Consider the following 115,343-nt stretch of genomic DNA (forward strand, 5'->3'; position numbering starts at 1 on the left):
CCTCCATTATCAGGCAGACATCACGCGCCGAAATGCGGCAAATCCCCAGCAAATCAGGCAAAACAATTTTATGAGCTCGCGGTTTTTCTCAATTAATTCGCAATGCGAATCGACAATGAAATTTTTATCCCAGACGGAAAATTCAGCCACTGGGCACTGAACTGACCGCGAACCGATCGAAAAATTTTCCCATTCAGGAAATGCCCCAATTAGAGGCGCTAAAATTGTTTTTCCGTCTGGCGGTGCATCCAATGTTGGTTGGACGACAGGCGGTTCTGGCTGCGGATTGGGTTCAGGATTCGGCTCCGGTTGCGGCTGGATTTCTGGTTGCAGGTCAGACCACGGGGTAGTCCATTCCGCCTGAGATGGATTGGGCCGACCAACGGCGGCAGCGGCATCGCGAATATCCTGCGCAGTGACCAGCGGCTGACTACTGGAAATCGAGATTCCCTGATAGTCGGGCTGGCTGGCCGTATCGAGCAGCAACGAATTTAAAACGTCAGCCATTTGCTGCGCGTTCAACGGTGTTTTTCTTGCGGTTTCCTGCTGGGCGGTCGTGATATCCGGCGATGTTGGGGTTATATTTTGGTCATAACTAGCATTTTTATGAACGGAAAAAATTTCTCCGAGCGAAACCATTTTGCCGCTGTAGGAAATATCATACCCAGCCTCATACTGGGTGAATCGACCATCGCCAGAGGGAGTGACTCGATTCATCCGGAGGGCCGCCCCGTAGGTGCATTGCGCACCGCTAGGACAATACAGGCCCCCACTGTCCGCACGAAATTTATAGGCCGACAAGACTAAATTTTCTGGATGATCTCCCGATAAAAACGGAGTTGTGCCGCCCTTGCCCGCACCGATATAAAATTTCCTGCCATTATCAACATTTTTTATGTCCGCACTGGACGAAATTCCCGCATTCGGGTCAGAACCAAAAATTTCATCCCCCACATTCAGCAGAATCTCCCCCAGCCCCGCCCACGACAGCGCGCCATTAGCCAACTGCCAGCGGGTTGGATTCGAGTATCCTGTGGCGAGTCTAGCAACTGATTGATTTACAGCAGCTTTTGTCGCATTGCTAAGAACCTGCCGTTCTGCCGCAGATACGGCCATCTGGGCTGCTCCCCGACTAATGGCCGACCTCAGTGCGAACCCGCCGATGGCTTCTGCCCCGACGACCAGCGCCGGAATCACGGCATGAGCTGTGGCACACAGAAACGCCGCCCCTGCTACTGCAAAAACAATTTTTTTCATCTAGATGCCCCTCAGTCCGGTGATAACTGCCCATCCGCAGACCAACCCCCAGAGGAAAAAAATCATTTGCCAATCCATTTTTCAACCCCATGAAAAATAATAAAAAAATGGGAGGATTCCCCCTCCCAGCGATAGATTTATCGACCGCGAACGAGGTTCATGATCGTAGTCACCCCTTTGATGGCCAAATAGAGCCCCATCAATCCGGCGGCGATGGCCATAACAGCGGTGACAACCGCTGTAACGCTGAATCCCTCGGTCACGCCGGAAAAATCCAACGCCGCCGACGAGCCATCAGCAGCAAAAACCGCAGCCGGTGCCAGAATTGACGCTGTAGCTACAACAACAGATGCAAAAATTTTTTTCAATTTCATGATTTATTTCTCCAGATTAATTAATTGATAAAACACATTTTTTTGGCTTTTTTAGCCAAACCTCGCCAGTCGCAGCAGCAACCCACAGCAGTGGGATACCAACCACAGACCCAATACGCTATTGAACGCAAAAAAATAAAAATCAGAATTTTGCGTCCATAACTCACTCACGCATCCCTCCTGTAATCGGTGAGAACCGCGATAAAAAAACTCCTAAAAAAACGACAGGTTTTGTAGATGGCCACACCGAAAATCACGAAACAAAAAATCGCGTCTATCATCTGCCCCCCTAAAACAGTTTTTTATTTCTGGTCTGGCAGCACGTCGATGGCGTCGGATTCCAACGTGACCTGAACCGCAGCCCCCGATTTACCTGTATAGGCATCCACCCAAACCGGAACTAAAACGTTTTTTCCAATAAGCCGCTGAAATTTATCGAGAATTCCGGCGTCTACAAATTTTTTGGGGATTCGGACGGCGGTCTGAACCGACTGCTGACCGCCCCAGCCGTCTGGGCGCAGGTTCTCAACGCCTAGTTCATAAAACGAATAAGAACCAGAGGAATTGGTAAACTCGCGATTACGAGCGCCTAGAAATTTACCCTGCAATAACAAAGACATATCTTCACTCCTGTAAAATTTGAACATTTATTGAACGCAGCCACGCGCACTTTTCCCCTGACGCTGGCCATAGAAAAATCGGAAATCTCGCCATCTGGCCCTGCTGTAATTCCAGCGGGAAACTCTGGAACATGGATTCAGAACAAAAAATAGACAGTTCTAGGCCATTTTCAGAGCCAACCCCCACCTCTACCAGCCCATCTGCGGCTGGCCGACAACCCAAATAAGCCCCGTCAACCCAAAAATCGAAATCAAAAAAAACACAATCAGAATCAGCCATTTAACCCTCAAATCTGCAACGCGTCTCGATAAACAGAAATTTCCCCCGGTGTTAAATGCAGTTTTCCTCCCTCCCCAGCGGTCAGTAGCGCCAGCGCCGTTGGAGCATCAAAAAAATCGATTAAATCTCGGAGCGTTTTTCCGACAGCCCGTCTAGCCCAGGAAATTTTCGACTCTAGCGAGACGGAGGCTTTTTCCACCGGTGTACGGACAACAACTGGCTCGGTTGCAACCAGTGCGGCCGCAAATTTGTTGCAGCCAGCGAACGCCGCATCGACATCCAGCAAAAGATCGCTTGAAACCCGTTTCAGCTCCGCCTCGTGTCTAATCCACGGCGTCGCTGGGTCAGAAATTTTTTGTTCTGCATTTTTATCGTAGGTGCGCCAGTAGACCTGCGACGTACGGGACCCAACATAGACCGTCTCGCCGAGGGATTTCCTCTCACGTCGGGTCGTAATGATTTGGATTTGAGGAGCAACGCCCCGACCGGCATAGAACGCCCCAGCATCATAGGCATCAATAACGGACTGAGCGTCTGTTGAACCGGAATAATCGTCACAGGCAATGTCGAGCCTATTTAACCGATAGACCTGTAAAACCTCAGTGAGAAATTTATGCAAATCCCCAGCGGTCCGGTTCTCAAAAAATAATTTGCACCCGTGACCATTCAGATAGAGATAAAACGTATTTTCGTTGCCCCCGTGAGCCAAAACGCCACAATTCTGCTCGCCAGAGGAATCGAGAATCACGTGATGCTCTAGATAGCCCTGATAGCCACGGCCAGTGGCAGGCGAAAGATGCAAACCCAGAAATTTATTAACTAGCCCTACCAGCCGCTGTTCCAGCGCTGCGGTTTTTTGCAGTTGATGCAGATGCAGATCGCCAGATTCCGGCATTTTGGGGAATTCTGACCACGGACAGATTTCACCGAAAAAATAATTGTCCATATATTTCAGGCTGGAAATTGGCGCAGAAAATGACAATGTGTCAACAATAGTTTCAGCCACAAAATTCACCTCTAAAAAAGTTAAAACAAAAATTTTCCAGCTCATCGAAATTTTTACAACAATAATAAAAATTACCCGCCTTCAGATGAAATCCCTCACCATCGAACGACTCTATAATCAGGGGGAAATCGCCAGTGCAATATTCAGCAGGGGTGTTGTCTGGAATTACCCCCGTATTACTGGTACGGGGGTTTTCGGTGTCATATAAATACATAGGAGCCCCACAAAAATTCTCTGAGGCAATTTGATCAAAAAATGACGGACATGGCAAACAAGCCATTTTAGAGATGAAATTGAATGGGTTCTGACAGAAAAATACCGTTATTTTTCATTTAAAAACATAATGATATCGCGATATTTTATGCTGTAAGCGAACATGTTTTGCCTATAAGGGATTTAACAGAAAAATTACAATTAGAATGGTAAAAAAACGATAAAACTCTGAATTCAGTCAGCGGCGGAAGGGGTTATTTTTTTCGTAATTCCGCATCTATCAGACAACCAAATCAGTGGGCACTCAACATCAAAGTCGAAATTTATCATAACTGGAACAGAAATCTCCTCTCCAACTATCAATCCAAAACTCTGAATATAATCCCAATCGGCGGCAGGAATCAAAATAGAGTATTTTCCCTCGCAATCAAAATTCATTTTTTTAATTACTAGCGAACCGATTTCACAATGCGGATAAAACTCAACTTTCCGCAACTCCACAAAACGCCCTGTAATGTAAACATCACACACCACCAAAAGATTTTTTAAATTTGAATTACCCACATCAACCTCGCACGAAAAATAAGCAAAACATATTTTCGACCGCAGAACGTCCCCGAAAAAAATTGACCATAATTTTTGATCTTTTGGATAATGGGGTAAGACGAGTTTCGCATAATGCACGTTATGCAAAAGAATGCCCTGCGGGGGATTTATGTTCGCAGGGCATTCTTTTACATAACGTCGACAACATTATGCGAACCTATAGAGATTCAAGCGGGAACTGACCGTTCAACTGAGCAAATCCCCGCATCCGCAAAACACTTTTTCTGGCATCAGTAATCATCCCTGTGGCTGCGAATTTGATAATGGTAAATTCAGATGTCCGCATTATGATGTGAAAGACTTCCGCAGTGACCCTTTCATATTTTTTGCATGCGAACATCTGAACCTTACTCAGATGCTACTCACAACCAAGAGCAGAGTCTTTATCACAGGCTAATTTTGACGACAAATCACTAAGGCGGTCAATACCAACGGACTTACAATCGTGAACAGATTCTTTTTTGGTCTTCAGATTCGTAACACTAACTCCACGACTTTCATTCTCATCTTCATAATTACTGAATATCGTGTATTTATATCCTGCATTTACAAACGACACGTTGAAGTAATCAGTTTGAAATCGTGAATAATGACTGTATTTAAACCCTGAAAAATCATTACCTTTTGACTCATAGTTAAATTCACTTTTGCGATCTTTCGTTAAGGTGTACTGGAGTACACCTTTGTCTTCATCTAATTTAATGGTTCCCTTTGCTGTATCGCATGAGAAATACTCATCATTTGCAAACGATGAACCGCATAGAAACATTGCAACTAACACCACAAATTTATAATTATGCATTATAATTTTTCTCCATTTTTAAATCATATCCTTTTTGACGCTTCCCGTTGTATCTTTTGGCGAATGAGAGCCAATCCTTAGAACATAGCGATTTCAGTAAAACACTGTCCGCCTCGATGAAGCTAACAAACACTTTTAATCCAGCCAACTACAGGAACGGCTCTGCCAGCAAAAGTACCGATCCTGCTATAAATTTATTAGGATTCCCCCTTAATAACTCACTCGGATTGTTCTTAATTATTTACTGCGCTATGCCATTTATTCTTAATATCTCAAACAAATAAAAATATTAACGATGGAGCGAACAATGACCTTCCCTAAACGTTATCCTTCAGAAGCGCTGCAAAATGCATTACAGCGTGAACTGACGACTGCTCTTGTTAATACTTCGGCATTTGCTGGCAGTGCGTTGACTGGCACAATCCGCAACCCAAATAATATTAAGACCTCTGGGCAGTACATTATTGGCCTGATTCAGTCATTTTCCTTTACAGGAAGTAATTGGTAAAATGATGAAATATATAGTCAGAAGCCTTACGTTAAGTGCAGTTGTTGCTGATAAAATAAAAACAAACGATCCTGAACAGCTTGAAAAATTGAAAAATAGTTTAAAGTACAGGCTTGGGCTACCGGCTGGATGGCATATGATAGGGTTGCCGTTGATTGCCAGTATGATCTTGGCTGTCGTGAGCTTTGCCCTTCCCCAACCTTTCATCTGGTTAGCGATATTTAGCTGGCTGGATTTACCACAATACGCAGTTATGGCTGCTATTGTTCCTGCAGCATTTCTTTACAGTGCCATCACTATTATCGCGGTGGTGTTAATTTCGCGAGGTTTTTTAGCTGCGATAAAAATCTATCTGTTTATGCTTTTTCTGACAGCTTTAGTCGCCATCATTTACTTCCTGTCGGCATTTGTGCCTGCGCTGTTTGGCGCTGAACGCAAACTGTGGTTTGTCATCAGTTCGCTTGTTGGATTGGTTTTTATTAGCTGTAGTATTAAATGCATTAATAGCGCCATGTTTTTAAGAACTAATGCATTATATTTACACAACAGAGTCTGGCGGAAGCAACTGAATATCCAGTGGCAGAAACATCTATTTTAAAGCGATAAAATAGCCCTATTCTACATTGGTGAATAATTTTCACCGAATGGTGCAGGTTATTGGGCATAGTGAAGAACTGAAAGGTTATTTATCATTTCGGCGTCTCTCTTAAAATGTAAAGGACGTCAAAATGAAAAAAATAGAAGATATTATTATGCCTGTCACCAATAAGGCGTTATATGAGCGAAATCGTTACTCGGCAGCGATAAAGTCCAGTGGATTTCTTTTTGTTTCAGGCCAGGTCGGCTGTCGTGAAGATGGATCCCCTGCCCCTGGGCTTGAGCAGGAGGTTCGCCTGGCTTTTGAAAACCTCAACAGTGTACTCTCCGCTGGAGGATGCTCTTTTGCCGATGTTGTTGATGTCACTTTTTATCTGGTTTCACCTGAAGCTATCATTGAGACCATTTGGAAAGTGCTACCGGAATTTTGGGGGCCGGCACCCTGGCCGGCAGTAACCGCCGTCGGTGTCACCTGGCTTTCCGGCTTTCAGTTTGAAATAAAAGTGACTGCTCGCTTGCCGGATAACGCGCTTTAATCATATCGACCAGTGCCCGTAAACTTGCGGGCATATGCCGGTTTGCCGGGAAATAGAGGCTCAGCCCTGTAATTGACAGTGACCAAGGCTCAAGTACCACCAATAGTTCGCCGTGCCTCAACGCGGCATCAGCATGTACCTCTGCGACGTAGGCTATCCCCATTCCTCGCTTTGCCGCATCAATCATCATAGCCGGTGTGTTGAGCGTCAGCGTACCAGGGACATCCAGACAAATATCCTGGCCATGCTGGGAGAACTCCCAGCGAAAGCGTTTGCCACTAGGCAGCCGTTGACGAATACAATGATGGTGAGCCAGTTCTTCAGGCGTTTGTGGGGCTGGATGTGTTGCCAGATAGTCAGGTGACGCAACTGCTAAAAATCGAATGTCCTCACTCAGCCTGACGGCAATCATATCCATTGGAACATCATCAGCTAAGCGAATTCCCGCATCAAATCCTTCAGCCACAATATCACTGAAAGTGCCATCAACCACTAAATCTAGCTCTACCAGTGGATAGCGTGCCTGATATTCGCTGATAAATGTGCCGATCAATTGCGAGATACCTTCCTCTCCTCCGTTAATACGCAGTGTGCCGAGTACCTGACCCTGCGTATCCGCAACTTCGTGCAGCGCCTGTTCCAACCCGGTGATATGCGGGGAAATACGTTGTAATAACTGATGACCGGCTTCTGTTAACGCAATGCTGCGTGTGGTGCGGTGTAGTAGGCGAATTTGTAGTTGTGCTTCCAGATTTCGGATAGCGTGACTTAATGCAGAACGCGTGATGCCAGTAAAATCGGCCGCACGGCGAAAACTTTTTTGCTCGGCAATAGCTATAAATGCTTTTAAATCAGAGAATGTTGGGTTTTTTCTGTGAGATTTCATATTGTTATTGTGACCGATGAGTCATTAGTCTCAGGCGATAGTGCCTGAATGTGAAGACATTTTCTAGATACTCACTACGGATGGATTGAATAGAAAAACTCCCACGTCCTAATGAAGCCCCCCGTAATTTATCTGGGCCTCTGTGCGTTTTCCTCTACAATGTGTTTTCCAGCACGCTTATCAGGTCCATCCCCATGCCCAGACTGACTCAGAAAGACATGACAGAAAGTGAACAACGTCAGCTTAAGACGTTACTCGATCAGGCGAGAAAAAAACAGGACCGCCCGCTGACCAACTCTGAAAGTAATCATATTAAAGACGATTACATCGATAAGCTGATGAAGGAACGTGAAGCCGTGGCAAAACAAGCACGGGCAGAGAAGAAGAAAAATAAGTTTAAACCTGATTCATCAACAACGTATGAATGGTCCGCGAATACAAATTTACGAGGCCGTCGCTAACCACCCTGCACCGTTAGACGTGCTATCCGGCACCCATATGGTGGCCGGATAGCTGTATTTCTTTTTTACTTTAATAACGCATGGGGTAAAGCGTGCTGCTGTTCCAGGCGGAAATGTTCTATCGTTTGCGCCAATAGCATGGACTGATCTTCCAGTGAACTGGCTGCGGCAGACATCTGCTGTACCAGCGCGGAGTTTTGCTGCGTGACGCCATCCATTTCATTAACGGCAATCGTTACCTGACTGATGCCTTTCGCCTGCTCATCCGACGCGGTGACAATCTCACCGATGATACTTTGTACTGAACTGACTGCATGCGTCATATCCTGCATGGTTTTACCCGCATCGTTTACCAGTTTAACGCCGCTTTCAACGCGCTGACTGGATTCCTCGATCAATGTGGCAATCTCTTTTACCGCACTGGCGCTGCGCTGTGCCAGATTGCGAACTTCCGATGCCACGACGGCGAATCCTCGCCCCTGCTCACCTGCTCGCGCCGCCTCAACCGCCGCGTTCAACGCCAGAATATTGGTCTGAAAAGCGATGCTGTTAATCATAGAGGTAATGTCGCCAATCTTCTTCGCACTATCATCAATCTGCGACATCGTCTGCACCACTTGGCTGACCAGCGATTCACCGCGCAGTGCGATCTTCGTGGCATTCTCTGTTAGCGTCGTGGCCTGATGGGCGTTGTTGGCATTGTGTTTCACCGTAGCAGTGATCTCTTCCATGCTCGCCGCCGTTTGCTCAAGCGCAGCAGCCTGCTGCTCAGTGCGCGAGGCAAGATTGAGGTTGCCACTGGCAATTTCCGCTGCACCTTGTCGCACGGAATCACTGGCATCTTTGATCTGCCCAACCACCTGGCGCAGTTGCGATTGCATCGTATGCAGCGCGAAGAACAGGCTGCTGCGATCGTTGGCTTTCACGTCAATCACATTACTCAACCGTCCTTCCGCAACAGACAGCGCGATGGTTGCGGCTTCAAGTGGCTCACCACCAATCGGTTTAAGCACTTTACGGCTGAATACCCAGCCCAGCAGCGCGCTCACCAACAGAATGCTGATCGCCATCATGATCACCGCGTTTATTAACTGGCGCTCAGACGCGGCCATTACCTGACTCACTGGCGCAACAATCCCGAGATACCACTTCTCCGTGCTGTTGCCGATGGTGACCGGCTGCCAGGTAACCAGCGCTTGTTCACCCAGAATCGCATCATCGTGCTGTACCACTGAAGAGGTGAAATTGTCCGTCGGCCCTTGCCAGGCTTTGCTCGTCAGAGATTTATCAGGATAAGAGATAACTTTACCCGCGCTGGATAACAGCATCGCGTATCCACCTCCTTCCCAAGGTTTAATCTGGTTAATTTTTTGCTGCAATGACGCAAGAGAAATGTCGGAAGTGACGACGCCCCACAGTTTCCCCTGACTGACAATCGGTGCGGCGACTGACGTCAGCAGCGTTGGAACGCCGTTGTAAGCATAGGTGTAGGGTTCGATTAGCGTATCTTTCTGGCTCTTTTGCGGCAGCAGGTAGTAATCGCCCTGGCCGGGAGTCAGGTAAGAAAGCAGAGGATGCATCGTGTAATTGCCAGCCTGATCGTGGTCAACAAACCAGGCATAGCGGCCTTTCGGTGCCTGACCCGGTTGATCGGCAAATTCAGCATCACGTCCGTCAAAAACGTTCTCTTCAAAAATAACTGAAACTGAGAGGTACTCTGGGTTATCCCTCAGAGCATATTCCATCATTTTATCGACCACAGCGCGGTCTTTAATGCCTGCGGATGGCAAAGCAATCAGCCCTTGCCCGAGGTTATGGGCCACATCACGAGCGTAGTTGAGTTCCTGTTGAATTCTCAGGGCTTCGCTTTGGGCGATTTGCTGTAAATAACGCTCGGCCAAAGATTTTTGTTCACTACTGGACTGCCAACTGAGTACGCCAATGGTGACAGCGAAACCGAGTGCGATGGTGAATGCGCCAGTTAACAATACCTGGGCGCGGGTGCTCATTGTCTTTTTTTGTATTAATTGCGTGGCCATTATGGCTCTCCTGGTGTTGATCTTGATCGTAATCAACATTCCCTTGCAATGAGTTCCCTGCTATTTGTCTATCGGCGTTTTTTTTTTGAACTTTAGCGGCGCAGGAATGAACAAGGATAAGGGGCGGAGGCCAGCGATCGTCGGAGATCGTTTTTTTACGTCATAGACTTAACCGCAGTCTGATGATGAGTCAGATTCCAGACTTTTGTGCATATTAAAACCGGTAATTTGGAATCCCTGTTTTTCATATAAAGCCTTGGCGACCGGGTTATTCGTCGCGACTCTCAGCCCGACTTCGCGAATACCTAACGCAGCGACGGCCACGTCCATCGCTGCCAATGAGGCTTTACCAAAACCGCGCCCCCTCCATGCTGGCAGTAGGCTAAAATCAGATACCCAGGCAGAATTTCCGTTCAGAACCACCCACAAATAGCCGATGATGACACCTTCGTTATTTAAAGACTGAATGGACCATAATTTATTGGCTGGCGTGTGGCTGCCCTGCGGTAGCGCAATATCGATAGATTGCGTGGCGATCGCCCTCGCCTTTTCGGCGTCATATCCTCGGGATTCTTGTAAATCCTGAGCATATTCAAGAATAAAGAACTGACGATAGTCGGGATAATCCGACTCATTCATATCCGTTAAATTTACCATTGCGTTAGCGTTCCCAGAGCAGAGTGACGGCCCGACTTACTGCTGTTATTCAGCATTGACAGCCATCACGTAATTTATTTTCAGCGTAATCAACATACTGGCACATATTGCGCGGTTCCGATAATACGGAGCCGCGCAAAAACGTCAGGATGGAGTTTCAGATGCCGGACTGACCGCACGATCGCGGGCAGAAGAAGAACAAATAAAGGCCAGAATAACCATGACAAGCACGGGTAACATTGCGATGCGCAACCCTGCAACCTCACCAAGAAAGCCTAATGCAGGCGGACCGACGAGAAAAGCAAAGTAACCCAATGTTGCGGCAATCGTGACGCGAACGGCGCTGTTTTCGCCACTTCCAGCGGCGGAAATTGTGAGCGGAAAGCCCAGCGATGCACCAATACCCCAGAAGATAACGGCGGCGGCAGCCAGCAGTGGAGCATCAGAGAAGATCACCAGCGTCAGCCCCAGCGCAGCGGAAGCGGCACTGAATCGGAGGACATTAACCCTACCGAAGCGATCGACAAAATATCCTCCAGCAAAACGACCCAACGTCATACCCGCCGTAAACCCGACATAAACCAACGTTCCTGTCGTGTGGCCGAAATTGTGGCCATCGATCATCAGTAACGGTAGCCAGTCGTTAGCAGAGCCTTCAGCAAGCGCCATCGCAAGAATAACCACGCCAAGAATCAGCAGGCGACTGTCTTTAAGTTCGTTGAAAACCTGAGTTTTGTAATTTCCTTTATCTGCTTGATCAGAACTTGCCAGATCGCTCAGCCACGGCATTTGGCGCATCAGCACAATTGCAGTGAGTGCTGACAGTGCAACGACCGCGACAAAATGCAGCGTCGTATTAACGCCGAATGCCGTCATCGCCATTCCTGCCAGTGCACCAACCAGCGTACCCAAGCTAAAGAAGCCATGCAGTGTTGTCATCAGGCTTTTCTTCAGATGTTGCTCAAACGCCGCGCCTTCAATGTTGATGGCGATATCAACCAGACCGACACCCGCACCGAAAATCAACAGTCCCATAAAGGCACTGGGCGTGCTCCGAATCGAAAGCGAAACGGTAAGTATAAGTAGCCCAAGCAGAAGCAGCAGAAATCCACCGGCCATGGTTTTACGAATGCCGAGGACGTTAATAACTTTACCTGCCCCCAATACACCGAGCATAGAACCGCATGAAAAACCGAACAGGATCATGCCCATGGTTTCCGTTGAAGCATTCAGAACATCACGCATCACAGGAGTCCGAGTCACCCAGGTTGCCCACGTAAAACCGGGAATGAACATTAGCCCGAACAGTGCAAATTTATTGATAGCAGGTTTTGTGGTCATAGCTTTTGGCGTCTTTATTTAAAGTTATTCGTACATATGTACGAATAACTATCGCACAGATATGCACCGCTTTGCACCTGTTTCATTACGTTCTTTTTTTCACGGGAAGAGGTTTGGCAAGATCGCGCCAGACGGTATCAGGATGTTAGTTTTATCACCGTATTGAGAATGTCTTCGCGGCTAACAGCTTCATTGTTGAGATAATTATGGATCGTGTACCCTTCAATCATTGCATCTAATGAGCACGCGGTCGCAATATTGAAATGGAGGTGGAGTGATTTTCTGCTGCGCGTCATCCACTCCTGCAATATCAGCCGATACTCTTCTTTCCGCGATGCCAACGCATACAGTTCAAAGCTTAATGTTAGATGACGCGGTGTCGCCCAGATATCTCCACAAATCAGATCAACCACCGCTTCGCGCGCGCTCTCGATGTCTTTTGCCTGCGTGAGGCGGACGCGGAATGCGTGTGATATACCATCAACCATATAAACGAACGCGCTGTTCAGCAGTAATTCAATATTGCTATAGCGATAGGTCAGCGTCCCTGGCGACAACCCAGCCTGCTGCGCTATTTTTCGGTAGGTTGCCCCTCGAACGCCATGATCCAGAATGACCTCCAGTGCAGCCTCAAGAATTCTGTGCGGTGTATCTTTGCCATCATGCGTTACATCCTGTGATGGTGACGTCATTCTGTTCCCCCTTAACTAGCAATCCTGACGATCATAACCTTTATAACGAAAAAAGCCGCCAGTGAGTTCAAACCTCACTGGCGGCTTATGGTAAACGAAAAGCGGCTTAGCCTCTCAATTTACTGTGATATTCACCTTTCAAGGTGTTGATTTCTGCTAATGCCGCTTTGGCTTCGCTCAGCTTACCGGCATCCGCCAGAGCCTGAGCGCTATCGACTTTTTGCAAAATCTTATCCAGACCTTCCACATAGGCTTTTCTGTCTGGGCCATCAGCCGGCTGCTTGGCGAAATCAGGCGGCACTTGCGTTTTGGCGTTCACAACATGCTCACGGAATGTGCTCAGTGCGGTTTTCAACGCTGCGGCATCATCCGCTTTAGTGGCGGCAGTATAACTTTTTTGCATACCGCGCATGTCTTCCGACACGGTCGCATTTGCTAAAACAGGTGTCAGCAAACTACCGGCCAACAGCACAGAAAAACAGATCTTGGTCATTCTATTCATCTTGAACTCTCGCTTGTGTTCTACAGCACGACATACTCAGAGAATCTGACCACCACAAGCTGGCCAGCCCAATATTTCTCTTGTTATTTATATTGCGTCCTACGCCACGACCAGATAAGCAGTAATGGCAATTCTGATTTTATGGTTATTATCGTAAAAATGTTAAATTATTTTTAATCATTTCGCCTTTTTTGATTGGATAAATGTAAAAAAGCTCACCAGTATCATCTGGTAAGCCCTTTTATCGACCTCATATGTCGTCACGCCCACTCGTTAGTTCAACTGATCGTCCAGCGTAATCTCGGCCTTAAGCACTGTTAACATGGGGCAACCTGCTTTCGCTTTTTGGATAGTCTTATCGAACGAGGCTCATCAATCTTCGCTAGTTTCACCATGCTGTGAAGCGCGATGTTGGAGCGTAAGCATGTAATCGTCATGCCCTTTAAACCGTAGAATATATTTGGCATAAACCCAAATCAATTATTCTATTCACATAATTATTTCAGCATACATAAATAAACCCGAGATATATTCACTGCTCTATTTTTTTAAGATAAAACCGATTTACCTATTTATACAAAACACCGATTATTGGTGCGCCAGAATAATGGGTTTTCAAAAAATGGATTTCCGTTTTGGCGTTGTTATTTTTACAACTCACCTATGTTATTAATCTTGAATCATATTGGATGTGAAACATGAATAAAATAACCTCGTTAACGCTGTCTGCATTATGCTTTATCCCCCTAATGAATACCGCTCACGCCCAGTGGGAATTGGACGATATCTGTTATGGCTACGCAACCGCAACTGGCTCTGGATATCAAGGGGGGGCCCTCCTGCTAGACCCTATTCCACAGAACATGGAGATCACCGCATTAAACCGGAGCCAGTTGGATTATCGCGGTGTTAAAGCATCACTAGCAGGGGCTTACCTGAAAGTGAATGGTCCAAAAGGCAGTACGGTCGTTTATGTCACCGATCTTTACCCAGAAGGTGGCGATTGTGCATTAGATTTATCGTTTAACGCTTTCGAAAAAATAGGTGACCTGCGGGATGGGAAAATTAATATCGACTGGACGCTGATCGAAGCACCGGTAAATGGCAACGTTATTTATCGTATAAAGGAAGGTTCAAACCCTTATTGGGCTGCGGTGCAATTCAGAAACGTAAAATATCCAGTGATTGAAATGAAATATATGCGCGATAACCAATGGATTGCCGCACAAAAAACCGATTACAACCACTTCATTGTGGAACACGTCGGAATGAATGATATTCCTATCGAATTTACCGATGTAAAAGGCAACGTCCTCAGTGATACGCTGCCGCCGATGTCACAAAGCACCTCATCTGCGTACCTGATCACGGGCAACGTCCAACTATAGACGCCGACAACTTGAGGGCGCTGACACCGTGCAGCCCCTCGTTTCTGTCCGATAACGTTTAACAAAAAAAACCGTCATTTTTACCTAATGCAGATCGTTTAAGCATCGAGATACACGGGGGTGAGGCGTCCCTGCGGGAACCTCCCTCTGTGTTTCCCCTAATGACGGACTTAAACGAATGGCACTACACCATTTTTCCCAGCTTTTTCATCGTATTATCCGGGTGTTGTCCGTTGTTCGTGGGGACACGTCTTGCTTCCCACTTTTTCTATTGCTCAAATATTTGTTAGTTTTATCACTTCTTTAAGCGTTTGATTCGCCATCATTCGCACTACAGTATACCCTGTCGCAGGTTACATTCTATTTTCTGCTTTAGGCATCATTACAAAAGGTCTCTTTTGCGTGGCAAAATTATTTTTACGTAGTGGAAGTTTGGATGATTTTCTGGCGCTGGGTGAAAACGGGCAGCCAGTTTATGCATCGGCACTTCAATTGCGGGAAACGTTACGTCTCAGAAAACAACAGCAGATTGCCGATTGTCTGGCGATCCCCCAACCCAACGAGCATGGCGACCGCATTGACTGGTATGCGTCAATTGACGGTAAAGTCACCTCCTGGATTGCTGCCAGTGAAGAAGAACGAGAAAAGGCGCTGTCGTTACTGGAAACCTATCAAACTGCGGTTGCTGACATCAGTCAGCGTGCGCAACATGCAGAAAAAGCCGGGCAGAAGCTTTTCGGTGTTCTGCTGGCAAAAGCGCTACAGTTCCCCGGAGCAAACCACGTCTATCTGGTTGATGGCAAACCCGTCTTAACGTTCTGGGGCTTCGTCAATCTCGATAAGAAATCCCGTCTTGATGCGCTGGACTGTCTGCGACCGGTCATCAAGGAAATCGAACCGCTTGTGGTCGCACCAACTCCCGTTGCAAGCGTCCCAACGCTTCCAGTGGTCGAACCGGTACCCGAGCCAGAACGACAGCCTATTGCTCAGCCCGACTCCGTCGAGCCAACGCCAGAACCTACCGCCGCGACAGCATTGCCTGCTCGTCCGCCATTCTTCCGCCTGTGGTGGTTGTTACCTGCTGCTGCACTGTTAGCTATTCTGGCATTGCAAATACGTGGCTGCGTGTCAGGACAAGACGATAAACCGACATCCGAACAGGCTGCAACGGTCAAGCAGGAAAAACGTGTCTTACCTTCTTCCACCCCGGCTGAACCCACACCGCCACCTGCTCCACCGGTAGCAGAAAAAGAGATCGTAAAAGCCGTTGAGCCTCCTGTTTCAGCACCGCCTATCGTAGAAGAAGTCAAGCCAGAAGCCCCTGCGGTTGTCGAACCCAAAGAACCTGTTGCGCCACCGGTTGAACCTGTTATTGAGCAAGTACCAGCACTTCCTGCGGGCCGGGATGACTTAGTAATGCCGGCAGATGCGGTGAAAATCGGTTCTATCAAATTCCTGAACGGTAACTGGCGCGTCATTGTTGATGGAAAAGCCCCAATTACCGGAAGGCCACCTAGCCTGCGCTACCAAATTCAAAATGGCAAAGGGACTGCGCGAATTACTCATGGTGACGGTGTCACGTGTCGCGCCAATATCGAGGCAGGATTAATGGGCTCTGGCAACCTGATCATCAACAGTCGTTCTGGTGCCCGCTGTTCCGATAATTCTCGTTTCCAAATGCCGGAACTGGTCTGTAAACAAGGTGCGTCTGGCACCGCAGCGGAATGTATTGGTCGTTATGACGCAGACACCGTTTTCCCGATGACGATAAAGCGCGAGAGTAAATAATCATGCTGGCGACGATTACCGATTATAAACAACGCATTACGTTGATCCAGGACAGCGGAATTCAGTTTTTGGATTTTGCATTAAAGCCGCAGTTTTTGGCTGAACGCGCTAATAGCTATGTGCGTAAGAGTGCCAATGGCCCTTTACTGCACCTGCTTTACGATGAACACACGGACAAATACCTGTTGCCTTCCGTAACGGGGATGCAGCCGGAAGTGGTGAAGCCTGAGTTGAGCATTTCGCTTGAGCAATCGCTGAAGCTGCTGGAGAAAATCTGGCTGCCATTGCCCTTCTTCCGCTTCAATCCGCCGCGCACTTTTATGGGTGGCCCGGACAACTGGGCTCGCATGCAGATCCTGGCGTTGGATACGCCCGATCAGGACGGCAATACGCACCGCATTTGTCTGGCATTCGATACCAAAACCTATCCGGAAGGTCATGAATACGAGTCGCTGGCACCGAATGCCAATGACATCAAAACGGGTGGAAATTTCGCGCTGGCTTATCACAGCGACGAGCTGGGTGAATTCCTCGATGAAACCTGGGTCGACGGCTGGCTGCGTGAAGTCTTTACTCAACAGGCGAAAGCGCAGGAAAACCGTGATAGCCATGATGTGAAAGTGGCGTTAAGGGGATTCGAATATCAGGCGCATTATTTAAATGTGTTAGATATGCTGGGTAACCAGCTAGAAATACCAGAAATTCGCATCAATACCAGCACATTGCAGGAGCCGGTGGTCAACGTCGACCTAATTTTGGATGTCGGAAATTCACACACCTGCGGCATTTTGGTTGAAGATCATGCAGACGAAAGCAACGGCCTGAAGCAAACCTATGAACTGCAACTGCGCGATCTGAGTGAGCCACATTATCTGTATAACGAACTGTTTGAGAGTCGTGTTGAATTTTCTCAAGCAAAGTTCGGCAAAGAAAATTTCTCCGTAGAAAGTGGCCGCGATGACGCTTTCATCTGGCCGTCGATCACCCGCGTCGGGCGTGAGGCTAGCCATATGGCACTGCTGCGTCAGGGAACGGAAGGATCGAGCGGTATTTCCAGCCCGCGTCGTTACCTGTGGGATGAAGAAAGCTATGCACCAGGCTGGCGCTTCAGCCAGACGGACGCCCATTCGCAAACCGAACCGTTAGCCACCGCTATGCCGTTGACCATCATGCTGAATGATGAAGGTCAACCCCTCTACAACCAGCCGCTGGATGAGCGTTTACCGGTATTTTCACCGCACTATAGCCGCAGTTCGATCATGACCTTCATGCTCTCCGAACTGCTGGCACAGGCACTCATGCAGATGAACAGTGCCGCTCAGCGGTTGAAGATGATCCACAGCAGCGCGCCACGCCAACTGCGCAATATCATTTTGACGCTGCCTTCCGCGATGCCAAAGCCTGAACGTGAAATTTTCCGCCGCCGGATGCATGAAGCCATTGCGCTGGTCTGGAAAGCGATGGACTGGCACCCAATGGATGACGATTTCACCACACTGGCCGACAAGCAACAGAGCCGGGTTCCGGTGCCTGAGGTGCAAATCGAATGGGATGAAGCGACGTGCGGGCAGATGGTTTATCTGTATAACGAAGCGCAGGTGAATTTTGGCGGTCGAGCAGAAGATTTCTTCGCCAGCATGGCGCGACCAGATAAAGAACTCGACGAAGGTGAACCCGTAGGAAAAACGCTGCGCATTGCCTCAATCGATATCGGCGGCGGCACCACCGACCTCGCCATTACGCAATATCTGCTCGATGACGGTGTGGGCAACAACGTCAAAATCATTCCACGCCTGCTGTTCCGCGAAGGCTTTAAGGTTGCGGGTGACGATATCCTGCTGGATGTGATTCAGCTTTATATCCTGCCTGCACTACAGGCTGCGCTGAAAACCGCAGGGCTGGCCAGCCCGGATGCGCTGATGGCGAAACTGTTCGGCAATGAAGGCCGTATGGACGCGCAGCTTACGCTACGCCAACAGGTGACGTTGCAGGTCTTTATCCCGATCGGTCGTGCAATTTTGGAAGCCTATGAGCGCTTTGATCCACTGGACACCAGCGCCGAGATCGAATCGACCTTCGGCGAATTGTTGGAACAGGCACCGACGGACAAAGTGCTGGAATACATCAATACGGAAGTGCAGCGCGAACTGCCGGTTAGCGATAGCGTATTCGATATTTTGCAGGTGCCGCTTATCCTCAAATTGAGCAAGCTGCACGGCGAATTTCTGTCTAACAAAATGAACATCACACAGAATCTGCGTCTGATGTCTGAAGTAGTATCGCTGTATTCGTGCGATGTGCTGCTGCTCACTGGCCGCCCTTCGCGCTTCCCGGGGATTCAGGCGCTGTTCCGCCACCTGCAACCGCTGCCGATTAACCGAATGCTGTCGCTGGATGGGTATCACACCAATGACTGGTATCCGTTTAACAAACGCGGACGTATCGATAACCCGAAATCCACCGCTGCCGTCGGCGCAATGCTGTGCCTGCTGGCACTCGATCTGCGTCTACCGGGTTTTTACTTTAAGGTCGGTGATTTTCAACCCTACTCTACGGTGCGCTACCTCGGCATGATGGACAGCAATAACGCACTGACGCTGGATAACGTGTATTACAGCGATATCGATCTGGATGCCCCAGATTTCGTGCTTGACCCAAAACATAGCTTCCAGGTGCGCGGTTCACTCTGCCTCGGTTTCCGTCAGTTAGACAACGAACGCTGGCCCGCCTCCTCGCTCTATATGCTATCAATTGTCGATCAGGATTTAGCCCGCAAAGTCGTCGGTGACAGTAAGCTGCACGTCCGGTTGGCCGTGACAAAAAGCGACGATCAGGACAGCCCTGAGCGCTTTGAGATTGCCGATGCGGTACTGGAAGATGGCACTCGCGTGCCGCCCCATCATTTACGACTCAAATTGAACACATTATCCGCTAACGGTTCAGGAGCGACCCATTATTGGATCGATAGTGGGAGTGTATTTAAAAAATGAAACGATTAACGCCTAAACAGCTTTCCACTCGGCTTCACGGCCAGCTACAGGCCGTCACGCAAGGTGTTGAACAGGCCATTGACTGGGTTGAAACTACGCGTCAGAACGCCCCTCGTCTGGATATTGAGGCAGACCGCCTGATCGTCAAATTGCGCCGTAATCATAATAAAGCGCAGCACCTGTCCGATGTGGCGCAGAAAGAGATTGCCATCGGCTTTTTTGGCCTGTCTCAGGCGGGGAAAAACTATCTTATCGCGGCGCTGGCCGGGGGAGAAAACGGCAAACTAGAAACCTCATTTGAAGGGCAACCGCTGGATTATATCGATCATATTAATCCGTCTGACCGGGCTGCGGCGCTTGTCACGCGCTTTAGCCGACAGTCTGGCGTGAAGAACAAATCGTTTCCCGTGCAGTTGCAACTTCTCAACGAGCTGGATATCGGCAAGATCATGGCCAACGCGTTTTTGAACGATCTCAACCAAGAGACAACGTTTGAAGAACTGGATGAACGCCATATCGCTGAGCACATTAAAACGCTGTTGATGCACCGTCAGCCAGAACTCGTTGAAGGGATGAGCCGCGATGATGTGGTCGAACTCTGGGACTATCTCGCGCGTCATGATGTCAAACGACAGAAACAGCTAGAGGCACACTTCTGGCCTGTTGCAATTGAATTAGCCCCCTATCTCGCCGTCGATGACCGCGCCCAACTTTTCTCGGTATTGTGGGGCGAATTGAATGCGCTGACCGCAGCGTATCGCCATTTCAGCCACACGCTGCAACACCTGTCCGGTACGAGTAAGCTGTTAGTACCGTTACGCACGTTGGTGGATGATGATTTTAACCCAGAGGACAGCTTGATCGACGGCTCGGCGCTGGAACGGTTGCACAGCGCCGACGATCCCGGCGTGCTGGTGCGCCCGCTCCAGAATGGTCGTGCCGGGAAAACAACGGAGCTCTCGCTGGCTGAGTTAACGATGCTGACGGCGGAGTTGCTGATCCCGCTGCATTTGCCTCCCAAAGAAGCATTGTTCGAGCAGGTCGATGTGTTGGATTTCCCCGGCTTTGGTGAGATCGTGCCACCAGCAAAACGCCAAAATATACCGTATCCACTGGCGCACACGCTATTGCGTGCAAAACGCGCCTATCTGCTAGAGCGCTATACCGATAATCAGGAAATGAACGTACTGATGGTATGTAGCGCCGCTGGCGATCGTGGTGATGTTAAAGTAGTCGGTAAGGCCTTAGATCACTGGGTTAAACAAACTCAGGGCGAAAACGCGCAGGTTCGTAGCCACCGTAAACCGGGGTTGATTTGGGCAGTTACCCGCCACGATCGACGTATTACGCACGGGCAAAACTATGATGCTGCGGTACAGCGTTATGTGGGCAACCCAGGCGATGCCTGGGGAACAATGCTGGCGATGGATAAGCGTGGCGTGGCGCGTATGGCAACGTGGTTGGGGGCTGAAGTCCACCGAGAGGTTAAACTCGGGCGCATCGGTGAACAGCTTAACGAACTCCAACGTGAGCTCAGCGATAACCTGCTGGGTAACTGGTATTTGCCCGTCGATGTTGACGATCCTGCGGAAAAACAGCGCGTCGCAGAAACGTTGCTTAAATCGCTCCAGACCCGAACCGGCGTGCACGGCGAGTTGCTGGAACGTCTTCTACCTTCGCGTGATGAACTGCGCCGTCTGTATCTGCAACAGCGAGGCACAGGCTATGGCAATTTCCTCACCGATGCTGAAGATCCCTCCGCCCCTCTAGCCAATAGCGATCCGTTTGGTGTCGGGATCGAAATCGATCTCTTTGCCGATGAGCCGATCGCTTTCGATCAGCCTGCACCGCCCGTTCTTGCCGTCGATCATGGCTATGAAGCGGACTATGCGCACGGCGTTTATCGCTACTGGATTAACTACCTGCGCGGTCTGCCGGAAAATGCCCCGCTCCTCGATCTGCTGAACGTGCCGAAATCAACGATCGAAATGCTGGTTGAAGAATTGATTACCGGCAGTATCCGTTTGCGAATTGAAGAGGCATTGGTCGATATGCTGGTCGACGGTGAGTCGTTGGGCATCAACCGCGAGAATAAAGCTGACCGTCAGGTTTCGCGCGTGCTAACTATTCTCGGGGATTTTGTTGCTTGGCTCGGCTTCCAGCAGCTTGATGAATCCTTGCGCCCTGCCAGCCGCATTAATCGCGGCCATAAAATTTTCGCCAAGCCGGAAAAACAAGCGGTCAGTTTTGGTGCTTCGCAGCGCCTAACCAAGCTGTCGCTCACGCCCACCAACAATACGGCGTTTTATATTTATGACTGGTTGGTTGGCCTGAACGAGATGATTATTCAGAATGCTGGCTATTCCGCTGCACGCGAAGTCAGTGCTGAACAGCGCGAGCAATTGGGCACTATTCTGGCGTTGATTAGACCCGCAGAGAAATAATTTCCAACCCACCGCTATTGATATAGGAAATATGGCGTGACGTTGTCACTATCATTCATGTCATGTTTCCTTTTTCCTGCCACATTCTCCCTCCTAATGTGTTTATCGCTCCCCTATCATTCCTAAAATCGTATTTGACGAACGGTGGATTCAATCTATACCTAAGTTGATGACTTTCAATTAATAAGCGTTGACGTTCCTCTATCTGTTAGCCATTTCCATTGCATGGACGTGGGTAACATTAACAGGAGTGGTTATGACGATAGAAAAAGCACGCGAGGAAGACGGTATCTCGCTAGAAAATAACGAGTATGAGCCCATTCTGCTGAAAATAAAGGCATTCTATCGCGAACTGGCAACCGAGGGATTAACGGAACTCGGTGATATCTATCATCAGGATATTCATTTTATCGATCCCGTTTCTAGCCATCATGGGCTGAGTGCTTTACATCGTTACTTTTTTCATTCACTCGAACATCTGAGCTATTGTCGGTGCGATATCACCGATATTCATACGTTTCGCGGCGGTGCGACGATGTTCTGGACGATGCATTATGCACATCCGTCCTTAAAACGTAATACGCCGCTGACGCTCGCAGGCTGTAGCCATCTGCTCTTTGCCGACAACAAAGTTATCTACCACCGTGATTATTACGACATGGGGGCGATGCTTTATCAACATGTTCCCTTGCTCGGCTTGTTAATCAACTATCTGAAGTCGAGACTTCAGAAATGAACCCGTACCATCAGTACAGCTCAGGGCAGAAAGGCCATAAGCTAACAGCATAGCGATTGATTCTTTTCACTCAAACCCCAAGAGGTAAAAGACAATGAAACTGAAGGCACTTATCCTGACAGGCGTGTTCTTTTCCTGTTCCACCTTCGCGGCAAGCACCACGGTGACGCTGAATGAAGCGCTGCCTACCGGTACTGGCGGCAGTATCGGTGAAGTCTCCCTTACGGAAACACCATACGGCCTGCTTTTCACGCCGAATCTGAAGGGACTGGACGCGGGTATTCACGGATTCCACGTGCATGAAAATGCCAGTTGTGAACCCGCCGAGCAAGACGGTAAATCGGTTCCCGCACTGGCGGCGGGCGGCCACCTCGATCCGAAAAAAACGGGTAAACACCTTGGGCCTTATAACGACCAAGGGCATTTAGGCGATTTACCCGGACTGGTGGCTACTGCCGACGGCACGTCAACCTATCCAATTCTGGCTCCCCGAATAAAATCACTGTCTGAGGTGAAGAATCACGCATTGATGGTTCATGTCGGCGGGGATAACTATGCGGATATGCCAGCAAAACTGGGTGGCGGCGGTGCCCGCATGGCATGTGGCGTGATTAAGTAAAACGAGAAGGGAAAAGAACGATGCCATATCACGAAAGATATGGCATCGAACGTTAGCAATCGTTAGTTATCGGATAGCGCGTTTTAATATGCGATTAGCGCTACTCAGAAAATCATCGGCAACTTTATTCACTTCACCATTGCCGTAGTCCAGTTTTTGCAGACTCGTGGTCCACAGTTGTACCAGCTCCTGATTTTCCATAAACGGTGAAACAGGCACCTTAGATGCGGGTTGCTCAGCGGCTGCCCGATAAGCATTGGCTAACAGGTTACCTGCGTTAATCACACCAATATCTTCCAGCAGTTTTTGGGCTTTCGGGTTAGCAGGCATGCCGTTTTGCAGCCCCACCGCCTTCACGCCTTCTGGGTTACTCAGCATAAAACTCATCAACATCGCCGCCTCTTTCGGATGTTTACTGTTTTTACTGATCGCAAACAGCGAAGACGGTTTGCTTGTCAACCCGGAATCTTTAGCATCTGGCATCGTGATAAATGGCCCGGTTTCTAAGACGGTCTCTTTCGGCATATTGCTGGAATAGGTATAGATGGCCGAATCCCACAGATACATACCGGCTAATTCGCCGTTAATCCACGGGCGGATTTCATAAACGTTAGTACGCCCGAACGAGGAGAAATAACGCTGATCGGGTATCACATGGGAATCAACCAGTTTCTTATAAAAGCCGAAGAGTTCCCTTACCTGATCGCGGCTATAGGCGATGCTTTGCTTCTTCTCATCGATGAGATCAATGCCGTATTTCTGTGCCATGTAGCTGCGGCCGAGCGTGAGAATATCCAGTACATCGCTTGCGCCTTGGGCAACGCCGAGTGGGTAAAAATTGTCACCCAGTTTTTGTTTAAATACCGGGCCTGCGGCAAACAGTTCATCCCAGGTTTTCGGGTAAGCGACACCTGCGTTATCCCAGGTGGTTTTGTTGTAAATCATGCTGCGAGACGTCATCGAAATCGGGAGACCTTGCAGCTTCCCTTTTACGTCTGATGTTTTCAGATAGTTAGGCGGAAAATCCCCCAGCCCTAAAATATCTTTTTGCTTATTCAAATCATAAAAGCCGTCGCCATTACGGGAAAACTGTGGCAACCAGTTCCAGTCAATACGCATAACATCAGGTTCTTGTCCCCCAGCCATCTGTGTTGACAGCCGGGAAAGATAACCATCCCAGCCAGCATATTCCGCTTTGACGGTAATCGTCGGGTTGGCTTTTTGAAACGCGTTAATGGCAGCCAGTGTGGCTTCGTGCCGTTGATTTCCTCCCCACCAGGAGATGCGGATCTCCGCGGCGTCAGCAGAGTGAGAGAAGGCAGCCCCAACAGGAAGAGCAGCACAGAGTAAAAGCAGGTGAGGTAATATGTTCCGTGTTTTCGCCATAATAAAACCCTTATAATAGTATTTGGAGGTTTCCACCCTTCCCCTTTTTACAGGTAGATGGGTACTACGGATGCGGAAGCGTTTGCTGCCGAAATTGCAGGTACTGTTATTAATGACTTCTTTTCAGATTAACGGCCAGCTCGCTTATTTTCACTGGCAGTTCGGTGCGTAGCGATCGATTGGCGGCAATACCCGTTAAAATAGACATCGCCCCATCACGATAATCTGCTGCACGATGTAATGGATCGGGTTCCGGTATACCAAACAGATCGTTTAGCATGACCTGATCGCCGCCGCCGTGCCCGCCTGATTTAAATTCAACCGGTACGGTATAAGGCGCATCAAACATCGGATAGATCTTTATTTCACATTCATCTAGCGCACCTTCATCTTCTTTTTGTCCGCCTCCATTTACATAGGATTTTTCTACCAGTTTCATTTCTAACCGGCCCTTGCTGCCATTAAACACCACGTTCAACCCTTCCCACGGTAAATAAGCGTTTAATGAGTACGTCATAATGGCTTTGTTCTTATAACGAACCATTACACCCAGCACATCTTCAATATTAATACCGTCATCGAACACGCTCTTATCGCGGTAATAACCATCTTCATGTTCGGCGTCTAAATATAAAGCCGTCAGTTGTTCGCTTTTGTTCATATGCAGTGCAAACGGGTCATTCTCTGCCGCAACGCTATTATGTGAACGTGCATAAAACTCAGTGACACCACGAGCTTCAGCATTCGCTTTGCCATAAAAACGCAAATCACCTTGTGCATAGACGGTTTCCGGTTCGCTATTCAGCCAGAAATTCACCAGATCGAAATGGTGAGTGGACTTGTGCACCAGCAATCCGCCGCTATTGCGTTTGTCACGGTGCCAACGACGGAAGTAATCTGCCCCATGTTCGGTATTCAACAGCCACTCAAAATGGACGGAATAAACTTCACCAATGACGCCTGCGGCAATTAATTCACGGACTTTACTGTGATGAGGAGCGTAGCGGTAATTAAAGGTCACCCGTAATTTACGGCCGGTGCGGTTAATCGCATCGATAATCGCCTGGCATTTTTCTTCGTCGATTGTCATCGGTTTTTCGCTGATGACATCACACCCTAATTCCATTGCCCGAATAATATAGTGATGATGCGTCCGATCTATCGATGCCACAATAACAATATCTGGCGTGGTTTCTGCGATCATCTGCTCAAATTGATCGGCATGATACGTCGCCACATTCTCATGCCCAAATTTATGGACAATCTGGTTGGCGTAATCCATCCGCGTCTGGTTTGTATCGCAAAATGCAACAAAGTGACCCTGATCCTGATAATCTCTGGCGATCGATTCCAGATAAAGACCCGCTCGGCCACCCGTTCCCACTACGGCATATTTCTTTTTCATTCTGCGCATGTCCTCCAAATAACGTAGATCACATAGCTATTCGTACATAAAACGCCCTTGCCATAAAAAATAGAACATACCAACATTGTTCACCTTCATATTATTGCCATGCGATAGCGTTACCTGGCAGTAGGATAAAGATTGGCATGTTCCATCTCTCATAAATACAAATTGAATATTTACTATATTACCGTTTGATTTTATTGGTAATGTTAGATGCGATTTATCCCACACACCTCACACTGAATGAGCACCGCTTCTCTTAACGGCTTATGCGCCAACGGGATCCACCCTAAAATGGCGTACCGTTCTTCTATTCTTGTCAGACTCAGCATGCACGGAGGCGACACGGGTCACGATCGTGATGGCTTTCTCTTTTTTCGCCTCACTGCGTGACACATCTCGCATTTTATTTTCAATCCATCTGAGGATGCAGGATAATCGACGCGCAACTAATGAGAGATGCAAGAAAGCGACAAACGCGTAAGGAATCACTATGCAGATTTTTTTCCAGGACACCATGGCAACCCCGCTTGGGGAGTTATTGATTATTGCTGATGAAAATAATCATTTGCGCGCCGTCGAGTGGCGCGAATACGAAGAGGATTTATTTCGCTCGCTCAATCGCAGTTATCGAAACGATCCTTTCTCGTTGCAGCCACGTCATAATCCAGGTGGTCTGACAGACAGCCTGCAACGCTATTTTGATGGCGAGTTAGCGATTATTGATACGCTGCCCGTTGCTTCCGTGGGAACCGAATTTCAACAGCAGGTTTGGCGGGAATTACGCAAAATCCCCTGCGGAGAAATTACCACATACGGTGAACTGGCGACGTTACTGGGACGCACTGGCGCAGCACGTGCCGTCGGCATGGCAAACGGCTCAAACCCTGTCAGCATCGTGGTTCCGTGTCATCGTGTTATCGGCGCTGGTGGAGCGATGACCGGCTATGCTGGAGGAGTACACCGTAAGCAGTGGCTACTGAAGCACGAAGGTTATTTGGCTCGCCAAAATAGTTTACCGTTATAATTATAACGTGGACGACACGTAAAAAACCCATGCCGAATTGCTTATCATCGTAAGCGATTCGGGTTAAGCAATGTGTTAACCGTTCGGTAACGCGATAGATGATAATATTATCGTCACGTGGCGTTTATATACCGAAACATTTTCCAGAAAAATCGAAAATTTATAGTTAGTTCACTATTTATTGGTCTATTCCTGTGATTGTCGGTCTTATCACAGCCGATAAAAGCTGTTAAAATTGACCAATATCAATTATTGCCTGAGCAAAGCCTATGATCCCGGAAAAGCGAATTATCCGACGCATCCAGTCTGGCGGTTGTGCAATCCACTGTCAGGATTGCAGTATCAGTCAGCTATGCATCCCTTTCACCCTGAATGAACACGAGCTCGATCAGCTCGACAACATCATTGAAAGGAAGAAGCCTATCCAGAAGGGGCAAGCGCTGTTTAAAGCAGGTGATGAGCTGAGATCGCTGTACGCGATCCGTTCCGGTACGATAAAGAGCTACACCATTACAGAGCAAGGCGATGAGCAAATTACTGGCTTTCATCTGGCGGGCGATTTAGTCGGTTTTGACGCGATTGGTACCGCGCAACACCCAAGCTTCGCTCAGGCGCTGGAAACTTCAATGGTCTGTGAAATCCCGTTCGAGACGCTGGACGATCTCTCAGGGAAAATGCCGAACCTGCGTCAACAGATGATGCGCCTGATGAGCGGCGAAATTCGTGGCGATCAGGACATGATTTTGCTGCTGTCGAAGAAGAATGCTGAAGAGCGTCTGGCGGCGTTTGTTTACAACCTCTCCCGCCGTTTTGCCCAACGTGGCTTCTCGCCGCGTGAATTCCGTCTGACCATGACGCGTGGTGACATTGGTAACTATCTGGGGCTGACCGTTGAAACCATCAGCCGCCTGCTGGGGCGTTTCCAGAAGAGTGGTACGCTGGCAGTAAAAGGGAAATACATCACGATCGAGAATATCGATGCGCTTTCCGAATTAGCCGGATCTTCACGCAAATAATATTCCCCCCTAACTATTTGACGCTGCCACTTTTTTTGCTGTGGCAGCGTCATTGTTTTTCCGCTTCCCTGCATTATCCGTGATATTTCCTATTTTGTTATTCTGTAGCTTATCTCTATTGTTCAAAACGATTCCATTGCGGTACTCTTAAATTACAGGCTGTGGAGTCACAGTTGTTTGGAGGAGCTATGGCAAAGTATCAGAATTTACTGGTAGCTATTGACCCAAATCAGGATGACCAACCAGCGCTGCGTCGGGCGGTTTATCTGGTTCAGCGACTTGGCGGCCATATTAAGGCATTTCTGCCGATTTATGATTTCTCTTATGAAATGACAACTCTGCTTTCCCCAGATGAAAGAGTAGAGATGCGTCAAGGTGTTATTCAGCAACGAACCGAGTGGATTAAGGAACAGTGTAAACACTACCTTGAAGCAGGCGTTGCGATAGAGATCAAAGTGGTTTGGCACAATAAACCATTTGAAGCCATCATTCGGGAAGTGATTTCCGGGCAACATGACCTGTTGTTGAAAATGGCCCATCAGCACGATCGGCTGGAAGCCGTTATCTTTACGCCAACAGACTGGCAATTACTGCGAAAATGCCCTTGCCCGGTGTGGATGGTAAAAGATCAGCCATGGCCGACCGAAGGTCGTGCACTGGTTGCTGTCAATCTGGCCAGTGAAGACCCTTACCACGATCCGCTCAATATCAAACTGGTATCAGAAACGTTGGAATTGGCGCAGCAGGTTGACCAAACCGAGGTTCATTTGGTTGGCGCTTATCCGGTTACCCCTATCAATATCGCCATTGAACTGCCTGATTTTGATCCTAGTGTCTACAACGATGCGATTCGAGGGCAGCATCTGATTGCCATGAAATCGCTACGCCAGAAATTCAGCCTGGATGAGCGTGTGACGCACGTAGAAAAAGGGCTGCCAGAAGAAGTGATTCCCGACCTGGCGGAACATTTGCAGGCAGGTGTCGTGGTGTTGGGATCGTTGGGCAGAACCGGCCTTTCCGCTGCCTTTATCGGCAACACCGTCGAACATGTGATTGATCATTTGAAGTGCGACCTGCTGGCAATCAAGCCCGATGATTTCATTTCGCCAATTACGCTAGAAGATAGCGACAACAGCTAATTACTCATTTCATCACTTTCAACATCAAATAATGCCAGCCTTCGTGCTGGCATTATTTTTAGCAATATCATAAATATAAGAGATGTAAAAAAGGGGCGATATTCGCCCCTTTCATTCTCTACGCCCTACCACGCACGCTTACAGCGCTTTCAGAATCGCCTCAACGCTGTCTTTGGCATCGCCAAACAGCATCTGGGTGTTCTCTTTAAAGAACAGTGGGTTCTGTACGCCAGCATAACCGGTATTCATGGAACGCTTAAACACGATAACATTCTGCGCTTTCCACACTTCCAGCACTGGCATACCAGCAATTGGGCTGTGTGGATCTTCTTGCGCCGCCGGGTTAACGGTGTCATTCGCGCCAATGACCAGCACGGTGTCGGTATCGGTGAAATCGTCATTAATTTCATCCATTTCCAGCACAATGTCGTAAGGTACTTTCGCTTCTGCTAACAGCACGTTCATATGTCCAGGCAAACGCCCTGCAACCGGGTGAATACCAAAGCGGACCTTGATGCCACGCGCACGCAGTTTTGCGGTGATGTCATGCACCGGGTATTGCGCCTGTGCGACAGCCATACCGTATCCTGGTGTGATGATGACCGAGGTTGAGTTCTTGAGCAAATCAGCCACATCTTCCGCTGAAGCCTCACGATACTCCCCCACCTCTTCGCTCTCACTAGAGGAAACGCCATCCGTACCAAAACCACCGGCAATTACGCTGATAAAGGAACGGTTCATCGCTTTACACATGATGTAAGACAGAATCGCACCAGAAGAACCTACTAAGGCACCAGTCACGATCAGCAGGTCATTGCTCAGCATGAAGCCCGCCGCCGCCGCCGCCCAACCGGAGTAGGAGTTCAGCATCGAAACGACGACCGGCATGTCCGCACCACCAATTGATGCAACCAAGTGCCAGCCGAATACCAGTGCAATCGCCGTCATCAGAATCAGCGCCAGCACCTGCAACGCCACGCTGCTGGTATTAACGAAAACCAGAAGCAGCAGGAAGGACACAACCAGCGCCGCCAGATTCATTTTATGGCGATGAGGCAGCATCAATGGCTTGGAAGAAATATTACCGCGCAGTTTACCGAAGGCAATAACCGAACCCGTGAAGGTCACCGCACCGATGAAGATACCCAGAAAGACTTCCGTCAAATGGATATTGACCATCACTGGATCGGTGATTTCACCGTGATCGAGGAAGCTGTTAAAGCCAACCAGCACCGCCGCCAAGCCCACAAAGCTGTGAAGAACCGCGACCAGTTCTGGCATTTCGGTCATTTCAACCTTACGCGCCAGATAAATACCGATTGATCCACCGATCGCCATTGCCACGATGATCCAGCCAACGTTACCAGAGTCAGGCCCAAGAATCGTCGCGATCAGCGCAAGCGCCATCCCGCTGATCCCAAAGATGTTCCCCTGCTGCGATGTTTCGTGCTTAGACAACCCGGCCAAACTGAAAATAAAGAGAATTGCGGCAACAATGTATGCAGCAGTTACTAATCCACCAGACATGTGTTACCCCTTAGTTTTTACGGAACATTTTCAGCATGCGCTGAGTCACGGTGAAACCACCGAAAATATTGATGCTGGCAATCAATACGGCAATGAATGAGAAGAATGACACCCATCCGCCGTGACCGATTTGCAACAATGCTCCGACAACGATAATGCCTGATATTGCGTTAGTGACTGACATCAGTGGCGTGTGCAGCGCGTGGCTGACATTCCAGACCACGTAATAGCCCACCACGCAGGACAACGCAAAAACAGTAAAGTGAGACAGGAACTCTTTAGGTGCAACATCAGCCAGCCAGCCAAACAGCAGAATGGCGATCACGAGGAACGCATATTTCTTCCACGGCGATGTTGGTTTGGCTTCTGCTTTCACCGGTGCAGCGGCAGGTTTCGCCTGCTGTGGCTGCGCTGAAACCTGAATCGGCGGCGCTGGCCAGGTGATTTCACCTTCTTTAACAACGGTCACACCGCGAATCACGGTATCGTCAAAATCGACGTCGATTTCGCCGTTTTTCTCTTTGCAGAGTAACTTCAGCAGGTTAACCAGGTTCGTGCCGTAAAGCTGCGAGGATTGTGTCGGCAGACGGCTAGGTAAATCGGTGTAACCGATAATTTTGACGCCGTTTTCCGTCACAGTCACCCGGTCGGCAACCGTCAATTCGCAGTTTCCGCCCGTTTGCGCGGCTAAATCGACGATCACACTGCCGGGCTTCATGCTCAGCACCATCTCTTTGGTGATCAGGCGAGGAGCCGGTTTTCCAGGGATCAGCGCGGTAGTGACGATAATGTCGACATCTTTCGCCTGGGCCGCGAACAGTTCCATTTCGGCTTTGATAAAGGCTTCAGACATGACTTTGGCATAGCCGTCACCGCTGCCCGCTTCTTCTTCAAAGTCGAGTTCGAGGAACTCGGCACCCATGCTCTGAACCTGCTCCTTTACTTCAGGGCGGGTGTCAAAAGCACGAACGATAGCACCTAAGCTACCTGCTGCACCGATCGCAGCCAAACCGGCCACACCTGCGCCGATAATCATGACTTTAGCAGGCGGAACTTTACCCGCAGCGGTAATCTGCCCGGTAAAGAAACGGCCAAATTCGTGGGCAGCTTCAACGATGGCACGGTAGCCCGCTATGTTGGCCATCGAACTGAGCGCATCCAGTGATTGTGCACGCGAGATACGTGGCACAGAATCCATTGCCATTACCGTCACTTGACGGGCAGCCAGTTTTTCCAGCAGTGCCGGGTTTTGCGCCGGCCAAATGAAACTGACAACCGTACTGCCCGCACGGGTCAGCTCGATTTCGTCATCCTGCGGCGCATTCACCTTCAGGACAATATCGGATTGCCAGACTTCTGAGCTGTCAACAATCGACGCACCGGCTTCTTCGTATGCCGCATCGTCAAAACTTGCCAGTTTTCCTGCCTCTCGTTCTATCGAGACCGTAAAACCCAGTTTTAGCAACTGTTCAACCGTTTTCGGCGTAGCTGCTACACGGGCTTCATTGGCCAACCGCTCTCTTGGTACACCAATACGCATGCTGATACCCTTTTCGCTTATTTTTAACGAAGGTTATTATTCTCACCCTACTCTGTTATATGCGTTCGCCGAGACCTGCTGCACCCTGTATCCCCGCTTTCGCGCGGTAGGAAGAGAGTCTACTCATCTTCTTGCCACACGCTTTTTCGGGGCGTCTCACTGTAGGCGAACTCATTTATAACGTACTGAAAATGTGATCGATGATCCATAAATAAAATGAATTTCACAGAAAAGCCGAGTTATCACAGGTTCTGCCAGCCTTTCTTGGTCGAAAATCATGCTCTTCTCTGCCTTTTGTAGCATTATTACGGAAGTATTTTTCTGTGCTGTTTCACAAAAACGATGTGTTACAGGGTTGTTAATACGATAAATTATATAAATATCCCTTATGATGGCAAAACAATCATTAACCGTTATTATTAGCACTTTTCTTGTTCCTAGCCGAAGCATCGCGGCTTTTCAGCCCCATTGAAAATGCTAAAGCACAAGAATTTATTCCGTGCGATAATCAGCCCCATTCCGTTACAGGTTGATTGCTATACCTTAAATAATTCGAGTTGCAGGAAGGCGAAAGGATTTTTTATGAAGCTGAAGACTACTGTTATTGCATCCACATTATTGTTATCACTCTCGGCATTTTCAGCGCAGGCGGCACAGGAACTTACCCCTGAGCAGGCAGAATCCCTGCAACCCTTTGAGCGAATTACGTTTAAAGGACGTTTTAACGCAATCAATGAAGCGGTAGCCGCCGCATCAAAACGCGCCGACAAGGCGGGTGCAGCGTCGTTTTATGTGCAATCTATGACGGATGCGAATACAAGCGACGCCTGGAATGTTACTGTCGATCTGTATCGCAAAGATGCCGCCAAAGCGAAACAAGATGTGCAATATCGCACCGTCTACGGTGTGAAAGAACTGCCGAAAGATGCGGCCTACTTGCTGGAACCCTATGATACGGTCACAGTGAGCGGCTTATTCAGCACCCAGCCTGATCTGATCGATGCGATAGCGAAAGCGGCAAAAGAGAAAAATGCTGATTCGTTTTACATCGTGCGCCAAATCGATGTGAACTCGAATAGCGCTAATCAAAGAGCGACGGCATTTATCTATAAAGCCGATGCGCCAAAACGCCAGCTCCAGAAACCTGATGCGATCCCTGCTGATTCTGATGCGGGGCGCGCTGCGCTGGCGGCCGGTGGTGCAGAAGCCGCTAAGGTAGAAATTCCTGGCGTTGCTTACTCTGATAGCCCTAGCCGCAGTGTGGGTAACTTCTTTGAAACGCAGTCATCAAAAGGTGGACGTTACACGGTAACGTTGCTTGATGGTACGCAAATTCAGGAATTGAACAATGCCACGGCGGCACAGATGGTGCCTTTCGACTCTATTCAGTTCCGCGGCAACTATACCAACACTACCCAGGTGTCCGAAGCCGTTGCTAAACGTGCAGGCGAAAAAGGTGCCAAATACTACCACATCACCAGACAGTGGGAAGGCAAAGGCAACAACCTCACGATCAGCGCCGATCTCTATAAATAACGGCTGTCGTGTAGCCGCAAACCTTATAAAAAAACCCGCGATATCGCGGGTTTTTACTATCAGTAATCAATACGATAGATTATTTGCTGGTATCCAATTCTGGGAAGTTTTTAACCAGATCGTCAATCGCTTTTATCTGTTGCAGGAATGGTTCTAGTTTATCCAGCGGCAGCGCGGATGGGCCATCACACTTCGCGTTAGCCGGATCGGGGTGAGCTTCAATAAACAGTCCCGCCAAGCCAACTGCCATACCGGCGCGTGCCAGTTCGGTCACCTGCCCACGACGGCCACCGGATGCTGCACCAAACGGGTCGCGGCACTGTAGCGCATGCGTAACGTCAAAAATTACCGGCGCACCGTTGGAAGCCTGCTTCATAACATTGAAGCCCAGCATATCAACAACCAAATTGTCGTAGCCAAAGTTGCTACCGCGGTCGCACAGAATCACCTGATCGTTACCGCCTTCGATAAATTTATCGACGATATTACCCATTTGACCGGGACTGACGAACTGCGGTTTTTTTACGTTGATCACTGCACCGGTTTTCGCCATCGCTTCTACCAGATCGGTTTGGCGTGCCAAAAACGCAGGAAGCTGGATCACATCAACCACATCAGCAACGGGCTGTGCCTGATGTGCTTCATGCACGTCAGTAATAATTTTCACACCAAAAGTCTGTTTCAGTTCCTGGAAGATTTTCATCCCTTCTTCCAGACCAGGACCACGGTAAGAGTGAATCGAGGAGCGGTTAGCCTTATCGAATGACGCCTTGAACACGTAAGGAATACCTAACTTCTGCGTGACCGTGACGTAATGCTCACAAATGCGCATTGCCAGATCGCGTGATTCAAGAACATTCATGCCGCCAAACAGTACAAAAGGCAGATCGTTGGCAACGGGGATATCCCCTATCTTGACCACTTTATTCGTCATACTTTTACCTTTATGTCGGGAAATAAATTAACGCTGCATTACTGCAAAACGGTTTCTTAATGCAAGACAATCTGTTTCTGCTCTATCGAGTGAATCTGTACTTTTATCATTTCACTCACCGGGTCTTCCGGGCACTGCTCAACGAAATAGTTGAGATCGGACAGCGCAATATGGTCGCAATCCAGTTGAGCATAAATCAGGCCGCGATCGCGAATTTCATAGGGATCATCCGGGTCAAATTGCAGCACCGCTTCGCTGGCTCGCAACGCCAATTCCATCTGTTTTTCTTCCATCAGCGCGACTTTCAACGTATCGAGCATTTTACGCACGATCATGACATTCTCTGCTTCATCCAGATCTTCATCCAGCAAACGGGTGGACGGGCCGATGTTACCTTTCAGCCAAACTTCCAGCACATGCTCACTCAGCGTATCGCCATTAAGTGGATTGATCAGCCACATTTCTTCGTCGAGCCAGTCGGCACGCAGAATCAACTGCGTCGGGAAAATCACCGGCATTAGCGGCAGGCCAAGTTCGTTTGCGATATGCAGGAAGATGATGCCAAGTGACACGGGCATGCCCTGGCGAGATTCCAGTACCTGATCCAACCATAGTGCATCAGACAAGCGATAAACACCGCCGGCACCGCCAAATCCCCAGGTGTGATAAAACAGCTCAATCAGTTTTTCAAGCTGAAGATCTTGCTCAAGGTCGTCAGGAATAACCGCTCGGGCGCTCTCAACCAACTGTTGCAGATTTTGCCGCACATCCTGAGCGGGAAAGTCGCGGCGAATAGCCTGTGAAACCAACACGACACCATCACTTAGCAGTGACTGGTTGAATTCAAAATCAGCAATAGCACTCATAATTATTCCATCAGCAACGGTGATTGGGTCAGTGCCAGCAGCACGACCACACCAAAGCATATTAAAGCAGATACAAACGCCAGCCAGCGAATTTTCTGGCTACGGGGGCGTTTCCCCAAGGCGATAGCGCCAAGAAGGATATAAATGATAACGCCAAACAGTTTTTCCGTCAGCCAGCTTTGTTCAGGCGTAAACGGATAAGTGTGGCTCTGAATGATTAAACCAATACCGCTGATCAATAACAAGGTATCGTTAATATGCGGCAGAATTTTAACCCAGCGCTGTTGCAGTAGGGGGGATTGCCGACACAGCCAGAAAAAACGAATGACAAACAGGGAAATACTGATGCCAATCGTTGCCAGATGCAGATATATCGTGGCTGGGTAAAGAGTTATCACGTCCATTGCTCCTAATAATTGATGGTATCCAACCAGCGCCCTAACGACACACGGTCATTGCCACCATAGTCCTGACAAGTTTCTATTTGTGTAAATCCTCGTGCCTGCAATAACTGGCGCACCGCGTCGCCCTGCTGCCAGCCATGTTCCAACAGCAGCCAGCCACCAACCTCTAAATAGTGTGGAGCGGATTCAATAATGATGCGTAAATCCGCCAACCCGTTGTCGGCAGCAATCAGGGCGCTGGCAGGCTCAAAGCGAACATCCCCCTGCGACAAATGCACATCGTCGGCATCGATATACGGTGGGTTGCTGGCGATAAGCGCAAAACGCATGTGTTCGAGCGGAGAGTACCAGCTTCCGGGCAAAAAACGGGCGTTATCGAGCCTCAATTGCTGGGCATTTTTTGTCGCTAACGCCACAGCATCCGGTTGCAGGTCGACACCCATCACCCGGCAATCGTGTCGTTCACTGGCAATCGCTAACGCGATCGCGCCGGTTCCAGTGCCTAAATCCAACACATCACACGGCGTTTTAGGCAGACGCAACAACGCTTGTTCAACCAGACATTCGGTATCAGGGCGAGGAATCAACGTAGCAGGCGAGACAACCAGAGGCAGCGACCAGAACTCGCGCACGCCGATCAAATAGGCGATAGGTTCTCCCTGTTCGCGACGCGCCAGCAGTTCGCTTAACTGCTGCTGTTCTGCGGCGCGTAGCTCAGTTTCACCAAACGCCAACACGAATGTACGTGACTTACCAGTCACAAAGCCCAGCAAAATTTCCGCATCTCGCTTTGGGCTTTCTCCCGCCGCGAGTTGCGTTGTCGCAAAAGCTAACCAATCCTGATAGGTCATTATTCCTGCTCGGACAACGCGGCAAGCTGATCGGCCTGATATTCCTGCACGACCGGTTGGATCAGCGTATCCAGTTTTCCTTCCATAACCTCATCCAGACGGTAAAGCGTCAGGTTAATGCGGTGATCGGTCACCCTTCCCTGCGGGAAGTTGTAGGTACGGATACGGTCTGAACGATCGCCGCTGCCAAGCAGGTTGCGACGGGTTGATGCTTCTTCCAACTGACGTTTCTGCACTTCTGCCGCTCGAATACGTGCACCTAACACAGACAACGCTTTAGCTTTGTTCTTGTGCTGTGAGCGTTCGTCCTGGCATTCCACGACAATGCCAGTGGGTAAGTGAGTAATACGGATAGCAGAGTCGGTGGTGTTAACGTGCTGACCGCCCGCGCCAGAAGAGCGGAAAGTATCGATGCGTAAATCAGCAGGATTAATGTCCGGTAGCTCGGCTTCAGGCACTTCCGCCATAACGGCAACCGTACAGGCCGACGTATGAATACGCCCTTGCGATTCCGTAGCAGGAACGCGCTGCACGCGATGACCGCCAGATTCAAACTTAAGCTGGCCATACACACCGTCGCCGGAGATTTTAGCGATAACTTCTTTATAGCCGCCATGTTCGCCATCGCTGGCGCTCACAACTTCCACGCGCCAGCGGCGTGATTCAGCATAACGGCTGTACATGCGGAACAGGTCACCAGCAAAGATCGCCGCTTCATCACCACCGGTTCCCGCGCGCACTTCAAGAAAACAGCCACGCTCATCGTCAGGATCTTTCGGCAACAAGAGGACTTGAAGCTGCTGCTCCAGTGCTTCAATCGCCGCTTTGCCCTCTTTCAATTCTTCCTGCGCCATATCGCGCATTTCTGGATCGTCCAACATCATTTCTGCGGTCTGCTGATCCTCTTGCGCCTGCTGCCATTGCTGGAAACAGCGGGTAATATCCGTAAGCTGTGCATATTCTCGCGACAACGCGCGAAAGCGATCCATATCAGCGATGACGCTGGGCTCACCGAGTAACGCCTGGACTTCTTCATGGCGTTCTTGTAACGCTTCCAGTTTAGCAACAATAGAAGGCTTCATGCGGGCGGTTAAATCCTGTAATAGAGATGAATGCTAGTCCAGCCCAAGGCTGTCACGTAAAATTTGTAACCGGTTTTGGTCGCCGTCACGAGCGGCTTGCTGAAGGGATTTGGTCGGCGCGTGAATCAGACGGTTAGTTAAACGGTGTGTCAATTCTTGAATCACCGCTTCAACGTCATTGCCTTGTTGGATGGCAGCCAACGCCTTGGCTGTCATTTCTGCGCGCAGCTCATCGGCCTGAGCGCGATAATCGCGGATCGTTTCCACCGCTGACTGCGCACGCAGCCACGCCATGAAATCTGAGCTTTCTTGCTGTACGATAGATTCAGCTTGCACCGCCGCCGCTTTGCGCTGCGCGAGGTTATGCTGAATGATCGCGTGCAGATCGTCCACACTGTAGAGATAAACGTTCGGCAATTTACCGACTTCCGGCTCAATATCACGTGGAACCGCAATATCTACCATCAGCATTGGCTGATTCCGTCTCGCTTTCAGCGTCCGTTCCATCATTCCTTTTCCGATAATCGGTAGCGTACTCGCCGTTGAACTGATCACGATATCGGCATGAACAAGTTGTTCATCCAGCTCTGCCAGCGTGATGACCTCAGCCCCCACTTCCGTTGCCAGCACCTGTGCGCGTTCACGGGTACGGTTCGCTATCAACATCTTTTGTACGTTGTGCTCACGAAGATAACGAGCTACCAATTCAATGGTCTCTCCGGCTCCCACCAACAGCACCGTGACATCCGCCAGTGACTCAAAAATTTGCCGCGCTAGCGTACACGCAGCGAACGCCACCGACACCGCGCTGGCACCGATATCCGTTTCCGTTCGGACACGCTTGGCGACGGTAAAAGATTTCTGAAATAGCCGCTCCAGTTCGCTGGACAGAGAATGCCCACGCTGTGATTCGGCAAACGCCTTCTTCACCTGCCCTAAAATCTGCGGTTCACCTAACACTAAAGAATCCAGACCGCTGGCAACGCGCATGAGATGGCTAACCGCTGCGTTACCCTGATGCCAGTACAGGCTGTCGTTAACCTCTTCCGGGCGCAATTGATGGTATTCACACAGCCAGCGAATCAACTGCTCACGCTGGTTTTCCTGTTCGTCAACGCTGAGATAGAGTTCCGTGCGATTGCAGGTAGACAGCACAACGCCGCCCTGCACCAGCGGTTGCTGTAACAGACTGTCGAGGGCCACTCCAAGTTTATCCTGTGAGAACACAACGCGTTCACGCAGAGAAACGGGTGCGGTTTTGTGATTAATACCAAGCGCAAGCAGGGTCATTAGGCTGTTTCTGAGTAATACCGGTCTTAGTATGGATTTCGTTTGAGTCGCATTCTACTTGATGCCGGGGTGCAAGAAAAGCGACAGCGCGTGATACACCTCGTCTGAGGTATACACTTTTTGACAAAAAACAATAAACGCCATTAACGAATAACAATCATTGACGCTGAGCGGTAAGCCCGTTAGCGTGACGTATTTCACGAATGTCTTCATTTACAGGATACGACCGACATGCCAACCAAAACCGTCCGATGCCTGCGTTTACTGCCTTTAGCCAGCGTATTGCTCGCCGCCTGTAGCGTTAATCAACCCACCCAAACGGGTACAAGCCCGACGTCGCCAGAGTGGCAACAGCATCAGCAAAAGGTACAGCAGCTCAGCCAATATCAGACACGTGGCGCTTTTGCCTATATCTCCGATAGTAAAAGAGTATCGGCTAACTTTTTCTGGCAGGATACACCGCCACAGCGTTATCGACTGCTGCTGACCAACCCACTCGGTAGCACTGAATTAGAACTGCGAGCCCAGCCTGACGGCGTGCAAATCACCGACAATCAGGGCAAGCGTTATGTGGGTGAAGATGCCGAATACATGATCCAACAACTGACCGGCATGGCGATCCCACTGAATAATCTGCGCCAATGGATACGTGGTATACCGGGTGATGCGACCGAATTCACACTGGATGAACGCTATCTGCTGAAAACCATCACCTATCGGCAGGGCAATCAAAACTGGAATGTCAGTTATCAGAGCTACAACACCGAGCTCACACCCCCACTCCCAACCAGCTTGGAACTCGTCCAGGGGGAACAGCGTATTAAGCTGAAGATGAATAACTGGGTGGTTAAATAAGCAATGCAACCGACGGTTACCGAGACATGGCCTGCTCCCGCCAAACTGAATCTGTTTCTTTATATTACGGGTCAGAGAAAGGACGGGTATCACCTGCTGCAAACGCTATTCCAGTTTCTGGATTACGGCGACACGCTGACGATTCGGCCGCGTGATGACGATCAGATTAACCTGCTTACCCCCGTAGACGGTGTCGATAACGAGCAAAACCTGATCGTCCGCGCCGCACGCTTATTACAGCAGCACGGCGAACGTCATAATACTCGTCCTGCCCATTTTGGCGCAGACATCAGTATCGATAAGCGCCTGCCGATGGGCGGTGGGCTAGGCGGGGGATCATCCAATGCGGCCACCGTCTTGGTCGCCCTTAATCATTTGTGGCAAAGCGGACTGAGTGTTGATTCGTTAGCCGAATTGGGGTTACAACTGGGGGCGGATGTTCCCGTGTTTGTTCGTGGACATGCCGCCTTTGCCGAAGGTATCGGCGAACAGTTAACACCGGCAAATCCGCCAGAAAAATGGTATCTGGTGGCGCACCCTGGCGTTAGCATTGCCACGCCGTTGATTTTCGGCGATCCGGAGTTGACGCGAAATTCGCCAGTTCGTGATTTAGAGTCTTTATTAAACCAGACCTTCGTCAATGATTGTGAAGCTATCGCAAGAAAACGTTTTCGTGAGGTTGAACAGCTACTTTCATGGCTGCTAGAATATGCCCCGGCGCGCCTGACTGGGACGGGGGCTTGTGTGTTTGCAGAGTTTGACACCGAGTTCGCAGCCCGTCAGGTGCTTGACCAGGCCCCGGAATGGTTAAACGGTTTTGTCGCGCGAGGCGTTAACGTCTCTCCGCTACAACGTAAGCTTTCTGGGCAACGTTAGGTTTTGCTACACACCGGCTGCCGCGCGGCCAGTCTGTAGCAAACTTGATTCATACACCCGTATGCATATTGTACCTGTTGCTCTTCGCTGCTTGGCGGGTACAATATTTCTCTGGACGCAAGCCTGAGGTTCTTCTCGTGCCTGATATGAAGCTTTTTGCTGGTAACGCCATCCCGGAACTAGCACAACGTATTGCCAACCGTTTGTACACTAGCCTTGGCGACGCCGCTGTCGGTCGTTTTAGCGATGGCGAAGTCAGCGTGCAAATCAATGAAAATGTACGCGGTGGTGATATTTTCATCATCCAGTCCACCTGCGCACCCACCAATGACAACCTAATGGAACTGGTTGTGATGGTCGATGCTCTGCGTCGCGCTTCTGCGGGACGTATTACCGCCGTTATTCCCTACTTCGGCTATGCCCGTCAGGATCGCCGCGTGCGTTCCGCACGTGTGCCAATCACCGCGAAAGTCGTTGCTGACTTCCTGTCCAGCGTGGGGGTTGACCGTGTTCTGACCGTGGATCTGCATGCTGAGCAGATTCAGGGTTTCTTTGATGTGCCGGTAGATAACGTATTCGGTAGCCCGATCCTGCTGGAAGATATGCTGCAACAGAATCTGGAAAACCCAATCGTGGTCTCTCCTGATATCGGTGGCGTTGTGCGTGCCCGTGCAATCGCTAAGCTACTGAACGATACCGACATGGCGATCATCGACAAGCGCCGTCCACGTGCCAACGTTTCTCAGGTGATGCACATCATCGGGGATGTCGCGGGTCGTGACTGTGTGCTGGTTGACGATATGATCGACACTGGCGGTACGCTGTGCAAAGCGGCGGAAGCGCTGAAGGAGCGTGGGGCTAAACGTGTATTCGCTTATGCCACACACCCCATTTTCTCAGGCAATGCTTACGAGAACATCAAGAACTCTGTCATTGATGAAGTGATTGTCTGCGATACCATTCCGCTGGCGGAAAACATTCGTGCACTGCCGAATGTTCGTACATTGACGCTGTCTGGTATGTTGGCCGAAGCGATTCGTCGTATCAGCAACGAAGAATCCATTTCTGCGATGTTTGAACATTAATCGCTGCTGATCGGGTAACCGATCGCAGAAGATAATGATGAAGCCACCTGTAATAAGGTGGCTTTCTTATTTCTACCGTTTTTATCGCCATAAAAAACAAAAAACCGCCATAGCGAGGCTACAGCGGCTCTATTGTTCATTTTCATTAACACGATGACTTGATTAACGGCTATGGGTGATGCTGGCGACGGCAACGCTTATCAAAGTGTTTAACCCACCAATAACGGTCTGTGACTTCTTCACGCCCGCTAATACGCGCCCCCGCCAACCAAAATATTGCGCCAGAAAAAATACTGACCAGATCAATGTAAGTCATATATTCAGGAACATTCAGTTTCGGGAACTGGCTGGCGATAGAAAAACCGATGCCGCCAATCATCATGATCATCCCGATACCCATCAATACATTACCGAGTACTGTCACGTTTTTACGTTTCATCTGCCACCTCCAGATTAATTCTGTGGATGAATCGGAGTGCCATTACTGTTTACTGTCTTATTATTGATGTAATTATAGACAATAATGTACTTAGATGATTGCGGGAGGGATCACAGATAAGGGGAATGATTAATATTTTTTTACGTTTAAACAAATAAATAGACAAAAATATGAATAATTACACCACTAAATAAATAACAATATTTTTACATTCCAACACCGATATTTGGCTATACCTCATGCGATGTGTAAACTAGCGCTTTCGTTATCACGCGACCCTGCGTCAGTTTAAGCACGTAATCTGGAATATACCGTGAGCAGCATTAAATTAATTGTCGGCCTGGCGAATCCCGGCGCTGAATATGCCGCCACCCGCCATAATGCGGGCGCCTGGTTTGTCGATCGTCTGGCTGAGTCTTATCGTCAGTCGCTAAAAGAAGAAAGCAAATTTTTCGGTTACACCGCCCGTCTAAATCTGGCGGGGCAAGATGTACGCCTGTTGGTTCCGACTACCTTCATGAATCTGAGTGGAAAAGCTGTTGCGGCAATGGCCACTTTCTACCGCATTCAGCCTGATGAGATCCTGGTCGCACATGATGAACTGGATTTATTACCAGGGATTGCCAAACTTAAACTGGGTGGTGGGCACGGCGGTCACAACGGACTGAAAGACATCATCAGTAAATTGGGCAATAACCCGAATTTCCATCGTTTACGCATCGGCATTGGCCACCCGGGTGATAAAAGTAAAGTGACCGGTTTTGTGTTGGGTAAGCCACCGATGAGCGAGCAGACGCTGATCGACGGTGCCATTGATGAGGCCGTGCGCTGCACAGAAATTCTGATGAAAGAAGATATGATAAAAGCGATGAACCGCTTGCATGCTTTCAAAGCGGCATAATCTGGTCAGAATGCGGATGGCAGATCGAGATAAATCGCCATTCCGTGTATAATCGGCCGAAATATTTCCATTCTGACAGGCAAGATAAAGTAATTGCCTGATTAATAAGTTATTTAAGGTGATATAAACATGGGATTCAAATGCGGTATCGTTGGGCTGCCTAACGTCGGTAAATCCACTCTGTTCAATGCGTTGACCAAAGCCGGCATCGAAGCGGCCAACTTCCCGTTTTGTACCATCGAGCCGAACACTGGCGTAGTACCGATGCCCGATCCACGTCTGGACAAACTAGCTGAAATCGTTAAGCCCCAGCGTATCCTTCCTACCACTATGGAATTTGTTGATATCGCGGGTCTGGTAAAAGGTGCGTCCAAAGGTGAAGGATTGGGTAACCAGTTCCTGACCAACATCCGTGAAACGGAAGCTATCGGCCACGTTGTGCGCTGCTTTGAAAACGACAACATCATCCACGTCAATAATAAAGTTGATCCGGCTGATGACATCGAAGTCATCAACACTGAACTGGCATTGTCTGACCTCGACACCTGCGAACGCGCTATTCATCGCGTGCAAAAAAGAGCCAAAGGTGGTGATAAAGATGCTAAAGCTGAGCTGGCCGCGCTGGAGAAATGCCTACCACAGTTAGAAAATGCTGGCATGCTGCGCTCGCTGGATTTAAGCGATGATGATAAGGCTGCTATCCGCTACCTGAGTTTCCTTACGCTGAAACCAACGATGTACATCGCCAACGTTAACGAAGATGGCTTCGAGAATAACCCGTATCTCGATAAAGTCCGTGAAATCGCTGCTGCTGAGGGTTCTGTCGTCGTAGCCGTGTGTGCCGCCGTTGAATCAGACATTGCAGAACTGGATGATGCCGACCGTGAAGAATTTATGGCTGAGTTAGGTCTGGAAGAGCCCGGTTTGAACCGCGTTATTCGCGCCGGCTATGAACTGCTGAACCTGCAAACCTACTTCACCGCTGGCGTAAAAGAAGTTCGCGCATGGACAATCCCTGTCGGTGCTACTGCCCCACAGGCCGCGGGAAAAATTCACACCGATTTCGAAAAAGGCTTCATCCGCGCACAGACTATCGCCTATGACGACTTCATCACTTACAAAGGTGAACAAGGCGCGAAGGAAGCTGGAAAAATGCGTTCGGAAGGCAAAGAGTACATCGTAAAAGATGGCGATGTAATGAACTTCCTGTTCAACGTCTAAATTGCTTCTGTTGCCTCATGCGATATCAGCGCATCGCATGAAGACTGACAAACCCCATAAAATCCACGCAGTTGCGTGGATTTTTGCTTTCATAACGTCTCATTCCATCTCATGACAGCGCAATCAAAAATGAGTACAGGCATGAGTACAATCAGTTTCTATCTTCATTTTAGGTGAGTACAATAACGGTATAAGAAATAGACAAGGACTCGCTATGCTCACTGATACGCAATGCCGCACTGCTAAGCCGAAAGAAAAACTCTATCGACTCAATGACTTCAACGGCCTCTACCTCGAAGTGAAACCCAACGGAAAAAAGGCATGGCGCTATAGGTTTAAACTCAACGGCAAATCCAGCATGTTCGCGTTGGGTGAGTATCCAACGGTAAAACTCGCCGAAGCGCGGGAGAAATGTGAGCAAGCACGTAAGCAAGTTTGTAGTGGTCAACTAAAACTGGCCACCACTTTAGAGTTTTTCCAGTATCGGTTTTCCGATTCGTTTGGTGGTAACCCACCGTTATATTCGTATGGCCTGAGCGCACTGTAATACCCAACGATATAGTCCGTTATTGCACTGGTAGCATCGTTGAAGCTTGTGTAACCAGCCACCGGCACCCATTCGTTCTTCAGACGTCTAAAAAAGCGTTCCATCGGACTATTATCCCAGCAGTTTCCACGACGACTCATACTCTGCCTGATCCGGTACCGCCACAGTGACTGCCGGAACTGCCTGCTTGTGTAATGGCTGCCCTGATCGCTGTGGAACATCACCCCGGCTGGTTTACCGCGAATTTCCCACGCCATTTCTAGCGCTTTGATGGTCAGTCTGCTGTCCGGTGAGAACGACATTGCCCAGCCCACCGGTTTCCTCGCGAACAGGTCGAGAACAACGGCGAGGTATGCCCAGCGCTTACCTGTCCAGATATACGTCACGTCGCCGCACCACACCTGATTAGGCTCTGTCACTGCGAACTGACGCTCAAGGTGATTCGGGATAGCGATGTGTTCATGGCCACCGCGTGTATACCGATGGATGGGCTGCTGACAACTGACCAGTCCCAGCTCTTTCATGAGTCTGCCGGCAAGCCAGCGCCCCATCCGGAAGCCTCTGAGCGTTGCCATTGCGGCGATACTCCTTGCCCCGGCTGAACCATGACTAATGTTGTATAGCTCCTGAACCTGACTGCGTAACTCTGTATGCTTTCTGTCCGGTTTATCAGGACGGCATTTCCAGTATTTATAGCTGCTGCGGTGAACCCCAAATACGTGACAGAGTGTAGCCACGGGATAACGCGCCCTGAGTTTTCCGATTAACGAGAACTGTTCAGGGAGTCTGACATCAAGAGCGCGGTAGCCTTTTTTAATATTTCATTTTCCATTTCAATACGTTGTAGTTTTTTCTTCAATTTACGTATTTCAATTTGCTCCGGGGTAATGGGGGAAGCTTTCGGTATTTTTCCCTGTCGTTCATCCCGTAATTGTCTGACCCATCGGGTCATTGTTGAAAGGCCAATATTCATGGCTTTTGCTGCTTCAGCAACGGTGTAGCTCTGCTCGACAACCAACTGAGCCGCTTCACGTTTGAACTCTGCACTAAAATTTCTTTTTTTCATTGGAGCACCTGTGTTGTTCTGAGGTGAGCATATCACCTCTGTTCAGGTGGCCAAATTCATTAAACCACTACAACCACTACAACGGGCGTTGGCCGACCAATATCAATATCATTAATGGGCATTTTTTCTGGATATACTCAGACATCAAAAACCTTCCTGAGATCTTCGTAGTTAAAGGGGTAATGGATATTACTGGGTCAACACTCAGAACCCCACCGTCAGATCTGACGGTGGATGGTGATTTGAAAATGCTGGGCACTCGGACTCGGGCGACTCACCTGCCAGAGCGGATGACGCTGGGGGGAAAATTAAATCTTTCGTTTTCAAGGCTCTCTGGAATCAGCTCCATGACATAAGCGCATAGCCGTTCGACCATAGTACTAATACTTTATCAGCACCATATTTTCATATAGTTTTTCTCATTCCCAATGCTATCCTGAACACTGCTATATTTACTGTGGCAAAAAAGTTGCTGTATGTTGCCATACTACTTGCTCATAGGGTAAATTCAACCCAGGAATAAAGAGATCTAATGCGGCCTCAGCACGCTTTATATCCCTCTCAAAATTAACATGGAATGCACTGTCAAGCTTAATCACCGTCGAACCTTTAGGTAGGTTGTCATATATAAAAGCCAGTTTATTGACTAACTCAGCGTTGACCAAAATTTGAATATTATCTTCCAGTACCACTCCAACAACTGAAAATGATTGTACATTACTATCGCCAGTAATCTGGTCTCTCAATGTGTAAATCAGTAAAGCTGAGGAAATACCCCTTGCTACTGCCGTAGAGGCGTTAAATTTCTCAGCCTGATTAATAGCATTATTAATAATCACATGCCCTATCCCAAGCACTTCTAACGATTTCTCTGTAGGAACACGTTCAAAAGTCATATTGTTATATTTCTTCTTGATACCAAACTGTGTGATCCAGTCTTTGGGAGTGACAAAGCTAAGAACACCCTTATCATTGTCCAGACGGTGTCCATTCAATTTCAGCATGTTCTCGAGGAAACCATACATATGGATAAGATCAAGCTTCGGAACCTCATCTAAGTTCTGATACTCGAACTTATCCGCATGGCCTACAAGACCTTTAACCACGCTGACGGCTGACTGACCACCGAAGGTCCCTGCTCTAGAATCGAACCACGTATTTAGAGTTTCTGGCTTTTGTGTCAGGCCATCAGCAAAAAGTGAATTGAAAAAAACTTTATCACTCATCCCAAGAATAAGCTGCAACAGATCTTCCGGTTCCTCCATCGCGTCGCCCAAAGAACGCATGACTGTGGTTATTTTGCTGTTTAACAAGTCCCATATTCTGGACTCTACAGTATCGGGGTTGCGTAAAGTAATAACTTCAACCTGATTTTTTTGACCATAGCGGTTGAGTCGCCCTACACGCTGGTGAAGACGCATCGGATTCCACGGCAGATCAACATGAATCATGGAATAACAGTTGTCCTGCAAATCAATACCTTCACCACCGGCTTCAGTACAAACAATAAAGCGTACCTGCCCGCTTTTAAATTGCTCCGCAGCATGGTAGCGATCCATACTCCATGACGTTTTGACGCCCTGTTTATTGTAAATCCCTTCCAGGCGTCCTTCGCCATTGATAAAGCTGACGCAACCATAGCCAAAGCGAGCATTCAGAGTATTAATTAGCAGGGCCTGTGTCGCTTTATATTCAGTAAAGAATACGACGGTGCGATTAAGAAACGTGTTTTCCAGCACATGAAGCAAGGTCTGGATTTTCGTTTCCGATTCCACATTCCCCGCAAGCGCCTGCAGCTCTTCAAGCATGGGCAGCTCATTTTGCATAAGTTGAACCGAAGCAGACATTTCAACATATTCGCTTTCAAGCGCAATGTAGGCATCATCGAGATCCGGGGCCTGAGAATCACTCATGATGGCATTCATTTCATCATTCAGCGCCTGCAGCTTTTTCTGATTTTCCCCGAGCCTGGCGATACGCCCATTTATTGCGGCATAAATTGCCGCTACCGAACTTGCCGCCAGTTTCTGTATTGCCGTTAACACCAGTTGCACGGCCTGCTGGTTTGCAGAGCTTAGCGACGAAGCGTAGGCCTGCCCTGAAAGAATAAATCGTGTGAGCCGGTCATAGAATGACTGTTCAGCCTCAGAAAAATGATAGGTCTGTGAGGTCACGTTGACGGTCTTGAACAAACGCTCACCGTCCATATTCGTGACGGTTTGCTTATTATTGCGAATCACAACATCCCGAACATGATGCTGCTGAGTTTCAAATGGCTTATTCACGTCAAATAAGTCTGGACGTAAAAGCCTCAACAGAGCAAAGAAGCCGTAATTTTTCCCGCGATGGGGGGTAGCTGTGAAAAAAAGCCGTGAGGCGAACTTTCCGTGATCGATAAGCTTCTGCACAAATCGATAGCCCTGAGTCGCCCCCGAATCTTCTAGCGAGTTAAGGTGATGTGCTTCATCGATGATCAGCAAGTCCCAGTCGTCTGCTTTGAGCATTCGCTCGTGCCTGCCATTAATATCTTTTCGCAGTGTCGGCAATGAAGCGACCACCCAGGGATGCGTATTCCAGTAATCTGATCGCTCAGTATCAATTTCCGCGGAGTAGAGGGACAAACGAATATCAAACATCTGCCGCAAACGCTCCTGCCACTGCGGTACTAACGATGCAGGCGCTAAAACCAACAGACGCTGCACACGCTTTTTAGCCAGCAGCGGCCAAAGGATTAGCCCCGCCTCAACGGTTTTCCCCAACCCTACGTCATCAGCAATCAGCTTTTGTACCGGCCATTGCCGTAACACGCGGTGACATACCCATAACTGATGCGGCAGCAGGTTGATACGTGAAGTAGAGAACACCCCCCAACTATCATTGATGGAGCGGATCGCAAGCGCCTGACTGCGCGCCAGAACTTCACGCAGATCGTCATAATTTCCTTCTGCCAAAGCATCCTGAGCACTGCGCACCGGCTCCAGTTCGGAAAGTGGACGTTCTTCAAAACTCGACTCGAAACGAATGAGTGCAGTGTTTTCCCGCAAGAGTTCAATCGTCCCCAGCCCAAAGCGTTCATGTCGTACCTGCTGGCCCTGCTGAAAGATCATTTTCATACGTAATCCAGGGGATCCTGTCCAAATATCTCAATACGAAGTGAGCGTTTCCCTTCGCTGGTTAAAATGCGCAGCGGTATGTCGAAACAATGATTAAAGGTCGCATCTTCCTCACCGAGATGTTCGCGGAAAAACGTCCACAGCAGAAGCGAGTCACTGGCAGTGGATTGCTTAACATCCATTTCGTCGAACTCCATCGCCAGTAACAGACGCCTGACGCGTTCCGGCGCAGAGAAACAATATCGATGAATGCTGGAATCGATAAATACGTTATTACGCACCAATTCACGGAAGATGAAGTTCACCCCAGTACCCAGAGTTGCACGTAACTCCGGGACTACAGTTCCCACGCCCGTTCCCGAAAGATTGAAACTGGATGCCGGTCGCAGCAAATCCCCAATATCCTCAAGGAACGCTTCCGACATATCCAGTAGTTTGCGATAGGAATCTAAATGCTTTGAAAAACGATACAGAGGCAATATTTGCAGCCAGATACGGTAGGTATCTCCGTACAAAGAATCCTCCAGATAATTGTCCATCACATCCAGCCATTGCTGCGCTGCATCAGGGTTGATAAAGGTTTCCCACCAGCCTTTGTCCTCAAAATACTCAATTGCGGCACTGTGTTGCTCTTCCTGAGTCCGCCCAATGGTCTGGCATGAGCCTAGATACAGGAGTTTCAATAACGCCAGGCGTGAACGCTGATCGTCAGAGGCATTTCTTAAAGCTTCCCAGTCAAACCAGCCTTCAGGGTAGAGCCGAGCATTGTATTTCACCAACTCTTCCTGCTGGTTCCTCTCCCACCAGGTGTGTATTTTTTGTACGGCTTCACCTGGTGTCACCAACGGTTCGTATTCTTCCGGTGTCTCCCGAATCTCGCGCTCCCATGCCTTTGTTCTGTCAATGTTAGTCAGTAACCGCCCCTGCAGGAGAGAGGCAATATCATTATTGCTCCAGTGCCAGTCTGCCGGGAAGGCGCCTGGGCGCAGCTTAAGTTCAAGCAACCAGTCCGGTGGTATCTCTTCCATCAGCATACCCGCCAGTTTCTCCCCTTCCAGTCCTTCAATCAGAAAACGACAAAATGCCTGCCGCTTTTGATTATCAGCCGCCAGGCCTTTGCGCTTTGCCCATTTGACTAAATCCTCAAAAACATATCCCTGACTTCTGCGTTTGCAATAAACAATAAATTCACAGGCCTGCTTAGAATATGATGATGAAATGATGGCATCGGTAGGTGCAAACCCAGAGATCATCCGTTCATTTTTTTCGGCACAAGGAGTGTTACCGAGCAAAATTTGGCTAATCGGGCGTGTAGAGCCTGCTTGTGTTTGCACATGCAGGTTTATCAGCTGTTTTCTGAAAGCCTCAATTTTGTCCTGCCAGCCTGTCAGTTCACCCAGTCGCTTGTCGAACTCTTCGTTAAATACGACTGCCAGCTTTTCAGCATCCCGCGGTGACAGATGCTGGATATCAACACCCTGTTTATCCGGCAACGACGAGCTTATTAATGATTCAAGCGACAGTTTACTTTCGACTTTAAGTTTGCTTCCCGTCGTGTCTGCCACCAGGCACTGTGCACTGTGCAATGCCTGAAACGCAGGGAGATGAATCAGTGAACTCGCCAGACGAGAAACCAGTTCATCCGCGCTACGCACTCTGTCGCTCCACGTTATCAGTCCGGCAGCCTGCTCTTTAAATCCGTTAGGCAGCGCGGGATATGAGCGATAGAAGCTCATGATGCCATTTTCGCTTTCGTAAAGCTGCTGTAGCAATTTTTCGTTTTCCATCGCGTTAATATCGTTACTAATGCCTGTAGACATCACGTCCCAGAAGCTTTCCCAGAACTGAGTATGGGTCAATTCAGGGCTCAGTTCCCACTCAACAACCAGCTCCTCCCAGTTATGCTCCGTTTCCCACCAAAGTAATTCCAGCAGCGAATGAACTTTTGCTCCCGCTTTCTGGATAATGCCCCGATTACGGTCAGCTTCAATAGCCAACTGGCGTCGACCAATATCAACCTCAAATCCAGCGTTAATCAAAAAGCCCTGCCGGGTATCACTCATCAATGGCGACAAGTTCCACAATCGCGGAATATGAGTATCAAAACTTCTCAGGCCCCTACGCGTGACCTGGAAAACCAGATGGCAGCGCTCATCATCGATTTCAGTCTGGTAAACCACCACCCGCACTGGCGACTGAGCACCCTTGCCGTTAGGCAGCATAACCTTGCCCAATGACAGACCAGGAATACGTGCATACTGAACAGGCTCCCAGCGCCATTCATGCTCATCAATGACAATCTGGCACAAGTTACGTGCATAAAGACTTAGCAAACCTGCATACAGAGTAAAATCTTTTAACACCACTTCCGCTTGCATATGCTGGCGCAGTGGCAAATACACAAGAGTAGGTGACAGGCCATTTGTCGCGGCACTTTCAGTGAGTTGGTTTAGTTGTTTATAACTTTCAGCATCACAGGATTCGGGCACAATTCCACCCGCTATTTTAGTCGCCAGCCGCCCCGACAATAGGTAAGGATGATCAGACACCAGCAGACAGCTTTTGAAGCCGAGACCGAACTTGCCGGTAACGCCCTGCTCTTTATCCGACTGGTAAAGCGCCAGCATTTTTTTCAGATCGTTTTTGTAGCCATCATGTACATTCTCGACTTGCTCATTTTTCACGCTCTGAAAGCGGTTAATTTCTCTCCCCCAGTTGAAGAATGACAATCCGCCGTTTTGCTCTTTCACCATAAATTTCTGGTGTACCCGCTCATGACGGGCATCGCTATCCAGCTTGAACAACTCTTCTACTGCATCATCGGCATTCTGGAACAGCTCAAAAGGAACGCTTGATGGCTGATACTGAGCATCCTCTATACGCTTTCTGACCGCCGTTAATATTTCAGCCTGCAGTTCAGGGCGATCCTGGATAGCATTTGCAATGTCATAGACAATTTCAGTGAGCCTCGAGCTGTGGAGCAACTTGCCGTCACTACTTTCAGCAAGAGAGTGAAGCTCACTCTCATAGGCTCTCATTAAAACGTTAAGCTGAGAGTTTTTAAGGCCCAGTGTTTTCAGGCGCTCAACAATGCTGTTCAGGATAGTGACGCGCGCGATATTCACATCCAACTGCTCGGCCTGCTCAAAGGATTGCCAGAGCGTGTCTAGCCTTGCCTTCTGCAGATAAATACCTTCCTGCAGCCAGCTGGTGCTGCGTTTCAGAATCGCCAAAAGTTGCTGAGGCGTATACTGGTCTGGGGAAAATCGGCGAATGAAGATTTGCGGTGCCTGACCGGTATAAAAAGCGTAGCCGTGCTGACCCACAAAGATCGTATCCAGGTCAGTTGCCAGCGCCACGGTCAAACGTTCCTGGAACAGAGAATGAACCTGCAACGTGTTTTCTTCGTAAACCTTCACGGCAAAGGCATATTTCTCAATGCACTGTAAGAGCGTTAACTCTGCAAAGTGAGCGTCATGGTTAGTTAAGGGTTTGCTGTCTTGCGACAGTTCATTCACGAACAGGGCATAACTTTGCAACCCCAGGTAGCTCTCACATAGCTTATGAACCTTACGATTCCCCGCCAGCAAAGCCAGCAGTGCAGCAATTGCCTTACGTGGAACCCAGCGTTCCCAGGGCGCAAAGTATTCCCTTAAGACATTGGCAGAATGCTCAACATGACTGAGATGCCCTTCGGACTCAGTACTGTCTACCGACAAGTCATTAGCCTGCAGCCAAGGGGACAAATACGCCCAGTCGTCGTCATGTAGGACAGCACTACGTTCTGCTCCCGTTACGCCATAACAGAGATTGGTGGCTAACGCCCAGGTATCAGCAGCCGTTCTGAGCGGGATTGAACGCAGTACGCTGGCGGGATCTGAATGGGTATGACACAGCGTGCTTAACAGTGCTTTACGCAATTCACCACTTTGGGTTGGATTCATGCTGTCAACGAGATGCCGGTAGCTAGCAACTATCTTGTCTGTAACCGGATGCGAAAAACTCAGCGCATTGATAGCCTCATTACCCTCAAGCGACTCAGCACCTTTGAGACACTCAATTAAGAGCAACCAACCGTCAAAGCTCTCAAACGCGTACGACCTGTCACTGGCCTGAAGAATAATCGTATCAGTGAGACGTAAGCTGCTACCGATTGCATAAAGTGGAAGTGTACCTGCTACAGTGAGCGCCTTGTAAAACGCAGCCTTGCCTCGCACGACCAATGAACTCAGCGCACAGTTAGCCTCATCTGGGAGAGCAATATCCTCAAGCAGAGCGATGAGCGGCGTCGCTTCTGTCAGCTTCGCGATCTCCGGATAGTCTGCCGCGCTAATATCCAGAATATTTTCTGGTGCCATCGCCACACCGCGGTGCAATAGCCATTTTTGGCGGCGCAGGTTATTGAATGCTCTCTCTGAAGACAAATCATTCGTCGGTTGCATTAACAATTGCAGGATAAAGTCGCAGTAACGTTCCGGGTTCGGCCCGGATAAAGCCAGCATGACCGCATGTTCGGCGTTCACCATTGTCAGATATTTGCGCTGCTGATCCTGCATCTCTGGCTGACTGGCGGGTTGGATGAACGTCACGTTGTCATTCAATTCAGTGGGCAGTTCAATGCGCCCCCCACGCAAGAAACAACGATCATCAAGGGATATATACCCCTCTTTGCCTTCCCTACGATGAAGAGCCATCTGCCGCCACATTGTTTCGCCCATAGAGCGGCCAATGTGCATCAGAACTTCTTCCGCATCTTCTGCAGATAAGTCATCAAACTCCAGATATTCAAGGCTTTCTTTGAAGCGGTGGATCACATGATCCGGCGTTACACTATCAAGCCTAAGCGCCTTCTCGAATCCGGGAGTCAGTCCAAGATTCTGCTCAATTTCTGGCGAAATAATAGTCCACTTGACCTGCTCCGAATCGGCATCAGAAAGAATTTTTGCCCATACGGGATGCGCTTTACCCGCCTTCCACAATTCAGCTTCACCAGTATCATCCGAATTACCGTGCATCAGATAGCGATAGACAAGCCGATCTCCGGCGCTAAATTTGTCCCCGTCCGCAGCCATTTTATTGAGTAAATCGATACGTTTTGTCGGCGAATCCAGACGAGGGTGAAGCTCAAGCAGATGGATAACCCCTTCGCTGTCACACTCCTTTGCTTCTGAATATTCAGAACCACCAAATAAGGTCTGGTTAATATCATTGGTGATCAATACGATTTCTTTTTCAAGCAATGCCTGCTGCAACAATGCGCTTAAACCCATACCAAAATTAGCGCTCCCGCCAAGTTTGAATATCCTTCGCTTTTGTTTTAGTTCAAGCAAGTGACAGCGCGTCTCCAGGTAAGATATCCCCGTTGGCTGTGAAACCTTAAAGACCTTCAAGGTATCAAACCGACGGTATAGCTCCTGACGATCGGGAGATGAGAGCTTGCCAATAAAATCCCGCACCAATTTTTCAAAGTTATCGCTGGCAGAAGCCTGTTTCTGCATCGCTTGCAGCAGGCTGCCAACCGTCTCCCAATTCAGAGATGCGCTGGCAGGTTCTTTACTGTTATCGAGAAAAGCAGGAACCAACAACCTATCCATAGCGGTACGCCCAAGCGTTTCCCACAGGGCCTGCTCCTGACGGTCAATGGCAATCCTGTAACGCCAGGTCGGACGAATGAACGCCATCAATTCTCCGATCGCCGCCTGGTTACGTGAGAGCTCAACCAGCGGCACGCTAAATAACGTTTTTCTGAGCAATGCAATCAGGTCAAGCACAAAGCTGTCTGACTGAATCGGCAGTTCTTTCAGCAATTGATTGAGATAATTTGTAAGCTTTAAGCTAGTGAACACCATTTCGGGTACGCTATGCAGCAACACCTGAATCTCCGACAACTGCCACTTACTTTTAAATTCGTTGTAGATATTCTGCTGCGTTTCATCGATAAATCGGTGCGTTACACCCAGACTTTCCAGAGCGGGCAGCACTTCCCAGGGGCGATGCGCTTCACCTGAAGGTGTGGCAGGCAATCGACGAACGGGAGTGTTCGCATCAACTAAACACCACTGACTTCCATCCCGCGTTAGTTCGCATACCCACAGATGGTACAACGTTACCCAGTGGAACCAGGCATTATTGTTGCGTAAAGCTCTACGCACACCATCCGAAATTGCCGCTTTTTCCGCATCCCTGGCGTGAATAAGCGACATAAGAGAGGCAAGCGCTTTCGGTAATAGCGGCAACGTTCCCTGAGTAGCAAGACAGCGGTTCCATTCCTGAACCAGTTGTTCCTGGCCTGGAGAATCTGGGGCATTGAATAACGGCGTGGCGCTGGTGAGTGTAGCCAGCCCCTGGATACCCACTCGCCCGGCATCGATGAAAAAGTAACCGTGCAGAATAATTTGATACGAGTACTGACCAGAAATAGAGAATGTTTGTTTCTGCGCATGCTGCGCGGTGTCCTGCTCACCCAAAGGTAAAAACACCGCCCATTCCACCGCCAGCGTTGCCTCTCCTTCTGGTACTTTCTCCGCCAGCATCACCACAGCGGCATGAGGCAGCGCTTTATCCGCAGTCTTCTTACCTTCTCGTGAATAACTGAATGGCCAGGCGCGTTGTGATTTCAGGGCAGAAAACTCAGGAGCATTCAGCAAAACCTCATGCCCGACGTAGAATTTTTGCTGAGGGTCCGGCAATCCAGCACGCTGAACGGTAATGTGGCCTTGCCATTCCCCAGCACCATTAAGATTGGTAAATTGTGGGCGAGTTGCCTTTTCAGGCAGCGAGATATGTATTTGACGCTGATACCCCTGCCCTGTTTTCACGACCAGCTCAATGTCCTGCAAGGTTTTCATCAGCGGTAACAGGCTGGCGAGCTTATCCCCGAGTCCCGGGTCTGAAATAAAATCAGGCACCTCATAACGATAGTCTTCGCCGACAATAATAAAGTTTTCATCATCCTGGCGCGCCTGATAGATACTCTCTGAACGCAGCGGAACCCAGACAACGAAATAATCATCACACGCATTTTGGGTAATTGCGCGGACTTCATCCTCAATACGAACTTTATCCTGCTCGCTCACCTCGGCCCAAGAAGATCTGTAACTGTCCCAGGGGTTAAAAACGTCTGATTTGGCCGAAGCAGTATGCCAGTCAAAGGACTGGTAAAAAAATACTTCACCGAGATGGAACAGGCTTTTCATACCGAGCCCAAATTTCCCCACCGCATTTTCATCACCCGGTTTAGTGCCAATGCCAATGGAGAGGATCCCCTCTACATCTTCGAGTGTCAGCGGCGCATTATTGATAAAGAAAAGCGCGGGATCGCCCAATAAAGGGTGATCTGCCCCAGCAATACCAGGGCTCCAGCCAAAGATTAATGATGACGCTTGTGCGTCATCTGCGTTTTGCACAATTTCTTTCAGAACAGGGAAGCCATTTTTATAACGGTCTTTTAAATTCGCAGCGATAATCGCAATATCGTTGAGCGGCGTGGAGTGCGCTTTAGCCATCATTAACCTCTGTGTGCAATTTACGCCCCTCGGTAGGACGTTAAACACTGCCAGCTCACTCCCTGTGAGCTGGCTGTCACTAGCAGAGCGCTAGCGTAAAAACAGGCTGGCGCGACTCTTCCTTGCGCGTCTCGATAGGGCTCTAACTGTGAAGAAATGACAAAAGACCTTTTCAGGCCTTTTGTCAGGGTGGGATTTTACACTCGCCCATCCCAGTTTTTAAAATAGAGTTTTAATTTTTCGACGGTATGACACCATTTCGGCGCGGTAGGTTTACAGACGGTATTTTGATTACCGAAGAATCCGACCCCGTTAACCACCTCTTGTTCACTGAGAATTCCCAGCCATTTCTCTGGAACAAAATACTCTAACTTATCGAGGTCATCCGCATTTCGATGATATAGTTAGCTACACTCAAGCACATCCATCGTCCGCTTGATCTCCTCCCTGAAAAAGACGAGGATGAAAAATCCGCCACTGTTCTTATTTGTCGGAGGATATTTAGCCATTTCATAAACAGCAATAAAAGAAATCCTCAATGCAATATCTGTTGGAAAAGATATTTTATATGAAGAAGAGTTGTGCACGCGGGTTCTTTATAGAAAGTACTTAACTATAAACAGTGCGGTCACGCTTATCAGGATAAGCGTATTCGCTATGGAGAATCCAGCGGCAAGCTTACCCCAGCGACTATTTGTCCGAAAATCTGCACGTTGTTCATCTTCTAAGGTGAGAAACTGTCGATGCAGCGACTTATTCTGTTCCGTAAGTGACGCCAGCGTCACGTTTTGCTCTTGCATTTCGGCCAGAGTAGCAGTGAACCGTTGTTTCTGAAGGACCTCCTGCTGCTGGTTTAACACTGCATTCTGTTCTGTCAACACGGAGTATTGCGCTTGGAGTTCAGCGCTCTGATGAAACAACTGTTCCTGGATCCGTTGCAGTTGCTCGCCTTGTTCCTTATGACGCTTACTACTTAGTTGCTGGAGTATATCTTGCAGAGCAGCGGTGTCCGTTCGGTTCTGTGCCAAACTATTCAGCAAAGAACGATAATGTGTTTGGGCATCAGCTTTAGCATCATTCAGTTCACGAGTCTGTTCGCCAAGAGTGTCGGATATCGTATCAAGCAATCCGCTCACGTTTTTAAATTCAGCGACAAATTTTCGGTCGAGATTAAAGAGTTTGTCATTACTGTCGTCAATACTCTTCTTCTGCACACCCAGTTCACGTCGCAAATGCTCTAAAAACAGCTCCTGCACCAGTTGGTCCAGTAACTGCTCATCGCTGGACACTTCCGCGACAGCAAGATTTTTATTCAACTTTAGTGCTCTCCTCATCTAAGGACTTTACGTAGTCAAAATCATTCTTTAACGCTCTATACATCAGCACCCAAGCGAGACGCTCGCTGCGTGTAATATTCGGTTTTTTAGCGTTGCATTCGATTTCACGCGCTCGAGTATTTTTCGCCGAAACAATGACTTTCGAAAAGTTTTTACTCTCTTTATATCTCTGAAAATAAAGAGTTAACGATACGCCTAACTCCTGCTTGATCTGGAAGAGTCTTGACTGCGTGTGCACCATTTTTTTCGACAATTGTTCAACGATACGCACCAGTCGGCACGCTGCCCGCTCGTTTTTGGCTATCTTATTGTTCAAGGCGCGCTCTTCGGCACCAAACTTAACCTTGATTCGTTCGTGGAAAATATACGTTAAGCAGTTTGCGTCTTTAAAGCCTGCCTCTTCTATCTCATACTGATCATTCTGACGTGTTTTCTCTCGAAAATAGGTCTCAAACAAGTAGCCGTTTAGTCTTTTTAAGACCCGCTCTAGATTGGGCATCTCCGGTACTCTTTCAAGTGGAAGCTGGTAGATTTCCAGCAGATCGTTCCAGCGTTTGGTATTTGTTTCACGAGATGCATAAATTTGAGACTTAAGATAACCGAGAGATGATTGCGAAATTATTTGAAACGCATTCGAATGTTCACGAAAATCTGTACTCAACGCGTCCTCACGTTTTTGTAATAGTGCTTGCAGCTTTACTTGTAACCTCAGGTGATTATCTCTATTACTGCTGACCCGTTTCTCGTACATATCAACATATTCCCCCAGCCGAGAGAGCTGTTTTTGCAGCAATGCGTTTTCCGTCTCGTAAAGCTCTTTTTCGACAGCTATCTGCTGTTTAATGATATGTGGCAGCGCGTATCCCGAACGTAAGCGTGATAATGGGTTCGATGCCTGGTGCAGAGAGTCGAGTAAATCTTGCAATACATCTCGCCGCAAATCACGGCACTGGCGGGCAAACTCGTCATCTTTGGCATTGATTGCCAGCCAAGAATGACCGCACTCCACGGGGTAAATCAGTTCACTGATGCTTTCAGGCAAGCCCAGATCCATGGTATTAATCTGTTGAAGCAAAAATATCCGCATTGCTTTTTTATCAAACCGTTTTTGTTTGATAAAACGCTGGAGTGTGGCATCTGAATAAGCACGGGTCAGTACAATCTTGTAGCGGTGGCGTTGCCAGTGCCAGTCGTTCAGCAGAGCATTGTCTAACTCTTCCGGCTTAAGGAAGGCCAACGCATCAGCCTTGCCGGTCAGCAGTACCACATCGGCAGAAGCAAGATATCGGCTGGCAAGCATGTTGACATAATACTGCTCGTTGGCGTTGGTTGAGTGAGTTCCAGGTAAATCACGGATCAGCAACTGGGCACTGCTCTGTAACTTCGGATCAAAAAAACGGCGCGGCAGGAAAACATCCACACTATCGAATTCACGCTCGCCCTGCTCCACAGCCTGACGAAAATCTGCAAAAATGACTTTCGCCTCCTTGTCACTAAACCGAGTTGCACCGTACTCCCTATGGCTGAAATACCAGAAGTCATCTTTCGCCATGCGATAGCGATAGGTGCGAGCCGTGGACATTGTGCCCAGCCCCTGCTCGCCGCGTAGCAAAGTATTGAGCTCGGTGAAGCAGTCATCACGAATACCCAGCAGGGTCAGGATTAATGAGGTTTTACCTACTTGGGCCGGACCGTACAGGATCACTGAAACCTGCCTATTGGCATTGTCTGCCGACTGGATCAACCTCTGTGCGTCAAATTTTTGTAGAAACGTGACAAAACTCTCTTCCGCCCACAGATAACGCTCCTGGCAAAGATCAGCCCAGGATTTTTCGGAAGTGAGTTTCATACAATTTTGCTTCCTTTTGTGCGGCAACAAGATTTTTAATGGCAAGCGTCAAGGCGCTTCGATTTGCCAGGGCATCCGTTTCGCCAAATATTTGCTTCAGGTTATACGCAATATAATCACGCAATTCGCCAATCATCTCCTTATAATTGCCAATAACGGTCTGTTCGTTATGGAATGACAATTCCTCCATCACACGACGAATGTAATAAATCTGCGCTTTATCGCTGTCGCGAATAACTCCTGTTAGTTGATAGATGCCATAAGCCACGCTTGCTACCAATGCCGCTTTACCTACCAGCGCTAGCGGAGCGAATCCCCCCTCGGTATTTGGCGTGCTCTTACCGTCTACAGTTCCATCTGCCGCATCAGCACCCAAAAACGCCATCATGGCTGTTTTAATAGGATGGTACTGTTCTCTGCTCGAAAAGAGCGCATCAAAAATTTGTTTAGGCTGGATCTCCTCTGCCAGTTGGGTTGTGCAGGCCGGGTCAAGATGCATTGCCAACCTAGTACGAGCGTTTTCCAGCATTAAAGCAGGCATAATCTCCAGCGCCGCAGCGAGTTTTTTAGGCGGCGGTGCTTGATGAGCGCCGCCCGGCTTTTTGAGCAGTGTATACAAACCCGTCATCAGGTCAGGATCCATTATTGAGTACTCTGCTTGTTTATCCTGAACCAGATACCCCATTCTCCCGACTGCGCTGCCCGGTAATAGTTGCTGATTTTCAACGACAGGCAATAGCCCCTTGGCACGCAGCACCCGGGTATTCACAGACGTCAGTGCGTCGAAATTATGTTCGTGAATACTGATGTTTTCGTACTGTCTATTCCAAGCATCTATAATACGTTGACTGCGCTCATCATCCACTTCTATGCCGCGAAACGACAGTCGGCGGGCGAAAATTTTGAGGTTTTTTTGAAAACCTACCTCTTCTCTTTTATAGCTTTTTTCACAGTACTTAAGCGCATCAGTAAAGTGCTGACGGGTCTCCTTTTTGATCGCTTCACGTAATTTTTGCTCATGGGTGGAGGCTGATTCATCGAAAACGTCTAGGATCTCATCCACTATGGATTCGTGATGCTGCTGTGTATCCGCCAATATCTTCAGATTATTGATTATTTCGGCCACGTCTTCGCGGATAAGTCCCATGAAGTTATCTAGTGCAATTGCTTCAGATACCGCACTGCTGGTGAGCTTATTGATGACTGTGTCACGTAGTGCATCAATCCAGATGTCGTTATTACCAGAACCAGTAGCTACGATATCCTCTTTTTTCATCCCAACATTGGGGAAAACACGTTCAGCGGCACTGGTTTTGAGCTGTTTGATTTCATGTTCTCCGAGCATCTCTGTTTTGCTGATGACCACCACTGGGCCGCGTTCCTTGAAGTTATCTCGCAAATCTTGCAGCACTGCGGATTTGCTGTCATTGGCTAAGAGAGAGGGATCGGTCACGAACATGACACCACGGGCGTTAACCAATACGTGGCGCATCATATCCTGCCAGAGATAGTTTTTACTTGTGGCTACCTCATAGCCCGGCAACAGCGCCCAAGTCACTTGCTCATTGATGAACGAGTTTTTTTTACTGATCAGCAATTTAGGGTAGAGCAGTTTAAAGCCCGCTTTTTCATAACGACGAATACTGCTCCAATCGCGAAGCAGACTTTGAAGTTGCTCCCCACCCTCGCCCTTTTGCGGAGCAATTTCGCCTGTTTTAAGGTTTAGGCACTGATAGACAACTTGTGGAAAATCGGAGGGATCGCCATCCACCTGTTCGATAAAAAGCGGTACCTGTTCGCCACGACCCGGATTGGCATCTAACCATTCATCATCAATACCAAGGATCGCTTTCGCCAAGGTTGTTTTACCTGCCCCTTGCATACCTGCGATGGCGTAAATGGATTCTTGCTGCAAAAGTACTGTCAACTCCACCTGCCGCAGAACATCAGTAATGTGATCGACATTTTCTGTTTCTTCATTGTGCTCAATCGAGAGCTCCAGCGCAGTAAGTAACGCGCGACGAAGATTATGCAACGTATTGATATTAATTGACATGCTAAGACCTTCCTGATCGTTAATATGCAGTGTTAAGACACGCTTTCGTTTTGACCTACTATACCCGATTTCCACTTGGTATAACTTAGCAATCAGGTATTTGATGTATATTTCCTTTTAGACGTGCGCCTGGTGTGTGGCACCTTGTCCAGAGAGTCATGCTCAGTGCGTTGTTGATCTTAGGGGCAGCAACCATATGAGAAATTTTGCTATCTCAGCCTCACTTAGCATGTGGATACCACGAACGTTTGTAAGTTTCATTCAGGTTAAGAGTAGGCACATGATACCCAGCTATATCATGCTGAATAAGTACGCGAGGGATAAATCCGTGCAATCAGATAAAGGAGCCACAAGGTAACAATATGATTTATATTGCATTATAGGGATTAAGTCTAATAAGTTTGCATTACAGATGCGAACAAAATCAAAGATGAGTATATCTGTGAGTATAAATAAAAAATATATATTTATTTATAATAAAAAAAAATGCATTAAATTATAAAACGCCGTTCAACGTCTAAATAGCTTCTGTTGTCTCACGCGCTCTCACAGTATCGCATGAAGACTAACAAATCCTTTAAAATCCACGCAATTGCGTGGATTTTTTTAAGCAATATCAGGATCAAATCAATACCCAGAACAGGATATTTAAAACGCCATTCAACCAGGCAAAAGCGCAATTATGACAGACCGAGTTCCATCAGAGATATATCAGTCGCTGATTTAGCGTCAAAATGGCACATCAGCGAAAGGTGTTGTGCTGCACCAGCGGCTTCTGATCTCGCAATGGCATCACTGGTCATCCCCGATACTGCTATACAGTCAATGTCTTAATCATGCAGGAAGCATGGAGGATATACCTATGCCGATTCAGGATATGGCTTGCAGATTCCTCTGCGGCGCCCTGAATCTCTTTCTTTCGGGTAGATTCAGGAGATCAATGAGAACATTCCCAATACCTCAGATCTTATCTCGTCTGGCATTGAATATGAGTTTCCGGGAATAATTTCGCGAAAACGGAGAGAAAAAAAGCTGCTTTTTTCGGTTAAGCTGTATGCGTGTTTCAACATGATCGATAAGTCTGACCAATGTTCCAGGAAACGACCCGAATGGCAAACAGCATACCGCAACTGCCCCACGATCCGCATATGTGTCGCAGTTATGAAAAAAAGACGCGTAGCCCGCTAGCGCTCTATTCAGAGTACCAGCGTATGGACATTGAGTTGCGGGCGCCGCTGGCCATGACCTACACCCACTGGCATGGCCAAGTTGAGGTGAATGTCCCCTTTGATGGCGACGTGGAATACCTGATTAATAATGAAGTCGTGCGGATCAAACAAGGGCATATCACCCTCTTTTGGGCCTGCACGCCTCATCAGCTTACCGATGCCGGCTGCTGTCAACAGATGGCGATATTCAACTTACCCATGCATCTGTTTTTGTCCTGGCCGCTGGATCGTGAACTAATAAACCATGTCACCCATGGAATGGTTATTCAGTCATTATCGGCACAACAGCTCAGCGTTTTTGAGATCCAGCGCTGGCAGAGTGAGTTTACCAGCGACAGCGAACCGGTGCGCCAGTTGGCGATCGATGAAATTACCCTGATGCTAAAGCGATTTAGTCTGTCTGGCTGGCAACCCATCTTAGTAAATAAAACGCCGCGCACTCAACAAAATAGTCTTTCGCGCCATTCGCAGTTTTATGTCAGCCAGATGCTTGAGTTTATCGCCACCCACTGTGACAGAATGCTGACGGTTAACGATATTGCTGAACACGTTAAGCTAAACCCAAATTATGCAATGGGCATTTTTCAGCGGGTGATGCAGTTAACCATGAAACAATATATTACTGCGATGAGGATCAACCACGTGCGGGCGTTGCTCAGCGATACCGACAAGACGATTCTTGATATTGCAACGATCGCCGGATTTCGTTCAAGCAGTCGTTTTTACAGCACATTTAATAAATATGTCGGTATGCCACCTCAGCAATATCGTAAGCTGAGTCAGCAGCGAAGAAATCATTTGCTATATCTGGAGGGATAACTATTTGAAAATAATCTTAGAATAATTATTAAATGAAATACATCAGTATAAAATAATAAATACCTCGCCCTATAGGGGCTATATAAAAATCACTGAGTCCTTGCGTTCTGAACTCTCAGGGTCAGGCTATCTGTAATAGATATTCAACTTTTAACTGTTTGGATGGAATTATGGAATCAAATAATTATGCTTTAAAAAGCAGAAAGTCGTTGAGTTTTTTTTGGTCAGTAATGCCTATGTTCCTTATGTTGGCCGGGATTAGCATCGGGTATTTTATCTTTAATATTCGCGCGGAACCTATGATCCTGATGAGCACAGCGGTTGCCTCATTTATCGCTATAGCGCATGGTTATACTTGGGATAATATTTTAAAATCTATTTGCGATAAAATATCTGAGGCACTGCCGATAATCCTTATTGTCGCGAGTATCGGTTTTTTGATCGGTGCATGGATGGTATCCGGCACGATACCAATGATGATTTATTATGGATTAAAATTTATTAACCCGCACTATTTCTATATTTCCGCTTTCCTTTTAGGTGCGCTAATTTCAGTATGCACAGGTACCTCTTGGGGTTCTATGGGTACCGTTGGAATTGCAATGATAGGCGTTGCTATTGGACTAAATATTCCACTTCCCATTGCGGCTGGGGCAATTGTCTCGGGCTGTTGGTTTGGCGATAAACTCTCGCCGGTGTCCGATTCAACAAACATGGCAGCCTTAGCCGCAGGTGTAAACCTGTACTCGCATATAGGTCATCTTCTCTGGACCACCGGGCCCGGATTTATTATATGCTGCATTGTCTATGTTTATGCAGGCTTAGGAATTGATGCGTCAATAAGCACGCCGGAAAATATTACAAGCTTGATGTCCGATATTGGCCAAGTATATCACTTTAATCTGTTGCTATTATTACCGCCGGTTATTGTATTGTATGGTTCTTTGACGAAGAAACCAGCCATTCCCATGCTGTTCTTATCGACGATAGTATCAATGATATTAGCGTTAGTATTCCAAGCATTCACCGCATCGTCGATTGGCGAGTCGGTGGTGAGCGGCTTTAAACTCTCTATGCTCGAAGGAGATAACGTAGCCGCTTTCTCTGCCGATGTCTCACGCTTGCTGGAGCGTGGCGGCGCAATATCTATGTTCAGCAGTTTTGTCACCGTTTTCAGTGCATTTAGTTTTGCCGGTGCGATGAGCACGACAGGCTCCCTGCATACTGTTATTAGCACGCTGACGAAAGGGGTTAAAACTACATTCCATCTGGTCGTTACCACGATAATCAGTACGATAACGATTTGTGCGTGTACAGCAAACGGTACGCTGCCATTACTGTTATGTGGTGACGCATTTAAAGAGGAGTATAAAAAAAGAGGTCTTGCAACAAAAAATCTTTCCCGCACAACGGAAGACGCAGGCACCGTCGTCGAACCTATTATTCCTTGGTCGGCCTCTGGCGTTTATTGCGCAACCATGCTGGGTGTCGCAACCCTCGATTATTTACCGTGGGCAATTTTATGTTACAGCGGCGTTCTGTTTGCGCTACTTTGGGCTGCTACTGGAATCGGTATCGCGAAGTATGACCCGAATGATGACCCTGAACACCTAGCTGAAAGTGAATTAAAACATTAAATAACTTCTGGTTAATATTTACTATGGGAAACGATATGTCTACATTCGATCATATTATTATCAGGGACGCTAATTGCCGCAAATACGGTCAGTTGCAAGAAATGTTTGGTACCGACGATTTGCTACCTATGTGGATCGCTGATATGGATTTCATGACCCCGGCCCCCATTATTAATACGCTCCGCGCTGTCGTTTCCCAGCCCATTCAGGGATATAGCAGGGATTACCCACACTGGAAGGAATCAGTTACCGGCTGGTATGAGAAACGTTACGGCACACAGGTCAATGAAGAGTGGTTGCATTTTGTTCCCGGCGTCATTAAAACCATCGTGATCTCGTTAATGGCGCTGAGCAAAACAGGGGATAATATATTAACCTGTACGCCCATTTATGACCCGTATCCTAATTTTATTAAAACAAGCGGAAGAGGTCTGCTACAGACTCGCTTAGTTGAAAAAAATGGCAGTTATGAATTTTCTTGGGATGATTTCACGGAAAAGCTAAATTCATGCAAAATTTTTCTCTTCTCATCCCCACACAACCCCGGCGGTATTGTTTGGGATAAGGATACGCTTGAGAAGATAAACAGGTATTGCCATGACGCAGGCGTAATTGTTATTTCTGATGAAGTGCACTGTGATTTGGCTCTGCCAGATAAAAAGCACATTCCTTTTTTTACGGTAAATACGGACTTGGACAGCAAATCGATAGTGCTTACTTCGACTGGCAAGACGTTTAATACTCCTGCGATACAAGGAGGTATAGCATTAATTAAAAATGAACAGTTGAGAAATGAATTCCACCATTTTCTCGATAACTGTTACCTTGCCGAAACAAATTCATTACAGCAGGCGGCTATTTATTCTGCCTATACTTATTGTGATGAATGGCATCAGAAATTACTGACCTATCTGTCTGAAAATGTCAGGTATGTAAAAGAGGAACTAGCAGAGCATTGTCCGTTGATCTCCGTCATTTATGGCGGCGCCTCTTTTCTGGTTTTTCTCAATGCCAGCAAGTTAGGGCTAAGTGATGAGCAACTAATGTCTTTTTTCGCATACAAGGCGAAACTTGGTCTTTCCCCCGGGCACCAGTATGGCACTGGTGGAGAAGGCCATATGAGATTAAACATTGGCTGTCCGCGCGCTGTACTGATCGAGGCCATCACCAGGTTAAAAAATGCCTATAGGGCGTGTGGATTTCATTTGCAGAAATAATTTTACCGACAGGCATTAAAACCAGCCCAGCTCAACGCCAGTTCTTTGTGTTCAGATCATTCAATGATGGGGTCGCATAAGCGCTGATGGTAAAACCCGTTACCCGCCAAAAGGCGGGTAACTCAACCACGATTCGAGTAGCTGAACTGTTTTACCAACGTTAGTTCACCAGGATTACGCATCGGCACAATCACCATTTCCTGCTTTTCGTTGCTGGTTCCTTCTTCGGTCACAATGGTGATTTGCGCCGTAGTCAAAATTTCTGCACCACGCCCACCGTAATAGTTAACGTACACGAGATATTGCCCACTTTCCGGCGCTGGCGAAGAGAAGATCTCCGGGCCATACCCGGTAGTGACGTCCATATCCAACGCTCCGCCGTTTTGTAACTGCCTACCACCATACCAGGCATGTTGACCGTCGGGGGTGACCACGTGCAAATCAAGATCGGTGTTATCGGTGTCCCAGGAAAGCACTATCCGCAGGCGTGCAGGAACCGCGCCGCTGCCTCTTTTCGCATAAAACTGGGTTCGATGCGCCGCCGACCGATCTGGGCTGCGAACTTCAACGCTGTTACTGCCCTGCGAGAAAATATAGGGCCGTGCAAAATCACCATTATCTTCCACTTTCAGAGGCATACTGACGCCGTTGACGATCAACCTGGCCGGCTCTTGTTTGGCTTTGCTATCTGGCTTGGGGAAGCCTTTAATCTGGCCCCGGATCAGGGCTTGCGCAGACTGATTCGCGGGAGTATTCACCGATGCTGCAGGATAATTGACCCGCTGAGAATAAGTGGCATCTTCCCCGGAAGTGTCATGCCACCCAGCAATCGGCGTATCCATCACCACGTTTTGCTCTGCTACTGCCGACATAGCGGGCATCAGCAGCACCAGCGAGCATACTACTCTACACAACAAACGAATAATCATAGTGTTATCCTGAAAACCTTAAGTCCCTTGGCAATGGCTCAGAGCCAGCGCCCTATTCCAATAACAGATGGCGAGCCAGTTGTTCGACAAATACCTCATCTTGGCCATTCGGATGCGCAGCAAAGGCCAGGTGCAAATATTCATGGGTCAGATCCAACCGATCTTGCAGGGAGTAAAGATCCCGAACATAGATACGGCCATACATGCGATCAACATGGGGCTTGCCTGAGAGCAAACGGCATACCGTAAACTTCTGCAAAGGCGTGTAGCCCGGCTCGCTGTTAAGCTTTTCTCGCCAACGCTGCTGCTGCGTTGCTAGCCAGGTCTCGGCCTCCGGCATCGGCTGGCATAATATTTCCGGCTTATCCCAACGCCCCAGGCTAGCTCGAGGAAAAGCCTGTGCCAGGATCGCGTCATAGCGCATCCCCTGTTGGGCTTGCGACACCGCCAACTGCCAGGACAAGCGGTTATTACCCGCCTGATCGAGATGATAGTTAACCGGTGCCCCTGCCAACACCAGATCTGCAGTCCAGGCAGCAACGTTAAGCGCAGCAGGCAAGGCCGGCGTCGGGGCTACGCGCTGGCTGGCACTGCTGTCTGCCATCAGTAAACAATCACCGGACCGGCTGGCGTTTTGCAGCAGATAGCTGCGGATCGCCACCGCCAGCGCTTTCGCTGCTTCGACAGGTTGCGCCGCGGCTTCCCGCTGCAGCACCCGGGCAATATACTCTTCACGATCCAGGCGAGCAGTCAGGGTGAAATCACCCGCTTCCTGTTGCAAAATAAGTTCGCCGTGGCTTTCAATATTCAGGCGATTACCGTTACGGAATTCAACCTGATATTTTCCCTGCAAGACTCCTGCGCTAACCAGCGTTTGTTCACCAATACGACGCAATGTTGCAATCGGGTAACGATCAAACAGCTTAACCACCACGCACACGTTGTGATCTATCGGTGGAGCCTGCGGCAAACGGTTATTCAACACCTCAGCATAGTTTTGCAGCACGATTTTGCTGGTACCCGCCCCTCTGGCCCACACCGGCGTGCCGTCGTTCAGCCAACCGGCAAATCCGCCCTGGCGCTGCTCGGGATGTTCATCATCCAGCCAGCTCCAGGTTTTTACCCGCAGGCGGCTACCCAAGGCACCAGCCAGATTGCCGTCAGCGGTAAGCAACAGGTCCAGCAACACATTACGCGCCTGCTGCTGGGCTGGCAGCGCGGCCAATACCGCCAGCAACTGACTTACTGGGACACGGGTATCCGGCTGTAGCTGCGACAGATCCTGCAACCAGCCGGGACTATGTTGCCGTTGCCAATAACTGGCCCATTGTTGTTGATCCAGTTGCAGGCGCTGGGGGCTAAAATAGAGGCCGCACGACTGCACCAAAGCACGATCGCGTGCAATCGTCTTACCGGTTTCACAGCAGTAAACCTCTTCCTGCGGCTGGCTGCCATTGCAGAGATAATCAGATTCCTGCTGCTGGGTATCCACCAGATAGGCATAGACGAAAAGCTTCCAGACGCTGCCTAATGGCGTGGTCAGCTCGCTCGGCAGTGGCTGCTGCGCAAACTGCCGACTCGGGCTTAACGTCAGCAAGATATATTGCTGCCCTTCGCGCAGAGCGAGTTCCAATTTCGGCTCTGCACTAAAAGCAGCAACAGGTATCAACCACAGTAACCACAACCAGCGAAACATTACTTCACCGTCACTGTTTTCAGGGAACTGCCACTTTCCGTTGCCGCCTCTTGCGGCGTATACATGCGCGAATAACGGATTGGCGGCAACACAAACTGCCCTTTCTGCGAGAAACGCACCAAATGCCGGTACACCTTGGAATCCACCAATTCATCAACCGGTACCACATAAGAGAGTAGCCCCGATTCATTACGCGCTTTCTCAAGTGGTGTTACACCCTTGCCGCCCAAGCCCGCGACCTGAATACCCCAAGTGGTGCGTTCAACATCTGCGCCTGGTGGTAACGGCACTTCTAACAGCATGTAGCGCTGCGGCGTGGAGGATTTGTTAACCAACGTCACCTCGTCAAGATACAGCGCATCGCTGGAGAGTGCCTCCCCATTAGCCACCGGCTTCACGCCAAATTCGAACGCCTTATCGCCAGGGATAAGTTGCAGCAGACGATGCTGGATGGTCACATTTAATGGCTGCCTCTCGCTGTCAGTTGCGGTCGCCGTCAGTGGCAAGTTATAGTTCAGCGAGACATTAAGCGGCTGTTCCAGTTCTGCTGGCATCACTACCGGCTGCACCGCGCCCTGCCCTTGCCACTGCCAGTAACGCTCCCCTGCGGTACCCTGCCGCAATTGCCAGCCTTCACCTGGGTTGAAACTCACCGGTGGCACTGTGGTGCCGAGTGAATTGTAGAGCCAGGTTAATGCCAAAGCGCGCTCTGGCCCTTGCTGCGCAGGCATCAGTTGCTGCAACAACCAGGCGACTTGCGGAGCATCTGCGCCACGCGTGCGCCATACCGCTGCATAGGCAAACGGATGTTCACTGAAGGAAATAAACTCCTGGCTCTGGCGCAACGTTTGCAGCTCTGGCTCCGAAAGTTTATAACCGGGCGTTTGCTGCAGCATCGAATAAGTCAGCACCCGTGCCACCGCCAACCCCAACTTGAAGTTAGGCGCGGCCATCACCAGGCTGTCGGTTTCAGACAATGGCGCCCCGGACTCCACCTGCGCATTAGGCAATGACTCCGCCAGCCCTTGCAGCAGGCTGGTGATCGGCAGATGCATATCCTGAGCGAATGACAGTAACAGAGCACGATGGAGAACCGGCATCTCTGCCGCCTGCTCGGCATACAGTTCCAAAATTCGCTGCCAGTGTTCTGCCGGTAACGCCATGCCTAATGCCTGGCTGGCATACCAGTCGGCATAGTAGGCGTAGGCGGTCAGGAAGGCATCAGGATCGCCATTCTCCCCCCACCAGGTAAACAACGCCCCTGGCCCCGCCATCTGCACCAGGCGCTGGCGGTTATTTTGCAGAGTCTGGCGTAATACATCCCCACGCTGCGCGTCTTCTTTCGCCAGCATGTTGTAAGCTAGGCTGAGGGGTAACAGGCGGCTGGCGGTATTGATCACACCACCATAAGGTTCATTGATCAGGTCATCCAGACCATTACGGAACATGGATTGCGCATCACTATTGAGGCGCAGGCGGATATCGTAGGCGCTGGCTGGCAGATTGAGAGTATTACTGCCGGCATGTAGCCGCACTTGCTGCTGCTGAGGCACTGGCCAATTGTCGTCACTCACCTTCAGATCAACGCTCAGGCTGTCCAGCACTTCACCGTTTTTCACCACTTCCGAGGTCCAGCGCCCAGACTGCATGGCTGCCACTGGTTGTGCCACGTAGTTCACCCCTTCATGCAGCGACACCGTTTGGCTCAGGTTGTTATCACCATATTGGGTGCGCAACTCCACCTGCTGGGCCTGCTTGTTCTGACTGAAGATAAACAGCCCAGGCTGCGGGTGGTCGCCTTTACGGAACTGCGTGGCCCCACTCCATTTAAGGTAGAGCGGTTTCTCGGAACGGATAAGCTGCTGTTTCTGGCCAACCTGCCCTTGCTCATTTTGCGCCCGGACCGTAATACGCCACCGAGTCAATGAATCTGGCATACGGAAACTGAATGTCGCTTTGCCGTTGGCGTCGGTGACAATGTCCGGCTGCCAGGCAGCGGTATCCACATCTTCACGGCGTGGGCGTTCCAGCACCTTGACGTTGCGATCGCTGCGGTTCGCCACCCCAGGCGCTTTTGGCACCCCCGGTAACGCCAGATCGTAGGCGATAAATGACAGGCTGGCGGTGGTGCGCACGTTGTTGCGCCGAGGATGATAGAAGAACTGGTCGATGGTAGGCGCAATCTCCGGTTGCAAGGCATAGACCATCTCATCAACGACGCTAACCGTCAGGTGAGCCGGTAAGGGTTTGCCCGCAAGTTGGGTATCCAACGCGACAGTGACCGTTTCACCTGGGCGGTAAACGACTTTGTCTGTTTTAACCGCGATATCGATACGCGGTATCTCAACCTTGATCCCGGCGTTCTGGAAGCTGTATTGGCCGCCTTTGCTGTACAGCACGGAGAAGGTCATATTCGGGGAAAAATTATCCCGCACTGCGATTTGCGCCAGATACTGGGTATCGCTTAAACGTTGCGCTTTAACCCATTCGGCACCACTGGAAAGCAACGCAATGCTCTCCACTTTGTCGCGCTCCAGCGTCAGCAATGCTTGCTCCACCGGCTCTGGGAAAGTAATTAATGCCTGCGCAGTTTCCCCCAACCGATATTGCGGCTTGTCCATCACGATCTCAACGCTACCCGGCACCGATTTCCCGCCCGGCCCACTGACAAACTGGCTGATAGCACCAAGGATCATGCCCTGGTCGCTTTTCAACGTGACGGTATAGGTGCCGGGTTGCTGGAAGCTAATGGCAAACGGCTGCCCAGTGGCTGGCAATGGAGCACGCTCTGTTTTGCGGTCTTCCAGACGCACCCATTCATAAACCGCCGGTTTGTCATCCCCCTGTTGTTCGTTGCGATAGCTGAATTCCACTGGCTCATTTACCGCACTAAACCGTTTCAACGTATTGAGCGCATAACGCGAAACACCACGCTCAATCAGGATTTCCCGAGTAGTTTTGACTCGGTAGGCGGCACCATCGCTGGCAAAAATAGTCAGTAGATAGCGGCTCGGCTTATCCACAGCGGGTAGATCCAACTTGGCGTGGCCTTTGCTGTCGGTGGTCAGTTGAGCCGTTTTCAACTCAATGGGGAATTTACCCTGATATTGCAGGTCGTTGCTGACCATCGAAAGCTGCTGGCTATACAGGCTCAGTTCAAGACGCGCGTTGGCCACTGGCTTGCCATCAGGATAGAGCAGCACGACGTCGCCATTTACCGGCTCGTTGGTGCGAAAATCAGTTTTGGCCATCGCCAGTGAAATTTCGAAGTGCGGTTTGATGTAGCTAGCGACACGGAATGAGCTGCTGTAAACCTGATTATTGTAGGTTGAGCGCAGTTCATAGCCACCGGCCACGGAATTTTCTGGCAGTTGAAAACGCCCCTGCGCCCCGGATTTACCGTCAACAGGCAAGTTCAAGGTTTGCAACGTTGCCCCATTGGCATCCAACACGGTCAAACTCAACGAACCTGGCTTGAGCGCGACGGAATCCAGCGCATTATTGAATTCGCGCCCGATCAGTTTGACTTCAACCCAATCACCTGGGCGATAGAGCGGCCGATCGGTGAAGGCATAAAGTTTGGTGTCATAAATCTCGCTGTCGTAATAAAAGTTCTCCGAGACAAACACCCCGCCTTCGCTGTCTTCACCCATCACATACGAGCGCTCTGGCGAGATATGGCGCAGGCTCAGTAAGCCGCTCTTATCCGTCTGACCGCTGCTCATGATGCCCAACCCGTCGCTCCACAAGATGCGCGTTCCCGGCACCGCCTGCCCGTCATTGCGGCCAACGGTCCAGACCAATAGCTCGTTGCCAGAAACCTTACTCATGGCCACGGTATTAGAGACAAACACCACGGTGGTCGCCCGGTATTGGCCAATCAGCGCTTCTACCAGATACAGGCCCGGCTTTAGCTTGCCCAAGGGAACGTAGACATTACCCGGCAAAGGTTCAAAGAAACCGCTGGATGAGCCCTGCATATTGACGTGTTCTGGCGGCTGGATCGGTTGCGCGTCCCACAGTGGGTAACGGAACTGGCTAATCAGTGGCAGATTCTTCAGCGGCGCAAACTGCGGCTGCACGGTGAATTTGGGTTGTTCATTTAGCGCGTCCCCCATCTTCAGCTCCGGCAGCGCACTGGTCACTTCCTGGCGGGTATCAGAGGAAAAGGTCCGCTGCATCACGCGGCGTGATTTGCCGTACCAGTTATCCCAAAGATAAGACAGCGTGTTAGATAAGCCCTCACCCTGGTATTGGCCTTCGATCATAATGCGATGGAGGTTTTTCTGCTTTTTCAGAAACTCCATCGGCTTATCGATACGGTATAAACGGATATCTACGCCACCATACTGCTCGGCCTCAAAACGGCGGTAATCGCGCCCTGGCGCTTCCAGGCGCACTTTCGCCACTTCATCCGTGGCAAAGCTGCTGTCAGAAAGCAAAAAGAAGGATTGCTGCGGAACGCTATAATTACTCGCAGGGAGCTCAGCTTCGGCATAGGCCAAGCTCAAGGGAATGAATAGCGCCATCCCTAGCAGCAGTTTTTGACACATACGCGGCAGAATTTTCATCGTGACAGGAAACCTAAGCGATAAATGCCAATGAAGTTGGGGTTCGATTCGTCGGGTATCCATCGGGTGTCCTTCCATTTCATCAATTGTTGCATGCTCACCGCACGCATTCCATTATCTGTCGAACTCGAAGAACCAGTGTGATAGGCGATATAACGCCCCATCCAGATCATCAGATGCTGATCGTCACCCTGGTCAAAAAACAGTAGATCGCCCGGTTGCGCTTGATTCATGTCGCGGCCAATAAGTTGGCTGTTAAATTGGATCAGCTTGATGGCATCTACATAGGGGCCTTGCTGACCCCCCCTTGCTGCCAACGTTGAGCAAACTGGCGCTGTTGCGGGCTGATGTCCAGCTCTGGTGGCAGGTAGCGATTAGATAAACCATTCGCCCGCAGCCATTTGCTGTCATGAATTTTCAGGGATTCATTGGCAGCAAAGCGCACCAGACCGGCGCAGTCCTGCTGATACCAGCGCGCACTTGGCCCTTGGCGTAACTGCTCTTCGGCAATGCGCACGAACCATGAGCGGAATACGTTGGATTGCTCAGGGGTCAGTGGCGCAACCGTCTCAACGGCCAGGCTGCCCCGGCTGAAAAGCATCAGGCTCATTAGGAACAGCAGGCCTAACGTTGTCGGTTTGACGATCATAGCTCCTGCCATTTCAGCGGTAGCCACTGCCAATGCTCGTGGATCTTGGTATCCGCAGGCAGGGTTAAGGCATAGCGCTGTTGCCCAGCCAATGCGCTCAGTTTAGGTAATAACAAGGTTTGAGCCGCGTTATAAAATACCGGTTCGACACTCTTTGGCAGGCTGGCAAACACTTCCTGCTTAAATAACCCAGACAGGGCTTCAGGAGCCATGTAAACCGGCACCACGGCCTGTTGTGGTAATACGTCCGCCAGCGGTGGGAAATTTTTATCCAGCGTTTGCAGCGCTTTATTCACCAGTTTGTCATCCAGAGAAAACATCAGCATCTGACCATGTCGCGCCAGGCTGACGCGGAAGAACTGGTTCCCCAGCAGGCTCTCAGGATCCTTGGCTTCACTTTGCGGATATTGGCCATAACGCGAGCTGGCTTCTCGCTGCCACAGGTGGCCCTGCCCCTTACTAGTAGATTCAACCGGAATCGGTTGTTTCTCTCTGGCGCCGATCACTTTGGTAAACATGCCTGTCAGGGTCTCATCAGTTTGTGCATCCGCAGTTTGTGCTAACTGGCTGACAAATAGTGGCGAATACAGATGAGAATCAGGATACCAGCACAGCCCACTGACCCCGTTTAATGCCAATGGGAAGGCTGCGGCTTTGTTGCCGTCAATGGCGTCGATGGCGTCGATACGCTGGAACAAATACTCCGGCACGCTTTGTGACACCGGCAGCGCCACACAGAAGCTGGCCCCGATTGGCATCGATTTCCAGACCGGGTTGAGATCAAAACGTGCGTTCTCGCCCTGCTGCTGATCGTTAAGCGCCAGATAGCTTTGCCAGCCTTGCTGGCCCATTTCGACACGGACACCGGCAAATGCTGGGACAAAACGCTGATAACCAAAACCAAGATAGTTAGCGCTCACTGAAATCCGGTGGGCTAAAGGCGGCGTATTTTTATCGTTGTCCGTCCCTTTATCACCCCCACCATCACGGGGCTTCAAACCAAAACTTTCCGGCCAAGGGTTAGCGCCGCTCAGTAATGTGCTGGTGATTTGGGTGGAGTCTTGTGAGGGTGCCTGCTGGTCATACAGCATAGCGAGATCGGAAAACAGCAACAGATTATCGCCGTGGCTGGCAAAAAACAGCTGCTTATTAGCCCCGTAACGCCATTGATAAACCGGGATAGCGTCGCTGCCGACCTTAAGCTGCGAGAAATCGGTGATGCCAAGTTGGGTATCTTCCGCTGCGGCCTTGGCTAATGGCTCCAGCAGGCGCGCCAATCCGCCTCGTTTGATCACCGCCATAAAGTGATTCAGTTTACCGAGGTCATCATGCCAAAGTGCGATATTGACCGGTTGGTCGAGAAGCGTTTCCAGTAAGTTATCGCGCAGGGTCAGATCGTGTTCAAAGGTAATTCTGCGCAGGCTACCGATTAAACCCAATCGATCGGCGTTATTTTCATAGTAAAAAACAAAATCTTCCGTCAGCGTGTCACGCAAGAAGGGAATAGACAGCAGATCGTTTGGCAGTTTACTCAGCGATGCGCTTTCGATGAGCACGTCAGGATGGTGCAAATCAACTTGAAGGTTATTTTTCCAAACCAATTCATTGGGTGGCTGAACATTATGATGATCGGCAAACCAAACACGTTGAATGCCCCATGCCACCGCAGAAACAGCCAAAATAGCCGTCGCCGCCCAAAGTCCATATTTGATAAAACTCTTCTTTGCGACAGGCGCAACGTTTTTATTTTCAGCGGTCATTCTGGCTGTTCCACACCCATCAATCATTATCGCAGCCTACAATGCCGCAACATTAGCGTAAAAGGGATAAAGCAAAACTGTATTAGATATGTGCCAATAGATTAAATCAACCGCTATCCATGGGATCCTATGCTCCTACGAGTTAATTGACTGTTCACTTGGCTTTGTTGAATAAATCAGAGTTAGCCGACAGGATGGCTCCCGCTGCTACCCTGCTATGCGATCCTGACGCTGTCCGGCATACCCAACAACGTCATCCGGTTTAGCGCTTTGACCATCGGCATGGCTTCACCTAACACTGGGGTGCGCGTTTCTTTGGGTAGTTCCGGTTTCAATCGTTCTGGCGCAATTTGGCAAACCATACCTGCGATAAGTCCCATCATTGATTCTTTATGAAATGACCCCCATTGCCCTATTTCATCCACTATTGCTATTACATCACCAAGTGCATAAGGCTGCGAAAAATAGACCCGTTCGAATACCGCTCTTTCAAGAGAGTCGCAATTGATGACGTTAATAGCACGGGAGCTCGTAATATAAATATCGGGGTTTTTACTGATTTTTTTACTTTCAGTATAATTATTGATCGTATACAACCGACGAAGACGGTTATTACCTTGATAGGATGAGACATTACGCAAGTCCGCAAAGGTCAGAACGTGCTCATCGCTCATAATTTTTATCACTCCTGCCGGAGGATTACTTACATTTTCTTTCTTCAGTTGGCTGGTGCAGCCAGCCAGCAAAGCGAATACAGCAAATAGCCCAAAATACTTAATCATTTCTCGCTCCCTACCAGGTCAGGGCGCAGAGACAGTAAAATCTCATCAGTCACATTACCTTGTACCGAGCATAGTAATTGTGCTTTATCTCCACTGTCGCTTAACAACGCAAGTTTTTCCACACTTCCCTTTGCTGGCGCAATACCGCTTGCAGCCCCAGAGTTAAGTTTCCACATCTGGTCTCCGGGGCGTTTTATCACAGGATTAGCGAAATACTCATCTCCCGCTTTTTGCCAATTTACTTTGGATAAAGCAGCGGCAACCTCTGCGGCTGAACCATCAATAATCAAGCCCCAGAAGTAGTATTTGCCCATTGCTTCTAAATCATTCTGGCGCATGAAATAGCCGGAAAGCACTAAGTTGCCAGATTTTACTGGTTGGGAGAACCAGGTAACGTCTCCTCCATTTTTGGGAGGGGTAAACCAGGCTTGATGTTGGCTATTAGTCTTCAACTGGGCAGATCCGATGAATGCTTTCTGCTGGACATAAAGTTCGCTGAAGAAACGATTATCACAATGCAATAAACTTTCCTGGAGAGATTCTGCCTGCACCGACCCCATCACGCTTAATGTCAGCAAGGTGAAAGGAAAAACCACACGTTTCATAAAGTATCCTTACCATTTAAATAAAATCATAACGTTAGACCGATTTTCAGATTATTTTAAATATCAGAAAACACAAGCAAGTTGACAGGGATCGTGAAAAACGAGCATATAATGATATTACAGTCGCTGTTTTCGGAAAAACGCCCAAAATTGACTACGATCTATACTGCACAGTTTCTCGATGCTAACGTTCATCCTGAAAGCACCATTCTCAGAATCGATATCAACCCGTTTCCTCGTGGTGCCAAGAAGCGACAGAGCGTTCTCATCTGCAAGAATGATGAGCCCGTAGTCGTTCTTTGTATTTACGTTGAGGTTGATGATAACGGTTATTTGCTCGAGCAGTGTTTTCGCGAACTTCTTCTTAACGAAAATAAGATTGCATTATTGTATGGTCAGCATGTTCACCTATTCGACACCGTATCGTATGAAGTAAAAAGCCTATATTTGCACGATTATGTTGGTCATCTGTATCCCATTCCAGACATCGATTCAGGCGTGCTTAGCGACACCTTTCTTGTCACGACATTCTTATACACGTTTCTCATTCACGTAGACTCTGGAATCATCTGGCAATCAAAGCAATGCGCTATTGATGGCGTGATTATTGATGAAGTTCAGGGTAATGTGATCTATGGTTCGGGCGGATGGGAACCATTCCGACTGTCACTCAACACAGGTCATGTTATTAATTCAATCGTTAACAAATAAAAAACAGGAAGGATCGATAAGATTCTTCCTGTTTTGATTAAATACCTAACATGCGGGTCAACCTTAGTAAAAATTCTCGTCAAGCATAATTTTCATTTGAATAATAATTACCTCCTATTCTATTTCACTATGAAAAATTTTAAAAATCATGATTATTAATATTAAAATAATGAACCGCCGAACATTTAATCAATGGGGGGCTATCATGAAATATATTATTTTTTAACTTGATGGCCAGTTCGGGTTTAACCACTTATTCTGATTTTTAATTTCAATCAGACATATTGAGTTAATAATTAATTGAAAAAATTGAGGTGGTGAATAACTAACCCCCATCTCTACCTTTCAAAATCAGAGTGAAATTTTACTCTCTAAAAATTAGGAATAGCCTCTTAATTTTTAAATAGTATATTTTTCAGAGCCTGTTCTTGGAAGTAGTAGCACTGCCAGTTGAGCGGCACGAATTCCGTGCTCTACCTTCCCCCTCTATTTATAAATGTTATGACTCACAGGCCACCCAGATTTATTCATATTGTTTTAACTCGTCTTGCAATAGTTCATTCAATTTAGATGGGATTATTATAATGCCATTTTTCTTATCTACAGGGAAAATAAGAATATCAACACCATCCTTTTCCAACCCAGGGATCCATTTATCTAAAAAATAATACAAGTCTATTTCTTTAGGTGAAAGTTCATATTGATGTTTTGTATTGTAATCTATTGAAAATTCTTCTTCCGGCCAAATAGGGAATATCCTCTTTCCATCTTTGGTTGACAAATGCAACCAACCATCATTCCCATAACTTCCCCAGACTTGTTCAAAGTCGGCTACTTTTCTGACAAAATAGCTGAGCCTATCTTCTGAAGTTAAAGAATTTACATTTTCAATTTTAGAATTATTCATAAATTTTAATATCCTTCGTACTTATGTTCTAGCTTATGAAGATCATTATCTTGCAAATCCGAATGCTCATAAGAATTACCATCTTTTGCTCACTTCCCTCTCCTATGAGCTAAAACTTTACCAGGATCTTTAGATCTTCTTGAATTACCCGGTAAACGGATAGTTCTTCGATTTTTGTTACGGATGTGGGCTTTGTTGAATAAATCAGAGTTAGCTGACAGGATGGCTCCCGCTGCTACACCTGTTATGCGATCCTGACGCTCTCCGGCATACCCAACAACGTCATCCGATTGGGCGCTTTGACCATCGCCATCGCTTCCCCCACCTGCGCGTCATCGTCCCGCAGGCTCAGATGGCCACCCAGCAAGGTCTTGAGGCGGAATATCGCCGTTTCCGCTACCGAACGCCAGTGGTAGCCCACTTTCTTTTTCCAGACGTCATTGCTCCCGCTCAGATGCTGATCCGCCACCGCGTGGTTACGCTCATGGTATTTGCCCGGCCAGTATTGCGCTCCACTTCGGGGCGGGATAAGTGACCTGATTTTTTCCTCAGCAAAGCATCATGGCAGTCGCGCGAGTCATAAGCGCCGTCTGCCGAGGCTTCCTTGATTTTCCGGTGCGTCTGGTTAATCAAACCCGGTAATGCCTGCGCATCTGTCGTACCTCTGAGCGATAAATCGGTACAGATAATCTCGTGTGTCGCACTGTCTGCGGCCAGATGAAGCTTGCGCCACACCTGGCGTCTGTCATCCCCATGCTGTCTGACTTTCCTGGTGTGGCGGGCACCGTTTTCATTGATGAGCGCCGTCAGGCGACGCGCGTGGTCGTACTCGTAACCGACCTGATGCCCAAGTGCATCCGTGCGTGTCAGCGGCGGGCCATTTAGTGGTCGTGCGGCAACCCTCAATGGCGATGGTCTTGTCATTCTCTACGGAGTTACTTGATCCAGTCATCATAAAAGAATCGGGGTTTATCACTGGCATGCCGATAACCGTGACCGTCGAGCGAGGCAAACTGGTGATTGAGACGGAGATTAATCTCTGACGACGCACACGATAAATAGCAGGTAAAATAAAATCGGAAGGATCGTTGGGGTGTATTCCGGTTTATTATTATTTCTGGCTAAATCTGCTTATCCATCCATCTTTCGTAAATAACTCGCCAGATAATCCATCGCTTATTTCATTAACATTAATATCTGACACCAGTATATTTTTATCTTCATCTTCTTCAAACATAAATAGAAAGTTAAATATTGTATTATCAATGCTTTCAGTAACTAAAACTTTAATTATATTTTTTTGCTCCTCGTCAAATCCTGACAATAAATCATGTAACTCTATGGCTCTTTGTGACTTCAGTGTACCTAATTGAATTTTTTCGAATTTATCAAGCGAACGGTCACGAACCATACGCATAGTTGCAGAACCAAAATCATCCAATATATCTTTATCAGTCATAGATGCACCCTATTTTCATCAAGGAATAGCAGAGGATTTCATTAAGATCACTTTTATTTTAGTTGCTAACATAAAAATCCTGAGGCACTTACGAAAAAATAACCCACTCATATTTCTCACATTCCGCAAGAAAATCTTTCAAAACATTCTTTGCCGTTAGTGTAGGAGCATTTATTTCATTTGGAGACATAAATATAACAAGATCTACTGCGTCTTCGATCAGTTGTGGTAACAATTCGTCAAGTAACTCGTCAAGAGATATTTCTTTTAATTGCAGACTATCCCAATTACCCTTGGCACTAATTTGAGCATATTCTTTTGCTGGCCAGAGTGGAAGGTAGATTCTACCATTGTCATCCTCACTGGTGATATAGCCACCGTCATCACCTAAAGTCCATGCCGACTCCCAATCGGCTACACGCTTAATGAAATAAATATACCGATCTTTCGCAGGCTTACTGGACATAACTTCAATTTCTTTAGCCGAAACTTTCATTTTAATTCCTTAACAACCTAATTCACGTTTGTTTTACATTTATTACTAACTCTGAGTTTATTTTTTCTTCCTCCCCCATCGTAACAATGCTGTTCACGAATCTGGGGCTCAGAATAATTGTAATCAAATCCTTTGCTGATTCATATCCTGCGTGACCCAACCTCTGAATAGCCGAAAGGATCGCTGGGATCGCCTCCAAATTATATTAGATAATTTAATTTTTCAGTAAATCAGTTAATTCACTGAAACTCATTTCAATATTGGGATACTCATCATCTTCAACATAATATTCTAGCAAGACAGTTTTAGATGAGAAATCGTATGTCAAATATACAAGATTTAATCTAATTATCTTCTTACCTTCGGTCTGAATATTGTCAAGGATAAGATTTTTTATCTTATCACTATGGGAAATTGATTCATTTAGAGATATTAGTGTATTTTTTTTCATATCAAAAAGTTAACTCATTCAAGTTATAATGGAAAAGCAGTCCTAACCCATCCATTTGAATCTAAAAACATTTTTATGGTTTTAGTTGGAAGCCCATCCACACTCGTTCCTATATTTCTAGAAAAGGTATATATCAACTCTTTTCCGTTTTCTGACACATTACCCTTTGTGAGAGCTTTATTAATGTAGCCGTTTATTTTCTTAGGGCTGTTAGTTAAAAACTTACTGGTCCCCTCTTGGAGGGCGCTTTTACGATGCCCCATAAGGATATGTTTCATCACGGACATCTCACCTTCTTTGTACTTAAACTTCTTTTGAGGGTCGAATTTTGGAACACCGCATTTCAACCCCAGCGGATCAATCCAACTAATAGGATTCGGCGCGTAAGCGTAGTTATTCAGCCCCCCGCCAACCCTATCGGGTCCTGACTTACAAACCGACCAGCATCCGGATCATAGTATCGGAACCGGTTGTAGTGCAAGCCCGTTTCCGCGTCAAAGTACTGCCCCTGATAGCGCAGCGGCTGGTGTATCGGCTCGGAATGCGATACTTCCGCCTGCTCCACCCGCACCGTGTTACCCCACGCCCAGTATTCTGCACGCCAGACCAGATTCCCGTCCTGCCCCGTCATCTCACGCGGCAGGCCGGAAACGTCGTTGTGATACCAGTATATCTGTGCCTCGTGCTCCGTTTCCCCCTGCTGTAAACTCACCTGTGCCAGCGGCGCAAAGCCCTCATCTCCGTAAATCCACAGATGATGACGCGAGCCACGAACTTCACTCAGCAGACGGTTCCCGTCCCAGATGAAGTGCGTTATGCCGAAGGTATCGCGCTTCCAACTGCGGCGACCAAAGGCGTCGTAGCCATACGTCGTGCGCTGAGCCGTACCGTTGCGTGTACTGACCGCTTCCGCCAATTGGTGCTCCGCGTTCCAACTGAACTGCTGCACCGTATGTCTCCCAATACGCTTTTCGGCAACGTTGCCAAAGTTGTCATACTTCCAGCGCTTGTCTTCAAATACCTGCAACCGGTTATCCGGCAACGGCTGTGCCTGAGCGCTGCTCAGCAGATTGTGCGCCGGATCAAAGGCGAATCGCTCATCGCCCGCCAGTGTCAGACGCCCCAGTGCATCGTACTCGTAACGGTGGTCGCCAGTGTATTTGTCCACCATCTGCATCAGTTGGCCGTCACGCCGCCAGACGTAATCGCGAGCCACCGCAGTCTTCCCATCGCCCCCGGCACGCTGGCTCACCAATCGCCCCATCTCATCGTGCACGTAGTCGCTGGTGATGGCACCCTGCGTTCGACGCACCTCCCGGTGCAACGTGTCACGCTCGCTTTCGCTGATGACCCGACTGCCGAGATTGACCTGAAGACGATGACCGCTGCCGTAATAGAAGTGTTTCAGCTCGTGGCCATCCGGCAACCGAGTGTGTGTGCGGTTGCCCAGTTCATCGTACTGATGGCTCAGTTCATGGCTGACGCCGCGTGTCAGAGTACGCTCCGCCATCAACTGTCCGGCATCGTCCCACTCTAGCTCTACCCGGCCACCGTGGTTGACGCCAGCAGTGAGACGACCGAGCGCATCGTAGCCATAGCGGGTACGTTGCCAACGGGCATCACCGCTGCGCACTGTCAATTTCTCCAGCAGTCGTCCGGCGGCATCACGCTGGTATCGAGTGCGGATACCCGGCCCACGGCCGTCACCGTCCTCCGTGCGAGCTTGTAGATAGCTGCCGTCATCGAATTCATAGTGTGTCGTGTTGCCGTCAAAGCCACGTTCGCGCACTAGATTATCCCGTGCGTCGTAGTCGAAGGTGTGGCGAGCACCGTTTTCATTGATGAGCGCTGTCAGGCGACGCGCGTGGTCATACTCGTAACCGACCTGATGCCCCAGTGCATCCGTGCGTGTCAACGGCAGGCCATCAGCCGCTAGCGTCCAGCGAGTAACCTGTCCCTGTGCATCATGCCAGGCCGTCAGCCGCTGCCAGCGGTCAAACTCAGCCCGCTCGGTGCTGCCGTCGGCGTACACGATGCGCTGTGGCTGACCATCACACCCGTGATACAGGGTGGTACAGTGACCTGCGGCATCGGTCTGCTGCTTTAGCCAGCCGTATTTATCATATTCAAACGTGGTGGTGCGACCGGAGCAGTCAGTATGACTGACCAGAAAATCTGCGCTATTCCAGCACAGGTGTTGCACGCCTGCCGCTGCATCGCGGATGCGCACCAGATTGCCTCGATCATCGTGGTTGTATTCGGTGATGCGGCCTATCTCATCCATCACGCGAATAAGATTGCCCGCGATGTCATAGTGATATTCACGCGTGCCACCCAACATGTCAGTGACGCGCACCGGCAGATTCCAGCGTTCGTGATAGTCGAAACGCGTAGTCTGCCCGTCTGGCTCGCTCACCGCCGTGCAGTTACCCCGCTCGTCGTAGCGGTAACGCGTTATGCGCCCAGCCTGATCGGTGAGCTGTGTCATCTGGCCGCGCACGTTGCGTCGAATACGGATATAACCGCCCATCGCGTCCCGGTAGCCGATCAGTTCCTGATGATCATCAACGTCGTAACCCGTCACGCGCCCCAGCACATCCGTGACGGTAGTACTGTTGCGACCATATTCGAAGCGCCATTCACCACCGAGGCTGTCGCGATGCGCCAGCACCTTGCCGTCGGGAGTATGTTTGTCGTAATGGTAGAAGCACTCCATTTCGCCCGCACGCCAGTGCGCCACCATCATGTGGTTGCGATAGCGGAACTCGCGCAGCACGTCACCCTGTTCATTGCGTACCGCAACGAGGTCGCCCTGCGGCGAGTAGTCATAGCTACAGAGCTTTTCCGCGTTGAGAGGCTCGGATGGATGGCACACGCTAACACCGGTAATGCGATCAACCGTGCTGCCATCGGCCAGACTGATCTGGGCAACGTGGATGTGGAAGCAGCGGCCGGCACTGTCTTCAATCTGCATAGGCAGATGCTGAGCGTTGTAGTACAGCGTCAGGCGATTGTTGTGGCGGTCACCGATCGCTGAGAGCAGCCAGCGTCCCGTACCAACCTGATGGGCAAAGTGCCAGTGTTGGCCACCGTCAGCGCTGGAAATACAGAATTCACCCGGTTGGGGCTGGGACAATGCGAGCTGTTCGTAGCGATGCAACTGCGGCTCATGACCGAGTTGCGGATAGGGGAAAGCGATCTCACGCCCCTGCTCATCAATGAGCACCAACTGCTGATGGTGTTGACGCACTTCCTGAGAAAATGGCAGCGACCAGCCCTGCCCCAGCCAGCCATTGCCAATCTCGTCGGAGAAGTAGTAGCGCTGCCAGTTGAGCGGCACGGATGCCGGGAAGGAGAAATCGTTGTCTTCCGCCTCAAACAACAGCTTGATACCCAGCAATGGATTGACCGGACTACCAATCGCCATATCTACCTGCGGCAACGGGCTTTGCGGGATTTTGCACGGCTCGGTATTTTTTTGTGTATGGCCTTTATCGCTACCGCCCTTTTCGCTGCCGGCTTTCTTGGCCTTAATGGCCTCACCGGTTTCCTTTTTCACCGCCTTGCTTTCCGCTTTCGCGGCCGCCTTTTCTGCCAGCGTTACACCTTCTTTTACCGCTTTTTTACCCGCTTTCGCCGCGTCTAACGCTTTACCGGCTTTCGCCGCTAGCTTGCCCGCTTTGAAGGCAGCCCCCCGCCCGGAACAAAGTTAGCGGCAGCGGACGCTGCCGACAGCGCCGCATTGCCGTAATCACCTTCGGCGGTATAAATGGCCGCATTGGCTCCATCCGCAACGGCACCGATAATCGGCACTGCACCTAATACATCCAAACCGGTATGTACCCAGTCGCCGTAGCGACTCCACCAGGTTTTCTGTTTCGGCGGATTGGTACTGCCCGCCGTCACATGGCCTTGTGGTGCGGGCGCATACTGTAATTTACCAATCGTGTTTCCTGTTGCCATTGGCACTCCATGCAGAAAAGCCGCTTATTAATAAAGCTAAAAAGTCATGACTGAGATTTTTAAAAACGGAGCGACGGTCGTGGTATAAATTCGCGAAAGAGAATTTAATTCTTCATCTCTTTTTAATAGCGAGAATTATGATCTCAATGAATATACCGATCGTATGTCATCATAATTATGCTTAAGGAAATTATTGAATTCGGAACGTTAAATATTTATTACTATCGATACTCATCCTTAGTGATAAGGATGACCACCTTTTTGTTTGGCTAACTGAAATATGTCCATCAACTTCTTGTGAGTCGCTCCGGCATCACCATTATTGCGTGTTATAACATCATCATTGCGTGTTATAACATCATCAAGCTGGCGCATAAACGACCACCCTGTATTAGTCTCAATAGTATTAGGATTAGCACCATGATTTAATAACCACTCCACAGTATCTAATTGCATTCCATCCAGTGCTGCCATAATTGTCGCTTTACCTAATGAGTCAACGGCATTCACGTTAGCGCCACGTTCTACCATCAATTTTAGCGTTTTAATTGTATCGTCGGAAGCAGCATCATGGAGCAAGGGTTGGCCTTGAATTTTTACATTAACATCCATCCCCCCCTCAATGATGGCTTGCATATATTCAGGATAAGGAGATGTTGCAACGATTTCAGCAACACTTCCCATATCAGGAACCTGCTGCAATGGATCTGCACCAGATCTAACTAACACTGCCATAATTTCCAACTGCTGGGGATTCTTTCCATAAGCGCTTTGCAATGCAAAGAAAAGCATTGTCATATCCTGTGCACCCGGCTTATTTAAATCAGTTTTTCCAGCAAGATCCTTTACCTCGACAGAATCGCTACGCTCTATAGCGTGCGCTAACATCAGTTGGGAACCACTAAAAAAATGTTCGGCAGGTAATTTATTCATTGCGTTACACTTTGTCGCAAAAAGAAAAAACAAAACAAGTGACATTGAAGATAATTTACTTGGCTTTTTTATCACAAACATCCAATCTCCATTTTAAATCGATACTCATCCTTAGTGATAAGGATGACCACCTTTTTGTTTAGCTAACTGAAAGATGTCCATCAACTTCTTGTGAGTCGCACCGGTATCGCCATTATTACGTGTTATAACATCATCAAGTTGGCGCATAAACGACCACCCTGTATTAGTCTCAACAGTATTAGGGTTAGAGCCATGATTTAATAACCATTCGACAGTATCTAATTGCATTCCATCCAATGCATACATTAATACAGGCCTTCCTAAACTATCACCCTGATTAATATCACCGCCTCTCTCCACCATCAATTTAAGCGTTGGTAATGTGTTATCAGAAGCAGCACGATAGAATACTGGACGCCCCATAATCTTTGCATTTGCACTCATTCCGCCATCCAACAATGCTTGCATATAAACTGGGTATGGCGATGTTGCCAAGACTTCAGCAACACTCCCCATATCGGGTACATCTTGTAGAGGATCCGCACCATCTTTTACCAATTGGCGAATAATCGCTAATTGTTGAGATCTTCTGCCTTTTGCCTGTTGCAAAGCAAAAAAGAGTAATGTCATGTCCTGTTCCCCTGGTTTATTTAATGTGGTAGTCGGAGCAAGTTTTTCCACTTCAGGCAAGTTCTCACTCGCAATAGCCTGTGCAAGCATCAACTGGGTACCATGGAAAAATTTTTCTGGTGGATACTTATTCATTGCATTACATCCTGAAACCGAAAATAGAAATATTATCCCGACATAGCGAGTGAATTTTTTAAAAAAAATGTTCAACGCGTTTCTCCTTAGACTGAAGATAATAATTTTTCATCCTCCTCCTTCTCCTGTTCGATGCAATGTTTAACCTGATCCATTCCATGTTTATCTACAGCACTTCCTTCGCCGCCATCCAGATCGTGCTTTGTCCCAACCGCAGAAGGAGACATTACCAGCCCAAGCCCAAGAGCACCACCGGCAACAGCGCCCCATGGCCCAGCAGTTTTAAACCCTGCCCAGCCTAATCCGCCAATAACCGCAGTCCCCCCCAAAAACCAGGCTCCTGAATCTTTGTCAGAATTTCACCTTTAACACGATATGCCGAGATATTTTCCACAGCTTTCGTTACAGGGGGGGCGCCGCTGTATTTTTTGACCGTTGAGGATTTCAACCCCGCTGAATTGAATGTCCAACCGGTGTTACCACTCGCCCGCGAAGCGGCGGAAGCCAACCCTCCTCCAAGAGAGTGCCCGGTCAAATCGATAGGTGATGATGAACGTCGTACTGCTGTGCCAATATTTATGGCTTGACGATAATAACTCGATTCAGAGCCAACTCCTTGCTGTAAATTGTTTTTCCAATCAACTGCTTCGGTCATCCTCGTGCCACGAAAAACCACTGATGCTGACATATCTTTGCCAAAAACACCTTCATCAGGTTCATAAACTCGTGAACGGAATCCTGGCTCTTCTGGTATTTTTAAATCATTAGGATCAATATTATATTTTTGCAACGCTTTGGGATCGTCACTGATATCCTTCCAGCCTTCTGGGATTTCCGGCATAGGTTTACTAGGATCGCGTGGTTCATAAACATAGTCAGCCAATCTGGCCTTCTCCATCCCAGTATTGTTTTGCTCCAGCCGTTGAGCGGCCTCGACAACTTTCGGGTCTTTGCTCTGCTTTCCTTTCGCAATCAGCGCCTTGCGTCGCTCCCAGGTCTCTTTCTTCGTCAGGCTACCGCCGCGCCCCCCTTTGGCTTTGCCATTCATGGCAAAGATGTCCTGTACCCGATTGATGGGGAAACCACCAATATAAGTATCCGGGCTGTGTTCTATCGACCAGCAGTCGCCCTCTACCGTGCCGCTGACTACGCCTTTATTGCGCCCGGCTGCATCACCGATAGTGGTGGGGACAAAGCTGATGTTATACACAAACGCTGGATAACTATTTAAGCGCACGCTATCCACCGTGCTCTTCGATGGCGCAAGTGTTGCCGTTACTGGATACGGCACGGGTGGCAGAATACCCGGCGTGAAACACAGATCTGGGAGTAATCCCACGACTTTATACACGCCGTCCCTACGGGCGGCATAATTGTCAGCCATGACGTTGTTCCTGTGAAATAAGCGCGGCGAGTGAGGGCGGCAGAGGGGTGAAACTGTCGTCCTGAGTGTTGGTAAGTTGGTGCTGTGCACGCTGTACCATCGCTTTGCGTTCATCAACGGCAATAAAGCGCAACTCCGTCATTGCCGCTTCTAACTGCTCGGAGAAGACCGCACGGTAACTGCAATGCACTTTTCGGCTCGGCAGATCGATCACCAACGTATCGAACTGCAAGTCAAAGGTCACGCCAGCCCCTTGCTGTGTGGTAACAAATGCAAACAGCGTCTCTACTGGCACAGCAAAGTTGATCTCCTGCCCGGATTTCTCCTGATGTGATATCAGGTTCTTTAGCATCACCGGCACATGTGACAGTGGTTTAGGCCGCGGGAACTGCATCCACGGATGCGCACCGCACCAGTAATCGAAGCAAAAGTCTTCAGGCAGAAACGGGTGACGTTGCTGCTTCCAGGCGTCGTCATGAGTACCGGCGAAGCCGATACGCGGTGTCCAGCCCCGACCATAAAACCCAAATCCGGCAGGCAGAGTTTCATCATCAATGTGTTTAATCGGCTGCGGTAACAGTTCAAACTGCGGCGCGTCCACACGCTGTAACTTAAGCTGTTTCTGTGCCTTCGTCGGCAACCAGCCGATGCCCACGCTATTTGACGCAGAGGCCAGCACTTCATCCTTATCTAGACGATAGCGACCACCCTGCGCATATTCGTAGCGTAAATCGAGGCTGGTGATCGGCTTAGCCTCAGTCAACTGCCAACTGGTGACCATGTTGCGCCACTCGCGCGGACCATAGACATTCAGCAAACGCGTGAAATCACCGATGCGTACACCAACGGTGAATTGGCGCACGGCTTTGTCTTCCGGAGCCCATGCTGTTCCGTTGATCACGACATCCAGCCGTGGCTTATAGGGCGCGAGATCGCTCTCAAAACGCACGCTGCTGATGCCTGGATCATCATAGTATTCATCCTGTTCGACCAACTCACCTTGATCTTCACTCAGGGTAAGCTTGCCGCTGATGATATCGAGATCGTAACTGGCACGCGCCACCAACACGCTAAAGCCGTGATCGTGTTGATCGATCGATTCAAACAGTTGCGCCGGGAACGCGCTGTAGTTAGTAAAATTTTCCATAATCAGTTGATATCTATCTGCGTTCCGTCGATGTCGATCACCTTCTCTCCCACCAACTTAATTTTGTTGGCGCTGAGGGTGATGGTCCCGTTCTGCTCAAGCACAATCATTGATTCGCCACATACCAGCGTGATTTTGTCCTCTGCACTGAACTCCGCTGACGTTCCTGCTGAGAGGCCGATATCACGACCGGCATTGAGGGAATATTTCATCCCAACGTTGTGCATTTGCATTGCCCCCACGTTGGTCATCCAGCCAGCACCGATATTGAGTACATAAGCCGCCCCAATATTGGTGTTCTGTGCCAGACCAACATTCAACATGGATGCCAGCGCAATCGTCTCGGTCTTCGCCTGATCGACTTTAAGCATCTGATTGCCGTTAACCGTGACTGACTGATTCTGACCAATACGCACGCTTTCGTTCTGATCGACCGTTTCAGTGCGGTTGCTGTGCACGGTGATAGTTTCGTTGCCGTCTACGGTTTCGGTTCGGTTCTGATGGATGGTGAGGGTCTCATTTTGATCGACTGTTTCGGTGCGGTTCTTTTTCACCTTGGTCGTTTCATTGCCACCAATGGTTTTAGTGCGATTACTGTCCGTCGAGTGGGTTTCGTCATTCTTGACATGCGTATCCATGTTTTTCTGGGCCTGCAGCCACACCTGCTCTTCACCCGCCTTGTCCTCAAAGCGCAGCGCGTTCGCCGTATCCGCCGTGCCGTCTTTCGACCGGCTCATAAAACCCATCTGCGTCGCCGCTGCTGGCAACGACCACGGCGGCATGCTCGCTTCGTTGTACACCCTGCCGATGATCAGCGGGCGATCCGGGTCACCGTTGATGAAGTCCACCACCACTTCATCGCCCACCCGCGGGATCTGCACGCCACCAAATCCCTGACCCGCCCACGCACTCGAAACGCGCACCCAACACGAGCTAGTGTCGTCACCCTTGGCCAGCCGGTCCCAATGGAATTTCACCTTTACTCGGCCGTACCGATCCGTCCAGATAGATTCTCCCTGCGGACCCACCACCTTCGCCGTCTGCGGGCCGTGCGTTTTCGGCCATGCCGTCGTCAGTTCCGCCCGGAACGTCACCGACGCGGGCAATACCGTGAACGCGATGTTGTGCCTCGCCCCCCCACCTCCACCGCTGGCGTAACTGTTTTCCTCAAACGCATACGTCGCCGACGTCACCAGATAGTCGCCGTTGTCGCTAAAATGTGGCGCGTTAAGGAGGCCGAAGGTAAACCCTGGCGCAATGCCCGTCGCCGTGCCCGACCCGCTCACGCTGTGGTGCTCCACTTGCCACACCTCCTGACGGATACGCGTGTAAAACTCGCCGTGGCTGTGGTCCACAAAATGACCCGGCCAGTCGTACACGTCCACCGAACCCGGCGTCGGCGACGCCGGGTTCTGCCGCGCCTGTAGCATCCACGCGTTCGGCTTGCGGAAATCGTAGTCGTCCGTGCTGTACATCCCCGGCGTGACACTCTCTGCCAGCGACCACTGGCTGATCCCCTCTTCCGTCACGCTGCCGCCCGAGGGCGTCATGTGGTACGTCATCGTCTCGTAGCCGGGGAAGGCCTTGTGCTGGTCCGTTGCGTCGCACAGCACCAACGTGTGACGCTCCTGCTCGTGGCGGAACCAGTAATACATCCCCTCCAGCTCCATCAGTCGGCTGATAAAGTCCAGGCTGCTCTCCTGATACTGCACACAGTACTCCCACACTCGGTAGCTGCCCGATAAGCGCATCTCCACGTTTACCCCGTACTCCTTCAGCAACGTCTGCACTATCTGCGGCACCGTCTGACTCTGGAAGATGCGCAGGTTGCGGTCACGCCGCATCGGCCACAGGTCCGACTCCACCGTCAGCGTGTATACCGCGTAGCGCGTACCGCCCAACTCTTCGCTGCGCACCGCGACCCGGGTGATTTTACCATTGAGGTAGCGCGGGCTCAGCAGGCTCTGCGTCGGCAACGTAAATGTGACCGGCTGGCCCAACAGCGCATGTCGGTCAATCCGTGCGTCGGTGGCAAGTAGCTCAGCGGTTAGCACAAATGAGTGGGATAACGTCTCGGTACCCGAGAGTTTCCAGAACAGCAGGCCGTCCATCGGCAACTGCGCGGTGATGCGTGAGAACATAGATTTCATCCCTGTGAGTAAAAGGATTGGCGTGAGAAAGCCATGCGTTAAGGTGCCAGCATTAGCACTTTGAACTGACTTGGAACGATACGCATGCCAAGAGCGTTGGTTGAGTTTTGCAAGCTCATACTGGTTAGACGGGTGGCGGGTGTCCCTTTGAGCAACACCGTGAACGAACCGGTAAGATGCCGGGATGGGCCCATCACCGTGCCTGATGCCACACCCGTTGCCACCCCGGGGTTGTCACCGTTAGTCAGTGGCGTTACCGTCGCCATGTTATGTGCGGGCATGCCCATAAATAGAATGTTGAGTGCATTTGGGATAGCGGTTGGTCCGAGTGCGATATCCGGATAAGGAACTGGCACAGGTGCTGGCGTAGGCGTAGGCGTAGGCGTAGGCGTCAGACAAACATCAGGGAAAGCCAAATCCACACCAAAAAGCTGACAGTTTGCAAACATCGTTAATCCTTAACCCATGTGGATCTGTTCAGAGTCGACCTTAGTAATCGCTTTTGAGGTGATCACCATGTTGTGCGCGTGCAAACGTGCATAATCATCTGCTTTCATATCGAGTTGTCCGGCACGCACCTGCTCGGTATTGCGAGTTGTTCGCCGCAGGTTGTGGCTGATCTGCGTAATGGTCTGCCATACCGATTCCGCACGTTTGCCGACGATGCGTGAAAGACTTACCCAGGCCGAGAGCTTCTCGCCGCTGTAATTCATATCACTGATATGGCAATCGCCCTGATCGGCGCTGACACGCAGCGCGGCACTACTAAAGCTCAGTTCACCCGCACTGTGAATGTGTAAATCACCTGGCACGTTCAGTTCTGCCTTTTGCGGATTAGCGCGCTCTAGCACCACCAACAACCAGATCTGGTTTTCAGTGCGGGTGACTATCACCATGTCGCCAGTCTGTGGCGCAATAACGCAACTCGCAGCGCGACGGCAATGCCAGCCACGTCCTTCGTACTCAACGGTCAGGCTACCATCGGCAAAGCAGTGAGTCACAACACCAGACGCTTGTACCGGCGGTAAGATGGCCTGCGCCAGTTTATGATTAACATTATTCATTGCTTATTTTCCTCAACTACGGCTCTGGCGCTGTGTGCTCCAGGCCTCGGCTGCCAATAGTTCTTCATCAAATTCAAGGATGCCCTGGCGACCTGAGAACTTCGCGTTCTCCTGACGCGCCCGGTGCATACGCGTGCGGGAAAAAGTCGCACCGCGCAGGTCAGCCATGCGCAAATCTGCCGCGGAAAAGTCACTGTAAGTGAGATCGCTGAGAGTGAAGAGCGCCTGCGAAGCGTTCACCTGCTGCAGGATGCTCTGGAAAAACCGACTCTGGCTGAAATCAGTGCGCACCAGCGTTGCACCAACAAAGATTGCCTGATCGAATATGCCGCTCCTACACTGTGCACCGCTGAGATCGGCCTCCATAAACAGTGCCTGGCTGGCATTGACGTTGTTCAGTTGGGCGGTTTTCAGCGAAGCGCCTTTGAAATTGCACTGTGAAAGTTGCGCACCGTTAAACTGCGCGTCATCCAGCGCGCAGTCTGTAAACTGACAGCCGATAAATCGTTGTTCCGTATAGTCTTTACCGCGCTGATCGCAATTGAAAAATACCGTGCGTTCAAATTCGCCCGCGTTCAACGCGGTTTGGCGCAAATCAATACCGTAAAAGGTAGTGAAAAAACTTTTACAACCATCAAAGTGGCTGTCATCCAGTGGTGATTCAAAAAAGACGCAGCGATCAAGTTGAACCTGCACAAACTGGCTCTGCGTGAGGGGGCAGCGCATAAACTGCATAGTAAATAACGTGCTGCGCGAGAAATCGCTGCCGGTGAGTTCGCACTGGTTAAAAACGGATTCGTTTAACCGAGTGTCGTTGACGATTAACGCTTTCATTTCGCACTGATTAAACACCGTGTGCTCAAGCTGTGCGTTGCATAGATTAGCCCGAGAAAACTGGCATTCGGTAAACACCGACTCCTTCAGATTTGCGCCCTGTAAGTTGGCACCCATTAACGATACTTCCTGAAAAACACCACCTGAAAGATCGCATCCGTGTAAATCCAGTCCATCCAGCATGCATTCGCTGATCGCTTCGCCTTGTTTAATTCGCTGCTGCAACTCTGCTGCACTGAGCGCTGTCATACGATTTCTCCATCACGCTTTGGCAGGATTTTGATGCGTTTCGTCCAGGCCCCATCAAGCTGCGTGGTATTGCTGGTAAACGCTTGGGAAAGATCGGCGCGGAACAGATTGGCACCGCGAAAGTTTGCCCCGCTTAACTGGCTCTTTTGCAATAGTGCCCCCATCAGATTCGCATCGGTGAAATTCGCCTCGCGGAAATCGGTACGCACAAACAAACTGCCAGCCAGATTGGCGCGCTGGAAATTCGTTTGCTGGCAATCAGCCTCACTCAGATCGCTATTCTCCAGTTTTGCCCGCGCAAATACTGCACCTATAAGCGAGGCCTGACGCAGATTGCTTTGCCGCAACGTTGCTTGTGTAAAATCTGCGCCATTCATTGAACTGCCCGAAGCCACTGCGCTGGTTAACCAAGTCGCCCCCACAAAACGCGCCTCATTCGCCTGAGTCTCCACCCATGAACAACTATCCAGCAGGGCGCCGTTAAAGATGCCCCGTTCAAGCGTGGATTTAAGAAACGTAGTTTTGGTGAGCTTTGCATCTGAAAAATCGAGACCAGGCAGGCTGAGTTCCATAAAGATGCAGGCATTAAGCATGGCGCGGTAAAAACGGCACTGGGTAAACCAGGTCTCACGGAATAGCAATTCGGTAAAGGTCGCCTCGGCAAATGTGCAATCATCAAACAATGCTTCCTGTAACTGCGTATTTTTAAAGTGCGCTCCGGAAAAATCGCTGTGACAGCACTGTGCCAGTGCGAGGCTGGCATTTTCAAAATTACAGCCACAAAGTGATGTATTATGCAGTTCAGTGCGCGACAGCATCGCACTATGGAAGTTAGCTCCGTCCAGTTTACAATTACTCAAATCTGCACACTCCAGCAGCGCTTTGCTGAAATCTGCGCCGCGCAGATCCATACCAGAAAAATCAGCACCAGTCAGATCCATACCGCTGAAGCAGCCCCCCTGCGCTAGAGTACGTTCAGCCCGCTGGCGGATAATCTGTGCCAGATCGCCTTTGAGACGGCGAGCCGGTGGCTGACTGCTAACGGACATCAGGTACATCTGGTGCAGCGCATCGCGGCTTTGCGCCAGTTTTTTATCACTCAGGCTGTCTTTATTGCGGTGCAGTATTTCCTGCATGCTAAACATCGTTTCCGGACCACGAGGCTGGTGCTCATCACTTTGTATTTTCGGATATTTTTCTTCCAGATCGCGTTTACGTTGCTCCGCCTGCTCTTGCATCTCCTGTGCCTGCTGCTCCATTTTTTCGATAAACTCCGGCAGATCTTCCAACTTCGGCAGCTCAGGTTCATTGAAATCTTTAAGCAAATCGCCAACCTCTCCGCCTGTCGCCTCTAGGCGCGCCCGGTGCTGCTCACGTAACAGCGTTGCGCGATTTTGCATGTTTTCTCGCATCGGGCTTGGAGCTTGTTGCACTTCGCTATCAATCCAAGGACCAATTATTCCTTCTGGGATCAAATCTTTTTCGCGGAAAGAGAACAGCGCGCCCTTCTCTTTATCCATGCGCTGTGTGAGCACGGTGTGGTAGTGATTTACCGATCTCGGTGCATCCTGTATTTCCAGGGTAGGTATAAGTTGCAAAACATCAGCGGCATCGTCTTCATTGATACGAGTATTTCCCTGCCAGAGCAGCACCATCTGCTCCAGATGGGGGAAAAACCACACCGTGGTGGCGCGTAGCGCAATCTCTTCAAACAACGTTTCATCACTACGCTGACGGTTGATAAAGCAGCGAGCCTGCCACGGTGGCAATTTGCCTTCCTGCAGTGGTTTTTCCGGATGCATATTCCAGATGCGCCATGCGGCCTGTTGCGGTAACGTGTCGCGTTCCGGCCACCACTGATCGGGGCTGGCGGCATTAAAGACTTTCCAGTCAATATCACGCGCAAAACCAGGGAAATCATTCTGCAACCAACTGGTATCATATTTTTTCCCCATGCGACTAAAGCGCCGCGGCCAACTGATATCCAGCGGACCAAAACCTGCTGGCTCAGGCATTTGTTTAGGCCGGGTGAAACGCCCGGTCATCGCTTCAACATTAGGTAAGCGGATGAATTCATGTCCCTGATGAACTTCAGGGTGAATACCGATACCATAAGGGTTTTCCTCATGCCCCTCTCCGCCAAAAGCGCGACTCCAGTCGAGGCTCATTTGTTCAAACGGCTGCGGCTGAGTCATCTTATTCCCCACCCAATAACGATCGCCAAATACCGCTAGCGATTTACTCAGCGTGTCAATTTCAATCCGCGCCGCACAGGCGGTTTTGTCACGTTGATGATGGGTATAGGCATGACCGGTCGCCAGAAACTCCGCACGCACTTTGGGAATCGCCATATCGATAACGCCACCGCTGGTTTGCAATTCATTGGCTGCCAACTGCCACAGCTCCATTTCTGGACGAAGTTGTGGATTCTTCCCCATATCTGCCAGCGCCAGCACCGTAACACCTAAATGAATTTTCCCCTGCCAACGAAATGGCCGATTAAGTACGCTCAGGCGCAGTGGCTTAATGATTTTCATGCCTGGGTTCCTTTTTAAACAACAGATAAAACAAACGCCGGGCCTGTGATCCTGGCCCAGCATTAAGAAAAGGTGTGGTTGGGAATAACTTCGATAAGTATTTTTACTAATCAAATTCGACACTCAGTACCGCAATCTTTTTTGGATTAACCAATCGATATTTCACGACTAAAGTAAGATTCAAACGTCAGAATATAATAATGATTATAGTTATTCGTTGTTGTAGTTTGCTTCCATGTCTTTAACTTACCCTGTGCAACTTCCCCTTTCCCGGACTATCGAGTAAGCCATTGTTGAATCTGTATGATATTCTTTTTTTGTCCCTTTAGACCTTTAAGACTTGCAAATGTTGTTATCAATGCGAATATCACCAATAATACAGCAGTGTGTTCCAACATAAAGTTCATGATAATATTTTCCAAACAGTAACATGAAGTAAGTAAATAGACGAATTTTACAATAAAGACTCTATTACATTTATTTACAATGCAACACTATCATCTATAAATATACTCTCTCACATTAAAATTACTGATGAAGTTTGTGCCAATAAAATTCGCAAACCTCATTAAAAATCATTTAAACCCACCATGCCGCCTCTCAGATCTAAAGTAATGAATAGAATCTAAGAAACGTTATGGCAGGGAAATAAACACACAGTAAAACCCCGAAATTATGAAGTTATACCTATTTATATATCACATCAATAACAGCAACTTTAGGTGGACTATCTTCGTTATATTTGACGACAACCTCCATACCTTTTCTTAGTTTGTGGATATCATTCGGCCTGACCAATCCTTTAGCTGTATAAAGCTTTTCCTTTCCGTTTAAATAAATAGGAAAGTCAAAGTTATAAAAAAAATCATTCCCATATTTAGTTTCGGTTTGTGACCAGGACTTTATTTCAGTTGTGACAGTTGTGCCTTGCCATTTATCTCGCGTTTTCCAATTTTTGATTCCTAACAGTTCATTTTTATTCGGTTTAAATAAAGATATTACGATAAAAAAACTCAAAAAAGTCATTGCAATGCCGACAATGAACGGCGTTTCAGTTAAAAAATTCATTTTTACCTTCATATAAATAAATGTATTGCACTAATCACTAAATTTTGAAGAGAGTCTTCAATTTTAGTGATTGAGCGCCTATTATCAATGGTTTTTATCGAATAACTAACCAACGCACTTGAGTTACTTAAGGCGGTAAGGCTATTACTGACTGTGGTGAACGAAGAACTTACTCCTGCCCCACTGATATTATTTCCAGTAAATGAAACACTATTTCCAGTAACACTTTCATTAAATCCAGTCATAGAAAAAGAATGAAGCGCAGTTTTTACCCAACTCGAAGGCGCTTCTATGCTTACTTTTTTACCACTCTTAATAAAAATCTCATTAGGGCTAAAAATATTAATTTTTCCCGACACGACAGTCTGATCCCAGTTACCATTAATGTTAACAACAACGTCACCTTCAATTTCCTCGTTTAAATCACCTGAAAGTTCACGTTTTTCATCACCTTCAATTCGAGTGTTTTTATCACCATTAATTGATATTTCGTCTCCGCCGCTTGTTATTTTTAAAGTACGTCCATTTTTTATAGTTGTAAATTCACCATTATTAAATGTATTAATCTCAGCATCATCAACCGTTGTCGTCCGCTTTTGCTTGTAATGGAACGTGGCATCACCGGCTACTTTATCACTCTGTTCTTTGCCGATAGTGGTCGTGCAACAACCTTCAATGGCGATGGTATTGTCATTCTCCACTGAGATGCTCATGTCCTTCTCAGCATGCATATTGAGCAGTTCACCACCCGACTTATCCTCAAAGAACAGGAAGCTGGAGTTGTCATTATGCCCGTCTTTGCTCCGCGTCATAAAACCCATACGTGTCGCATCTTCGGGGAGATTCCACGGCGGCATGCTCGCTTCGTTGTACACCCGGCCGATGATCAGCGGGCGATCAGGGTCACCATTGATGAAGTCCACCACCACTTCATCGCCCACCCGCGGGATCTGCACGCCACCAAATCCCTGACCCGCCCACGCACTCGAAACGCGTACCCAGCACGAGCTGGTGTCGTCACCCTTCGCCAGCCGGTCCCAGTGGAACTTCACCTTCACCCGACCGTACCGATCCGTCCAGATAGATTCCCCCTGCGGACCCACCACCTTCGCCGTCTGCGGGCCGTGCGTTTTCGGCCACGCCGTCGTCGGTTCCGCCCGGAACGTCACCGACGCGGGCAATACCGTGAACGCGATGTTGTGCCTCGCCCCCCCACCTCCACCGCTGGCGTAACTGTTTTCCTCAAACGCATACGTCGCCGACGTCACCAGATACTCGCCGTTGTCGCTAAAATGTGGCGCGTTAAGGAGACCGAAGGTAAACCCTGGCGCAATGCCCGTCGCCGTGCCCGATCCGCTCACGCTGTGGTGCTCCACCTGCCACACCTCCTGACGGATACGCGTGTAAAACTCGCCGTGGCTGTGGTCCACAAAATGACCCGGCCAGTCGTACACATCCACCGAGCCCGGCGTCGGCGACGCCGGGTTCTGCCGCGCCTGTAGCATCCACGCGTTCGGCTTGCGGAAATCGTAGTCGTCCGTGCTGTACATCCCCGGCGTGACACTCTCTGCCAGCGACCACTGGCTGATCCCCTCTTCTGTCACGCTGCCACCCGACGGTGTCACGTGGTACGTCATCGTCTCGTAGCCGGGAAAGGCCTTGTGCTGGTCCGTTGCATCGCACAGCACCAGCGTGTGACGCTCCTGCTCGTGGCGGAACCAGTAATAAATCCCCTCCAGCTCCATCAGCCGGCTGATAAAGTCCAGGCTGCTCTCCTGATACTGCACACAGTACTCCCACACCCGGTAGCTGCCCGATAAGCGCATCTCCACGTTTACCCCGTACTCCTTCAGCAACGTCTGCACTATCTGTGGCACCGTCTGACTCTGGAAGATGCGCAGGTTGCGGTCACGCCGCATCGGCCACAGGTCCGACTCCACCGTCAGCGTGTATACCGCGTAGCGCGTACCGCCCAACTCTTCGCTACGCACCGCGACCCGGGTGATTTTACCGTTGAGGTAACGCGGGTTCAGCAGGCTCTGCGTCGGCAATGTAAACGTGACCGGCTGGCCCAACAGCGCATGTCGGTCAATCCGTGCGTCGGTGGCAAGCAGTTCGGCGGTCAGCACAAATGAGTGAGATAACGTCTCGGTACCCGAGAGTTTCCAGAACAGCAGGCCGTCCATCGGCAACTGCGCGGTGATGCGTGAGAACATAAGTAGATTCCTGACGATTAACTGTGGGGATCGAGCAACCAGACGCCTTCCTGACTAATCTGCAAGGTTTGCTCACGCGTGCCGCCTTGACCGCTGATGGCGAAAATGTAGTTGCCCGGGGCCAGTTGCAGCGTGGCGAAGCCATTCGTGGCAGGAACCAGCGCCTGCGGTTTGCCGTTAACCTCAACGCGTTCTCCTTGCTGTAGCTTGATGTACACCTGCGCAACCCATACTGGTTCGGGTGCGCGCGGCGTAATCTGAGCTTGCACGGGCGCAGCAGGTTGTTCTGCCGGCGCTTGGGGTTCAGGGGGGCCACTGGCGCGCTGTTTTGCACGGTTTCCGGCGGAGCCATCCGCTCAGTGCCGCCCGACATCAGCATACCGACGCACAGGCCAACCAATACGCCCGCCGCAACCAGCCCAGGAAGCGCAAAGCGATGGCGCAGCAACGATGTCACTCGCGATACCGGCTCGGCGTCGACTACGTTGTCTACCAGTACCAACATGGTGCCCGGCTCGCTGATTTCGGTGTCAAACAGCTCGGGTTCGCGCTCCGGTAACGCGATAAGTTTGGCAAAAGCATCGATGCTTTGCGTTCGATCCTCCGGCTTCAGCGCCAACGCGCAATCCACCGCTGTCAACAGCGCAACGGAGTAGCCTGGCACACGGCGCGACGCCAGCGGCAGATAGTTATCTTCGATGCTGCGTACCACGCTAACCGGCGGCGGTGCACCGGTGATCAACGCATGCAACACCGCTCCCAGCGCATAGATATCGGTCCACGCGCCCTGTTCACTTTCGTCATTGTCGCTGTACTGCTCAATCGGCGCATAGCCAGGACGTAACATGGTTTCACTTTCATCCGACAGGTTGCCGATGGTTTTACGCGCCGAGCCGAAGTCCAGTAATACCGGAGCGCCATTGCTCTGAATCTGGATGTTATCCAGCGAAATATCACGATGCAGATAACCCGCGTCGTGAATAGTTCTGATGGCCCCCAGCAACGGCGGCAGCAGACGGCGGATCCAGGCTTCATCCACCCACTGTGGATTACGCTCACGCAGCGTGGAGAGCGTGATGCCGCTGTAAAGCACCGTGCCCATATAGGCAGTGTCGTTCTGCACCCAGAAACGCAACACATGCAGGAGGTTGGGATGGTTGAAGCGGGCCAGCAGACGTGCTTCCTGGATAAAGCTGTTCAATCCGGCATGGAAGGTTTTACTAAAGCGCTCACTGCGTAGTACCAGATTGAGATCATCACTGCGCACCGCCAGCGAGGCAGGCATGAACTCTTTGATCGCAATATCACGCTCCAACTGATGATCCCAGGCACGATAGACAATGCCAAAGCCACCACCACCGATCACTTCTTTAATTTCAAACTCATTGAAACGGTAACCCAGTGGCAAAGCATTGGGGACGTTCCGGGGATTATCGTGTTCCGACATTTTCGAGAACTCTCTGATTACTAACGGCTTTAGATATCGAATTGACAAACAAATTCGCCCTGTTCACAGCGCACGTGTATACGACGATAGTGTTCATCGCGGGCATGGGCGCTGAGCAACATCTGGCTCATTTGCGGCAACAGGGTATTGGTGAGGATGGCATCGACCATACGGCCACCGGATTCAACTTCGGTGCAGCGCTGTACGATCAGGTGCGTCACAGAGGCATCGATCTCAGCCTCAATGCCGTGGTTGTCCACCAAACGGCGGACAATGCGTGCCAGTTGTAATTGCACAATCTCCGCCAGCATCGCATCGCTCAGCGGGTAATACGGCACGACCAATAAACGCCCCAGCAGCGCGGCTGGGAACACCTCCAACAACGGTTTACGCAGCGCGGCACTGAGCGAATCAGGGTCAGGCATCAGTTCCGGATCGGCGCACAACGCACTAATCACCTGCGTACCGACATTGGAGGTTAGAATGATGATAGTGTTACGGAAATCGATATGGCGGCCTTCGCCATCCTCCATCCAGCCTTTGTCGAACACCTGAAAGAAAAGTTCATGTACGTCTGGATGCGCTTTCTCAATCTCATCCAGCAAGACCACGCTGTATGGGCGACGACGCACGGCTTCGGTCAGCACGCCGCCTTCGCCGTACCCCACGTAGCCCGGAGGCGCGCCTTTCAGCGTGGAAACGGTGTGCGGTTCCTGAAATTCACTCATGTTGATGGTGATGACGTTCTGCTCACCGCCGTACAGTGACTCCGCCAGAGCCAACGCAGTTTCCGTTTTGCCGACGCCCGACGGACCGCACAGCATAAACACGCCGACCGGTTTGTTAGGGTTGTCGAGGCGCGCGCGCGCGGTGCGCACACGTTTGGCGATCAGATCCAGGCCGTGACGCTGACCAATCACGCGTTGATTCAGGGTGTCAGACAGGTTGAGTACGGCATCAATCTCGTTCTTTACCATGCGACCCAGCGGAATGCCGGTCCAGTCAGACACAACCGCCGCAACCACGCCAGCATCAACCGCCGCGAACAGCAGCGGCGTTTCGCCCTGTACCTCGCGCAAGCGCTGCCGAGCGATATCCAATTCGTCGCGCAATGCCGTCTCACCTTCCACCACGCAACGCCCACACAACGCAATCAGTTGATTAACCAGCTCGCGTTCCTTCTGCCAACGCTGCTGCAACGCATCACGTTCGGCTTCCAGTTTCGTGCGCTGGGCAGCAATCGCCTGCTGGCGCCCAGCGTCACCAAGGCCAACTTTGGTTTCACGCTCGGTAATTTCTGCTTCAATTTCCAGTGCATCCAGACGATGTAAACAATTTTCCAGTGCCGCAGGCGGCGCGCTCTGGCTTACCGCCACCCGTGCGCAAGCAGTATCAAGCAGAGCAACGGCTTTGTCTGGCAACTGACGTGCGGGAATATAGCGATGCGACAGTTTCACCGCCGCACTGACCGCTTCATCCAGCAGCAGCACCTGATGATGCTTTTCCAGTGCGCTAACAGTACCGCGTAACATCAGAATCGCTTTGTCTTCATCCGGTTCCTGTATCTGCACGGTCTGGAAGCGACGTGTCAGAGCAGGATCTTTCTCGATATATTTTTTGTATTCTGCCCATGTGGTCGCGCCGATGGTGCGCAATTGACCGCGCGCCAACGCCGGTTTAAGCAGGTTAGCGGCATCGCCTGTGCCCTGCTGCCCACCCGCGCCGACCAGCGTGTGGATCTCATCAACAAACAGCACAATGGGTATTGGGCTGGATTGCACTTCATTGATCAGTGCCTGTAAACGCGCTTCGAATTCACCTTTCATCCCAGCACCGGCCTGGAGTATGCCGATATCCAGCAGCCACAACTGCACATCGCGCAACGGTGCTGGCACATCGCCTGTAGAAATCCGTAGCGCCAGTCCTTCTACTACCGCCGTTTTACCGACGCCAGCCTCACCGGTCAGCAGCGGATTGTTCTGCCGGCGACGCATCAGAATATCCACCATCTGGCGAATTTCTTCGTCGCGCCCGGTGACCGGATCGATATGCCCTTCACGCGCCCGCGCGGTGAGATCCTGTGCGTACTGTGCCAGCGTGCTATTGCTGGTTACCGGGGCGGCACCGTCTGCGCTCGGCGGTGCGATTAGCGCCTGCTGCGCCTCTTTGCTGCTGCCAAGTACCGTATCGAACTGATCCAGCAGCGCATCGGCGTTAATGTGGGCGAACTGGTTGGAAATTCCTTTCAGCACGTTGGCGAGATTGAAGGTTTTCAGCATGCCGATCAACAGATGGCCACCACGGATCCGTGTGGCACCATACTTAAGCGAGGCGTAAACCCAGGCGCGCTCCACAGCACTATCAATGTGTTCAGCGAGGTCGGAGACCGCACTCGCTCCGCGTGGCAGGCGGTCAAGGGCGGCAACGATATCTCGCGTCAGTGCGTTTTCATCCAGCGAAAAATGGCTGATGACCCGCTGAAAATCGCCCTCTTGTTGTTGCATCAACTGATGCAGCCAATGCACCAGTTCAACATAGGGATTGCCGCGCAGTTTACAAAAGGCGGTGGCGCTTTCCAGCGAGGTAAATAACAGCGTATCTAGTTTGCCGAATAACACGGCACGGCTGATTTCTGACATAACGAGTCTCTTAAATGAAAGAAGCTGGCGGTGTAACAGGGAAAAGTGATCGGACTAGCGTGCCGCCGCCTCAACCTCAAACATGAAATCTTCGCGATCCTGCAACTGCGGCATTTGCCCTAGCCAACTGGTGTAACCGAGCCGGGCATTACCGCCCAGCGTCACGCTCTGCACGTCATCAGCCGCCAGAATCAGGCTGAGATCCCACTGCATTTCAATGCCGAGGTAGTGACGCACCCAGTCACGCACTTCGCGTGCGCCCGGCGCATCCGGCAGGAAGTGTGCATACTGTTCAATACTGAGCGGGCCAAAGTGCAGGCGAAAGCGGTGCTGCACATCACGCACCGAAATACCGAGAAATGACGATGCGCCAAGGCGCGGCATCTGACGACCTGCACCTAATCGCGCCCGATCGCGCTTATCCAGCGCCAGCCATTGCGGTACGTTCTGTTCCATCTGTACCGGAACGCCAAAGTAGTGGCGCAAAATACGCACCAGCCCTTCAGCATCGTGACCGTGACGGCTGAGGTGACCGACCAACATCAGACGCGCATGCAAACTCAGTGAAGTGGCCTGCTGTTGAGCGGGTAATCCAATACCGGACAAACACGCCAGATAATTGATAAACCGGCGGTCATCGCTGCGATCCAGAGACACCGTGGGCTGGGCATCGGCCCAGGCGCGATAAAACAGCAACGTGGCGCGGTGATGAAATAGGTCAGCAAAAGCAGCGAAACTGTGGTCCTGATGATGCACGATACGTTCGCGTACATATTCGGTCAGGTGCGTAGGGAGTGGCCCATTAGGGCCAAACAAACCGAAGCTATAAATGGAAATATCATGGCGTTCACCCTCCTCACGTTGGCTCACCTCCGCTACCGCGGCGGGTGCAAAAGCCAACGACGGCGTTTGACCAATCCGCACCGCTTCAAATTTCGGCAATGGCGCACGGCCCAACGCATAACCCTGCCCACACTGCGCATCCAGCTTGCGCAGCAACTGGAAGAGATCGTAGCGCCACGGTGCCGCCATCACCCCCTGCCAGAAATTATCCGGTAGACGTGTAGCCCGCTGTAGCGCAATCACTTGCGCCACTTCACTCATATCAACGCCTTCTTGCCCATACGCGGCGGCCAGTAACCGACTTCGCCACGCTGCTGACTGTTCAGGGTGAATTCAGTGAAACTGTTTAGCGCGACCAGTCGAGAGAACACGCGCTCCAAGACGCTGCCAAATAGCCACGGGCTTGCACCGGAGAACACCTGTTCATCAACCTCCAGCGTGATGCTGACACCGCGCGCAAATACTACAGGCCCCGGTTCAGGTACACGGCGGTTGACGGTGCTGAGCTGGCAATGGCGGATACCTTCGATTTGGCGTGATACCGGCGCATCGGCTAAGTTGGCGTACAGGCTAAGTAGCTGGCGCAATGCCGCAGCGCCTTCACCGTCGGCGCTGTCCATCAGACTGAGGTAGTTCATTTGCAAATGGCTAATCAGCCGCCAGGATGAGAGGCCTTCTGCTAACGCCGGACGCGGCGGTGTGGGGCCTTTACACAGCGTCAACTGCCCCACCGGGATCGAATCTGGCATCACGAAGTTGCCCTGATCCTGCTGTAATAGCATGAGTGGTAAATCACGACTGGTACACATCACGTCCGCCGATAGATACCGCAGGTCATCGCGCCACGGCGTGTGGTGCTCATCGACCAGCGACAGGAAAACTTCCGAACCGATGTAGCCAGTGCGTGTGCCATAGCGCTGCGCTTGTTCGGACAGCGTGCGCTGCTCACGCCGCAGCGAGAAATAGGCGCCGTAATCGCTGCCATCGCCACTGAAGGTGCTCCAGAAAGAGCGGAAAATCTGCTCCTCTCGTTTCCCTTCCACCGTGGCAAACAGTCGCTGAACCGAATGCACTTCATAATCCAGTGGACGGATATTATCGACCACCACGTGGTACTCGTGTTGGCTGTCGCTGACCTTTAAACGTTCAGCAGTTTTCGGGAACAGATTAATGACAGGGGTGCAATGTAACGCCAGATGACTGGCATCCACCACACTCTCTAGCGCGCTGTCGGCTTTATCCAGCAGGATAATAATTTCAAAAGCTTGGGCGTTGCCACAGCAGCGAATGAACGGTGCCAACTGCCGTAAACTGATGAACTGGAAACGGACAGGAAAAGCAAAATACTCCTGCAGCAGGCGATACCCATCGAAATTACGCAGGTCGTCTGGCAGCAGCGCCTGCTCTGGTGCAAACCCTTCCTGCTGTAGCGCAGCATCACTTAATACCCGGCGCAGCGGCTTTTTTTCCACGGATTGCAGCAGGATGCCGACACGATGCTGCATCAACAACTCCAACAGCTTCAGCGCCTGAATGTCCGGGCCACTCAGGTACAGCATGACATCATCCAACTTGAGCTGGTCTAATGATGACACGCCTTCACATTCAATACGGATCCGCAATGCACTGGCGGCATCGATGCCGCTCAGTTTTAGCTCACCCAGGGGGATATCAGCCGGCACACCGCCGAGCGAGACATCGCTGATGCGTAACGGTTGCAACATCACGTCATGTGCCGTGGTATAGCTGCAGGTGACACCGCTTTTTTTTAGATTTTGGCTTTCCATCATGGTGCCGCGTGGCACGAGGAAACCATTGCTGATGTCACCTTTTTGCGTGTCTGGCGTCAATTGGGCAATGGCCATTGACGGCGTCGGCGATAAGTAGCCAGGTGCGATCATTTCCAGCATGCGCTGCGAAAAACGCGGAAACTCAGCATCCATTTTCAATTGAACGCGCGAGGTAAGGAAGGCGAAACCTTCCATCATTCGCTCAACGTAAGGGTCAGCGACATCGATCCCTCGCATACCCAGACGCCCGGCCACTTTGGGATAGCGCGCGGCAAACTCCGCGCCCATCTCGCGCAGATAAGCGAGCTCACGGTTGTAGTAATCGAGCAGTTTGCTGTCCATGATTATCCGGCATCCTGTAGTTCGAAGTGGCCGCTCTCCAGCTCAACCTGGGTGCGGAACAGAAACTCCAGTGGATAAGGCACGCACCACAGGCGGCCCTTAATCTCAATCGATAACACGTTGTGCAGGCTGAGTGATGTCATGTCGCTGACGCAGCGTACCTGCAAGCCTTGCGGCAGAATGCGTGGCTCAAAATGCAGGATGGCGTCAGTCATTTTGCGCTGTATATCCTGCCATTCGATGTCCGAGATGTTCTGCCCAGACAGCGGTGCCACACCGAAATTCCACACCGAGCACTGTACTTCGCCGAATTCGCTGAGATCCTGCTGTGCTTCGTTGTTGATGGTGTTGAACAACCACTGCAGATCTCGCAGTACGTGACGACGCAGCGCACTGTGCGAGATCAACGTGTTGCTGCTGGCTTCGTTACGTTTGTCCGGTGCATTATCGGTCAGACGATCGAGCAGCGACGATTGCAGCTTGTCACGCGTGGTTAACACATCGCGATTTCTACGTGCGCGGAAGCCGCCATACAACTGTGCATGGCCATCGTTGTGCGAGCGCTTATCACTGCTCATCGGCGGCTCGCGTTAAAGGTGATTTGTCGCAGCGCCAGCAGCGGGAATTCAGCACTGTCGCTCAGCCATACTTTCTGGCCGTTGCCGATGAACTGACCATCCTCTTCGCCCAGCGTCTGCCATTCGGTAACGCTGGCGCGCAGATAGCGCTCGTCCGCGCCCTGCTGTAAAGGATAACGCACCGGGATCTGACAAATCTGTTCGCTGCCATCCACCAGTTGTATGCGTGTGTGACGCCAAATAAGGTCTGTGACGCTAGCCGGAGCCTGGAATACCATCTCACGAATAGCAGCAAACGGGATCCAGTAATAACGACCGTTACTGATAGCTTCGCATACCGGACCGAAACGACTGTCACCGTCCATCAGCCAAGCGAAGTCCGTTATCTCATCCTGCTGTTGCAGTTGGCCGGGATTGGCGTCAGCCTGATCCAGCGCCTCGGTACGCCACTTAGCGCCGCGCACGCCATCGCCCGTGATATCGGCACGCAGTGCAGCCAGCAGGGTTTCACACCAGCGCCAGGCGCTGCCTGACAACTGCGGTTCCGCCTCGCCGCGCAGCACCGCTTCACGCTGTTGTTCACCGGCAATTGCCTGCTGCAGTAAGGTTACCGTAGGCTGCGCCAGTGGCGTTAAGGCTAGCCAGGATTGCAGTTGAGTTTGCGCACGCGTCCAATTGCCTGCCAAACACAGCAGTTGCACAAAGGCGGCTCGCAAATCGGCATTGGCCGGGGTGGACTGAATCTGGCGCATGATTTCCGCAAGATTATCGGCCAATGAACGACTCGCCAGACGCTGTTGTAACGACTCCATGCAAACTCCTTTTGCGTTAATTAATGGTGCGGTAAACCGCAGCGGCAGGATCTTTCAGCTCCGGGTGCAGTTGTTCGACCAGTTGTACCTTGAGCGGTGCATTCCCACTCAGCCACGGCGACCACACAATGCTCACTTCCCGCATACGCGCCTGCAGCGCGCTGTCATTTGCAGCATCGCGGGCAGGCATCTGTACGATGATCTGGTTAAGTGCCTGCCAACCGTTGAACTGGTTATTGAATGGCAGCACCAGCCAACTGTCCGGCGATTTATGATTGCTCAGTACCATGCGTTCGCGGTTAACGGTGGTGATGTTGAGCTCAGCGGTTTGCGATTTGCTATTCAGGCCCGTAATTGGGAAGCCCTTCAGGAAGGTGACATCCACGGTTTTCGCCGCACCGTTACCTATCAGTGTCAAGCTGCTGTAGCCGCTCAGCCAGCCATCCTGACCGCAGATCAGTCCCTGTTTTGATGGCACAAGCAGCGCGTTGGCTTGCGCCGGATGTTGCCACCAGGTACGGAAGTGACAACCATCGGGCAGACTGAATTGCAGCCACGGCGTGGTATCGGCCTGCGGTGAATTCAGCACCGGCACCGCAGGCTCAGCCACAGCGGCTGGCGGCGGTTCCACCGAAGGAGGCGGCGTGACCACCGTTTGCCACTGCTGCGCTTTGGCAGCACTGCCAGCGGCGATTTCGCTGCCATCGGTATCGGTCAGTTGCCACTGCAACTGCTGCAACGGTTTACACTGTGACGCCATCAGCCCAGCAACGCGCGGCAGGAAATCGTCCAACACGGCGGCATTTTTCTCGCCTTTACTGACAATGCGCAGAGTCACGTGGCTTTTACACCAGCTCGCCAATTGGTTATCTTTTACATCATCGATCCAGATATCCAGTTTCTGTACCGGCGACTGCACAATGCGGTAATTATCAGCAAAGGTGTGTGTACTGAGCAGCAACGTAGCCAGCCCCAGTAATCTATATTTCATGTTGGCGTTCTCAATCTCGAAGGGGGGAAAACTGCGCCGTTTCGGATAGCGAGTGCAGTAAGGTGATGTCTTGCGGTGATCCAATCCAGACGGCTAGTGCGCTGAAATTATCCTGTTGGGCATTATCTAACGTGCCGTTTTTGATGATTTGCTGCATTAGCATCATCCACTCTTCTGGCGTATTCACCATGTGCAGCGACTGCTGCATTTGTTCCTGCGTCACGCCGTGCCAGAAACCATCGGTGCACAGCAAAAAGGCATCACCGTCTTCGATCTCCACCACATCGCTGTAGCTGGCATCGCGCTGCTCATCGCCCATACCAAGCGCGAAATAGAGCAGGTTGTTGTTAATGCCTTCGGTCTGGTGCCCGGCATCTTTCATCTGCTGCACCAGGCTATGGTCGGTGGTGACGTGATAGAGATAGCCGCGCCGGAACAGATACAGCCTGCTGTCACCAGCGTGCGCCCAGTAGGCCAGTTCAAAGTCGCGGTCGATAAACAGGCTCACCAGCGTGGTGCCCATGCGACGGTGTTCGCTGCAGGCTTTCTGCTGCTGGCGAATCGAGTGGTTAGCGTGATTGACGTAGTTGCAAATCGACTGTGCATTAAGGTGCGCATTGCCATCGAACGCATCCATCAGGCTGCTGCGAGCGATATCTGCCGCAACATCACCACCAGGAAACCCTGCCACGCCGTCGCACACCACGAAGCAGGCAGCACGTTCACCGATGACATCACCAGTTTGATCCTGATTGTTGGCGCGGTCGCCCTGATTCGACATGGAAGCAATTGTGATCTTCATGTGACATCCGCGTGGGTTTGTGAGTCTTTGTACTGATTAACTTCCAGGTCATAGGCATGTAGGAACGCTTCACCAAATAGGGTGTGAAAATCGTCTTCGATCTCGCCTGCCGTCTCGCCGTAGCGCTCCACGAAATGCTCCCACAGCGCCGCTTTACGGCTACCGGGTAAACCCAGACGTGAGACCGCTCCCGTCTGACGCGCTTCTTCTTCTAGCTGATCCGGATTAAAGGATTGCAACATTGAGGCGATGATGGCACGGATCCCGGCAATCATCCCCAACTGGTGTGCTTGTAGATCGATCAGCGCATCACGTACCGCCTGACGCGGCGGCATAAAGCCAGGCATGCGACTGCCGAACATCTGCATCAACACGGTTTTGCCGGAAGGCAGTAGCTTAAATGGGTTGTTAGCGTCATCGAGGATCATCGTCATATCTGCTTTTACGCCACGCTTGAGGATCGAACGCGATGACAGCAGTGCCACCGTGCCCTGCGAAAACATGCTGAGCATTTGACCAAACTGCAGCATCTGCTCACGGTCGAGCTGTGGCGTCGGCTGTAGATCGCGCAGTCCCATGCCTTCCAGCAGTGCATCCAGCAGTTCGCCTTTCAGCCGATCGCCGCTGTTTTGGCTGGCTGTAGATTCGCCGGCCTGATTGCTGGAGGCTACCGGGTCGATACGCAAGCGCCCTTTCGGCGTTGGCGATGGCGTGCGTTGTACCGCCTGCGGCGTCGGCAGCGTGATACCGCCATAATCCATTGGCGGATTGGCTGTGTCGGGCTGCGCTTCGGCGATAGGTTCCGGTTGTTCAGGCTTAGCAACCAGAATCTCGGGCTGTGCCAACGGCACCGCATTGCCCATCATCAGACCGAGCGGATCGTCGTGACTGCGTGCATCTGTAGAACTCTGGCTACCAAACAGGCTAAGCGGTTCGATCTCGGTTGAGCTGGTTTCTACCTGCGGTTGTGCTGCCGCATTTTGCTGCGCGGAGAGTGTGCTCGGTGTACGGTCGTCAAAAATGCTTTCCTGAGCAAAAAGCGCATCACCTTCATCGAACAGACTGGTGTTTTGCGGTTGTTGCCCGATATTCAGCGGCGCATCGCTAAGTAACTGTGCTAAAGGATCTTCCGGGTTGCGTTCAACACCAGCGGGCGCTGTCAACGGATGTACCATCGGTTGCTCAGGCGTGGTGTTCTTACGCTTCGACAAATCATCAGAGATCGAAAATTCTTTGGTGAGGCTATCCCAGATTTCACTGGGGATCGCCGCCGTGTTGCTGGTTTTCTCCGCTGATGGCTCATCGGCGATAATAGTGGGCTTAAACGCAGACGGTGGTGCGACGGGTGCAGCCTGCGGCTGCGGCGCGTTATTTAGATCGTTGACTAACAGTTGGTAATCACCAATACCCAGCACATCGCCATCCTGCAATTCAACCTGACGGCCCCGCTCCAGCGGAATGTCGTTGAGCTGTACGCGCGTCACGTTGCCACGGTTGGTTAGGCGGCATTCGCCCGTTGCGGTGATGTGTACAATCGCCTGCAGGCGAGAGATGGTGCGATCGTCATCGGGTAATACCAGATTGTTATCAACCCCGCGACCAATAGTGCCTCCGGGCGGAAGGAAATCACAACGGATTTGCGGCGGCTGGTGGCCGGGTTTAGTCGTTACTATCGTAAATCGCATAACGGGTTCCTGCGGTTAGCGGTTCGGCATCTATGCCCCACCTCTCTTGGGAAAAGGTACGGGTATAGCGCACGGGATGCGTCTAATAGTACGGTTGGGTTTTAGTTTTATTTGAATGACTGTAATGGTTGGGTTTGATCAGGCGTAATGCGGCTTAATTTCCTCAATAAGTAGCGCGATTGGATATCCTATTTAAGCTGATGGTATTGCGTTGAATAAAATGCGTTTAATTAACTCATGAGGTGGCGTTATTTTAAGTTAGTTAAGGGGAGCAAGATGTTTCAATCTCACATAGCCTTTTTTTGAACCGATAAGATCTTTTTGGGATGCATCGTACTCAGAAACATAAATCCAATCAGAGTTAGCTGTTTTCATTTTAACGAGAGCGTGCTGGCTGTCGATTTTATAAATTACCTTTCCAGTATCATTAGGTTTATCAAATAGACTTACATTATCCACACCATCTTTTAATTGATAAATAATAACATATGGTAATGGATTACAAGAATCTGAGTTGTCGTCTATTTTAAAGTTTGTATCTTTTTGTAAAAAAGATACAAACTCAGCCTGCCAAATGGCCGAGTCGCACTCTTTATAATTGATAAGTTTCTTGAGCGTCACTGTACCATTTTGTTCTGCGTGACCTTCTTTATTGATAAAGAATTCATCCGGTATGGTTTTGAAGTTCTTTTTGACGAACGCTTCATTTGAATGAGTACTTTTAATATCAATGACTTCTTTTTGCTTACCTTCATTGGAAAAAACAAAAAATCGTAACTTTAGCTCTGGGTCATTTATCCCGTTATTCCACTGTGGGAGCCAATAAAATTGCAATACACCATCTTTTTCAGTATCAGCTAAAGAAGGTAAGGGAGAAAGAAGTAAAATTATTAGGCAGATAAAAACATTTCTTTTCATGTCCTATTCCTTTAAATTATTCTCTACATCCTGTGTAGCAGGATGTAATGGTTATTGTGAAATTCTCAACACCTTCATCTTTTATGAATTTTTTTAGCTCTATTAACTTAAGCACGCTTCCTCCTACAATATCTATTCCTTTAGAGCTACCAATGAGCAAGCATCCTTTGCTATGAATAGGCAAATTACCATTATGAATAAGAATATAACGAGAAAGAGGAACTGAGGAGTTATATAGAATGGGAACTGGATTATGTGGAATGACACCAGAAATAGATGAATTATGCCATTTTATTTTATATTCCCCCTCAGGAATTCTTTTATTTTGGTTAGATTGAGTCGTATCTGGTCCTGGCCTTTCCAAAAAGTACCCTTTGATACTGCTGCCAGAAACATTAAAAACACTAATAGTTGATTTATTAGTTTGCCACATCCGTCTGATATAGATCACATGACTTGCCATTACTTCCCCCCTAATTTAGTGACCCCGCAGGGCCACTAATTTTACTAAAACGATTACGCCTCTTTATTCTCTTTGATATTCCATCCCGCACTGCTTTCAGCGCCTTTACTGCCGGATGAAGTTTGTTCCCAGTACTGCTGTTTCACTTTTGATGCCTGGAAAGCATAGGTAATGCCAACAGTATCACCACTGTCTGAGCCAGTGTAGTTAACGGAAGTCACGAGCACATCTTCTAACGTGATGCGAGCATATTCCACTTGTTGACCGCCTGCTTTACAAACCGAAAGTTCAACTTTGGAAAGGTGCTTACCACTTGCGCAATATTTAAGGATTGCGGTAGTTGATTTGTCGATCAACGCATTGACACTCAGATCGACAAAATTAACCTTACCGGCTCCGCCGCCGCCACCTACGGACATATTACCAGGTTGATTAGCGCCCCAGTAAAAGGAATTGATATCCGTCCAACCGGTGTGGTTAGCGTCTTTAGATTCACCAGTCACACCATCAACTTTTAAAAACATATCAATAGCCATAATTATCCTCTCTTGCTTGGTTTATATTATGCTTTGATAAAGCATCGTTATGGAAAACAGGAAAGCATGGGGCTGAATAAAACAGTCCATATTTTACCTCCGCCTCGTTTTCTGAATATCGCTACATGTGTTATTCAGAGGGATTTTTCATTACCCCACGTCGTGGATTAATAAAAAACAGTGAATAGTTTTTATCATCTACATAATAAATAAGACCATTTAAGAATATCGATTCTATTTTTAATAAATCAAAAGACGATATTTACCCATATGTTATGGCGTTCCATAAACCGCCCTTACATTCAACTATCAATTTTCATTCGATTTCAGCGATGGCAGTTTCGATACCAGTCGCAGCGAAACCGTCAGGCCCTCTAGCTGGTAATGCGGGCGCAGGAAGAATTTCGCTGCGTAATAACCTGGATTATCTTCCTGCTCCTCTACCGTTACCTCGGCCGCGGCCAGTGGTTTACGCGATTTGGTTTCCTGCGAGGAGTTGGCAGGATCGCCATCAACGTAGTTCATTACCCAATCGTTCAACCAGCGTTCCATTTCATCACGCTCGCGGAAAGAACCGATCTTGTCGCGCACAATGCATTTCAGGTAATGCGCGAAGCGGCAGCAGGCGAACAGATAGGGCAAACGAGCGGCCAGACGGGCGTTGGCGGTAGCATCAGCATCGTGATACTCGGTCGGTTTCTGTAGCGACTGTGCACCGATAAAGGCGGCGAAGTCAGAGTTTTTACGATGCACCAGCGGCATAAAGCCGTTTTTCGCCAGCTCGGCTTCGCGTCTGTCGCTGATGGCGATTTCGGTCGGACACTTCATATCCACGCCACCGTCATCACTCGGGAAAGTGTGGCACGGCAGATTTTCGACTGCACCACCCGATTCCACGCCGCGAATCGCGGTACACCAGCCGTATTCTTTAAACGAGCGGTTGATGTTGGCTGCCATCGCGTAAGCCGCATTGCTCCATGCATAGTTGCTGTGGTCAGAGCCGTCGGTCTGTTCTTCAAAATCAAAGTGATCAACCGGATTGGTGCGAAT

General features: G+C 49.7%; 88 protein-coding genes and 10 pseudogenes (1 of these 98 running past the window's edge). 25 read left to right on the plus strand and 73 right to left on the minus strand.

Annotated features, from left to right (window positions below; all coding sequences use genetic code 11):
* Positions 1-9: 9 nt before the first annotated feature.
* From A7983_RS19215 to A7983_RS23630, 8 genes are all read right to left on the minus strand, one after another.
* Entirely contained in the window at positions 10-1,257 is a 1,248-nt protein-coding gene (locus tag A7983_RS19215; RefSeq protein WP_005968545.1) for a hypothetical protein, read from the minus strand.
* Between the two features lie 137 nt (positions 1,258-1,394).
* The gene (locus A7983_RS19220; RefSeq protein ID WP_005968543.1) at positions 1,395-1,631 is read right to left on the minus strand and encodes a hypothetical protein; all 237 of its coding nucleotides are present in this window, start codon (positions 1,629-1,631) and stop codon (positions 1,395-1,397) included.
* A gap of 302 nt (positions 1,632-1,933) precedes the next feature.
* A complete protein-coding gene (locus A7983_RS19225) occupies positions 1,934-2,251 on the minus strand; it encodes a DNA-binding protein (protein WP_005968540.1) in 318 nt (105 codons plus the stop codon).
* Positions 2,252-2,255: 4 nt separating this feature from the next.
* Positions 2,256-2,531, minus strand: coding sequence for a hypothetical protein (locus A7983_RS19230; protein ID WP_005968538.1), 276 nt, complete (start codon positions 2,529-2,531; stop codon positions 2,256-2,258).
* Between the two features lie 7 nt (positions 2,532-2,538).
* Positions 2,539-3,537 carry a replication initiation factor domain-containing protein gene (locus A7983_RS19235; protein ID WP_005968536.1) on the minus strand — a complete coding sequence of 333 codons (999 nt, stop codon included), beginning with the start codon at positions 3,535-3,537 and terminating at the stop codon, positions 2,539-2,541.
* Between the two features lie 447 nt (positions 3,538-3,984).
* Positions 3,985-4,314: a hypothetical protein gene (locus A7983_RS19240; RefSeq protein WP_005968531.1), complete on the minus strand. Its 330-nt coding sequence runs from the start codon at positions 4,312-4,314 to the stop codon at positions 3,985-3,987.
* Between the two features lie 400 nt (positions 4,315-4,714).
* A complete protein-coding gene (locus A7983_RS19250) occupies positions 4,715-5,158 on the minus strand; it encodes a hypothetical protein (RefSeq protein WP_005968529.1) in 444 nt (147 codons plus the stop codon).
* On the minus strand, positions 5,151-5,291 hold the full coding sequence (locus A7983_RS23630; RefSeq protein ID WP_235778015.1) for an N-acetylmuramidase domain-containing protein: 141 nt from the start codon (positions 5,289-5,291) through the stop codon (positions 5,151-5,153). Before A7983_RS23630 ends, A7983_RS19250 begins: the two co-directional genes overlap by 8 nt.
* A gap of 174 nt (positions 5,292-5,465) precedes the next feature.
* Here A7983_RS23630 and A7983_RS19255 point away from each other — a divergent pair, with 174 nt between their 5' ends.
* The 3 genes from A7983_RS19255 (at position 5,466) to A7983_RS19265 (ending at position 6,799) form a co-directional block, all read left to right on the plus strand.
* Entirely contained in the window at positions 5,466-5,666 is a 201-nt protein-coding gene (locus A7983_RS19255; protein ID WP_005968527.1) for a hypothetical protein, read from the plus strand.
* A gap of 1 nt (position 5,667) precedes the next feature.
* A complete protein-coding gene (locus A7983_RS19260; RefSeq protein ID WP_005968525.1) occupies positions 5,668-6,264 on the plus strand; it encodes a hypothetical protein in 597 nt (198 codons plus the stop codon).
* Between the two features lie 130 nt (positions 6,265-6,394).
* A complete protein-coding gene (locus A7983_RS19265) occupies positions 6,395-6,799 on the plus strand; it encodes a RidA family protein (protein ID WP_005968522.1) in 405 nt (134 codons plus the stop codon).
* Here A7983_RS19265 and A7983_RS19270 read toward each other — a convergent pair.
* Positions 6,732-7,685, minus strand: a complete 954-nt coding sequence (locus A7983_RS19270) for a LysR family transcriptional regulator (protein WP_005968520.1) — start codon at positions 7,683-7,685, stop codon at positions 6,732-6,734. The genes A7983_RS19265 and A7983_RS19270 overlap by 68 nt on opposite strands.
* A 194-nt stretch (positions 7,686-7,879) precedes the next feature.
* Here A7983_RS19270 and A7983_RS19275 point away from each other — a divergent pair, with 194 nt between their 5' ends.
* Positions 7,880-8,146, plus strand: a complete 267-nt coding sequence (locus tag A7983_RS19275; RefSeq protein WP_005968519.1) for a DUF3811 domain-containing protein — start codon at positions 7,880-7,882, stop codon at positions 8,144-8,146.
* A 65-nt stretch (positions 8,147-8,211) separates the two neighbouring features.
* On the opposite strand, the gene A7983_RS19280 is transcribed toward A7983_RS19275, so the two are convergent.
* The 6 genes and pseudogenes from A7983_RS19280 to A7983_RS24545 form a co-directional block, all read right to left on the minus strand.
* Entirely contained in the window at positions 8,212-10,185 is a 1,974-nt protein-coding gene (locus tag A7983_RS19280) for a methyl-accepting chemotaxis protein (RefSeq protein WP_005968517.1), read from the minus strand.
* 168 nt (positions 10,186-10,353) lie between these two features.
* Positions 10,354-10,842 carry a GNAT family N-acetyltransferase gene (locus A7983_RS19285; protein WP_005968515.1) on the minus strand — a complete coding sequence of 163 codons (489 nt, stop codon included), beginning with the start codon at positions 10,840-10,842 and terminating at the stop codon, positions 10,354-10,356.
* A 144-nt stretch (positions 10,843-10,986) separates the two neighbouring features.
* Positions 10,987-12,183 (minus strand): MFS transporter, encoded by a 1,197-nt coding sequence (locus A7983_RS19290; protein ID WP_005968513.1) that lies wholly within the window; start codon positions 12,181-12,183, stop codon positions 10,987-10,989.
* A gap of 137 nt (positions 12,184-12,320) precedes the next feature.
* Positions 12,321-12,875, minus strand: coding sequence for a TetR/AcrR family transcriptional regulator (locus tag A7983_RS19295; RefSeq protein WP_005968511.1), 555 nt, complete (start codon positions 12,873-12,875; stop codon positions 12,321-12,323).
* A 106-nt stretch (positions 12,876-12,981) separates the two neighbouring features.
* A complete protein-coding gene (locus A7983_RS19300) occupies positions 12,982-13,377 on the minus strand; it encodes a cytochrome b562 (protein ID WP_005968508.1) in 396 nt (131 codons plus the stop codon).
* Between the two features lie 273 nt (positions 13,378-13,650).
* A pseudogene (locus tag A7983_RS24545) lies at positions 13,651-13,746 on the minus strand (OsmC family peroxiredoxin); the annotation flags it as partial.
* 329 nt (positions 13,747-14,075) lie between these two features.
* Between A7983_RS24545 and A7983_RS19305 the strand changes: the two are divergent.
* From A7983_RS19305 to sodC, 6 genes are all read left to right on the plus strand, one after another.
* Entirely contained in the window at positions 14,076-14,765 is a 690-nt protein-coding gene (locus A7983_RS19305) for an expansin EXLX1 family cellulose-binding protein (RefSeq protein WP_005968506.1), read from the plus strand.
* 402 nt (positions 14,766-15,167) lie between these two features.
* Positions 15,168-16,553 (plus strand): SrfA family protein, encoded by a 1,386-nt coding sequence (locus tag A7983_RS19310; protein WP_005968504.1) that lies wholly within the window; start codon positions 15,168-15,170, stop codon positions 16,551-16,553.
* 2 nt (positions 16,554-16,555) lie between these two features.
* Positions 16,556-19,543, plus strand: a complete 2,988-nt coding sequence (locus A7983_RS19315) for a virulence factor SrfB (protein WP_005968502.1) — start codon at positions 16,556-16,558, stop codon at positions 19,541-19,543.
* Positions 19,540-21,987 carry a putative virulence factor gene (locus A7983_RS19320; protein ID WP_005968501.1) on the plus strand — a complete coding sequence of 816 codons (2,448 nt, stop codon included), beginning with the start codon at positions 19,540-19,542 and terminating at the stop codon, positions 21,985-21,987. The genes A7983_RS19315 and A7983_RS19320 overlap by 4 nt, the downstream gene beginning before the upstream one ends.
* Before the next feature lie 256 nt (positions 21,988-22,243).
* On the plus strand, positions 22,244-22,723 hold the full coding sequence (locus tag A7983_RS19325) for a nuclear transport factor 2 family protein (protein ID WP_005968499.1): 480 nt from the start codon (positions 22,244-22,246) through the stop codon (positions 22,721-22,723).
* Between the two features lie 94 nt (positions 22,724-22,817).
* Complete coding sequence (gene sodC / locus A7983_RS19330; protein ID WP_005968498.1) at positions 22,818-23,342, plus strand: superoxide dismutase family protein; 525 nt, start codon at positions 22,818-22,820, stop codon at positions 23,340-23,342.
* A gap of 66 nt (positions 23,343-23,408) precedes the next feature.
* Here the strand turns inward: sodC and A7983_RS19335 are convergent, their stop codons facing one another.
* Together A7983_RS19335 and A7983_RS19340 are read right to left on the minus strand one after the other, a co-directional pair.
* A complete protein-coding gene (locus A7983_RS19335; protein ID WP_005968497.1) occupies positions 23,409-24,728 on the minus strand; it encodes an ABC transporter substrate-binding protein in 1,320 nt (439 codons plus the stop codon).
* Positions 24,729-24,837: 109 nt separating this feature from the next.
* A complete protein-coding gene (locus tag A7983_RS19340; RefSeq protein WP_005968496.1) occupies positions 24,838-26,133 on the minus strand; it encodes a Gfo/Idh/MocA family oxidoreductase in 1,296 nt (431 codons plus the stop codon).
* Positions 26,134-26,629: 496 nt separating this feature from the next.
* Here A7983_RS19340 and ogt point away from each other — a divergent pair, with 496 nt between their 5' ends.
* The 3 genes from ogt (at position 26,630) to uspE (ending at position 29,318) form a co-directional block, all read left to right on the plus strand.
* Entirely contained in the window at positions 26,630-27,163 is a 534-nt protein-coding gene (gene ogt / locus A7983_RS19345; RefSeq protein ID WP_005968493.1) for a methylated-DNA--[protein]-cysteine S-methyltransferase, read from the plus strand.
* Between the two features lie 269 nt (positions 27,164-27,432).
* Positions 27,433-28,179 carry a fumarate/nitrate reduction transcriptional regulator Fnr gene (gene fnr, locus A7983_RS19350; protein WP_005968491.1) on the plus strand — a complete coding sequence of 249 codons (747 nt, stop codon included), beginning with the start codon at positions 27,433-27,435 and terminating at the stop codon, positions 28,177-28,179.
* Positions 28,180-28,367: 188 nt separating this feature from the next.
* Positions 28,368-29,318 (plus strand): universal stress protein UspE, encoded by a 951-nt coding sequence (gene uspE / locus A7983_RS19355; protein WP_005968490.1) that lies wholly within the window; start codon positions 28,368-28,370, stop codon positions 29,316-29,318.
* 138 nt (positions 29,319-29,456) lie between these two features.
* Here the strand turns inward: uspE and pntB are convergent, their stop codons facing one another.
* Together pntB and pntA are read right to left on the minus strand one after the other, a co-directional pair.
* A complete protein-coding gene (gene pntB, locus A7983_RS19360) occupies positions 29,457-30,845 on the minus strand; it encodes a Re/Si-specific NAD(P)(+) transhydrogenase subunit beta (protein WP_005968489.1) in 1,389 nt (462 codons plus the stop codon).
* 10 nt (positions 30,846-30,855) lie between these two features.
* Positions 30,856-32,385: a Re/Si-specific NAD(P)(+) transhydrogenase subunit alpha gene (gene pntA, locus A7983_RS19365; RefSeq protein ID WP_005968487.1), complete on the minus strand. Its 1,530-nt coding sequence runs from the start codon at positions 32,383-32,385 to the stop codon at positions 30,856-30,858.
* A gap of 582 nt (positions 32,386-32,967) precedes the next feature.
* Here pntA and ydgH point away from each other — a divergent pair.
* The gene (gene ydgH / locus A7983_RS19370) at positions 32,968-33,921 is read left to right on the plus strand and encodes a DUF1471 family protein YdgH (protein WP_005968485.1); all 954 of its coding nucleotides are present in this window, start codon (positions 32,968-32,970) and stop codon (positions 33,919-33,921) included.
* Between the two features lie 79 nt (positions 33,922-34,000).
* On the opposite strand, the gene kdsA is transcribed toward ydgH, so the two are convergent.
* Genes kdsA through hemA form a run of 6 tightly spaced genes read right to left on the minus strand, consistent with a single transcriptional unit; the run spans position 34,001 to position 39,348 of the window.
* Complete coding sequence (gene kdsA / locus A7983_RS19375; RefSeq protein WP_005968483.1) at positions 34,001-34,855, minus strand: 3-deoxy-8-phosphooctulonate synthase; 855 nt, start codon at positions 34,853-34,855, stop codon at positions 34,001-34,003.
* 56 nt (positions 34,856-34,911) lie between these two features.
* Entirely contained in the window at positions 34,912-35,721 is an 810-nt protein-coding gene (gene sirB1, locus A7983_RS19380; RefSeq protein WP_005968481.1) for an invasion regulator SirB1, read from the minus strand.
* Between the two features lie 2 nt (positions 35,722-35,723).
* Complete coding sequence (locus tag A7983_RS19385; RefSeq protein ID WP_033071523.1) at positions 35,724-36,125, minus strand: SirB2 family protein; 402 nt, start codon at positions 36,123-36,125, stop codon at positions 35,724-35,726.
* Positions 36,126-36,130: 5 nt separating this feature from the next.
* Positions 36,131-36,976 (minus strand): peptide chain release factor N(5)-glutamine methyltransferase, encoded by an 846-nt coding sequence (gene prmC, locus A7983_RS19390; protein WP_005968478.1) that lies wholly within the window; start codon positions 36,974-36,976, stop codon positions 36,131-36,133.
* The gene (gene prfA, locus A7983_RS19395) at positions 36,976-38,058 is read right to left on the minus strand and encodes a peptide chain release factor 1 (protein WP_005968476.1); all 1,083 of its coding nucleotides are present in this window, start codon (positions 38,056-38,058) and stop codon (positions 36,976-36,978) included. Before prfA ends, prmC begins: the two co-directional genes overlap by 1 nt.
* Positions 38,059-38,091: 33 nt before the next feature.
* Entirely contained in the window at positions 38,092-39,348 is a 1,257-nt protein-coding gene (gene hemA, locus A7983_RS19400) for a glutamyl-tRNA reductase (RefSeq protein ID WP_005968474.1), read from the minus strand.
* 231 nt (positions 39,349-39,579) lie between these two features.
* On the opposite strand from hemA, the gene lolB reads away from it, so the two are divergent.
* The 3 genes from lolB to prs all read left to right on the plus strand — a co-directional run bounded on the left by lolB (position 39,580) and on the right by prs (position 42,164).
* The gene (lolB, locus tag A7983_RS19405) at positions 39,580-40,203 is read left to right on the plus strand and encodes a lipoprotein insertase outer membrane protein LolB (RefSeq protein WP_005968472.1); all 624 of its coding nucleotides are present in this window, start codon (positions 39,580-39,582) and stop codon (positions 40,201-40,203) included.
* 3 nt (positions 40,204-40,206) lie between these two features.
* Positions 40,207-41,079, plus strand: coding sequence for a 4-(cytidine 5'-diphospho)-2-C-methyl-D-erythritol kinase (gene ispE, locus A7983_RS19410; protein WP_005968470.1), 873 nt, complete (start codon positions 40,207-40,209; stop codon positions 41,077-41,079).
* 137 nt (positions 41,080-41,216) lie between these two features.
* Complete coding sequence (gene prs, locus A7983_RS19415; RefSeq protein WP_005968468.1) at positions 41,217-42,164, plus strand: ribose-phosphate diphosphokinase; 948 nt, start codon at positions 41,217-41,219, stop codon at positions 42,162-42,164.
* A gap of 169 nt (positions 42,165-42,333) precedes the next feature.
* Here prs and ychH read toward each other — a convergent pair whose 3' ends face one another.
* Positions 42,334-42,603: a stress-induced protein YchH gene (ychH, locus tag A7983_RS19420; RefSeq protein WP_005968462.1), complete on the minus strand. Its 270-nt coding sequence runs from the start codon at positions 42,601-42,603 to the stop codon at positions 42,334-42,336.
* A 313-nt stretch (positions 42,604-42,916) separates the two neighbouring features.
* Here ychH and pth point away from each other — a divergent pair, with 313 nt between their 5' ends.
* From pth to A7983_RS23635, 3 genes and pseudogenes are all read left to right on the plus strand, one after another.
* Positions 42,917-43,504: an aminoacyl-tRNA hydrolase gene (pth, locus tag A7983_RS19425; protein WP_005968460.1), complete on the plus strand. Its 588-nt coding sequence runs from the start codon at positions 42,917-42,919 to the stop codon at positions 43,502-43,504.
* Positions 43,505-43,633: 129 nt separating this feature from the next.
* The gene (gene ychF / locus A7983_RS19430; RefSeq protein ID WP_005968457.1) at positions 43,634-44,725 is read left to right on the plus strand and encodes a redox-regulated ATPase YchF; all 1,092 of its coding nucleotides are present in this window, start codon (positions 43,634-43,636) and stop codon (positions 44,723-44,725) included.
* 214 nt (positions 44,726-44,939) lie between these two features.
* Positions 44,940-45,170, plus strand: a pseudogene (locus A7983_RS23635) (Arm DNA-binding domain-containing protein); the annotation flags it as partial.
* Here A7983_RS23635 and A7983_RS23640 read toward each other — a convergent pair.
* The 7 genes and pseudogenes from A7983_RS23640 to A7983_RS19465 all read right to left on the minus strand — a co-directional run bounded on the left by A7983_RS23640 (position 45,170) and on the right by A7983_RS19465 (position 62,198).
* Positions 45,170-46,338 (minus strand): IS3 family transposase gene (locus A7983_RS23640; RefSeq protein WP_086002453.1). Its coding sequence is split into 2 segments (ribosomal slippage): positions 45,170-46,089 and positions 46,089-46,338, totalling 1,170 coding nucleotides; the frame shifts between segments, so codons are not numbered across the junction. The pseudogene A7983_RS23635 and the gene A7983_RS23640 sit on opposite strands and share 1 nt — an antisense overlap.
* Before the next feature lie 452 nt (positions 46,339-46,790).
* Positions 46,791-49,451 (minus strand): DEAD/DEAH box helicase, encoded by a 2,661-nt coding sequence (locus tag A7983_RS19445; RefSeq protein WP_005974600.1) that lies wholly within the window; start codon positions 49,449-49,451, stop codon positions 46,791-46,793.
* Entirely contained in the window at positions 49,448-56,959 is a 7,512-nt protein-coding gene (locus A7983_RS19450) for a sacsin N-terminal ATP-binding-like domain-containing protein (RefSeq protein ID WP_235778063.1), read from the minus strand. The genes A7983_RS19445 and A7983_RS19450 overlap by 4 nt, the downstream gene beginning before the upstream one ends.
* 194 nt (positions 56,960-57,153) lie before the next feature.
* A pseudogene (locus A7983_RS24550) lies at positions 57,154-57,393 on the minus strand (nuclease); the annotation flags it as partial.
* A gap of 159 nt (positions 57,394-57,552) precedes the next feature.
* Positions 57,553-58,272 carry a hypothetical protein gene (locus A7983_RS19455; RefSeq protein ID WP_005974596.1) on the minus strand — a complete coding sequence of 240 codons (720 nt, stop codon included), beginning with the start codon at positions 58,270-58,272 and terminating at the stop codon, positions 57,553-57,555.
* Positions 58,265-60,142, minus strand: a complete 1,878-nt coding sequence (locus A7983_RS19460; protein WP_005974594.1) for a hypothetical protein — start codon at positions 60,140-60,142, stop codon at positions 58,265-58,267. Before A7983_RS19460 ends, A7983_RS19455 begins: the two co-directional genes overlap by 8 nt.
* Positions 60,111-62,198 carry a hypothetical protein gene (locus tag A7983_RS19465; protein WP_005974592.1) on the minus strand — a complete coding sequence of 696 codons (2,088 nt, stop codon included), beginning with the start codon at positions 62,196-62,198 and terminating at the stop codon, positions 60,111-60,113. Before A7983_RS19465 ends, A7983_RS19460 begins: the two co-directional genes overlap by 32 nt.
* A gap of 1,109 nt (positions 62,199-63,307) precedes the next feature.
* Here A7983_RS19465 and melR point away from each other — a divergent pair.
* From melR to A7983_RS19480, 3 genes are all read left to right on the plus strand, one after another.
* On the plus strand, positions 63,308-64,246 hold the full coding sequence (melR, locus tag A7983_RS19470; RefSeq protein ID WP_005974590.1) for a transcriptional regulator MelR: 939 nt from the start codon (positions 63,308-63,310) through the stop codon (positions 64,244-64,246).
* 170 nt (positions 64,247-64,416) lie between these two features.
* Positions 64,417-65,883 (plus strand): Na+/H+ antiporter NhaC, encoded by a 1,467-nt coding sequence (nhaC, locus tag A7983_RS19475; protein WP_005974588.1) that lies wholly within the window; start codon positions 64,417-64,419, stop codon positions 65,881-65,883.
* A gap of 35 nt (positions 65,884-65,918) precedes the next feature.
* Positions 65,919-67,100 carry a MalY/PatB family protein gene (locus A7983_RS19480; RefSeq protein ID WP_005974584.1) on the plus strand — a complete coding sequence of 394 codons (1,182 nt, stop codon included), beginning with the start codon at positions 65,919-65,921 and terminating at the stop codon, positions 67,098-67,100.
* Between the two features lie 122 nt (positions 67,101-67,222).
* Here A7983_RS19480 and A7983_RS19485 read toward each other — a convergent pair whose 3' ends face one another.
* From A7983_RS19485 to A7983_RS19515, 8 genes and pseudogenes are all read right to left on the minus strand, one after another.
* A complete protein-coding gene (locus A7983_RS19485) occupies positions 67,223-68,029 on the minus strand; it encodes a YfaP family protein (RefSeq protein ID WP_005974582.1) in 807 nt (268 codons plus the stop codon).
* Between the two features lie 52 nt (positions 68,030-68,081).
* Positions 68,082-69,725 (minus strand): DUF2300 domain-containing protein, encoded by a 1,644-nt coding sequence (locus A7983_RS19490; protein ID WP_005974581.1) that lies wholly within the window; start codon positions 69,723-69,725, stop codon positions 68,082-68,084.
* The gene (locus tag A7983_RS19495; protein ID WP_152413561.1) at positions 69,725-74,359 is read right to left on the minus strand and encodes an alpha-2-macroglobulin family protein; all 4,635 of its coding nucleotides are present in this window, start codon (positions 74,357-74,359) and stop codon (positions 69,725-69,727) included. The genes A7983_RS19490 and A7983_RS19495 overlap by 1 nt, the downstream gene beginning before the upstream one ends.
* Positions 74,293-74,852, minus strand: a pseudogene (locus tag A7983_RS19500) (DUF1175 domain-containing protein); the annotation flags it as partial. The pseudogene A7983_RS19500 and the gene A7983_RS19495, both read right to left, overlap by 67 nt.
* A gap of 89 nt (positions 74,853-74,941) precedes the next feature.
* The gene (locus tag A7983_RS19505; protein WP_039479317.1) at positions 74,942-76,705 is read right to left on the minus strand and encodes a DUF2138 domain-containing protein; all 1,764 of its coding nucleotides are present in this window, start codon (positions 76,703-76,705) and stop codon (positions 74,942-74,944) included.
* Between the two features lie 215 nt (positions 76,706-76,920).
* A pseudogene (locus tag A7983_RS24555) lies at positions 76,921-77,001 on the minus strand (surface-adhesin E family protein); the annotation flags it as partial.
* Positions 76,996-77,487, minus strand: a pseudogene (locus A7983_RS19510) (surface-adhesin E family protein); the annotation flags it as partial. The pseudogenes A7983_RS19510 and A7983_RS24555, both read right to left, overlap by 6 nt.
* Entirely contained in the window at positions 77,484-78,092 is a 609-nt protein-coding gene (locus A7983_RS19515) for a hypothetical protein (protein WP_005974568.1), read from the minus strand. The gene A7983_RS19515 and the pseudogene A7983_RS19510, both read right to left, overlap by 4 nt.
* A 111-nt stretch (positions 78,093-78,203) precedes the next feature.
* On the opposite strand from A7983_RS19515, the gene A7983_RS19520 reads away from it, so the two are divergent.
* A complete protein-coding gene (locus A7983_RS19520) occupies positions 78,204-78,803 on the plus strand; it encodes a hypothetical protein (RefSeq protein ID WP_005974565.1) in 600 nt (199 codons plus the stop codon).
* A gap of 523 nt (positions 78,804-79,326) precedes the next feature.
* Here A7983_RS19520 and A7983_RS19525 read toward each other — a convergent pair.
* The 4 genes and pseudogenes from A7983_RS19525 to A7983_RS24675 form a co-directional block, all read right to left on the minus strand.
* Complete coding sequence (locus A7983_RS19525) at positions 79,327-79,710, minus strand: DUF2750 domain-containing protein (protein WP_005974562.1); 384 nt, start codon at positions 79,708-79,710, stop codon at positions 79,327-79,329.
* 244 nt (positions 79,711-79,954) lie between these two features.
* Positions 79,955-80,179, minus strand: coding sequence for an IS5 family transposase (locus A7983_RS24910; protein WP_005974559.1), 225 nt, complete (start codon positions 80,177-80,179; stop codon positions 79,955-79,957).
* Positions 80,161-80,445 (minus strand): transposase, encoded by a 285-nt coding sequence (locus A7983_RS24915; RefSeq protein ID WP_407670504.1) that lies wholly within the window; start codon positions 80,443-80,445, stop codon positions 80,161-80,163. Before A7983_RS24915 ends, A7983_RS24910 begins: the two co-directional genes overlap by 19 nt.
* A 36-nt stretch (positions 80,446-80,481) precedes the next feature.
* Positions 80,482-80,592 (minus strand): annotated as a pseudogene (locus A7983_RS24675) (RHS repeat domain-containing protein); the annotation flags it as partial.
* A gap of 29 nt (positions 80,593-80,621) precedes the next feature.
* Between A7983_RS24675 and A7983_RS24765 the strand changes: the two are divergent.
* Positions 80,622-80,753: a SymE family type I addiction module toxin gene (locus A7983_RS24765; RefSeq protein ID WP_322788155.1), complete on the plus strand. Its 132-nt coding sequence runs from the start codon at positions 80,622-80,624 to the stop codon at positions 80,751-80,753.
* 68 nt (positions 80,754-80,821) lie between these two features.
* Here the strand turns inward: A7983_RS24765 and A7983_RS19535 are convergent, their stop codons facing one another.
* The 28 genes and pseudogenes from A7983_RS19535 to tssC all read right to left on the minus strand — a co-directional run.
* A complete protein-coding gene (locus tag A7983_RS19535) occupies positions 80,822-81,169 on the minus strand; it encodes a hypothetical protein (protein WP_005974554.1) in 348 nt (115 codons plus the stop codon).
* Positions 81,170-81,257: 88 nt separating this feature from the next.
* The gene (locus A7983_RS19540) at positions 81,258-81,665 is read right to left on the minus strand and encodes a DUF2750 domain-containing protein (RefSeq protein ID WP_005974551.1); all 408 of its coding nucleotides are present in this window, start codon (positions 81,663-81,665) and stop codon (positions 81,258-81,260) included.
* Between the two features lie 474 nt (positions 81,666-82,139).
* Complete coding sequence (locus A7983_RS24570) at positions 82,140-82,394, minus strand: hypothetical protein (RefSeq protein ID WP_237028227.1); 255 nt, start codon at positions 82,392-82,394, stop codon at positions 82,140-82,142.
* 57 nt (positions 82,395-82,451) lie between these two features.
* Positions 82,452-86,079, minus strand: a pseudogene (locus A7983_RS19550) (RHS repeat-associated core domain-containing protein); the annotation flags it as partial.
* Positions 86,080-86,316: 237 nt separating this feature from the next.
* Positions 86,317-87,093, minus strand: a complete 777-nt coding sequence (locus A7983_RS19555) for an ankyrin repeat domain-containing protein (RefSeq protein ID WP_005974542.1) — start codon at positions 87,091-87,093, stop codon at positions 86,317-86,319.
* A 30-nt stretch (positions 87,094-87,123) separates the two neighbouring features.
* The gene (locus tag A7983_RS19560) at positions 87,124-87,873 is read right to left on the minus strand and encodes an ankyrin repeat domain-containing protein (RefSeq protein WP_051983894.1); all 750 of its coding nucleotides are present in this window, start codon (positions 87,871-87,873) and stop codon (positions 87,124-87,126) included.
* 11 nt (positions 87,874-87,884) lie between these two features.
* Positions 87,885-89,182, minus strand: a pseudogene (locus A7983_RS19565) (PAAR-like domain-containing protein).
* Positions 89,175-90,329: a DUF2169 family type VI secretion system accessory protein gene (locus tag A7983_RS19570; RefSeq protein WP_005974533.1), complete on the minus strand. Its 1,155-nt coding sequence runs from the start codon at positions 90,327-90,329 to the stop codon at positions 89,175-89,177. The pseudogene A7983_RS19565 and the gene A7983_RS19570 overlap by 8 nt, the downstream one beginning before the upstream one ends.
* Before the next feature lie 2 nt (positions 90,330-90,331).
* Complete coding sequence (locus A7983_RS19575; protein WP_069704154.1) at positions 90,332-92,470, minus strand: type VI secretion system Vgr family protein; 2,139 nt, start codon at positions 92,468-92,470, stop codon at positions 90,332-90,334.
* 47 nt (positions 92,471-92,517) lie between these two features.
* The gene (locus A7983_RS19580) at positions 92,518-92,928 is read right to left on the minus strand and encodes a DUF4150 domain-containing protein (RefSeq protein ID WP_005974613.1); all 411 of its coding nucleotides are present in this window, start codon (positions 92,926-92,928) and stop codon (positions 92,518-92,520) included.
* 9 nt (positions 92,929-92,937) lie between these two features.
* Positions 92,938-93,543: a DUF3540 domain-containing protein gene (locus A7983_RS19585; RefSeq protein ID WP_005974616.1), complete on the minus strand. Its 606-nt coding sequence runs from the start codon at positions 93,541-93,543 to the stop codon at positions 92,938-92,940.
* 12 nt (positions 93,544-93,555) lie between these two features.
* On the minus strand, positions 93,556-94,626 hold the full coding sequence (locus A7983_RS19590; protein WP_005974619.1) for a pentapeptide repeat-containing protein: 1,071 nt from the start codon (positions 94,624-94,626) through the stop codon (positions 93,556-93,558).
* A complete protein-coding gene (locus tag A7983_RS19595; RefSeq protein ID WP_005974622.1) occupies positions 94,623-97,163 on the minus strand; it encodes a DUF2169 family type VI secretion system accessory protein in 2,541 nt (846 codons plus the stop codon). The genes A7983_RS19590 and A7983_RS19595 overlap by 4 nt, the downstream gene beginning before the upstream one ends.
* 687 nt (positions 97,164-97,850) lie before the next feature.
* On the minus strand, positions 97,851-98,231 hold the full coding sequence (locus A7983_RS19600) for a hypothetical protein (protein WP_005974624.1): 381 nt from the start codon (positions 98,229-98,231) through the stop codon (positions 97,851-97,853).
* Positions 98,232-98,239: 8 nt separating this feature from the next.
* The gene (locus A7983_RS19605) at positions 98,240-100,447 is read right to left on the minus strand and encodes a type VI secretion system Vgr family protein (RefSeq protein WP_069704155.1); all 2,208 of its coding nucleotides are present in this window, start codon (positions 100,445-100,447) and stop codon (positions 98,240-98,242) included.
* A gap of 17 nt (positions 100,448-100,464) precedes the next feature.
* Positions 100,465-101,894, minus strand: a pseudogene (locus A7983_RS19610) (serine/threonine protein kinase).
* 29 nt (positions 101,895-101,923) lie between these two features.
* Positions 101,924-104,533, minus strand: coding sequence for a type VI secretion system ATPase TssH (tssH, locus tag A7983_RS19615; RefSeq protein ID WP_005974356.1), 2,610 nt, complete (start codon positions 104,531-104,533; stop codon positions 101,924-101,926).
* Between the two features lie 54 nt (positions 104,534-104,587).
* Entirely contained in the window at positions 104,588-105,637 is a 1,050-nt protein-coding gene (gene tssG, locus A7983_RS19620) for a type VI secretion system baseplate subunit TssG (protein ID WP_005974354.1), read from the minus strand.
* A complete protein-coding gene (gene tssF / locus A7983_RS19625) occupies positions 105,634-107,508 on the minus strand; it encodes a type VI secretion system baseplate subunit TssF (RefSeq protein ID WP_005974353.1) in 1,875 nt (624 codons plus the stop codon). Before tssF ends, tssG begins: the two co-directional genes overlap by 4 nt.
* Positions 107,509-107,510: 2 nt before the next feature.
* The gene (gene tssE, locus A7983_RS19630) at positions 107,511-108,086 is read right to left on the minus strand and encodes a type VI secretion system baseplate subunit TssE (protein ID WP_005974351.1); all 576 of its coding nucleotides are present in this window, start codon (positions 108,084-108,086) and stop codon (positions 107,511-107,513) included.
* Positions 108,083-108,898: a type VI secretion system accessory protein TagJ gene (locus A7983_RS19635; protein WP_005974349.1), complete on the minus strand. Its 816-nt coding sequence runs from the start codon at positions 108,896-108,898 to the stop codon at positions 108,083-108,085. The genes tssE and A7983_RS19635 overlap by 4 nt, the downstream gene beginning before the upstream one ends.
* 16 nt (positions 108,899-108,914) lie before the next feature.
* Entirely contained in the window at positions 108,915-109,889 is a 975-nt protein-coding gene (locus A7983_RS19640) for a hypothetical protein (protein WP_005974347.1), read from the minus strand.
* Positions 109,890-109,899: 10 nt separating this feature from the next.
* Positions 109,900-110,691 carry a PP2C family protein-serine/threonine phosphatase gene (locus A7983_RS19645; protein WP_005974345.1) on the minus strand — a complete coding sequence of 264 codons (792 nt, stop codon included), beginning with the start codon at positions 110,689-110,691 and terminating at the stop codon, positions 109,900-109,902.
* Positions 110,688-112,376, minus strand: a complete 1,689-nt coding sequence (tagH, locus tag A7983_RS19650) for a type VI secretion system-associated FHA domain protein TagH (RefSeq protein ID WP_005974343.1) — start codon at positions 112,374-112,376, stop codon at positions 110,688-110,690. The genes A7983_RS19645 and tagH overlap by 4 nt, the downstream gene beginning before the upstream one ends.
* A 258-nt stretch (positions 112,377-112,634) precedes the next feature.
* Complete coding sequence (locus A7983_RS19655) at positions 112,635-113,294, minus strand: hypothetical protein (protein ID WP_005974341.1); 660 nt, start codon at positions 113,292-113,294, stop codon at positions 112,635-112,637.
* A gap of 16 nt (positions 113,295-113,310) precedes the next feature.
* Positions 113,311-113,757 (minus strand): DUF5675 family protein, encoded by a 447-nt coding sequence (locus A7983_RS23665; RefSeq protein ID WP_005974339.1) that lies wholly within the window; start codon positions 113,755-113,757, stop codon positions 113,311-113,313.
* A gap of 53 nt (positions 113,758-113,810) precedes the next feature.
* The gene (locus tag A7983_RS19660; RefSeq protein WP_005974338.1) at positions 113,811-114,293 is read right to left on the minus strand and encodes an Hcp family type VI secretion system effector; all 483 of its coding nucleotides are present in this window, start codon (positions 114,291-114,293) and stop codon (positions 113,811-113,813) included.
* A 309-nt stretch (positions 114,294-114,602) separates the two neighbouring features.
* Positions 114,603-115,343, minus strand: the 3' end of a protein-coding gene (tssC, locus tag A7983_RS19665; protein ID WP_005974336.1) for a type VI secretion system contractile sheath large subunit. It continues 768 nt past the right edge of the window; the window shows 741 of its 1,509 coding nt (coding positions 769-1,509); the start codon falls outside the window, past its right edge — the gene reads right to left on this strand; its stop codon occupies positions 114,603-114,605.

The organism is Pectobacterium wasabiae CFBP 3304, from assembly GCF_001742185.1.
Lineage (GTDB): Bacteria > Pseudomonadota > Gammaproteobacteria > Enterobacterales > Enterobacteriaceae > Pectobacterium > Pectobacterium wasabiae.

Excerpts from the sequence above, each read along its gene's own strand:
- sodC (WP_005968498.1), top strand. The coding sequence starts at position 22,818 with ATGAAACTGAAGGCACTTATCCTGACAGGCGTGTTCTTTTCCTGTTCC.
- A7983_RS24765 (WP_322788155.1), top strand. The coding sequence starts at position 80,622 with ATGGTCTTGTCATTCTCTACGGAGTTACTTGATCCAGTCATCATAAAA.
- A7983_RS19655 (WP_005974341.1), bottom strand. The coding sequence starts at position 113,294 with ATGAAAAGAAATGTTTTTATCTGCCTAATAATTTTACTTCTTTCTCCC.
- A7983_RS19570 (WP_005974533.1), bottom strand. The coding sequence starts at position 90,329 with ATGGAAAATTTTACTAACTACAGCGCGTTCCCGGCGCAACTGTTTGAA.
- tagH (WP_005974343.1), bottom strand. The coding sequence starts at position 112,376 with ATGCGATTTACGATAGTAACGACTAAACCCGGCCACCAGCCGCCGCAA.
- A7983_RS19515 (WP_005974568.1), bottom strand. The coding sequence starts at position 78,092 with ATGAAACGTGTGGTTTTTCCTTTCACCTTGCTGACATTAAGCGTGATG.
- hemA (WP_005968474.1), bottom strand. The coding sequence starts at position 39,348 with ATGACCCTGCTTGCGCTTGGTATTAATCACAAAACCGCACCCGTTTCT.
- A7983_RS19260 (WP_005968525.1), top strand. The coding sequence starts at position 5,668 with ATGATGAAATATATAGTCAGAAGCCTTACGTTAAGTGCAGTTGTTGCT.
- A7983_RS19485 (WP_005974582.1), bottom strand. The coding sequence starts at position 68,029 with ATGATTATTCGTTTGTTGTGTAGAGTAGTATGCTCGCTGGTGCTGCTG.
- ogt (WP_005968493.1), top strand. The coding sequence starts at position 26,630 with ATGCAGATTTTTTTCCAGGACACCATGGCAACCCCGCTTGGGGAGTTA.
- fnr (WP_005968491.1), top strand. The coding sequence starts at position 27,433 with ATGATCCCGGAAAAGCGAATTATCCGACGCATCCAGTCTGGCGGTTGT.
- A7983_RS19305 (WP_005968506.1), top strand. The coding sequence starts at position 14,076 with ATGAATAAAATAACCTCGTTAACGCTGTCTGCATTATGCTTTATCCCC.
- A7983_RS19585 (WP_005974616.1), bottom strand. The coding sequence starts at position 93,543 with ATGAATAATGTTAATCATAAACTGGCGCAGGCCATCTTACCGCCGGTA.
- melR (WP_005974590.1), top strand. The coding sequence starts at position 63,308 with ATGGCAAACAGCATACCGCAACTGCCCCACGATCCGCATATGTGTCGC.
- A7983_RS19230 (WP_005968538.1), bottom strand. The coding sequence starts at position 2,531 with ATGGCTGATTCTGATTGTGTTTTTTTTGATTTCGATTTTTGGGTTGAC.
- A7983_RS19320 (WP_005968501.1), top strand. The coding sequence starts at position 19,540 with ATGAAACGATTAACGCCTAAACAGCTTTCCACTCGGCTTCACGGCCAG.
- A7983_RS19335 (WP_005968497.1), bottom strand. The coding sequence starts at position 24,728 with ATGGCGAAAACACGGAACATATTACCTCACCTGCTTTTACTCTGTGCT.
- A7983_RS19275 (WP_005968519.1), top strand. The coding sequence starts at position 7,880 with ATGCCCAGACTGACTCAGAAAGACATGACAGAAAGTGAACAACGTCAG.
- A7983_RS19525 (WP_005974562.1), bottom strand. The coding sequence starts at position 79,710 with ATGAATAATTCTAAAATTGAAAATGTAAATTCTTTAACTTCAGAAGAT.
- A7983_RS19595 (WP_005974622.1), bottom strand. The coding sequence starts at position 97,163 with ATGAAAATCATTAAGCCACTGCGCCTGAGCGTACTTAATCGGCCATTT.
- A7983_RS19555 (WP_005974542.1), bottom strand. The coding sequence starts at position 87,093 with ATGTTTGTGATAAAAAAGCCAAGTAAATTATCTTCAATGTCACTTGTT.
- pntA (WP_005968487.1), bottom strand. The coding sequence starts at position 32,385 with ATGCGTATTGGTGTACCAAGAGAGCGGTTGGCCAATGAAGCCCGTGTA.
- pntB (WP_005968489.1), bottom strand. The coding sequence starts at position 30,845 with ATGTCTGGTGGATTAGTAACTGCTGCATACATTGTTGCCGCAATTCTC.
- A7983_RS19250 (WP_005968529.1), bottom strand. The coding sequence starts at position 5,158 with ATGCATAATTATAAATTTGTGGTGTTAGTTGCAATGTTTCTATGCGGT.
- A7983_RS19540 (WP_005974551.1), bottom strand. The coding sequence starts at position 81,665 with ATGAAAGTTTCGGCTAAAGAAATTGAAGTTATGTCCAGTAAGCCTGCG.
- A7983_RS19340 (WP_005968496.1), bottom strand. The coding sequence starts at position 26,133 with ATGAAAAAGAAATATGCCGTAGTGGGAACGGGTGGCCGAGCGGGTCTT.
- A7983_RS19280 (WP_005968517.1), bottom strand. The coding sequence starts at position 10,185 with ATGGCCACGCAATTAATACAAAAAAAGACAATGAGCACCCGCGCCCAG.
- A7983_RS19605 (WP_069704155.1), bottom strand. The coding sequence starts at position 100,447 with ATGTTCTCACGCATCACCGCGCAGTTGCCGATGGACGGCCTGCTGTTC.
- A7983_RS19445 (WP_005974600.1), bottom strand. The coding sequence starts at position 49,451 with ATGAAAATGATCTTTCAGCAGGGCCAGCAGGTACGACATGAACGCTTT.
- A7983_RS19640 (WP_005974347.1), bottom strand. The coding sequence starts at position 109,889 with ATGAAATATAGATTACTGGGGCTGGCTACGTTGCTGCTCAGTACACAC.
- A7983_RS19660 (WP_005974338.1), bottom strand. The coding sequence starts at position 114,293 with ATGGCTATTGATATGTTTTTAAAAGTTGATGGTGTGACTGGTGAATCT.
- A7983_RS19460 (WP_005974594.1), bottom strand. The coding sequence starts at position 60,142 with ATGAAACTCACTTCCGAAAAATCCTGGGCTGATCTTTGCCAGGAGCGT.
- A7983_RS19290 (WP_005968513.1), bottom strand. The coding sequence starts at position 12,183 with ATGACCACAAAACCTGCTATCAATAAATTTGCACTGTTCGGGCTAATG.
- tssF (WP_005974353.1), bottom strand. The coding sequence starts at position 107,508 with ATGGACAGCAAACTGCTCGATTACTACAACCGTGAGCTCGCTTATCTG.
- A7983_RS19635 (WP_005974349.1), bottom strand. The coding sequence starts at position 108,898 with ATGGAGTCGTTACAACAGCGTCTGGCGAGTCGTTCATTGGCCGATAAT.
- A7983_RS19270 (WP_005968520.1), bottom strand. The coding sequence starts at position 7,685 with ATGAAATCTCACAGAAAAAACCCAACATTCTCTGATTTAAAAGCATTT.
- A7983_RS19520 (WP_005974565.1), top strand. The coding sequence starts at position 78,204 with ATGATATTACAGTCGCTGTTTTCGGAAAAACGCCCAAAATTGACTACG.
- A7983_RS19535 (WP_005974554.1), bottom strand. The coding sequence starts at position 81,169 with ATGACTGATAAAGATATATTGGATGATTTTGGTTCTGCAACTATGCGT.
- A7983_RS19220 (WP_005968543.1), bottom strand. The coding sequence starts at position 1,631 with ATGAAATTGAAAAAAATTTTTGCATCTGTTGTTGTAGCTACAGCGTCA.
- lolB (WP_005968472.1), top strand. The coding sequence starts at position 39,580 with ATGCCAACCAAAACCGTCCGATGCCTGCGTTTACTGCCTTTAGCCAGC.
- A7983_RS19225 (WP_005968540.1), bottom strand. The coding sequence starts at position 2,251 with ATGTCTTTGTTATTGCAGGGTAAATTTCTAGGCGCTCGTAATCGCGAG.
- sirB1 (WP_005968481.1), bottom strand. The coding sequence starts at position 35,721 with ATGAGTGCTATTGCTGATTTTGAATTCAACCAGTCACTGCTAAGTGAT.
- A7983_RS19495 (WP_152413561.1), bottom strand. The coding sequence starts at position 74,359 with ATGGATACCCGACGAATCGAACCCCAACTTCATTGGCATTTATCGCTT.
- tssG (WP_005974354.1), bottom strand. The coding sequence starts at position 105,637 with ATGAGTGAAGTGGCGCAAGTGATTGCGCTACAGCGGGCTACACGTCTA.
- tssE (WP_005974351.1), bottom strand. The coding sequence starts at position 108,086 with ATGAGCAGTGATAAGCGCTCGCACAACGATGGCCATGCACAGTTGTAT.
- A7983_RS19590 (WP_005974619.1), bottom strand. The coding sequence starts at position 94,626 with ATGACAGCGCTCAGTGCAGCAGAGTTGCAGCAGCGAATTAAACAAGGC.
- A7983_RS19315 (WP_005968502.1), top strand. The coding sequence starts at position 16,556 with ATGCTGGCGACGATTACCGATTATAAACAACGCATTACGTTGATCCAG.
- ispE (WP_005968470.1), top strand. The coding sequence starts at position 40,207 with ATGCAACCGACGGTTACCGAGACATGGCCTGCTCCCGCCAAACTGAAT.
- A7983_RS19385 (WP_033071523.1), bottom strand. The coding sequence starts at position 36,125 with ATGGACGTGATAACTCTTTACCCAGCCACGATATATCTGCATCTGGCA.
- A7983_RS19215 (WP_005968545.1), bottom strand. The coding sequence starts at position 1,257 with ATGAAAAAAATTGTTTTTGCAGTAGCAGGGGCGGCGTTTCTGTGTGCC.
- A7983_RS23665 (WP_005974339.1), bottom strand. The coding sequence starts at position 113,757 with ATGGCAAGTCATGTGATCTATATCAGACGGATGTGGCAAACTAATAAA.
- ydgH (WP_005968485.1), top strand. The coding sequence starts at position 32,968 with ATGAAGCTGAAGACTACTGTTATTGCATCCACATTATTGTTATCACTC.
- A7983_RS19480 (WP_005974584.1), top strand. The coding sequence starts at position 65,919 with ATGTCTACATTCGATCATATTATTATCAGGGACGCTAATTGCCGCAAA.
- tssH (WP_005974356.1), bottom strand. The coding sequence starts at position 104,533 with ATGTCAGAAATCAGCCGTGCCGTGTTATTCGGCAAACTAGATACGCTG.
- A7983_RS19450 (WP_235778063.1), bottom strand. The coding sequence starts at position 56,959 with ATGATGGCTAAAGCGCACTCCACGCCGCTCAACGATATTGCGATTATC.
- A7983_RS19465 (WP_005974592.1), bottom strand. The coding sequence starts at position 62,198 with ATGTCAATTAATATCAATACGTTGCATAATCTTCGTCGCGCGTTACTT.
- prmC (WP_005968478.1), bottom strand. The coding sequence starts at position 36,976 with ATGACCTATCAGGATTGGTTAGCTTTTGCGACAACGCAACTCGCGGCG.
- A7983_RS19580 (WP_005974613.1), bottom strand. The coding sequence starts at position 92,928 with ATGTTTGCAAACTGTCAGCTTTTTGGTGTGGATTTGGCTTTCCCTGAT.
- A7983_RS19300 (WP_005968508.1), bottom strand. The coding sequence starts at position 13,377 with ATGAATAGAATGACCAAGATCTGTTTTTCTGTGCTGTTGGCCGGTAGT.
- kdsA (WP_005968483.1), bottom strand. The coding sequence starts at position 34,855 with ATGACGAATAAAGTGGTCAAGATAGGGGATATCCCCGTTGCCAACGAT.
- A7983_RS19575 (WP_069704154.1), bottom strand. The coding sequence starts at position 92,470 with ATGTTCTCACGCATCACCGCGCAGTTGCCGATGGACGGCCTGCTGTTC.
- nhaC (WP_005974588.1), top strand. The coding sequence starts at position 64,417 with ATGGAATCAAATAATTATGCTTTAAAAAGCAGAAAGTCGTTGAGTTTT.
- A7983_RS19490 (WP_005974581.1), bottom strand. The coding sequence starts at position 69,725 with ATGTTTCGCTGGTTGTGGTTACTGTGGTTGATACCTGTTGCTGCTTTT.
- uspE (WP_005968490.1), top strand. The coding sequence starts at position 28,368 with ATGGCAAAGTATCAGAATTTACTGGTAGCTATTGACCCAAATCAGGAT.
- A7983_RS19645 (WP_005974345.1), bottom strand. The coding sequence starts at position 110,691 with ATGAAGATCACAATTGCTTCCATGTCGAATCAGGGCGACCGCGCCAAC.
- A7983_RS19325 (WP_005968499.1), top strand. The coding sequence starts at position 22,244 with ATGACGATAGAAAAAGCACGCGAGGAAGACGGTATCTCGCTAGAAAAT.
- A7983_RS24570 (WP_237028227.1), bottom strand. The coding sequence starts at position 82,394 with ATGAAACATATCCTTATGGGGCATCGTAAAAGCGCCCTCCAAGAGGGG.
- ychF (WP_005968457.1), top strand. The coding sequence starts at position 43,634 with ATGGGATTCAAATGCGGTATCGTTGGGCTGCCTAACGTCGGTAAATCC.
- prfA (WP_005968476.1), bottom strand. The coding sequence starts at position 38,058 with ATGAAGCCTTCTATTGTTGCTAAACTGGAAGCGTTACAAGAACGCCAT.
- A7983_RS19505 (WP_039479317.1), bottom strand. The coding sequence starts at position 76,705 with ATGACCGCTGAAAATAAAAACGTTGCGCCTGTCGCAAAGAAGAGTTTT.
- A7983_RS19295 (WP_005968511.1), bottom strand. The coding sequence starts at position 12,875 with ATGACGTCACCATCACAGGATGTAACGCATGATGGCAAAGATACACCG.
- A7983_RS19255 (WP_005968527.1), top strand. The coding sequence starts at position 5,466 with ATGACCTTCCCTAAACGTTATCCTTCAGAAGCGCTGCAAAATGCATTA.
- ychH (WP_005968462.1), bottom strand. The coding sequence starts at position 42,603 with ATGAAACGTAAAAACGTGACAGTACTCGGTAATGTATTGATGGGTATC.
- A7983_RS19285 (WP_005968515.1), bottom strand. The coding sequence starts at position 10,842 with ATGGTAAATTTAACGGATATGAATGAGTCGGATTATCCCGACTATCGT.
- A7983_RS19265 (WP_005968522.1), top strand. The coding sequence starts at position 6,395 with ATGAAAAAAATAGAAGATATTATTATGCCTGTCACCAATAAGGCGTTA.
- A7983_RS19600 (WP_005974624.1), bottom strand. The coding sequence starts at position 98,231 with ATGAATTTTTTAACTGAAACGCCGTTCATTGTCGGCATTGCAATGACT.